This is a genomic window from Pseudomonas sp. SZ57 (assembly GCF_009495975.1).
Lineage (GTDB): Bacteria > Pseudomonadota > Gammaproteobacteria > Pseudomonadales > Pseudomonadaceae > Aquipseudomonas > Aquipseudomonas syringae.
Genome location: NZ_WIBD01000002.1, coordinates 630137 through 745479, shown reverse-complemented (window position 1 = coordinate 745479; position 115343 = coordinate 630137). Strand labels below are relative to the sequence as shown.

The following is a 115343-nucleotide window of genomic DNA, read 5'->3' as shown; positions in this document are numbered from 1 at the left end:
TCATTCCAAAGTTACGAGGCATGTGCACCACCTTGCTGTGCAATCGTCGACAGGCATTGCTGAACCAGCGTCGAGGCGTGCAGGCCGTTGGCTCTCGGAGGTTCGAACCACTTCTCGATCAACAATCGAATCATGGCGATCGTCTGCACCAGGTTTTGCCGGAGCTGATCCGAGAGGTCCGAATCAGGTGTCAGGGTGTCTTCCTGGCAATAGGCGCGAAGTGTGGCAGGCTCACCTGCGCGACGTCCGGAGCGACCCAGTCGCTGGCGCAGGCTGGCCACTGATGGCGGAGGGCCGATCTGCGCAACTGCTTTGATGTTGCCGATATCGATGCCAAGTTCGAGGGTCGTGGTGCAGACGGCCGAGGCGGGCGGGCTACCCGCTTTCAGTGCTCGCTCCGTATCTTCACGCAAGTCTCGGGACAAGCTTCCGTGGTGAGGCAGGAACTCGTTCGGCAAACCGTCGTTTTCGCACAAGTGCCGCAGCCGGTCGGCGTACCATTCAACCTTGTCGCGGCTGTTGGGAAAGATCAGGTTGTTACTGCCACGCAACACCTTGTACATATGCGCGGCTATGGCGTGCCTGGTCCCGGAGACATCCTCTTCCTGCTCTTCGTCCTGATCATCGTTGCCATCGTCTTTTGTCACGACCATCTGCAGGTTTGCTGTCAGTTTCTTCATCGGCAGCATGGTGTAACCGCGTACCTGAACCTGAAGGTCCTGGCCCGAGGCTCGAGAAATGATTTCGTCCATGCGTCGGCCTTGACCCGGACGCAGGAACTCGCGGGCGAGTGCCATCTCGCCCAGAGTCGCAGACAGGCCTACGCGTGGCAGCTTTTTGCCGACAACCGTTTCTACGCGGTGCATCAGGGACTGCAATTGTTTACCGCGCTCGCTGCCGATGAACGCGTGTAATTCGTCGATGACGATATAGCGAAGGGGCTGAAAGAGCCCCGCAAGCGCCGAGCCCCGGTTCACGAACAGGGCTTCCAGCGATTCTGGGGTTATGAGCAGGATCCCTCTGGGCGATTTCAGAAAGCGGTGCTTCCTGCTTGCCGAAACGTCCCCGTGCCAGCCGACCACCGGGATTTCCAGGCGCTCGCAAAGACGTGTCAGCCTGTCCCACTGATCATTGATCAAGGCCTTGAGCGGGCTGATATAGAGCACCGCGCCTGGCGCATCGGTGTTGTTGAGCAAATGGGTCAGAATGGGCAGAAACGCCGCCTCGGTCTTGCCCGCTGCAGTGGAGGCCGCAATGATGACGTCGCGATCAGCGTCGATCAGCGCAGGTATGGCCCATTCCTGAGCATCCCTGAGCGATGTCCAGCCTTGCGACCACACCCATTGTTGTACATCGGGGTGAAGCCGTTCGAATGCGGATGAGTCAGAGCTTGAAGCTTGTGAGTTCATCATCGGCCTCTACAGTGAAATCACTTTTGCCGCCGTCATCCCTGGCAATGTCAATGGCGCCCAAAAGGTCTCTCCAGTCGGCCTCAGGGTTTTGCTCAAGAACCGCCAGCAGGTTGATGAACGCGGTGATGGTGGTGCGTGGCGTTCGAAAGTAAGCCTCGCCCAGACGCTGACCGCAGTGCTCGATGAAGGCCGGGATGGCCTCTTCCGGAAGCAGGTAGTGTTCCGCATCGCCGTAGGCATAAACATTACGCAGGTTCAGCAGCAGGACATAGAAGTCCTCCGGGGTCAGGCTGGTCAGCCGAATGACAGGGCCGGAAAGGTCGACGTAGCCGGCCTTGGCAAAGGTGTTTTCTGCCAGGCGCGACTGTAAAGCCGGGTAGCTGTAGAGGCCGCGGCGAGTGTCCATCAGGAATTCCGGCGTGCCGCCCAGAACGAAGCCCAGTCCGTCAGTCGACCCTTGCAGTGAGTCATTGAGGATGCGCAGGATCTGTTCGTAGTTCGCATTGCGAGCCTGCGTGTTGGCAAGCTTGTAGAGGTTGACCAGTTCGTCCAGGCACACCATAAGCCCGCCGAAGCCTGCCAGACGCACAAATCGGGAAAGCAGTTTGAGCTGATCGTAAACGGACGCGTCGTCAACGATGCTTCTGACCCCCAGGGCCGCTCGTGCATCCGTCCTGGTGGTGAACTCCCCGCGAAGCCAGCGTATTGCATCGGCTTTCAGCTGTTCGTTGCCTTCGTTAAAGCCACGGCAGTAAGCGGCTATGACTTCGGCAAAGTCATAGCCGTTGACCATTTCGGTAAGCTCGGCGAGGTTCTGGCGTATGACGGTCTCGCTGTCTACGCCTTTGCTGCTCGCGTGGGTTCTGGCCTGGGAAATAAACTTTTCGACGATACCCTGAAGCGCGCCGCCGTCCGGCTTGGTGCGTGTAGACATGTTCTTGGCAAGCTCCGCGTACAGGGAGCGCGCCTGACCGCCTGAGGCGTGCAGGCGCCGATCGGGGTTCAGATCAGCGTGCATCGTCACCAGCTTGCGTTCCATCGCAATGCCTCTGACCAGATTGAGGAAGAAGGTCTTGCCCGCGCCATACTCGCCGACCACGATACGAAAGGCAGAACCGCCTTCGGCCAGCCGGTCGACATCCTTGATAAGAGCTGCCAGCTCACCCGCCCGTCCGACCTGGATCAAGTGCTGCCCGACACGAGGAACGACACCTGCGCGCAGTGATTGAATGACCGCATCGCGATCCTTGGCTCGTATCTTGTTCATAGGGCAAGCTCGCTTAAAATATCCGGGTTGATTTCGATAGGGTCATCGCCCTCGGAAACCGGCATGTCGAATAATTCGAATGCCATATCGTTGATTTGCTCCAGTGCACCGTCGAGCATCAACGCCATACCTGCCGTCGCGATTTCCAGCTCTCGTCGACTCCATTGGTTGCGCGAGACCAGCAGGCGCAGAAACGCAGAGTGCCCCGCATCCAGTCCATGGAGATGGGCGCCAGTGTCTGGGGTGTCTTGTGAAGCATCGTCTTCGGCTATCTGCGTGTCGTCCTGCTGTTCGTCTTCCTGATCGTTGCGAAAAACATCAGCCAGCAGCGCCGACACCTCTGCCGTTTCGCGTCGCAACTGGGCAACCCTGCCCATGTCCAGCACGATTCCGGAGCCTGGCTTCTTGTCGGGGCCTGTTGCTGTAGTGGCTGACAGCGCTGTCGAGGCTTGTCCTGTCTGCAAACCGGTCGCAGCACCATGGAGGTTGCTGTAAAGGGCGTGTGGATCGAGTTGAAGTGCCCGGTAGATCCGCTCAAGCAATCTGACTTTCTCAGGCGTAACCGCTCCATCAGCGTGGGCAAGGTGAGTCAGGCAAGCGACGATGGTCTGCTTTTCCTCCTGATTCAGCGAACCCAGCTTCTTTTTCAGGCTTGCCAGGTTGGGCGGCTGCTGCAGTTGCATCAACAGATACGCCTTGAGACGTGTTCGATGCGCGACACGCAGATGCCCCCATGAGTCGATATGCCGTTCGAGCAGTGCAACGGCATGCTGGGTCGTGCCGCCATCAACCGTTGCCACGCTGCTGGCGAGATCCAGGCTGACGACAGCCACGTTGTAGTCCACTGTCACCCGCGACATGTTTGGGTTGGGCTCGGTCGCGAACAGAACGATGCTGTCCTCAGGCTTGGGCGCACGATTGCCCGCCAGCACATCCGGTTCCATTCCTACGTGCATGTCTTCAAGCACTTTTATCAGCGCGATGATCTGGTTGCGTGCCTGGGCGCCGTCAGACTTGAAACGTATGGCCAGTTGATCAAGCGTCATCAGCTTCGTACCCGTCCTGACTTCCGATTGAAGCTGTCGCAGTTCATGCCTGGCGTATTCGGGCCATAGCGACACCGGCAGCAATAGCAGCGCCTCCAATGACTCATGCTTATCGAGATCATCGGCATTGCGGCCCATGTACCGACTGAATGGTGCGAGCACTGAAGCACAGCCCTGCACGAGGACCTGGATTTTCTTGCGGGTGGCGGACGTAATGCTGACGTCTGGCAGATCACCCACCGGTATTTCCGGTACATCGAGGTAGGCGGACGATGGGCGATAGGCGACCCATAGTCGGGTCTTGTTCCTCAGCAGCTTCAGGCCGTCGGGAAACTGCTCTTCATATTCGGCTCTGAACAGGCGCTGAAACAGATCTGCGCATCTGCCAACAGGTTTGCCACGCGAGATATTCGGATCCGTCAGCGCCCAGGATAAGGCCCAGGATGCGTTCAACGGGTATTTGTCGATGGCCATCTGGCCCAGCGCCACTCGCAGCACGATGGGCATTTCATAGCGGTCGGCCGACTCCATTGGTGGCTCGCGCAAATACATCTGCCCTGAAATGACAGGCATGTTCAGGTATTCGAGAAGCCGCGAAGCCTGGTTATAAAACGAAAGATCCCGATGATAAACAGTCCGCAAACGCTCGATTTCCTCTTTTATCGCGGGAATCTCTTTTCGTGCATCGGGATCAGAAAGGCTGTCGATCAGTAAACGCCGTTCAAGGCCGTGGAAAAACATGAACAGGTAACCACTGCTTGCCTCAGGATCACAACGTCCCCCCGCCAGCCACTGCAGATAGCCCCTGCGCGCGGCAGGTTCAAGATCTTTGTAGGTCGACCAATAGTAGGCCGCCCCCGCAACGGGAGGCGTGTCGGAACCGGCCACCGGCAAGGCTGCGTCTATGAAAGAAGGTTCGGATAGTCTGAATTCGGGGTTTTGCGTGCCTGTGTAGATCATGCCGCCGGGCAAGGTGATATCGGCCACGGTGAGCGGCTCCCCTGGACGCAGCCATCTGGCTTTCGCCGGGCGATCAGGTGCCTTGGGGATGCTGAACGAGTTGGCGCCGGGTGAGTCCTGCCGGATGGTAAAGAACTCGGATTCACGCTCTGGATGACGCATCTGTGGGGTGAAGGGCGAGGGTGCCTGTTCCGACGGCGTGTCCGCCCGGGGTTGCGTACCGCCAACCAGGTTGGGAGACGGTCTGCTGAAGCGCGCATAGCGCCCTATGGCCAGGTCGGCGTGGTGCCCATCGGAAACCGTGGTATGGATAGGATCGGTTAACGGCTGAGTGCCGCCCGCGAGATTGTCTGACGCTCTACTGAAGCGGGCATATCGGCCGATCGCGAGGCGTTCGAGCCCTTCATCGATACGGCCTATTCCCAAGGTGGCTGGCGCTGAATCGTGACCATCAGCCTTGATAGCGCGCCGAATCTCATCCGCATGGGGTTGCGTGCCTCCAACAGGATGGACAAACGTTCGGCTGGGGGCCATTGGGGTCTTCCGTGGTTCATCGGCTGGCAAACTGGCAGTATCCACATTTTGTCAGCGTGGGCCAAGTATGGGCTGATGAGCTTGCGGAGGCATTGGCCAAACCCCAGAAACGACAAAGCCCTGAATAATCAGGGCTTTGCGCTGCCAAATATGGCGGAGGCATAGAGATTCGAACTCTAGGACCTGTTACAGTCGGCAGTTTTCAAGACTGCTGCCTTAAACCACTCGGCCATACCTCCACTTCGTTGCGGGCGCCATAATACCGGAATGAAACAAGCTGTCAAACTCTGTGACTAGCCAGTTGCAGCGCCTCTGTTATGATCTTTGCAACTCAACATTTCAACAGCAAGGAGTTTCGCCATGCGCGAACAGGATTACAGCCTTAAAACCGGCATGCAGGCCGACCAGCTCGAGGTTAGTCGTGTCCTGCGCAATACTTACGGTCTTCTCGCCCTGACACTGGCTTTCAGCGGTGTCATGGCCTTCGTCGCTCAGCAGATGCGCGTCGGTTACCCGAACATTTTCGTGGTGCTGATCGGCTTCTACGGTCTGTTCTTCCTGACCAACAAGCTGCGTGATTCGGTCTGGGGTCTGGTGTCGACCTTCGCCCTGACAGGTTTCATGGGTTTCCTGCTGGGCCCGATCCTCAACCGTTACCTGGGCATGGCCGGTGGTGCTGAAGTGGTCAGCTCCGCCTTCGCGATGACGGCTCTGGTATTCGGCGGCCTGTCAGCCTACGTACTGATTACCCGCAAGGACATGAGCTTCCTCGGCGGTTTCATCACCGCAGGTTTCTTCGTACTGCTGGGTGCGGTAGTGGCCGGTATGTTCTTCCAGATCAGCGGTCTGCAACTGGCTATCAGCGCGGGCTTCGTGCTGTTCTCGTCGGTGTGCATTCTGTTCCAGACCAGCGCGATCATTCAGGGTGGCGAGCGTAACTACATCATGGCGACGGTCAGCCTGTATGTGTCGATCTACAACCTGTTCATCAGCCTGCTGCAGATCTTCGGCATCATGAGCCGCGACGACTGATTTACCAGGCCTGAATATTCAGGCTGCTGCGCTTCAACAAAAGCCCCGACTCGTCGGGGCTTTTTGCGTTTGTGTGGCGGGGAAAAGTATCACCTTGACCTGTGGCAAGGCTGGCGAAGTGCTATTTATCGCAGGTGAGTGGGCCGGGTTATTACCCAACGCATTCGTGCTCCGTCGAGCCCATAAAATTCCTGACCTATCAGTCATATTTATCAAGCTTGTTACAGCCTGTTCAAGCGTTTATCGACTATCTCATCATCACAAAAAATAATATCAGGCGATTCTCCAATGCCTGTAGGCGCTTGCCCATTTAGGGCCACTTGACATCATCGAACAGCGCTGGACACAAGATTTCAAGATGTGTCAGTTTTGTTACGCAACACGATTTCACGCTTCACAAGGCGAGTGACTGGACTCTCTCGCTACAGGGGAGAGTCTTGTCGTACCTAACCTGTCAATCAATCAGCAAACAAGGAAGTGTCATGACGAAAGTCAAAGAAAATGCTGCAATCCAACTTTCCGCTGCTACCAGCACCTCTTTCGACCAGATCAATGCGTTCGCGCACCAGTATGACCGTGGCGGCAACCTCACGATCAATGGCAAGCCCTCGTATTCGGTCGATCAGGCCGCTGATTATATTCTTCGCGACGACGCCGCCTGGACGGATCGCGATGGCAACGGCACCATCAACCTCACTTACACCTTCCTGACGGCCAAGCCTGCCGGGTTCGACAATTCGCTGGGGACTTTCAGTGCGTTCAACGCGCAGCAGAAAGCACAGGCGGTATTGTCGATGCAATCCTGGGCAGACGTTGCCAAGGTCAGCTTTACCCAGGCGGCTTCCGGCGGCGACGGGCATATGACCTTCGGCAACTACAGCAACGGCAGCGCAGGCGGGGCAGCTTTTGCCTACCTGCCTAGCGGCAACAGCCGTACTGACGGCCAGTCCTGGTACCTTGTCGATAACAGCTACAAGGTCAACACCACCCCGGACAATGGCAATTACGGTCGTCAGACCCTGACCCATGAAATCGGCCATACCCTGGGCCTGTCTCACCCGGGTGACTACAACGCGGGCGAGGGCAATCCGAGCTACAAGGACGCCACCTACGCAGAAGACACCCGTGGCTATAGCGTCATGAGTTACTGGAGCGAGTCCAACACTGACCAGAACTTCGTCAAGGGCGGCGCTCCGTCGTACTCTTCGGCGCCGTTGCTGGATGACATCACTGCCGTTCAGCAGCTCTATGGCGCGAACATGAGCACCCGTGCCGGTGATACGGTCTATGGGTTCAACTCCACTGCCGGGCGCGATTTCTACAGCGCCACGTCCGCCTCCTCCAAGGTGGTGTTCTCGGTGTGGGATGGCGGGGGCAAGGATACCCTCGACTTCTCCGGCTTCACCCAGAACCAGAAGATCAACCTCAATGCCGCGTCGTTCTCGGATGTCGGTGGCATGGTGGGCAACGTTTCGATCGCCAAGGGTGTGGTGGTTGAAAACGCGGTGGGCGGTTCGGGCAATGACCTGTTGATCGGCAATGCTGCCGCCAACGACCTCAAGGGTGGTGCCGGCAACGACATCATCTACGGGGGGGGCGGCGCCGACAGCCTGACCGGTGGTGCGGGTGCCGACATCTTCGTGTTTGGCGCCAGCTCCGACTCCAACCGTGCGGGCCAGGATACGATTCGTGATTTCGTCAGCGGTCAGGACAAGATCGACGTATCGGCCATTTCCACGCTGAGCGCGCTGCAGTTCGTCAACGCGTTCAGCGGCCATGCTGGCGAGGCGATCCTCAACTATAACCAGAGCAGCAATCTGGGCAGTCTGGCGATCGACTTCACCGGACAGGGCATCGGCGATTTCCTGGTCGGTACCGTAGGTCAGGCAGTCGCTGCTGACATCATCGTTTAACCGGTAAAGATCATGGGCGAGTCGATCGACCCGCCCATGATCTGGAACGTTCGTCCTTATGAAGCTCAACCGTTTCTTTCAATTCGCTCCAGCCGCTCTTGCGCTGCTGGTGAGCCTTTCTGGAGCATGCATGGCCATGAGTCTGAAACTGCCAAGCCCCGCTGAACTCAGCGGCAAGTGGCACCTGTTTATTCATTCACAGGCCGATCGAGCCTGCGAACTGCAGTTGAATACCGAGGCGCCCCAGCTGGGCGGCGATACCGCCTGCGCCACCAAATGGCTGAACGAAGCACCAGTCGGTTGGTTCCCGACGCCTGACGGTCTCGCCTTGACCGACAAACAGGGCAATCGACTGATTCATTTCAACCATATGGGAGAGCAGCGCTATGAGGCGCGCCTGCCGAGCGGTCAGGTGCTGAGGCTGGAGCGCTCAGCCGAATAAAGGGTGCCGGCCGTGCACCGAAAAAATGTCCGAAATGAATGTCCCCAAGGATGTCGCCCGGCCGCCCACGCGGCTTTCAAGGAAGAACCATGAGTATGTCGTCCCAAGGCAACCCTACGCCGTTGTACAAAGCGCTGGCTGACTACAAGAGCGCGTTGATTGGTGTCGGTTGCTTTACCGCGCTGATCAACGTGCTGATGCTCGCCCCATCGATTTACATGCTGCAAGTTTATGACCGCGTACTGACCTCACAGAACCAGACCACTCTGGCCATGCTGACGCTGATGGTGGTCGGGTTTTTTGCGTTTATCGGCTTGCTGGAGATGATCCGCAGCTTTGTGGTAATCCGCATCGGCAGCGAGCTGGAGAAGCGTTTCAATCTGCGCGTCTATCAGGCCGCGTTCGAGAGCAACCTGCACGCCGGACAGCGTCAGGCTGGACAGGCGCTGGGTGACCTGACCTTCATTCGCCAGTTTCTCACCGGGCCGGCGCTGTTCGCGTTCTTTGACGCCCCGTGGTTTCCCATCTACCTGGCGGTAATCTTTCTTTTCGACCCCTGGCTAGGCGTGCTGGCGAGTGTGGGGACGGTATTGCTGGTCGGACTGGCCTGTCTCAACGAATGGCTGACCCGCAAACCGCTGGCCGAAGCCAGCGGCTACTCGCAGCAGTCTGCGCAATTGGCGACCCGGCATCTGCAACAGGCCGAGGCGATCCAGGCGATGGGCATGCTAGAGGTCTTGCGGCGTCGCTGGTTCCATGTGCATGGGCGCTTTCTGGCCCTGCAAAACCGGGCCAGTGATACGGGAGCGGTGATCAGTTCGATCAGCAAGGCCCTGCGTCTGTGCCTGCAGTCGCTTGTGCTGGGCCTGGGCGCACTGCTGGTGATAAATGGAGACATGACCGCAGGCATGATGATCGCCGGCTCGATTCTCATGGGTCGGGTCCTCAGCCCCATCGACCAGTTGATCGCCGTCTGGAAACAATGGAGCTCTGCACGCCTGGCCTACGGGCGCCTTGACCAGTTGCTCAAGACCTACGCCGAGCCCGCGCCGCGCATGCCGCTGCCGGCACCGCGCGGTCAGATCAGCGCCGAACAGGTCAGCGCGGCGCCTCCCGGCAAAACGTCGCCGACGATTCAGCAAGTCAGCTTCCAGTTGCAGGCCGGTGAAGTGCTTGGCGTGCTGGGCGCATCCGGTTCCGGAAAATCGACCCTGGCACGCGTGCTGGTTGGTGTCTGGCCGGCTCTGGGCGGGACGGTACGTCTGGACGGGGCCGACATGCATCGCTGGGACCGAGAGGCGCTGGGTCCCTATATTGGTTATCTGCCGCAGGACATCGAGCTGTTCGGTGGCAGCGTGGCAGAAAACATCGCGCGCTTTCGCGAGGGCGACGCTATCGCCGTGGTCGCTGCCGCACAACTGGCGGGCGTGCACGAATTGATTCTGCGCCTGCCGCAAGGCTACGACACGCGGCTGGGCGATGATGGCGCCGGCTTGTCCGGCGGTCAGAAACAGCGCGTCGCGCTGGCCCGTGCGCTGTATGGCGATCCGCGACTGGTGGTGCTCGATGAGCCCAATTCCAATCTGGATGCCGCGGGTGAAGCGGCGCTGACTCAGGCGATTGCTGAACTCAAGACCCGCGGCTGTACCGTTGTGCTCGTCACCCACCGCACGCAGTCGCTGAACCAGACCGATCGCCTGCTGGTGCTGAGCGAAGGTCGCATGCAGGCATTCGGTGCCACGGCTCAGGTGTTGCGGGCCTTGTCCGGGCAGCCATCGTCCGCGCAAGCAGCGCAAGCGCACGCTCAATCGCAATCTCGCCCTGCACCTGCCGGGCTTTCCATGAGCCGTCAGTACGGCACGCAGAACAGGCAGTCCGACGTATGAACAGCCCTATCGACACTCATTACGCCGTGCCGGGCAAGGAGCGCGGCGTGCAGTTCTTCGTTCGCGCCGGCTGGATTCTCATGCTGGCGGGGGCGGGCAGTTTCTTTCTGTGGGCCAGTCTTGCTCCTCTGGATCAGGGTATTGCCGTGCAGGGGACGGTAGTTGTTTCTGGCAAGCGCAAGGCCGTGCAGTCGCTGGATGGCGGTGTGGTCAGCAAAATTCTGGTCAGTGAAGGCCAATTGGTGAAAGAGGGCGAACCGCTGTTTCGCCTTGATCAGACTCAGGTCGAAGCCGACGTGCAATCGCTGCGAGCCCAGTATCGAATGGCCTGGGCCAGCCTGGCGCGCTGGCAGAGCGAGCGCGACAACCTTGACGAGGTGCGCTTTCCCGCAGAGCTGATTGCCGCCGGGCAGGGGCAAGATCCCGACCCTCGGCTGGCGCTGGTGCTTGAAGGGCAGCGGCAGTTGTTCAGCAGCCGACGCCAGGCGCTGGCGCGCGAGCAGTCCGGCTTGCAGGCGAGCATCGAGGGGGCTGGGCTGCAGCTTGCCGGTATGCGCCGGGCCCGTTCGGACCTGCTGGCTCAGGCTGACTCGCTACGCAAGCAACTGAGTAACCTGGAGCCGCTGGCGCAGAACGGGTTCATTCCCGGCAATCGCCTGCTGGAGTTCCAGCGTCAGCTTTCTCAGGTGCAGCAGAGCCTGGCGCAAAACGCAGGCGAAACCGGACGTATAGAGCAAGGTATCGTCGAGTCGCGCTTGCGCCTTCAGCAGCAGCGCGAGGAGTACCAGAAAGAAGTGCGCAGCCAATGGGCCGATGCCCAGGTCAAGGCGCTTACCCTTGAGCAGCAACTGGCCTCGGCCGGTTTCAGTCTGCAACACAGCGCCATCCTGGCGCCGGCGGATGGCATCGCCGTCAATCTGGGCGTGCACACCGAAGGTGCGGTGGTGCGTGCCGGCGAAACCCTGCTGGAAATCGTCCCACAAGGCACACGGCTTGAAGTTGAAGGGCGGCTGCCAGTGCAACTGATCGACAAGGTCGCCAGCCATCTACCGGTCGACATCCTCTTTACCGCCTTCAATCAAAGCCGCACGCCGCGGGTTTCCGGTGAGGTAAGCCTGATTTCCGCCGACCAGATGCAGGATGAAAAAACCGGCCAGCCGTATTACGTGCTGCGCACCTCGGTGGGCGACGCTGCGCTGGAAAAACTCAACGGGCTGGTGATCAAACCCGGCATGCCCGCTGAAATGTTTGTGCGCACGGGTGAACGCTCGCTGCTCAATTATCTGTTCAAACCTTTGCTGGACCGTGCCGGCTCCGCGTTGACGGAGGAATAGGATGTTTCGCCATCCCCTTAAAGCCGCTTTGCTGACGGCCATTCTGCTGGGCACTGCACCCTTGAGCCAGGCCATGGGTCCGTTTCAAGTCTATGAACTGGCGCTTCGCAATGACCCGGTTTATCTGGGCGCCCTGAAGGAGCGCGACGCGGGCCTGGAAAACCGGGTGATCGGTCGTGCCGGCTTGTTGCCCCGCGTGTCATACAGCTACAACAAGGGGCGCAACGATTCCAAGGCGACCCTCAAAGGCAGCGCTCAAGACACCACTGATCATCGCCACTACAACAGCTTTGGTTCGAGCCTGACGGTTCAGCAGCCATTGATCGATTACGAGGCGTACGCTAATTACCGCAAGGGACTGGCCCAGGCGCTGTTTGCCGACGAGACCTTTCGCAGCAAGAGCCAGGAGTTACTGGTGCGGGTGTTGACCCTGTACACCCAGGCACTCTTCGCCCAGGACCAGATCAATATCGCGCGTGCCAAGCAGCAGGCGTTCGAACGCCAGTTCGCGCAGAACCGGCAGATGTTCGAGCGGGGAGAGGGCACGCGCACCGATATTCTCGAAGCGGAGTCGCGCAACGAACTGGCGATTGCCGAGCAGATCGAAGCCAGCGATGAGCAGGACGCGGCCTTGCGCGAACTGGCGGCGTTGCTGGGCGAGCCGAGTATCGATGTTGCGCAGCTGGAGCCCTTGAGGGACAGCTTTCAGGCGTTGGTCCTCGCACCGTCCAGCTTTACCGAGTGGCATGCGCTGGCCATGGCCAACAGCCCGATCCTGGCCTCGCAGCGTCAGTCCCTGGAAGTGGCGCGATACGAGGTGGAGCGCAATCGCGCGGGGCATCTGCCGACGGTGAATGCCTACGCAAGTATTCGTCAGAACGAATCGGACAGCGGCAACACCTACAATCAGCGTTACGACACCAACACGATAGGCATCGAGCTCAGTCTTCCGCTGTACGCCGGAGGGGGCACCAGCGCCTCGGTGCGCCAGGCCAACAGCAAGCGCGAGCAGGCTGAATACGAGCTGGAGGGCAAGACCCGCGAAACCCTGATCGAGCTGCGCCGCCAGTTCAACGCCTGTGCGTCAGGGGTAAGCAAGCTGCGCGCCTACCAGAAGGCGCTGATCTCGGCGCAGGCGCTGGTCGAATCGACCCGCCAGAGCATTCTGGGTGGCGAGCGCATCAGCCTGGATGCCCTCAACGCCGAGCAGCAGCTTTACAGTACTCGTCGCGATCTTGCGAAAGCCCGTTACGACTATTTGATGGCCTGGATCAAGCTGCATTACTACGCCGGCACCTTGCGTGATACCGATCTGGCGCGCATCGACGAGGCGTTCGTGGTGGCGCGCTGATCAAGCCTGCCTGGCGAAGCGTTGCAGTGAAAAGGCCGAGAGATCCACATCGCTCTCGCCATCAATACAGCGTTGCGCCAGCGCCAGTCCGAGCCCGGCCGAATGCTTGAAACCGTGGCCGGAACAGGCCGAGACTACCGTCACGTTTTTCAGGTGCGGGTGTTCATCGATGATGAAGTGGCAGTCCGGCGTGACCGTGTAAGCGCACACCGAAGACTTGACCACCTTTGGCGTCAGTCCCGCAATCCTGCCCTGCACCTGGGTGCGAAACATTTCCTGTTCTTCCCGCGCGGTAATGGTGCGGTCCAACCGGTCAGCCGCTGACGTCTCGAGGTATTGCTCAGTGGCGACCTTCATGCTGTTTTCACCGGACAGCGGCGGGAAGCCGTAATTGACATCGGCGTCGCCCGGCCCGTGAATCAGGATGAAGCTTGGCGACGGCGCAGCAAAGGCGGCCTCGTGCTGCACCTCGAACCAGAACAGCTTTTGCCGGCACACCCGCAGCAGGTCGCTGAACGGTGCGCCGAGCAAGTCGGCCGACCACATGCCCGCGCTGACCACGACCTTGTCGGCGATGATCGAGCCCTTGTCGGTGGTGATTCGTACCTGATCGCCATGCGCCTGCAGTTGCGTGACCGTTTCGTGGGTCAGCAAACGCGCGCCGTGTTGCCTTGCCAGCTTGAGCTGTACGGCGATGCAGCGCTCGGGCCGAACGAATCCGCCTTCAGGTTCAAAATAGCCGATGGCGCTATCCAGCACAGGAGCGAACTGAGGAAAGCGCTCGCGAATCGCTGCAGCCGCCAATACCTCGTGCTTCACCCCATACGTGCGGGCCAGCGCGATGGTCTGATGGGTGAAGTCGTTGACGTCCTCTGGATCGTAAGCGGCGCTTGAAGTCATCACCAGCACACCGCACTGCTCGAACAGCGACTCGCCGCTCAATGCTTCAAGTTCGCGCCAGATGCGCTGTGAGCTGCGCACCAGTGGCAGGTATTGCGGCCCTTCACCGGCCGACAGCCGCGTGATGCGGGTATCGCCGTGACTGGAGCCTTGTGTGTGCGGAGGGTCGTAGCGGTCGATGCCAATCACATCGACTCCAGCCTTTGCCAGTTGATAGGCAGTGGCTGCACCCATGGCACCCAGGCCGAGTACGGCCACTTTACAACGCTGTTGCATAGGGGAGCCTCGATAAATCGTCTATCTCACTATGGACAGCCTGTCGAATCAACCGCCAGACGTGCATAAGGTTATGTCAGACGGCCTCGTGGGCCATTACGGATGCCATCACACCGGGATTGCAGACACCCGTCAAAAATTTACGCTTGCACTGCTCAGGGTTTTTAAGGTCCGAAATCGATGAAAAGTTGTCCACGGAAATCGTGGGTATGTCTGTGGGTAACTTTTTGAAACCCTTGTTACACGTGGCTTACAGCTGTGTGGTTATTTTATGAACAGCCCCTGTCTTGCACTTCTATGGTGCTGCCGTCAGGGTACAAAAGCGGTCCGCTATAAGCGACTTCGGGCACAAAAAAGAAATATTTTCCAAAAAAAAGCGCGACCCTCATCAGGTCGCGCTGCTGTGTTGCGGATGCTGTGTTACGGATCCAGCCGATGGCGATTACGCGACAGGCTGATCACTCCATTCGCCATTGACCAGGCGACGCAGGCCCAACGGGTTGGCGTTCTGCAACGCAGGTGGCAACTGGCTGTCCGCCAGGTCCTGATAGCACACGGGGCGCAGGAAACGGTCGATGGCCAGGGTGCCCACCGAGGTACCGCGTGCGTCCGAGGTGGCCGGGTACGGGCCGCCGTGAACCATGGCCTCGCAGACCTCGACACCGGTCGGGTAGCCGTTGAACAGAATGCGCCCGACTTTCTCTTCGAGAATCGGTTGCAGCCAGCTGTACTGGCTCAAGTCCGCAGGCTCGCCGATCACCGTCGCAGTCAGCTGACCACGCAAGGCTTGCAGCGCGTCCTTCAACTGCGCATCGTCAGCGACTTCGATCAGCAGCGTGGTCGGGCCGAAGACTTCCTCTTGCAGCAACTGATCACCGTTCAGCAGCAGGCTGACGTCAGCCTTGAACAGTTGCGCCTGAGCCTGCTTGCCTTCCTGTGGCTTGCCGGCCAGATGCGTCACGCCAGGATGCGCCAGCAGGTGTTCCACACCCTTGCTGTAACTGCGCAGGCCGCCCGCGTTAAGCATGGTCTGCGGAGCCTGACTGCCCATCTGTTCGGTCAGTTGCTCGATGAATGTCGAGAACGCCGGGGAGCGCAGGCCGATGACCACGCCGGGGTTGGTGCAGAACTGACCGGCACCCATGACCACCGAGCCGGCAAGCTCCTTGGCCACGGTTTCACCACGTGCCTGCAAGGCACCTGGCAGCAGCACGACCGGGTTGATGCTGGACATCTCGGCAAACACCGGAATGGGCTGTGGACGCTCGGCAGCCATTTTGCACAGCGCGTTGCCACCGTTCAGCGAGCCGGTGAAACCGACCGCCTGGATGGCCGGGTGCTTGACCAGGCCTTCACCGACGCCGTTGCCGAAGATCATGTTGAACACGCCTTTGGGCATCTGCGTACGCTCGGCAGCGCGAATGATGGCGCTGGCCACCAGATCGGCAGTCGCCATGTGACCGCTGTGCGCCTTGAACACCACCGGGCAACCGGCGGCCAGTGCTGCTGCGGTATCACCGCCCGCAGTGGAAAACGCCAGCGGGAAGTTGCTTGCCCCGAACACTGCAACCGGGCCCACACCGATGCGGTACTGGCGCAGGTCGACGCGTGGCAACGGCTTGCGATCCGGCAACGCCAGGTCGATCCGTGCGCCGACGAAATCACCGCGGCGCAGGACCTTGGAAAACAGACGCATCTGGCCGCTGGTACGACCGCGCTCACCTTGAATACGCGCCTGAGGCAGGGCGGTTTCCTGGCAGACGATAGCGACGAAGTCATCGCCCAGCCCGTCGAGTTCATCAGCAATGGCGTCGAGGAAATCGGCGCGACGGGCCGGGCTCAACTGACGAAATTCCGGGAATGCAGCCTTGGCAGCCAGTGCCGCAGCGTCGATTTCGCCGTCGGTGGCCTGATGAAAGCTGTAAGGCAGTTCTGCGCCGGTGGTGGCATCCAGGCTTTTTTGCAGGCTCTGGCCCAAAGCGCTGCGGCCGCCAGCGATGAAGTTCTGGCCGAGAATGTTAGGCATCGGTATCTCCTGTTGTTTTGAGGTTGGAGGTCGGCAGGGAAAGTATCCGGACCGGCGCTCCTTATGGGTTGCCGAGTTGCTTTACAGATTGTCATTGATGGGGCGTCTAAAAGCAGGCCAGCCATCATGTTTTCAGTTAACAGTGGGCAGTCATCGTACAACCTGATTCGCTGCCTGTGCAACTGTCGACCTTATTTGCCAGGCCGAGTGCCGTTGCTCTTTATAGTGCATGGGCGCAATCAAGCCTCTATCGTGGCGCGCCTTCATGACCTTTTGAGGTCTTGCAGCGCATCCAGCACCTGACGCAGCGCCTTGCTGACCGGTTTGTCCTGGCGCAAGGCAATTCCCAACGTGCGACTCAGCGCTGTTGCCAGCGGCAGCATCTGCAAGCCGCGGCGATGGTGCAGCGCAGCAACGGCCATTCGCGGCACGATGCTGTAGCCCAGGCCTGCAGCGACCATTTCCTTGATCGCTTCGATGCTGCCCAGTTCCATGACCGGTTTTACCCGGATCCCGGCGTGCAGGAACCATTCGTCGATCAGCAGGCGCGTGCTGCTGCCTGCTTCGAATACCACCAGTGGCTGTGCGCTGAGGCGCTCCGGGGTCATGTGTGCCGGCATCGGTCGCTGGCTGCTGGCGAAAATCGCCACGAACTCATCTTCGAGCAGCGGTGTGATGTGCAGGCTGCGGCCGGAGGCGGGCAGGGTGACCAGTGCCAGGTCCAGAAGGTTTTCTTCGACCGCCTTGAGGATGCCGTCGGTGTTGCCGGTGCTGACGCGCACATCCAGCTCGGGGAAGCGCCGACGCAGCGCCTGCAACATGGGCGGCAGCAGATGGATGCAGGCTGTTGCGCCGGTGCCGATGGCGACTTTCCCGGCAATGCCGCTGGCATGGCTGGACAGCGCCTGCAGGGCGTCTTCGACCACCCCATCGATGCGCGCGATATGCTCCAGCAGTACATTGCCTGCGGAGGTCGGTTTGAGGCGTTTGCCAACCCTTTCTATCAGTTGCAGCTTCAGTTGATCTTCCAGTTGTCGCACGTGCAGGCTGACCGCTGGCTGGGTCAGGTGCAGACGCTCTGCCGCCGCAGAAAAACTGCCATGGGTGATGACCAGCGAAAACGTGTGCAGGTGATTGAGGTTCAGCCGACGCATGACAAAGTATTTCTTATGCTGTGGATGACAAATCATAGCTTTTTTAATGTCGTGGCGAGCGGCATCATTGCGGCCATTCACAGACATTCGTACAGAGCCTGGACATGACTTCAACCTTTGACCTGCGTGAAGCGCGCGACGATGACATGCCCGCTGTACAGGCGATCTACGCTGATCACGTGCTGCACGGGATTTCCAGCTTCGAGCTGGAGCCGCCTGACCTGGCCGAATTGCTGCAGCGTCGTCGCATGGTCCTCGCCAAAGGCTTGCCGTATATGGTCGCCGAGCGCGATGGAGAAATTGTCGGCTATGCCTATGTCACGCCGTATCGGCCACGTCCAGGCTACCGCTTTACCGTTGAGGACTCCGTGTACGTGCGCGATGGACTCGGCGGTCAGGGGATCGGCCAGGCGTTGTTGAGCGCCCTGGTGCAGCACTGTGAAGCGGGCGGCTGGCGGCAGATGATTGCGGTTATCGGCAATAGCCAGAATATCGCTTCGTTGCGCCTGCATGAGCGTCTTGGCTTTCGCCGGGTCGGCGTGTTCGAATCGGTCGGTTTCAAGCATGGCCGCTGGGTAGACACGGTGCTAATGCAGCGCATGCTGGGCGAAGGCTGGGGCAGTGTTCCGGTGGAGCGCACCTGACCCTGCGATGGCTCTGCGATACAAGATGAAATTGTCGAACAATCTGGCTCAATAGCGTTGCCAGCGCTTGCCTGAATCGTTAGGGTACGCGGCTGTTCAAGAAGGAGCCTGATATGACTCGGCATGACCCCACGGAAACGGGCACGGCAGTCACCCGACAGCGACGCGCGCCAAAGGGCGAAAAGCGCCGCGAAGAACTGCTCGATGCGGCCCTGCAGGTGTTTTCCCTTGAAGGCTATACCGGCGCTTCAGTGGCCAAAGTGGCAGCCATCGTCGGTATTTCCGTCGCCGGATTGCTGCACCATTTTCCGAGCAAGATCTCGCTGCTGATGGGCGTGCTGGAGCGACGCGACGAGGTCAACGGCCGAATCGCTGCCGAAGTCCGCACCGATAACACCCTGACCGGTCTGCTCGGCGGCTTGCGCGCGATCAACCGCTCCAACGCTACGGCGCCCGGCGTGGTACGTGCGTTTTCGATCCTCAATGCGGAAAGTCTGCTGGAAAACCAGCCTGCCTTTGAATGGTTCCAGACGCGCTACGAGCGTATTCATGCGCACTTGCTGGGGCAGTTTTCGGCCTTGGTGGAGCGCGGGGAGGTACGTGCGGATGTGGATCTGGACAAGATCATCCGGCAGATTCTGGCGATGATGGATGGCTTGCAGATTCAGTGGTTACGCTTTCCCGATCAGGTGGATCTGGTCGAGTGTTTCGATACCTACATTGCGCAGGTCGATGCAGCGGTAAGGGCTCGTCCCTGAGCCTTTATTTGTCCGTTTACCCTTCAGTCAGCTAACGCTTACTCAACGGTCTGCTTGAATACACCGCCGGTCTTGACCGGTGGTTTCTCGACCAGAACCGAGTTCAGAGCGGAGCGTGGCAGCGGGTTGCTGGTAGTGGTCGACAGTTCCTGACGGAACGAGTTGACCAGCTTGGCGTTCAGGCGGATGTCCTGCGACGACGAGCCGAGCGAGATGTTGAAGGTGTCGGCATCGACCACCCACTGCTTGCTCTTCTCGTCGAAGTAGGCCAGCGAGCGGTCATTCAGCTCGATGGTCACACGCTTGCTTTCACCCGGCTTGAGGAACACCTTCTTGTAGCCTTTGAGTTCCTTGATCGGACGCTCGACTTTCGGGTTCTGCTGGCCCACGTACAACTGAGCGACTTCCGAACCACCGACCTTGCCAGTGTTGCTCAGGTCGAAGGACACCTTGATCGGCGTGTTGCCGACCGCGACGCCCGGCGTGACCTTGATGTTGCTGTAGCCGAACGTGGTGTACGACATACCGTAACCGAACGGGTAGAGCGGCTTGATGCCTTTCTTCTCGTATCCGCGATAACCCAGCAGCAGGTCATCCTTGTAATCCATGTCGGTCAGAGTGTTCTGATTGTCGAATTTCGGGAAGGAGGCGTAAGCCGGGTTGTCTTCGATGTTGCGTTCGATACTGATCGGCAGCTTGCCCGACGGGTTGACCTTGCCGAACAGGATCTCGGCCAGGGCCTGACCACCGTTCTGACCTGGGTAGAAGGCGTGCAGCGCTGCTGGAACCTGTTCGATCCAGTCGCTCATCTTCAGACCCGTACCGCCATACATGGTCACCACGGTATTGGGGTTGACCTTGGCGATGTTCTGGATCAGCTCGTTCTGGAACTCAGGCAGATCGAAGCTGTGGTCGAAACCTTCACCTTCGTATTCGTTGCTGTTACCCACGGCAACCACAACGGCGTCATAGCCGGACAGGTCCTGAGGAGCGTTCAGCGAGGCGGAGCTCAACTGCACACCTACCAGGCCGCCCATGGTCGACAGGTAGCCGGCACGGCGCGAGTACTCAAGCTTGACGTCGTAAGACTGGCCCGCTTCCAGATTGATCTTGGCGAACTCTGGAATGGTTGGCGGAATGCTGTTGCCCGGAAGCGGCTTGCCGTCACCGTTGTCGATGATTTTCTTGCCGTTGACCCACAGACGTACGGCGCCGTCGGCACGTACCTTGAAGACCTGCTCGCCGCTCTGGGTCGGGGTGACCTTGCCGGTGTAGCGAATCGAAGTCGACGACGTATCGCCATTCAACTGGCCAGCGGTCGAACCTTTGGTGGCGTACGGATCGGACGTCGACGTGTTGCTTTCGAACGGCAGGTTCTTGTCGTTGGCCCAGTCCAGGTCAACGTGTTTCTCGGTACGGGTGACCGCTGCATCACCAGACCAGTTGGTGTTGCTGAAGTACTCGACCTTCATGCCCTGGACTTCATTGCCAGTTGCGTCGGTGGTGGTCCAGGCACTGGTGCTTGGGTCCAGCGACAGGCCTTCGATGAAGTCGACCTTGGCGTTAGGCGCGATTTGCTGCAGGCCGCTCAATTCGCTGACGTAATGGCTGGCCATGACGTTGGCGCTGCCGAAACCGGTCGGTGGCGAGTACTTGGCCAGGGTGCCGACAACGGCGATTTTCTTGACTTTCTGCTTGTCCAGCGGCAGCAGATTGTCCTGGTTTTTCAGCAGTACGATACCTTCACGCGCGGCGTTCAGAGCGACCTTGTTGCTGGTCGAGCTGTTCATGTTGTGCGTGGTCAGCGGCGTCTTGCTGTCGAACTTGTACAGGTAGATCTGCTTGAGAATGCGACGGACCTTGTCGTCGATGGTCGCAGCGCTCAGGTCGCCGGCGTCCAGATGCGGCTTCAGCACGGAGCTGTTCATCTGGTAGCCCATCATGTCCAGATCGGTACCGGCGCGGGCAGCGTTGAAACCGTGAACGACAGCGTTGTAGTCGCTCTGTACGAAGCCTTTGAAGCCCCATTCCTTCTTCAGGATCTGGGCGATCAGGTGCTCGCTTTCGCAGGCGAACTCACCGTTCACTTTCTGGAAAGCGCACATCATCATCGCCACGTTGCCGTTTTTCGACGACGATTCGAACGCAGGCAGCGACATTTCGCGCAGCACGCGCTCTGGCATTGTCTGGTTCAGATTGAAGCGGTTGCTTTCCTGATCGTTAGCCGCGTAGTGCTTGGCGTTGGCCCATACACCACGAGACTGGATACCGTTGATGACACCTGGTGCCAGGCTGGCGCCGAGGAACGGGTCTTCACCGGAGAGGTATTCGAACGCACGGCCGCCGAACGGCATGCGGTACAGGTTGACGCCGGGGCCAGTGATGAACTGGTAGCCGCCGACGGCAGTGTCATAGCCCAGCGCACGGCCGAGGTCGATGGCACGACGCGGGTTGAAGGTGGCGGCCAGGTTAGGGCCGGACGGGTAGACAACACCCTGATCGTTGCCTTCGCTGGTGTAGCGCACGCCCACACCGCCGTCAGCGCCGTGGATCTGCGGGACGCCGTAGTTGGTCAGTGGCTTGACGTCCCAGCCGCCGGTGCCGCCAATGTAGGCCAGCTTTTCTTCCATGGTCATCTTGGCCAGGGTCTTCTGTGCGGCTTTTTCGGCGCGATCTTCACGCCCTTGTTGCACGGTAGGGTCAGCGGCGTGCACCTGGGATACTGCCAATGCCAGCAAGGCCAGCGCCGAGTGCGCGCCTATCATCTTTCGCTTGTTCATATTGCTCTCCAACTGCGTTTCAAATAACTGTCTGCCTGCGCACGTGCGCAGGATAAATGCGTTCTTATTTACTGCTTTCGGCCAACTTTTCTGTGGGCAACAGTTTCCCGTCGTCGCGTTTATTCCCTGTTTAAAGGGCGCGAGGTAGGACTCCTTAGTTGCCATATTAGTTTTGTTTGGCGTTTATTTTTTTACTTGTCTAGAGCCATCACCTTGGCATCATGTGATGGCGTTTTGAATCTACAAAACGATACAATTAAGTATAAAACAAGGCATAAATGTCAAATAAAAGCGTATTTTTCTTTGATTTGGTAATTTTTCTTTACATCTGAGGAACTCTTGTTAAACCTACTGGTCGATGGGTTTAAGATTTTTCAGGATGAAGAAAGACGGCTCGCAAGTTGCGACATATGCGGTGCGCTAGTGCTTGACCGGTTTCTACAACTGCTCCGTTTTTTTGCGGGGCTCTTTTTGTTTTTTGAGGAGTTACTACGATGAAGTTTTCCATGATGAGTGCCGGTGTGGTGTTGGGTCTTGCCTTGAGTGGTGCAGCCTTTGCCGATGACGCGACGGATGCAGATGCAACTTCCGGCGCCAGCGACGAGACGGTGATGACCCAGACTCAGGACGCCAAGGCAGCGCAGAAGGCGCAAAACCAGAAGACCGAAACGACAAAAGGTGGTCGCCCGCAGAACGCAACCCCTCAAAAGCAGTCAAACTGATCGTTTGAAGCCTTTGAGCGCAGCACTCTCCGGTCGGAGAGTGCTGTAATATGTCCCTCCGAAGTAGCAAAATGCCCTCATTCATGCCGTCAGCTCCCGTCGAAGTTTCCCGTCTGCTCATTCCGGATGCCCAGCAGGTTTGTGCTTGGCTGATCGAAAATGCCGGTCTGAAAACGGCCGATCTGGAGCGCGCGCAGCGCTTGCAGCAGGAGTCGGAAGGCACTGAGTTGCTCGGGCTGCTGACGCGTCTGGGCCTGGTTTCCGAATTCGAACTGGCCCGCGCATGGGCGGCATTGCTGCAGGCACCGTTGTTGCTCGCCGACGCCGTACCACCACTGCTGGATCCTTTGCCGCCGCTGACCGAACGCTTCATGCGCCACTATCAAGTCGTGCCGGTAGGCTGGAGCGATCAAGGCCTTCAAGTGCTCAGCGCCAACCCCGGCACGCTGTACCCGTTTCAGGCCATCGCCTACGCCTGCGAGGTGCCGGTGCGACTGTCCATTGGCCCGCGCAACGAGGTCGAAACCCTTATCGAGCGCTACTACGGGCAGGGCCGCTCGGCGATGGGCACCCTGATCGAGAACCTGGATGAGGAGGGCGGCTCGCTGGAAGACATCGAGCACCTCAAGGACCTGGCCTCCGAAGCGCCGGTCATTCGTCTGGTCAACCTGATCCTGCAGCGCGCGGTCGAACAGCGTGCGTCCGACATCCATATCGAGCCCTTCGAGAGCCAGTTGAAGGTGCGCTATCGCATCGACGGTGTCTTGCACGAAGCCGAAGCACCGCCGTCCAGCTCTTCGGCGGCGGTGATTTCCAGGGTGAAAATCATGGCGCGGCTGGACATCGCCGAGCGTCGTCTGCCGCAGGATGGCCGGATCATGCTGCGCATCCAGGGCAAGGAGCTGGACCTGCGGGTATCGACAGTGCCCACCAGCTTTGGCGAATCGGTGGTCATGCGTCTGCTGGATCGACAGACCATCAACTTCGATTTCCCGAGCCTGGGTTTCGATGGCGAACGGCTGGACGAATTTCTCGACGTGCTGGAGCGTCCGCACGGCATTCTGCTGGTCACCGGGCCGACCGGTTCCGGCAAGACCACCACGCTGTATACCGCGCTGTCACGGCTCAATACGGCCGAGCGCAAGATCATCACCGTTGAAGACCCGGTCGAGTATCAGCTCGAAGGCATCAACCAGATTCAGGTCAAGCCTTCCATCGGCCTGGATTTCGCCGGAGCGCTGCGCTCCATCGTGCGTCAGGACCCGGATGTCATCATGATCGGTGAGATGCGCGACCTGGAAACCTGCCGTATTGCCATCCAGTCCTCGTTGACCGGTCACCTGGTGCTCTCGACCCTGCACACCAACAGCGCGGCGGCGAGTATTACCCGCTTGCTGGACATGGGCGTCGAAAGCTACCTGATCGCGTCGACGGTCAACGGGATTCTGGCTCAGCGTCTGGTGCGCCGCCTCGATCCGGCAACCCGTGAAGCCTTCGATGCGCCACCGGAGCTGATCGCCGAACACGGGCTGGAGCGTTTCACTGACGAGCGGCCCATCCGTCTGTATCGCCCGCGTGCCGATGCACCCGGCGGCGGCTATCGCGGGCGCAGTGCGATCACCGAACTGCTGGTGATGAACGAAGAGCTGCGCAGTCTTTTGATGCGCCACGCCGACGCCTCGACGCTGGAAGAGGCTGCCCGACGTGGCGGCTTGCGCACGCTGCATGAAGAAGGCCTGCGTCAGGCCGTGGCCGGGGTGACTTCGCTGGAAGAAGTGCTGCGCGTCACCCGTGGTGAAGGCACATGAGTCTGTTCAAGTACCGCGCACTGGATGCTCAGGGTGCGCCGCAGAATGGCACGCTGGAGGCCCGAGATCAGGACGCCGCGATTGCCGCGTTGCAGAAGCGTGGCCTGATGGTCCTGCAGGTCGATGCTGCCGGTCTGGGCGCTTTGCGCCGTGCGCTGGGCAGCGGCTTGCTCAATGGCGCGGCGCTGGTCAGCTTTACCCAGCAGCTTGCGACGTTGCTCGGTGCAGGGCAACCGTTGGAACGATCGCTTGGAATTCTGCTCAAACAGCCTGGGCAACCGCAGACCAAGGCGTTGATCGAGCGTATCCGCGAACAGGTCAAGGCTGGCAAGCCGCTGTCCGTGGCGCTTGAAGAAGAGGGCAGCCAGTTTTCGCCCCTCTATGTAAGCATGGTCCGCGCCGGCGAAGCCGGTGGTGCACTGGAAAGTACGCTGCGCCAGCTGAGCGATTACCTGGAGCGCAGCCAGTTGCTGCGTGGCGAGGTGATCAACGCGCTGATCTATCCGGCCTTCCTGGTGGTAGGCGTGTTGGGTTCCCTGGCGCTGTTGCTGGCCTACGTCGTGCCGCAGTTCGTACCGATCTTCAAGGATCTCGGCGTGCCGATTCCGCTGATCACCGAGGTCATTCTCAACCTCGGAGAGTTTTTGAGCGACTACGGGCTGGCGGTGCTGGCGGGCCTGATCGCATTGATCTGGGGCATGGCCATTCGCATGCGCGACCCGCAGCGTCGCGAGCGCCGTGATCGCCGTTTGCTGGGCATTCGGGTGATCGGTCCTTTATTGCAACGCATCGAGGCAGCACGTCTGACTCGAACCCTCGGGACGCTTTTGACCAATGGAGTGGCGTTGTTGCAGGCGCTGGTGATCGCTCGCCAGGTCTGTACCAATCGTGCCCTGCAAGCGCAGGTCGAGCAGGCGGCCGAGTCGGTCAAGGGTGGCGGTACGCTGGCCAGCGCGTTCGGCGCGCAGCCGTTGTTGCCGGATCTGGCGCTGCAAATGATCGAGGTCGGCGAACAGGCTGGCGAACTGGACACCATGCTGATGAAGGTCGCCGATGTGTTCGACGTCGAGGCCAAGCGCGGTATCGACCGTATGCTGGCCGCGCTCGTACCGGCGCTGACGGTGGTGATGGCGGGCATGGTCGCGGTGATCATGCTGGCCATCATGCTGCCGCTGATGAGCCTGACCAGCAATATCTGAATTCATGAAACAGGAAACCATTCCGATGACTTTTAGCCGTACACGTTTCAAACCCGCCCGTCGACAGGGCGGTTTCACATTGCTGGAAATGCTCGCCGTTATCGTATTGCTGGGCATTGTTGCGACCATCGTCGTGCGTCAGGTGGGCGGCAACGTCGACAAGGGCAAGTACGGCGCAGGCAAGGCTCAACTGGCCAGCCTGGGCATGAAGATTGAAAGCTACGCGCTGGACGTTGGTTCGCCACCCAAGACCTTGCAGCAATTGACCGAGAAGCCGGGCAATGCGTCGAACTGGAACGGCCCTTACGCCAAGCCTTCGGACCTAAAGGATCCGTTCGGCCACGCATTCGGCTACCGCTTCCCTGGTCAGCACGGCAGCTTCGACCTGATCTTCTATGGCCAGGACGGTCAGCCGGGCGGCGAAGGCTACAGCGCCGACCTGGGCAACTGGGAGTAAAGCTCGGCATGAGAACGCCTGTCGCAAGCCGGGGTTTTACCCTCATGGAAATGCTGGTGGTGCTGGTGTTGATGAGCATCGCCGTCGGTCTGGTGGGTTTCGGTCTGCAACAGGGTTTGAGCACCGCCAGTGAACGGCGCGCGGTCGGCGACATGGTCGAAGCGCTAAGGGCCACCAGAGTGCGCGCGATTGTCACCGGTCAGCCGGCGCGCACCGAGTTCAACCTGCGCAAGGCGACCTTCAAGGCGCCCGGCAAGCGCGAGATGCACTGGCCGGAAAGTCTGCGCGTGACCATGCAGACCGCGTCCGATCTTGGTTCCGCTGTGGAGTTCTACCCGGACGGCGGTTCCAGTGGTGGCAACGTGGTGGTCGCTGACGGCGACCGACGCTGGCGTATTGATATTGGCTGGCTGACCGGCAGCGTCCAGGTCCGGACGCTTTAATGAAAACATCGCAGTCGGGGTTCACCCTGCTGGAAATGCTTGCTGCATTGACCGTCATGGCGGTGTGCAGCGGTGTTCTGCTGGTGGCGTTCGGGCAAAGTGCGCGCTCCTTGCAGCAGGTGTCGCGCAGTGACCGGCTGAGCCATGCGGCACGCACGATAATGGATCAGGAAAGCGCCGGTCCGCTGGAAAACGGTACGCGAAAGGGAGAGCTCGCAGGCATCGACTGGACACTGGATATCCGTCAGCTGCCGGGTGCCAATGGTCAGGCGAGGATGTTTCGCCTCGATCTGATGCTCAGTGAGCATCAGCGCAAGGCGCAGTTCAGCACGTTTAAATTGCGTGGTGCTGTCAGCGGGGCGGGGTCATGAGGGGCACTCAGCGTGGCTTCACGCTGCTGGAAGTGCTGCTGGTGATCAGCCTGCTCGGCGTGTTGCTGGTACTGGTTGCCGGGGCGTTGCTGGGCGCCAATCGTGCGGTGCTCAAGGCTGAGCGCTACACCGTGAATCTGGACGAGATCCGCGCCGCGCAAGCGTTTCTGCGCAGCTCGATCGCTCAGGCGCTGCCGCTGGACACGTCTGGTGAAGATGACGTCAACAGTGGTTTTTTTGAAGGCTCGGCGCAGCAGTTGCGGTTTGTCGCAACGCTGCCCGGCGAGTTGGGCGGCGGTATCCAGGTTCACAGCCTGGAGCTCAAGGGGCCGCAAGAGCATCGGTCTTTGCAGGTGTCGTTCGCTCAGGTTCAGTCCAGTGCGAATGGCATTGCTCTCAAACCTTGGGGTGAGCCTCAGGTATTGCTGCAAAACGTCGAGTCGTTGACGTTCAGTTATCGCGGGCTGACCCCCAAGGGCAAGCCGACCGGCTGGATGGCCGAATGGCCCTGGCCGAATCGCTTGCCGGGTGCAGTGCGCATCGATATGCAGACCCATGGCGCGGTGAAATGGGTTTCTGAAGTGGTGGCCTTGCGTCTGGACCTGTCCGGCGGGGCGGGCGGCGAATGAACGTGACAGGCCGATCGCAGCGCGGTGTTGCGCTGCTGGTGGTGCTCTGGGTGCTGGCACTGTTGAGCCTGTTGCTCGGCGGGCTGGCCGGGTGGGTGCAACTGGAGAGCCGGCAGTCTCTCTGGTTAAGGCAAAATACCCAGGCGCTGATGGCGGCCGAAGCTGGCATGAATATGGCTGTACAGGGCTTGCTCGATCCTGCACAGCGCAAACGCTGGATTGCTGACGGGCGTGTGGTCTCGTTGCGTATGGATGACACGCAACTGCTGGTGAGCATCAGAAGCGAGCGCGGCAAGCTGGACCTCAACAGCGCGCCGGTTGCTGATATATCGCGCCTGCTGCAGGCCTGTGGCGCGGCTAAAAATCAGGCCAGCGGTATCGCCCAGGTGCTGGAGTCGCAGCGCAATGGCGGTCAGTCACCGCTGCGGGTGGTAGAGGAAGTTCGTCAGCTGGCGGGCATGAGCCAGGCGCTGTATGCCCGGTTGTTGCCGGAAATAACATTGTGGAGCGGTCTGGATCGGCCCGACCCGGCGTTCGCTTCGGCGTTGCTGCGTCGGGCCTTGAACCTGCCGAACCAGAGCGCGGTCGGGGCCGACCCCGGCGAGGTCCTGGCCATCGACACGCACGCAGAACGACCGGGCGGCGTGACCGCCCTGTTACAGACCACGGTTTTATTGAGCCCATCGGAGGGAGGCGCACAACCCTACAGGGTGTTGCGTTGGCAAGAATGAATTCATCAGTTTCTGCACGTCTGGCGCCTGTTTACGCGTTACGTGAACAGGTCGCCCGGCAGTGGCGTGGCAGTCCGGCGCAACACGCCTGGCAATGGTGGGTAGCGGAGCTTCGCGCCTGCCTGCCGCCGCGTGTGCGTCGATGGCTGGGCCGCGAGACCGTGGAGCAGGCGCTTGTCTGGCCATTGGTCGAGCCGCTGCCCGATGCATCGCCTCAGGTACGGCGGGTTCTGCTGCTGCCGCCCTCGGCTGTGCTGTTGCAGACCTTGCAGCTTCCTGCGGCTGCGGCACGCAATCTGTCGACCGTGGTCGGCTACGAGCTGGATCGTTTCACGCCATTTGACGCGGGCCAGTTGTACTTCGTGGCCCGTCAGGACAGTCGCAGCGCCAGCTTTGTGCAGGTCACGCTGGTGGCAATCCTGCGCGAGCGGCTGGACGCGATACTCAGTGAGTGCGCCGAGCGTGGCTTGCGTCCCGATGCCGTCGACGTCGGCACGGATGTGGGCGTTGACAACCTGGCTGCAGCACAGCGCATGGGTATCGATCTGCTGCCGCTGCCACTGCGCCCGCAGCAGTCGCGCTCCGGCCATCGCTTGCAGCGCGGGCTGATCTGGCTGTGTGCCGGACTGCTGCTGAGCGCCATGTTGCTGTGGCTGAACGATCGGCAGAGCCTGCTCGAGGACATGCAGGCCAGCGTCAAGGCGCAGAAGGCTCAGGTTGGCGAGGTCCAACAACTGCGTCAGCAATTGACCAACACCCTGGGCGCTGCCAACTACCTGTTGCGCCGCAAGGCTGCGCAGCCGCCGCTATCGGCGCTGCTCAGCGAGCTGACCGCCTGCCTGCCTTCGGACACCTGGATCGAGCATATGGAAATCAGCGACAGTGCCGAGGTGGCCTTTTCCGGGCAGAGCGCCAAGGCCAGTGCGCTGATCGGCCGCGTCAAGGACTGCCGAAGTCTGGATAATGCGCAGTTTCAGGGGGTGATCCAGCCCGACACCAAAACCGGCAAGGATCAGTATTCCCTGCGCGCGCATTTGCACCAGAACCAGCAGCAGGAGAACGCCGATGCGCCGTCCACTGACAAGCCGTGAGCGGCGGGGCGCTGCCCTGATGATTCTGGCCCTGGTGTTGTGCCTGGCTTACTGGTTGTTGATCGACAGCTGGTTCGCCGGCCCCTTGCGCGACATCAACGAGCAGACCGACCAGTTGCGCGAACAGCAGCAGCGTTATGCGGGCCTTCTGCAGCAGGGTGATTCGTTGCGCGAGCAACTGGAGCAGGCCCGCCGTGATCCGGCCAGCAGCACCAGCCTGCTGCCGGGCGAAGATCCCAGTGCCGTGGCTGCTGATCTGATGCAGCGCATTGCCGACCTGATCAGCAGTCAGGCCAGCACCGGCGGCGGCTGCGAGTTGACCCAGCGCATGCCGATCACCCCGGAGCAGGACAGTGCCGAGCCGTATCGGCAGGTCAAGGTCAGCCTGACCCTGAACTGCGCCATCGAACCACTGACCGCCATCCTGCATGCGCTGGAGTATCAGCGCCCGTTTCTGTTCATTGACGAGATGAGTATGCGTCGCGACGCCAACGCTCCGGCCAGCGGTGCTGCCGGCAAACTGGTGGTGCACCTGCTGGTGCGCGGCTACCTGCAACCGGCCAGTGCCGGGGAGGGCGAGCAATGATCGGTTCACTGCGTCCGCTGGAGTGGGCACTGCTGGCTTTCGCCGCAGTCTTGGCAGCCTTGATCGCACTGGTCTTCAGCGGCGCTGCGCATTCACCGGACTGGCTGCCCGAGCAGGCGCCGCGCAACCCGGTCGATCAGAGGGCGCAGGTCCACAGCGCGCCGTCGGCGACACTCGACAGCCTCGCCAATACCTGGAAAACCCCGCTGTTCAGTCCTGATCGCAGCCCTGACGTGGCCGTTCGCAAAGCCGATGCGCAAGCCACCAATCTGGCTGGCCTGACCCTGACCGGGGTGATCATGGACGGCTCGCTGCGTGTGGCATTGCTCAAGCAGGCCAGCGGTCCGGCATTGAAAGTCCGTCAGGGCGATCGCTTGCCCAACGGCTGGACGCTGGACCGGCTGGAGCCCACCCAGGCTACGTTCAAACTCGATGACCGCACGCAAGTCCTGCGCCTGCCCGCGCTGCGTCTGCCGCCGCCTTCGAACACACCGCCGATTACCTTAACCAACGATTCCACCCTGTGATGGGTACCTTTTCTGGAGTTCCTGCCATCGCTACCTTGCGCACACCCTTGCTTTGCCTGGCCACCGCCGTCGCCCTTGGCGGCTGCGCGTCACAGTCAGACACACTCGATCCCGACAATGGCATGCTGCAGGAAGCGCTCCAGGGAACCGGTTCACAACGCCCGCCGGTAGACCCGCGCAGCGAAAGACCGCCCGTCGAGCCACCTTCCCAACAGACGACCAGCTCGCCGCAGCGGCAGATCATCAAAGGCAACCAGCGTTTCATCCGTCAGCCCGCCGCTGCTCCCGCAGCGCGTCAGGCCGAGACCGGTGACATCGTCTTCAACTTCACCAATCAGCCGATTCAGGCGGTGATCAACAGCATCATGGGCGATCTGCTGCACGAGAATTACAGCATTGCCCAGGGTGTGAAGGGCGATGTGAGCTTCTCGACGTCCAAGCCGGTCAACAAGCAACAGGCACTGTCGATTCTCGAGACGCTGCTGTCCTGGACCGACAACGCGATGATCAAGCAGGGCAACCGCTACGTGATCCTGCCGTCGAACCAGGCGGTGGCGGGCAAGCTGGTCCCGGAAATGCGCGTTGCGCAACCTTCGGCGGGCATGTCGGCGCGGCTGTTCCCGCTGCGCTACATCTCGGCGACCGAGATGCAGAAGCTGCTCAAGCCGTTCGCTCGCGAAAACGCTTTCCTGCTGGTCGACCCGGCGCGCAACGTGCTCAGCCTGGCGGGTACGCCCGAAGAGCTGGCCAACTATCAGGACACCATCGACACCTTCGATGTGGACTGGCTCAAAGGCATGTCGGTTGGTGTATTCGGCCTGCAGCGCGCTTCGGTCGGCGAACTGATGCCCGAGCTGCAGAAAATGTTCGGCCCGGAAAGCGGCATGCCGCTGGCGGGCATGGTGCGTTTCCTGCCGATCGAGCGGACCAACTCGGTGGTGGCGATTTCCTCGCAGCCTGAATACCTGCACGAAGTCGGCGAGTGGATTCACACCATCGATGAAGGCGGTGGCAACGAGCCGCAGATGTACGTGTATGACGTGCGCAACATGAAGGCCACCGATCTGGCCAAATACCTGCGGCAGATTTACGGCACCGGCGCCATCAAGGAAGACGCTGCGGCCAAGGTTGCACCGGGCCTGCGCACCACCACCTTGTCGTCGCTCAACTCCAGTGGCGGTAGCGGTGTGGGCGGCATGAGCAGCTCCAACGGGCTGGGCGGTACCGGCAGCGGCCTGAGCAATGGCGGAGGTTTTGGCAGCAGTCAGGGCATGAACAACAGCCAGACCAATGGCGACAGCGAATCGGAAGGCGACGATCAGAGCAGCGGCGATTCGGATTCGGCCAGCCAGGACGGCAGCGGGTCTGGCGGCAACAACAAGTCTCTGGACGCCAGCACGCGCATCACTGCGCAGAAGAGCAGCAACCAGTTACTGGTGCGCACCCGCCCGGCGCAGTGGAAGGAGATCGAGTCGGCCATCAAGCGCCTCGATAATCCGCCGCTGCAAGTGCAGATCGAGACGCGCATTCTGGAAGTCCAGCTCACGGGCGAGCTGGATATGGGCGTGCAGTGGTACCTCGGGCGTCTGGCGGGCAACTCGGGTACGACCGGCAACGTCACCAACACCTCAGGCAGCCAGGGTGCAATTGGGACCGGAGGGGCGGCGCTGGCCTCTACTGACGCGTTCTTCTACTCCTTCGTCAGCAACAACCTGCAAGTCGCTTTGCGGGCGCTGGAAACCAATGGGCGTACCCAGGTCCTGTCGGCACCGTCGCTGGTGGTGATGAACAACCAGCAGGCGCAGATTCAGGTCGGCGACAATATCCCGATCAGCCAGACCTCGATCAACACCAACTCTTCCACCGACACTACATTAAGCAGCGTCGAATATGTGCAGACCGGCGTGATTCTCGACGTCGTGCCGCGCATCAACCCGGGCGGGCTGGTGTATATGGACATTCAGCAGCAGGTCAGCAGTGCCGACACCGATACCACTGGCAACGACGCCAACGGCAATCCGCGTATCTCCACCCGCTCGGTCGCCACGCAGGTGGCTGCGCAGAGTGGTCAGACCGTACTGCTGGGCGGTTTGATCAAGCAGGATAACGCCGAGTCGGTCAGTGCCGTACCTTATCTGGGACGCATCCCTGGCTTGAGGTGGCTGTTCGGCAATACCAGCAAGTCCAAGAACCGTACCGAACTGATCGTGCTGATCACGCCGCGGGTCATTACCAGCAGCAGCCAGGCGCGTCAGGTGACGGATGATTACCGTCAGCAGATGCAGCTGATCAAGCCGGAGGTTTCGCGGACCAGCATGCAGAACTGACGCTGTGCTGGTTTCTGCCACCACGCCCACTCACGACGCTGCCCGTTGGCAGCGTCAAACAGAGGTGATGAACATGCTGAAATTCTTCGCTGCCTTGCTGTTTGCCTTCACCGCAATGGCACAGGCCCAGGACACCTTGCACACCGATCTGCCACTTGATTACCTGGCGCAGACCAATGTCGACAAGCCTGACCAGCCGCTGGTGATTTTCATCCACGGTTACGGCAGCAATGCGGCCGACCTGTTCGGGCTCAAGGAAGAGCTTCCGGCCGACTACAACTACGTGTCGGTACAGGCGCCGATGGAGTTGCGCGCTGACAGCTACAAATGGTTCACCCAGAAGCCCGGCGTCGCGGATTACGACGGTGTGACTGATGACCTGAAAAGCAGCGGTACCCGGTTGGCTGCGTTCATCGGCAAAGCCACTGAGAAGTTTCATAGCCAGCCAGGCAAGGTCTTCCTGATCGGTTTCAGCCAGGGCGCCATGATGAGTTACGAAGTCGCCCTGCGACAGCCCAAACTGGTCGGCGGCTTCGCGGCGTTGAGCGGAAGGCTGCTGCCGGTCGTGAAGTCAGAGGTAAAGGCTTCCGAAGACCTCAAGGCACTGAGTGTATTCATCGGTCACGGCACGCAGGATCGCCAGGTGGCCTATGCCAGCGCCCCGCAAGCCGAAGCGACGCTGAAATCGCTCGGTCTGACGCCGCAGTTGCATGCCTATGAAGGCATGGGGCACAGCATCAACGAGGCTGAAGTGATGGATCTGGCGGCCTGGTTGAAACAGTCAAACCGCCAGTGAGTACATGCGTCGTCCGAGGGGCGACGCACAATCTTCGGTCAACTAGTTGACCTTGACCTCGTTGAACTTGAGCACGTTGTCCTTGTTCTCGCGATCGCGGAAGGTCAGCTTCAAGGCAGGTGACTGCTTCACACGGCCCTTGGTCGCTTCAAAGATCAGTGTCACGCGGGTAGGCACGTTGCGGATCAACTGGAAGCTGTCCCAGCGATCGAACTTTGCATCGCCGACACGCAGTTGCGAAAGCCCCAGCGCGCCGCCGGTTTCTTCGAATAGGCTGATCGGGTTGAGAAACCTGAAGTCGCGATCGGCACTTTTATTGATCAGCTCCAGCATGCAGGTAGGCGACTGGCCGTTCTGGTCACAACCCAGCAACTCCATACTTACGTTGTCGACGGTCTCGGAGCGCTTGCCGAACAGGTTGGCGCTTTCGTTCTCGGTGAACAGTGTCTGAGCGCGGGCGAAATCGACCGAAGGTTTAGCGTATTCGCCGCCCAGTTTGAAGAACACCGCGCAGAGAAACAATGACAGTGCCAGCCAGACGCCGAGCTTGAGCGGTGATGGAAGCTTTCTGGCCATGATTGCGATGTACAGCCCGCTTATCACCATGCCGGTGCCGACGATAATGACCAGTGTCTTCCAGTTTATGAAGTCAATACTGAGGCCAAGAACGGCCGGGTCCGGGAAAAGGTAGGTGAAGATGCTCCAGATAGCCCCGATCATACCGCTGATGCCGAGCGATATCTTGGCGAAAATCGCGGAAATCTTGCTTGTTCGTGGTGCTGCGTCCATTGCTGTTATGCCTTGTTCGGATTGCGCAAGTGCGTGCCGATGCGCTTGAAAAGCAGTATCGACGGATTCGGGGCCTTGGGATGAGGCGTCTGTACAATCCGTGTTCAATCGCGCAGATCCAGAGGTGCCGGATACGCGAGCCTTTAGGTGCGAGAGAGAGCCAGAAGGGCGATGGGCTATGCCATCGCCGCGGCATTATCCTGCAATTCAGTTACAAAGTGCAGGGTTTACGCATTCTGCCTGGATCGGTCCCTGAGCAGCGCCAGCAATGCAATCAGTGGCAGTGCCGTGCCAGCGATCAGCACCCAGGTCCAGCCACCGTGATCAAACAGCGGGCTGGCGACTGCCGAGCCAATGGCGCCACCGATGAAAATACTGGTCATGTACAGCGCGTTGAGCCGGCTGCGGCTGGCGGCATCCAGCGCGTAGACCGTGCGCTGGCCCAAGACCATGCTGGTCTGCACACAGAAATCCAGCACCACGCCCGTTATGGCCAGGCCAATCACGCTGTACGCTGGATGAACCAGGCCTGGAAGAAAGCTGAGTGCGCCGAACAGCAGTGCGCCCAGTGACGCGATGCGGGTGTAGCCAGCGTCTGCCAGCCGGCCGCTGATGGGCGCGGCAATGGCTCCGATCGCGCCGATCAGGGCGAAGATCGCGATCTGGGTTTGCGACAGCCCGTGGTTGCGTGACAGCTCCAGCGGCACGGCGGTCCAGAACAGGCTGAAGGTCGCGAACATGCAGGCCTGATAAAAGGCACGCTGGCGCAGCACCGGCTGGGTACGAAGGAGAGTCCATAGCGAGAACAGCAACTGGCCGTAGGACGCACGATGATCCGGAAGGCGTTTCGGCATGGTAGTCGCCAGTACCACGCTGATGCCGATCATGACCACAGCCGCCGAGCCGAACACCGCCCGCCAGCCGAAATGGTCGGCCACCAGACTGGCAATCGGCCGCGCCAGCAGAATCCCCAGCAGCAGTCCGCCCATGATCCCGCCAACGACCCGCCCACGCGACTCCTCCGGAGCCAGATGCGCCGCCAACGGAATGAGCATCTGCACCGATACTGAACTGAAGCCCACCAGCAACGAGACCAGCAAAAACACATTCGGCTGCTCGGCGAAGGCGGCACCCAGCAGGCTGAGAATCGCGACGACAGTCGTCACCAGCATCAGCCTGCGGTTCTCCAGCAAATCGCCCAGCGGCACCAGAAAGAACAGCCCCAGCGCATAACCGATCTGCGTCAATGAAACGATCAGACTGGCCGCCGTGCTCGACAGCCCGATGTCCGGCGCAATCAGCTCGATGATCGGCTGGGCGTAGTAGATGTTGGCGACGATCGCGCCACAGCAGAAGGCAAACAGCATGACCATGGCCGGGGTCATGGTCACAGCGTTATGCGCGGATTGGGACGAGTGGGGCATGAAAGTCTCGCTTGAGCATGGACTGTCAGACGCTGGACGCGTGTCTGTCAGGCGGTTTTTGATCGATGCAGCGCAGGCTAACGGTTTTATCGGCCATTAAGTAGGTGCGGCGAGTTGATACAGGATATTTCCGGGAATGATGATCAGCGAAGCGCAGCGATGTGTCGGTATAGTCACGCACGCTCGCGAACTATTGACCTTCGCTTGCCACGGATGAATACTCTTTTCAGAAATTCATATAGATGACTGGATGAATAAAACAATGAACAAGCTTTCCAGCGACGAACGCCTACCGCTTTATCAACGCCTGCGCGACAGCCTGGCTGAGCAGATTGCCAATAATCGCTGGCGTCCGGGCGAGGCGATTCCTACCGAAGCGGCGTTGTCTGCCGAGTATGGCCTGTCCACCGGTACGGTGCGCAAGGCCATTGATTTGCTGGTCAGCGACAACATTCTGGAGCGCCAGCAGGGGCGTGGCACGTTCATTCGTCGTGCGCAGTTTCAGTCTTCGCTGTTTCGTTTTTTCCGTTTTCAAACCGAAGCGGGTGAACGCCGGGTGCCGGAAAGCCGGATTTTGTCCGTCGAGCCTGTGGACGCGCCTTCGTCGGTCGCTCAGGCGCTGGGGATGGGCGCAGGTGCGCCGGTGATTCGTATGGTCCGCTTGCGGTTGCTGGATGGCCAGCCGGTGCTGGCCGAAGAAATCTGGCTGCCACGTGCGCGGTTTCAGGCATTGCTGGAGCTTGACCTCGATACGCAGGGGCCACTGCTTTATCCGATCTACGAAGACGTCTGCGGTCAGGTGGTCGCCTGTGCGCAAGAAAGCCTGACGGCCGAGACGGTCAACGACGTGTACGGCCGGTTGCTGCAGATTCCAGTCGGCAGTGCGGTGGTGGTCATCGAGCGTGTGGCGCGTAATTACGCCGGTGAGCCTCTGGAGTGGCGCCGCTCGCGAGGGCATGCCAGCCATTTCCGCTACAGCGTGGACATTCGCTGACAGCGCTGCAGTCTGCCCGAGCCGTGCAACGCCCATCAGGATAAACGCCATGTTCAACTGGTATCGCGATGTCACTCCCAAAGAGCGCAAGACCTTCTGGGCCTGTTTTGGCGGCTGGTCGCTGGACGCTCTGGAAGTGCAGATGTTCGGTCTGGCCATTCCGGCCCTGATTGCTGCGTTTGCCCTGACCAAGGGCGATGCCGGGCTGATCAGCGCGGTGACGCTGGTAACGTCGGCGTTGGGTGGCTGGGTGGGCGGAACGCTGTCCGACCGCTATGGCCGGGTGCGCACGCTGCAGTGGATGATTCTGTGGTTTTCCTTCTTTACCTTTTTGTCTGCGTTCGTGACCGGTTTCAACCAGTTGCTGATCGTCAAGGCGCTGCAGGGCTTTGGCATCGGTGGTGAGTGGGCAGCAGGCGCGGTGCTGATGGCCGAGACGATTCAGTCCCGCTACCGCGGCAAGGTCATGGCCACCGTGCAAGGTGCGTGGGCCGTCGGCTGGGGCCTGGCAGTGGTGCTGTTTACTCTGATTTATTCGTTTGTGCCGGAGGATATTGCCTGGCGGGTGATGTTCTTTGTCGGCCTGCTGCCTGCCCTGATGATCATCTGGGTGCGACGCAATGTCGAAGAACCGGAGAGCTTCCTGCGCAGGCAGAAAAGCGCCGCGCCGAAGGTCAACTTCTTCAAGTCGATGGCCGGGATTTTTCGCCCCGAGCTGCTGCGCGTTACCTTGCTCGGTGGCTTGCTGGGGCTCGGTGCGCACGGCGGTTATCACGCAGTCATGACCTGGTTGCCGACCTTTCTCAAAACCGAGCGCAACCTGTCCGTGCTCAGTTCCGGCGGCTATCTGGCGGTCATTATCGTTGCGTTCTGGTGCGGTTGCGTGTGCAGCGGTCTGTTGATCGACCGCATTGGTCGACGCAAGAACATCATGCTGTTCGCCTTGTGCTGCGTGGTCACCGTGCAGTGTTACCTGATGCTGCCGTTGAGCAACACACAGATGCTGTTTCTCGGCTTTCCGCTGGGCTTCTTCGCTGCCGGCATTCCGGCCAGCCTCGGCTCGTTTTTCAACGAGCTTTATCCGGCAGAGGTGCGGGGTGCCGGGGTGGGCTTCTGCTACAACTTTGGGCGCGTGCTGTCGGCGGTGTTCCCGTTTCTGGTGGGGCATATGAGCCAGTCAATGTCGCTCGGCAGCGCCATCGGAATCGACGCCGGCATCGCCTACGGCGTGGCAATGATCGCCGCTTTCTGTCTGCCGGAAACCCGTGGACGCAACCTCGAGGCTACGCTGCCGGTTGCCAAACCACTGGACAAGGGCGCAGCGCAGCGGGCTTGAAAACCTTTCATTCGCGGTGTTGCGGCGCCGCGCTGACTTCTTATAGACGAACCAATGACTGATTCCTGTACCACGCCAATACTGGGCATCGATGCCCACGCACATGTCTTCAGCAAGGATTTGAGCCTAGCGTCAGGACGGCGTTACAGCCCGGACTACGACGCAACGGTGCAGGCCTATCTGGCCAACCTGAGCGAACATGGCCTGAGCCACGGCGTTTTGATCCAGCCCAGTTTTCTGGGCACTGATAACCGGTTTCTGCTCGACGCCCTGGCGCAGGCTCCGGACCGCCTGCGCGGTGTGGCGGTGGTTGACACGGACATCAGTCGCGGTGTGTTGCAGCGCATGGCCGGGCTGGGCATCGTCGGCATCCGCCTGAACCTGATCGGCAAGCCGCTGCCGGACTTCGCCGCGCCGGAATGGAAGACACTGTTCAAACACGTCTGGACGCTCGGCTGGCATGTCGAACTGCACCGCGAGATCGCTGACCTGCCGGGGCTGATCCGGCAGTTGCTGCCGTTCGGTTGCAAGCTGGTGATTGACCATTTCGGGCGGCCCGATGCGCGCCTTGGTGTTGATGATCCGGCGTTCCAGGCCCTGCTGGAGTTGGGCCTGAGCGGGCAGATGTGGATGAAGATTTCAGCAATCTATCGTCTGGGCGGCAGTGTCGAGCAGAACGCGACGTTTGCTCGCGCCGCATGGCCGTTGCTGCTGCAAAGCTTTGGTCCGCGCCGACTGGTATGGGGCAGCGACTGGCCGCACACCCAGCATGAGCACGTGGTCAGCTATACCCATGTGATCGAGCAGTTCGTCGCGCTCGAATGCCCGGACCCGCTCAAGCGCATTATGTTGGTCGAGGCCCCGCAGGCGCTGTTCGATTTCCTGCCGGTGGAAATCTGACCTGCTAAACAGCAGGTGGCCTGATCCGATAGCTGACCATATACAGCGCCGGGAGGAAAAACAGGGTCAGCAGGGTGGCGATGGCGATGCCGCCGATCATCGCAATGGCCATCGGCCCCCAGAACACCTCGCGGGCAATCGGGATCATGCCCAGGCTCGCGGCCGCTGCGGTGAGCATAATCGGTCGGCAGCGATGTTCGGTGGCCTTGACCACCGATGTCCAGGCGCTTTCCCCGGCGGCAATGAATTCATCGATCTGCGTGACCAGAATCACCGAGTTGCGGATGATGATGCCGATCAGCGCCAGCACGCCCAGAATCGCCACGAACCCCAGCGGATAGCCGGAAATCAACAAGGCTGCGACCACGCCGATCAGGCCCAGCGGCACCACGCTGACCACCAGCAGCAGTTTTTTCACGCTGTGCAACTGGATCATCAAAAAGCTGACCACCAACAGCAGCATCAACGGCACAACCTTCAGGATCGGACCCTGTGAGCGCGCGCTGGCCTCGACTGCGCCGCCGGTGGCGACCGAGTAGCGTAACGGCAGGCGGGCGCTGAAGGCATCGACGTCGGGCTTCAATTGCCTGACCAGCGCTGCCGGCTGTAAGGTGCCGAGCACGTTGGCTTTCAGGGTGATGGTCGGCAGCCTGTCGCGGCGCCAGACCAGTGGCTGTTCCTGCTCGTAACTGAGCGTGGCGAACGCCAGCAGCGGCACGCTCGCACCGCCGGGTGTCGGGATCTGCAGGTTGGCGAGGGTCTGCACCGAGCTGCGTTCGTCGCTGTCGGCGCGTCCGACCAGGTCGATCAGATAGGTGCTGTCACGCACCTGAGTGATGGTGGTGCCGCTGACCAGGCTGTTGAGGATTTGCGCCACGTCCTCGGAGGACAGACCGAACTGGCGCACCTTGTCCTGCGCGATGTCGATCTTCAGCACCTTGCCCGGTTCGTTCCAGTCATAGATGACCTGACCGATATTGGGGTTGGCATCGAGAATCGCCGCCAGCGCCATGGCCTGGCTGCGCACCTGTTCGATGTCCGGCCCGCTGACCCGGTATTGCACCGGCCAGCCCACCGGCGGCCCCATGTTCAGCGGCTGAACGTAGCCACCCACGCCGACGTAATCGTCGCGAAAGCGCTGACGCAAGCGTTCGATCAGCCGGTCACGCGCTTCCCCACCCTGGCTGACGATCACCAGTTGTCCGTAGAACGGGTTGCTCAACTGCTGATCCAGCGGCAGGTAAAAACGCACCGCGCCCTTGCCCACGTAAGAGCTCCAGCGCAGCACATCGGCGTCCCCTTTGAGCGCTGCTTCAAAGCGGTCCATGGTTTGGCGGGTACCTTCGATGGAGCCGTTTTGCGGCATGTAGATATCCACCAGAATTTCCGGCCGGTCGGAGTCCGGGAAGAACTGGTTCTGCAGCAATCTGCCTGCAAACAGCGACCCGATGAACATCAGCAACGTGATGCCTATGACCCACCCGCGGTGCTCGAGTGCCTTGATCAGCAGACGGCTGAAACCACGCATCCAGCGCCCCGGCGCGGCGTGTTGCGCCGACGCCTTGAGGATGTGCACGCCAATCAGTGGCGCGAACAGCACCGCCACCAGCCAGGACAGCAGCAACGCCACGGCAATGACGGCGAACATGGTGAACACGTATTCGCCTGCGGAACTGGAGTTCAGGCCGATGGGCACGAAACCGGCGACCGTGACCAATGTGCCGGTCAGCATCGGGAACGCGGTCGAGGTGTAAGCGAAGGTAGCGGCCTGCGGTAACGAATCGCCGCTTTCAAGGCGAGTGACCATCATCTCGACGGTGATCATCGCGTCATCCACCAACAGCCCCAGAGCGATGATCAGCGCGCCCAGCGAGATACGTTGCATGGTGATGCCGCTGTACTCCATGAACACGAAGACCAGCGCCAGCACCAGCGGGATCGAACAGGCCACCACCAGACCGGCACGAATGCCGAGGCTGATGAAGCTGACGACCAGCACAATCAGGATCGCTTCAAAGAGTGCATGGGTGAAGCCGCCGATGGCTTTTTCGACCACATCGGCCTGACTGGAAACCAGGTGCACGTCGATGCCCAACGGCAATTCAGTGGTCAGATCGTCGATGCGTTGCTGCAACTGGTTGCCGAATGCCTGGATGTTGCCACCTTGCTTCATGGCCACCGCAAGGCCAATGGCTGGCTGGCCATTGAAGCGGAACAGTGAGGAGGGCGGATCGGCATAACGGCGCTCGATGGTCGCCAGATCGCTGAGGCGAAAGAACCGGTCGCCGAAGCGCAGATTGACCGCCTCGAGGTCTTGTTCATTGCTGAACTGCCCGCTGGCCCGCACCGCAATGCGTTCGGGACCGGCCTCCATCACCCCGGCAGGCGTGACCGAGTTTTGCGCTTGCAGGCTTTGCAGCACCTGGCGCTGATCGATGCCCAGCGCTGCGAGCTTGCGGATCGAGAAATTCAGATAAATGACTTCGCGCTGGGCGCCGAGCAACTCGATCTTGCCCAGGTTGGGCACGCTGCGGATGTCGGCGCGCACTTGCTCGACGTAATCACGCAGTTGGCGGAAAGACAGGCCATCGGCTGTGAACGCGTAGATGCTGCCGAACACATCGCCAAACTCGTCGTTGAACGCAGGTCCCTGGATGCCACTTGGCAACTCACTGCGCACATCGCTGATCTTCTTGCGCACCTGATACCAGGCCGCAGGGATGTCGGCGCTTCGGGTTTCACTCTTGAGGAAGACGAAAAGCGTCGATTCGCCAGCCAGCGTGTAGCTTTTCACGTAATCCAGCGCGTCGATTTCTTCGAGCTTCTTTTCCAGCCGATCAGTCACCTGCTGCAGGGTGTCGGGCAGCGTTGCACCAGGCCAGCGCGCCTGAATGACCATGGTCTTGATGGCGAATGAAGGGTCTTCCTCACGCCCCAGATTCAGGAATGACCAGCTGCCCATCAGCAGTGAAACGAACATCATGTACCAGACCAGTGTGCGATGCCTGAGCCCCCAGGCCGACAGATTGAAGCGCTCCTTCACAAACTGACCTCTCGCTGCACACGGACCTTCTGACCGGACTGCATGCCGTTGACGCCGGCAGTCACTACTTTTTCGCCCTTGTGCAGCGCGCCGCTGACCCTTACCGTCGAGCCCGATCGCGCCAGTACCTGCACCGCGCGCGGGACCAGTGTCGATGTCGTCGGGTCGATCACCCACACCTGAGACGTGCCGTCACGCTGCAGCACTGCGCTGCCGGGCAGGTCATGAAACGCCGGTGCGTCGCCACTGATCTCTACGGTGACGGTCGAGCCCAGGCGAAAGCTGTCCGGAGGATTCTGCAAGGCCAGGCGGACGCGCTGAGTGCGGGTCTCGGCATTGATTTGCGGTGCAAGCTGGCGGACATTCGCGGCCACTGAAAGCTGTTCGTTCAGTTGCGAAATCACTCTGATGCGGTGCCTCTCATTCAGCGAACCGAGTGGCAAGTCGACGAGCGCTTCACGGCTGTCCGGGCGCGCAAGGTTGACCACTGCCTGACCGGTCGCCATGACCTGGCCGACCTCGGCTTGCCATCCAGTAATCAGGCCATCGAACTCGGCTGACAAGCGTGTGTAGGACACATGATCAGTGGCCTGCTGCACGGCGACGCGTGCCTGATTGCGCAGCGCGTCCTGAGTGCGCAGGTCGCTGTCCAGTTGATCCATTCGCGCCCGCGAGCCGATACCGCGCTCATAGAGCTGCTGGTAGCGCGTCAACTCGTCGCGTGCCTGTTGCCAGGCGGATTGGGCTTTGCCGAGTTCGGCCTGGCGGGAGTGCAAACGGTGTTGCTGGTCGCCGGGTTCCAGGGTGGCGAGCAGATCGCCCTTGCGCACTTGATCGCCGATCTCCGCGTGCCGGGTTGCCAGTCGCCCGGCGACACGAAACCCCAATGCCACTTCATACTGCGGCTGGATGACGCCGGCGAAGCGGCCATAAGAGGCGCTGCGCTGATCGACTATTTCGGTGAACAGCACCGGGCGTTCGACAACCTCGCGAAGCGGTTTGTCGCGGCAGCCCGGCAGTGCCACGATCAGAATGCAGATCAGCCAGCAGCGGGATCTCGTTCGTGGTTCTACGCACGAGGTGCTCATTGCGCAGCTCCCGATGACGCCAGCGAGACGCTTTGTTCGGCTTGCGCTTGCCCTGCGACCTCTACCCGTTGTCCCGGGTAGAGAAACTGCAGCCCCCGGGAAACTACTCGATCACCTTCGGACAAGCCCTCTGAAACGATGACCTGGCCCTGTTCGTAACGCAGCACTTTCACAGGCGTCAGCCTGACCTTGGCCTGAGCATCCACCCGCCAGACTGCCGGTTGTCCTTGTGTACGGCTCAAGGCGGACCAGGGCAGGGCGAACGCCGATTGCGACTGCGTCTGCAAGCGAGCGCTGACCACGGAGCCCAGTGCGAGCGACGCAGCGGCACCCTGCAGAGCAACGCGCACTCGCAACGTGCCATTTGCGGCGGAGACGATGGGGGTGATTTCCCTGATGATGCCGGTCAGCTGAATCTCTGGCTGGCCCAGGGGGCTGACAGTCACTGCAGCACCGGTCTGATCGGCGCGCAGCAGCGATTCGTACGCGGAAAATACCGCTTCGCGTTCGCCATCGTGAGCGACGCTGAAAATCGCAGTGGCGGCCTGAACCACCTGACCTTCTTCGGCATAGCGCGCCGTCACGACGCCATCGGCTGCCGCGAACAGCTCGGTGTAACCGACCTGATCACGCGCGTTGGCCTGCTGCGCCTGCAGCGCGGCCAGATCCCCCCGCGCACTGTCGAGTCCGGAGCGGGCCTTCTGGTATTCGCTGAGGTTGGTATAGCCCTTGGGCAGCAGCACTTGCTGACGCTGGTAGTTCTGTTCGGCGAGGTGCAGCCGCGACTGTCGTACGGCGACTTCGGCACGGGCTGACGCCAGCTCGGTGTTTTGCTCGCGTGCGTCGAGTCTGGCCAGAACCTGTCCGACCCGCACTCGATCCCCGACATCCACATAGCGCTTGATCAGCTTGCCGGAGACGCGAAACGATTGCTCAGTTACCTTGCGGGCCTGGATATCGCCCGTCAGCGTCACACTGCTGGCAACGTTCAGTAGGGCAACCGGTTGCGCGACGACTCGCACCAGCGCCTTTTCTGCGGGTTTTCCTGCAGAGCAAGCGCTGAGCGAGAGTAGCGAGATGAACCCCAGCACCACGCCGGGCTGAGTGTACAGGGAGTGCAACGGCCGGATATTTCCGGAAACACGGCAGCACGAACGCCGGAGCGTTGCAAAGGGAAAAGTCATCAACGAATAGCACTGCCCGATCAGAGAAGCCAACATCATCCATGAGTCACAGCGTCAGGCCGGAAAAGCGCAAGGGCTTCCCGGGCCAGGCGAGCGAGCTTCAGGCCATCGCGGTGACGCTGGGCCATACCTCTTGGGTCGCTTCAGTGCCCAGAAATGTCAGTGCGGTTCTTTGCGAATGGTGCCATGCCGCCTTGCTTTCCAGGTCCAGAAAGTGCCCGGTGTCCGGAACTACGTTGAAACTGCTTTTGGCGATGTAGTTGGAAAACATGCGGGCATCTTCAACAGTGGTGTATTCATCTTTTTCACCGTTGATGAACAGCACCGGAATGTTGATCGAGGAAAAACGCTCGACGTAATTGCTGGCGCTTAGTTGGCGAATCTGGCTGATGTGAAAGTCGATCTGGCGATATTCATGCTCGGCAAGACTGATCAGGTGCTTGTAGTTATAGAGTTTGAACAGGCGCGGCAGGTACTTGCCCACGGTGTCGTTGAGCAGTGAGCCGATCTTGCGTTTTTCGCGTGCGGCGAGGTAGATCTGGGCGTTATCGATATAGTCGAGCATGGCCTCGTTGAGGACCGGCGAGAACGAGCTGATGATGGCCTTTTCCACGGATGGAGGGCATTCGGAGAGGGCCAGCAGGGCCGAGACACCGCCCCAGGAGACTGACAGCAGGTGGTTTACCTGATAGAGATCAATCAGTTGCAGGAGAATGTTTACTTCATCTTCCTTGCTGACAATCATGTCGTCCGGGTTATGCGCTCGGGATTGTCCTGAAAACGGCAGATCGAACAGCACCAGGTTGTAGTGCGGTTGCAAGTACTTGACCGTCTGCCCGAAAGAGCCAGTGGTCGACAGTGCACCGTTGACCAGCAGAATGGTCTTGGCGTCGCTGCCTTTCCAGTAAGTCTCGGCGTAAACCTTGTACTTACCGATGGTTAGAATCTTCGATTGTGCGCCCATAACAGCCTCCCAGCTAAAATTTTATCCAGCAATTAATGCAGCATTCTCTGCTTCGGCAGCCATGCCAAAGCCTCGCCCGATAAGTGGCGAAATCCGGTGAGTTATTATTCTGGGTGCAGCGGAAACGTTACCGCAGAAACTGTGTTTGCCCGGACATAGATAACGCAGTGCCAGCATTGCGACAAGTCACTGACGTCATAAAAATGTCTAGTCGCTCACATTTCACCTTGGCGTTTGGCCATCATCTTTTGCACAAGAGAAGGATTTAATCGGGGAAAAACGCCGTATCGAGCCTGAAAAGCGTATTTATTGGGAAGAACTTGTCAGTGCTGAAACGGTCAAGCTGCGTGCAAATTTGCAACATCTAGTTACAAACTTACGCTTGGCAGAACGCGCCAGATTAATATCGAAATCGCTGAAACCCTTGAGCCAGACGCATTAATCTCGTCAAAAAGCAGGCACGATCGTGCAATCAAGGGCTTGGAAGGTGCCTGAATCTCAGGCCAGCGTATTCACTGTGCGGCATTCCAGCAGCAAGCTTGCGCCGCCGTATTCGCTGGTGCCTATTTGCAGTGTAAAACCGTGCAGATTGACGATTGCGGCCACTACCGAGAGACCGAGGCCGAAGCCGCTTTGCTCGGTGCCAGCCTCACTGCGATAGAAGCGCTGGAAGACAGCGGCGCGCTCGGCGACGGGGATGCCAGGCCCGGAATCCTGTACCTCGATGCACGGCGTGGTGCCGCCTGCGGCAGGGTAGGCGCTGACTTTGACGATTCCGCCGCCGGGGGTGAACTTGATTGCGTTGCCCAGCAGGTTGGTCAGTGCCTCGAACAGCAGGGCGCGGTCGCCTACCAGGGTGGGTAACGTTTCATGCAGGTCGAGTATCAGGGTGATCTGGTCTTCTTCGGCCAGTGGCAGATAGAAGTCATGCAGCTCCTGCAGCAGTGGACGCAGTTCCACTTCAACGAATGCCGAGCGCCGTTGGCGGTCTTCCAGCTCGGAAATGCGCAGCAGTCCACGGAAGCGTGCCATCAGCGTGTCAGCTTCGCTGATGACCTGGGCAATCTGCGTGGCATGGGTCGAATCGTGGGCTGACTGCTGCTGAATACGGTAAAGCTGCGCACGCAATCGGGTCAGCGGTGTGCGCAGGTCATGGGCGATGTTGTCGCAGACGCCCTTGACCTCGTTCATGAGCTTTTCGATGCGGTCCAGCATGGCGTTGACGATCACCGCCAGCATGTCCAGTTCATCGCGCCTGTTGGAGACCGGCAGACGGCCGGCCATGTCGCCGGCGATGATCGATTCGGCGCTGGCCTGGATCGCACGGATGCGCCGCAACGGCCGACGGCGCAGCAAGTGCCAGCCGGCAACCCCGGGAATAATGGTCAGCGAGATGCCCCACAGCAAGGCATGCAGGATCAGCGTGCTCACCGCAAACAGCGAGCCGTTCTCGCGAACCAGCACCAGCCAGCGGCCGTCCGACGTGCGATTGACGATCGCATCGCAACTGCCTTGCGGCATGCCTGGATCATCCGATTCGATGCAATCGTTCAGCACATGAATCTGGCCGTCGATAGGCAGGTTTTTCGGGACGCTGGTGATAGGCCCGGCAACCGGGCCGAAGTTCTCGTCGAACAGACCGTAGGCATCCACCGAGCGGGTATCGAAGGTCATGCTGGTGGCCAGAGCGTCCACCAGGCCCTGGCCCTCGAAGCGAGAAAACAGTTGCTGGCGATGGGTTAGCGACTGGCGGGCGAGGGTGTCCAGATAGGACGTCACCTCCCAATACAGCACGCCAAGCAGAATCACGCTCCAGGCTACGAACAGCGAGCTGTACAGCGCCAGTAATCGACTTGTGGATGATCGCCAGCCGTCAGACGGGTTCGGCAATGACATAGCCGGATCCTCGCACGGTCTGAATGAGCTGTGCGGTGCCGGGTTGATCGATCTTCTTGCGCAAACGGCCGATGTGAACGTCGATCAGGTTGGTGCCCGGATCGAAGTGGTAGCCCCAGACTTCCTGAAAAATCATCATTCGGGTGATGATCTGTCCGCTGTTGCGCATCAGAAACTCAAGCAGCTTGAATTCGGTGGGCAGCAGGATCAGCGGCTCGCCGCCGCGACACGCTTCCCGGGTAATCAGGTTCAGTTCCAGGTCGGCAACCTGCAATACCGTCTTGGCGGCACTGACCGGGTTGCTGCGTCGCAACAGCACCTCGACGCGTGCGGCCATCTCATCCGACGCGAAGGGTTTTGGCAGATAGTCATCCCCTCCGGCACGCAGGCCGCGAACGCGCTCGTCCACGTCGGAGAGGGCGCTGATCATCAGGATCGGCGTGGAAATGCCCTGGGCGCGCAAGTGGGTGACGATGGTCAGACCATCCATCTCCGGCAACATGCGGTCCAGAGTAATAAGGTCATAATCGCCACTCACTGCACGCGCCAGGCCGTCACGGCCGTTGTCGACCCAGTCCACTTCCAGCCCGTGGCTGCTGAGTTCGGTCACGATTTCCTTTGCAGTGATGGCATCGTCTTCGATTGCCAGAATTCGGGTCATGGTCCCTGCCTGAATAGATGCGTTCAAAGAGTCATTCTGCCTTTAAAATCCGCCGCGTTTCCTGAAAGAAAGTTTAATGATAGGGATCATATTTCTCGCTTTGCCGCGGAATCCTCTTCCTTGAGCTTCTGCGCTTTCTCCAGGCGACGTTTTTCTTCCTTGTTTTTGCGATCGCGCTCCATTTTCTCTGTGGTGTCTTTTTCACTGCGGATCTGCGCATGGCTGATCAAAGCGAAAATAAAACTGCCACCGATAATGTTGCCCGCCAGCGTGGGGCCTGCGAACGCAAACCAGAAATCCTTCCAGCCCAGCTCACCCGCGAATACAAGATAGGACACTTCGGCCGAACCCACCACGATGTGCGTGAAGTCGCCGAGCGCCATCAGGTAAGTGATAAGCACAATGATCGCTATCTTGGCGTTTTCCATCGACGCGATCATCCAGACCATGGTCGCAATCATCCAGCCCGAGACGATGCCCTTGGAAAACATCTGGGCCAGGTCGTTTTCCATGACCTTGTGGCCAATTTCCAGAAACGCCTTGTCTGTGCTGGTATCGAAAATCGGCAGATTGAGCATGACATAGGCCACCGTCAGCGTACCGACCAGGTTGCCGGTCAGAACCACACCCCACAAACGCAGCAGCCGCCCGATATTGGCCAGGTTCAGCTTGCTCATGACGGGTAGCACAGCCGTGATGGTGTTTTCAGTGAACAGTTGCTGGCGCGCCAGGATCACCGCCAGAAACCCTGCAGAATAGCCGAGGCTGCTGATCACATGACTGCCGGGGATGCCTTCGAGGCGCGAGTTCAACAGCCCCATCGCCATCAGCGACAGGCCCATGGTCAGCCCTGCAGCCAGTGCCGACCACCACAGCGCGGCTACGCTGCGCTCCAGTTCATGGTCGCCCTGCATGCGAATGGTTTCGTGCAACACCGCCGCGCGGGGCGGCTGATTCTCATCAATCTCGCGCTCTTCCTCGGCTGACAGGCCGGGGGTCTTGCCATCTACTTCGTGATCCATACAACGTCCTCAGCGCCAGTGATGAAATGGACCGACGGGGGCAATGTCGGGCCGATGGTTCAGACAGGCGCCGCGCGCTGTCGTTCGCCAGCGGCGGAGCGTATCGAGAAATGTTTGAGCCAGTTAGCAGAATGTGTCGGTCTAGCCCAGCAGATCGGCGCTCTGCACGCGTTCGATACCCATGCCCAGCATGGTCTTCCAGGCCTGCTCCAGCGAGCCGTTCATATCGATGGCGCGACAGGCGTCTTCGACCACAAAGGTGTTGAAACCGGCACTGCGTGCATCCTGCGCGGACCAGGCGACACAGAAGTCCAGCGCCAGCCCGACCACGAACAGCGTGTCGATGCCGCGCTCTGTCAGGTACCCGGCCAGCCCGGTGCGGGTCGTGCGGTCTGCCTCCAGAAATGCCGAGTAACTGTCGATGTGCGCATTGCAGCCCTTGCGCAGGACCAGTTGCGCGTGAGGCAGGTCGAGGTCGGCATGTAGCTGCGCACCGTGACTGCCTTGTACGCAATGATCCGGCCACAGCGTCTGCGGACCGTAGGGCAGGGTAATGCTCTCGAACGGCAGGCGCTGCGCATGGCTGGACGCAAAGGAAATGTGCCCGGCAGGGTGCCAGTCCTGCGTGATGACCACTTGGGGAAAGCGCGCACCCAGGCGATTGATCAACGGCAGCAGCGCATCGCCGTCAGCCACCGCTAGTTGCCCTCCGGGCATGAAGTCGTATTGCATGTCGATTACCAGCAAGGCGCAACGAGGATCGGCAGGCTTGTGGGAAAGGGGCATCGTGGGTTCTCTGGTAAGGAGCAATAAGCGCAGTTTGCCTGTTTATCGCCACATTGGCTAAGCGTCATGTCTGGCCTGTGCGAGAGTATTTTTTGGGAATTTGTATCAGGCGTTAATACGAATCTGTACTATTCGCAAAAAATCCTGCCGGGTCCCAAGAGGCCTGGTTTCTTGCCAAGGGCTGCATGTCGATGCGTCGTACTATCGTTTCACTTTGCGTTATCCAGGCTATCTCTCAAGCGGCCTGGGCTGATCAGGTGGCTGGCGTCCAGCCTGCCATGGAGTTGCAGAACATCGATATCCAGGGCGCCGCCAATGCCGAAACGGCACAAGGGCCGGTCGATGGTTATCGGGCCACACGGTCTGCCAGTGCCACGCGTACCGATACCTCGCTGCACGAAACCCCTCAATCGGTCAGCGTCGTGACCCGCGAAGCGGTCGAGGACATCGGTTCCACACGTTTGCAGGATGCTCTCGACTACGCGGGTGGCGTCGGTCGAGCCAACAACTTCGGCGGCCAGGGGCTGACCACCTTTACGGTGCGCGGCTTCACCACCGGCGAGTTCTACCGCAACGGCTTCCCGATCAATCGTGGTTATCCGAACATGCCGGACGCCAACACCATCGAGCGCCTTGAGGTGCTGCGTGGTCCGGCCACCACGCTCTATGGTCGCGGCGATCCGGGCGGCACCTTCAATGTGGTTTCCAAACAGCCGTTGGCCGAGCCTTCCGTAACGCTGGGCAGTCAGCTCAATGATCAGGGCATGAAACGCGGAACGCTGGATGCTTCGGGACCCCTGGATGACGAAGGCCGTTTTGCCTATCGCCTGAATGTGGTGGGTGAGGGCGGCGATACGTTCCGTGATCACGTCGAAACCGAGCGCTATGGCGTGGCGCCGGTATTGAGCTGGCAGGTCAACGACGCCACGCGCATCACCTTCGAAGGCGACTTCATGCGCAACAACGCGCCGCTGGATCGTGGCCTGACGCGGTATGCCAATCAGACGGGTACCGCTGCCCGCGACACGTTCTTCGGCGAGAAGAGTGTGGGCAAGCTGCATAACGACAACAACATGGCACAACTGCGCTTCGAGCATGACCTCAACCCGGACTGGACGCTGGGCGGTGGCGTGCAGATCCTTGATGGTTCCCTGCAAGGCGATGCCATCGAGGCCAACGGGCTGGCGGCGGACGGCCGCACCCTCGGGCGCAACTTCAACTATCGCAAGCTGGAATGGACCGATCGCGATGTGCAATTGAACCTGACCGGGCATTTTTCTGCGGGCGGTTTCGAGCACACGCTGCTGACCGGTGTCGAGTATGAAGATTATGACTACAAGTCGATCATTCAACGCTCCAGCGGTGCAGTCAGTGCCTACCCGATCGACATCTTCAATCCGGTCTACGGCCAGGCTCGTCCGGCACTGACCCGAACGACAACCCACGACAAGGAGAACCTCAAGACCTGGGCTGCCTTCGTGCAGGATCAGGTGGCCCTGACCGAGCGCCTGAAGCTGCTGGGCGGTGTGCGTCTGGAGCGTTTCGAACACGATTACGATTCTTTCCTGCCCGGCACCAGCAGCTGGACTGCCAGCGATAACGCGGTCACTCCGCGCCTTGGCCTGAGCTACGACCTGACCGACGACCTTGCCGTCTACGCCACCACCGCTCGCTCGTTCAAGCCCAACAGCGGTGCCAGCCGACTGGGCGGCGGGTTCAAGCCGGAGGAGGGAAAATCCTATGAAATCGGAACCAAGTGGGAGGCGCTGGACGGGCAACTGAGTGTCGACACGGCCATCTACCAGATCGAAAAGCGTAACGTGCTGACCACCGACCCGGTCGATTCAACCTTCAGTGTGGCGGCGGGCGAGGTGCGCAGTCGCGGCCTGGACCTGAACGTGGTCGGCAACCTGACGCCCGAGTGGCGGGTAATGGGCAGCTACGCCTACGTGGACGCCGAGGTTACCAAGGACAACACACTGCGGTCCGGTACACGGCTGATGAACATCCCCGAGCAAACGTTCAGCCTGCTCAACGTCTACGAGTTTCAGGACGGCGCCCTGCGTGGCCTGGGCCTGGGCGGCGGCGGTCGCTATGTCGACCAGCGCGCCGGGCGTACGGCCAACACTTCTTTCTCGATGGACAGCTATACGGTGTTTGACCTGCTGGCCTATTACAAGGTCAACCCGCACGTGAAGCTCAATCTGGACCTGAAGAATGTGTTCGACACGGACTATGAGGAAGGCTCGTTCGGCAATGTCTATGCCTATCCGGGGGCACCACGGACGGTGCAGGTGGGGATTGCCTATACGTTGTGATGCCGTGTGCCGGTATCGGGTTCTGATGGAGAAAGCCTGACCCTTTCAAGGGCAGGTTCAGCAGCGTGCGTAATGGGCGCCGGCCCTTGTGCACACGCAGCCGTGCATCATCAGTACTGATCGGCCGTTGAAAAACCGGCACGATGGCGAAGTTTGCCCCCTTGGAACTGTTCCTTGCCGGGTAAAATGTCCGCTCCGGCTGCTTTGAGAGCGCTCATATTATCCCGCAAGGCATTAGTGGCGGCGTCCTTTTGCTGGAAGGTATTGGCTGCTGTCAGGTTGGCATTACCCACTTCGCCAATCTGGAATTTATAGCCAGCCTCTTTCAATGCCTTGATCTGGCTGGCGAGTCGCGAAGAGGCTTCGCTTTCTCTGGCATACACATGAAAACTTCCAATCAAGGCTGGGTTGTCGTCGCCATTGGCAGCCTTTAATTGAACGGCAAACTTGACCAGGCCGCTTTGCGGACCTGCGGTCAGGCCACCCCCCCAATTGCTGTCCTCGACAACAATACTTCCTTTATAACCGGCATCGCGCGCGGATTTAATTAACGTGGTCTGCATGTCGGCCCATTCCTGACTTGCGCTTTTACCGCCCTGATGGAAGGTATCCAGTACAAAGCCTGTACGACTGCCAAACCTTTTGACAATGGTACTGATGTCGGCCGAGGCCTGCTTCAATTTGTCTCCCGTCAGCACGTTTCCGCTACCCTGGTTCGCATCGTCGCGGAACGTGAACTGAACTTTTACACCCTGTTTGCCCCCTTCACTGAGCAATGCCCTGAGCTTATCCAACTGCCTGCTGTCCTTGATCTGATCGTGCGTCATCTGAAAGCGCAAGGTTCCGCCTCCAATCGCTTTCAGGTCCTGAATCATCTTCGTGGCAGCGGCAGGTGTGGCGATATCATCAGGATTGACGTTGGCTCCCCCGCGCAAGACGGGCTCGGCGGTTTTGACCGGCTCGGAAGCGGAAACCTTGTCTTTGTCTTTGACTTTTGTATCTGGCTCGGCAGAGGTCGTGTTGTCTTTGACAGTGGCCACGTCATTGAGCACGGCCTTGGTATCGTCCTGACTGACGCGCGTTTTTTGACTGGCAAGTAACGCCGCGTCCGATGAGGATGCTCCATTCTCCAGCGATTGAGCATTTCGCTTGAACATTGCTCTGGTATAGACCGGAGAGGTTTGCGCCGCTTCAGCGGAGCGCCTGTCGGAAGGGGTGTAGGTATCGAGTTTCGTCTGCGTATCCGAAGTTGCACCCGTCGTGCCAGCGCTCGCCGGTTCCGGGGGCCTGTCTGCCATGACAGGTTTCTCGTTAGCTGCCATGAGGCTGTCATGTGGCCTGGCTGAGCGGATATTCATCGGATGTCTCAGTGGTCTGTGCGAAAAGTGACTGCGCCTGATAAAGCAGGAGAATGAATATCGAGGCAGGCGATAATGTATGGAATGACAATGTTCATATGAGCACGTCGGAAACTTAATATAACGATTGTGCAGCTGTTTCCATGTTTCTGTTGTTTATCGATACTCGGGCTCATCAGGGTGCAATTATATTCCGAGTATTGTCCATCGGGCGAGCAGGTTCGCATAGAACTTATTTTCCGTGCAGCAAAGTCTTCACGGTTAATGCGGTTCTTTTTTTTGCCCGAAATACTGGTCGTTTACTGGCCTGGAAATGGGGGCCGACCGCGAGACTGGTGGTGAGGCTTTACAGGGGCGACACGCAACGCCCGGACGCAGCGTGGCACCCATAGGTTACAGCGTGATGCTGCATGACTCTTCAGCCAAATACCCGGATCGGCGACCCTGCATGCCACGCCTGGATATCTTCGATCATCTGCCCGTAGAAAGTCCGGTAGTTGTTCTCGGTGACGTAACCGATGTGCGGGGTCGCCAGCACGTTGTCCAGCGTGCGGAACGGGTGATCGGCCGGCAGTGGTTCGATGTCGAAGACGTCCAGCGCTGCGCCGGCGATTCTGCGCTGTTGCAGTGTTTCGATCAGCGCGGCCTGATCGATGATCGGGCCGCGTGACGAGTTGATCAGATAAGCGCCGGGCTTCATCCAGTTCAGTGCTTCTGCGTCCACCAGGCCGCGGCTGCGATCGCTGAGCACCAGGTGCACCGACAGCACATCGGCCTGCTCGAACAGTTGCTGTTTGCTGACATAGGTGACGCCGGACTCGGCAGCAGCCTCTGGCGTCAGGTTCTGGCTCCAGGCAATGACTTTCATGCCGAATGCCTGCCCGTAGCGGGCGATCCACTTACCGATACTGCCCAGACCGAGAATGCCCAGGGTTTTGCCATGCAGATCGCTGCCTATTCCGACCTGCCAGTTGCCGGCACGCAGCGAGTTGGCCTCGGCCACCAGGTTGCGGGTGATGCCCATGATCAGCGCCCAGGTCAGCTCCGGTGCCGCATGCTTATAGCTTTCAGTTCCACACACGACAATGCCCTGACGCTTGGCCGCAGCGGTATCAATCGCCGCATTGCGCATGCCGCCGGTGACCAGCAGTTTCAGCGTCGGCAGCTGGCTGAGCAGCGCCGCATCGAACAGGGTTCGCTCGCGCATCACGCAAATGATGTCGAAGTCTCGCAGGCGCTGCGCCATGGTCGATGTATCGGCAGGGTAGTCATGCAGAAAACTGACCTTGCCCACTGAATGGAGCACGGACCAGTCCACTACAGTGCTGGCGACGTTTTGCCAGTCATCGAGTACCGCTATTTTCAATGGGGTCATCGTCTGAAGGCCTCTTGATGGGGTTGTTTTTCAAGGCCAACGCTAATTGAACAGGCTGGCGGCGATGTTGATCGAAAAACCCAGAATCGCGGTGTTGAACACAAAACAGATCAATGACTGGCCGAGCACGACCTTGCGCATTTCGCGCGTCGCTACGCCCACATCGGAGGTTTGCACTGCGACGCTGAGGGTGAACGAAAAGTACAGAAAGTCCCAGTAATCGGGGTTCTTTTCACCGCCCACAAATGCCAGCGCGGGCTCTTTGCCTTTCCAGGTGTAGAACATGCGTGCGTAATGCAGGCTGAAGATCACGCCGATCATCAGCCAGGAGCCGATGACCGTCAGGCCGGTGAAGGCGTGGTGAAGCATCTTGGCGTCGCTGGAAAGGCCTTTACTGTTGGCGATTTCAAAAATGATTGCGGCCAGGCTGGCCAGCGCCGCAACGCAGACCGTGACCAGAATGACCCCCGCGTTTTCGTCTTCCCTCATCGCGACTCGCCGCACATCGTCGGCGTCGCTGCGCAGCGTGCGGATGAAAATCATGATCAGATAAAGCCAGACCCCCGTGTCCCAGCCAGTCAGCAGGCTCTGGGTCAGTGTCGAGTGGGGGATGAGCCAAGACCAGGCGATGCCTGCGGTCAGGCCGACCAGAGCGGCAAGGGTGAGGCGAGGGCGGGTGCGGGCGAGATGGCGCATGCGGTCTAATCGTTACTGGACATTACCAGACAGTAGCATGCCGCTTCGGCAAGCCAAATTCGATTAAAAAAACGGCGCGCAAGGGGGTTGCGCGCCGTGTGCCAGCCAGAGAGTGAACAGGCGGCGAGTCAACTGCGAATGCCAGACCGATTCAACGCACCAGGCAAGGCTGCTTGTTGTTGAATTTCCAGTCAGGGATCAGAAACTGCATGGCCACGGCGTCGTTACGCGCGCCCAGGCCCATGCCTTTATAGAGTTCGTGAGCCTTGGCCAACTGGTCCATGTCCAGCTCGACACCGAGCCCCGGTTTCTTCGGAACCTCGACCTTGCCACCGACGATTTGCAGCGGCGCCTTGGTCAGACGCTGGCCGTCCTGCCAGATCCAGTGCGTATCGATCGCGGTGATAGTGCCCGGCGCTGCAGCGGCCACGTGGGTGAACATCGCCAGGGAAATATCAAAATGGTTGTTGGAGTGCGAGCCCCAGGTCAGGCCCCACTCGTTGCACATCTGCGCCACCCGTACCGAGCCCTGCATGGTCCAGAAGTGCGGGTCGGCCAGTGGAATGTCCACTGACTGCAGCTGAATGGCGTGACCCATTTCCCGCCAGTCGGTGGCGATCATGTTGGTGGCTGTCTTGAGTCCGGTAGCGCGGCGGAATTCGGCCATCACTTCGCGACCGGAATAACCGTTTTCTGCGCCGCACGGATCTTCGGCGTAGGCCAGCACATGATGCTGATCGCGGCACAGGCGGATCGCTTCCTTGAGCGACCAGGCACCGTTCGGGTCCAGCGTAATGCGCGCCTCGGGGAAGCGTTCGGCGAGTGCGGTCACCGCTTCGATTTCCTGGTCGCCGCTCAACACGCCGCCCTTGAGCTTGAAGTCCTGAAAGCCGTAACGCTGATGCGCGGCTTCGGCCAGGCGCACCACGGCCTCTGGAGTCAGTGCTTCTTCATGGCGGATACGGAACCAGTCATTATCGGCCTCGGGTTCGCTGCGGTAAGCCAGATCGGTCTTGCGCTGGTCGCCGACATAAAACAGGTAACCGAGCATTTCGACCTGATCGCGCTGCTGACCTTCGCCCAGCAATGCCGCAACCGGTACTTCCAAATGCTGGCCGAGCAGGTCGAGAAGCGCCGCTTCCAGCGCGGTGACCGCATGAATGGCAATGCGCAGGTCGAACGTCTGCAGGCCACGGCCACCGGAGTCCCGATCGGCAAACGCCTTGCGTGCCTCGTTGAGAATCTTCTGGTAAGTGCCAATGCTGCTGCCGACGACCAGCGATCGCGCGTCTTCCAGCGTCTGGCGAATCAGCTCGCCGCCAGGCACTTCGCCCACACCGACATGCCCGGCATTGTCCTTGAGAATGACCACGTTGCGGGTGAAGTAGGGGCCATGTGCGCCGCTCAGGTTGAGCAGCATGTCGTCATGGCCAGCCACGGGCACTACCTGCATTTCGGTAATGACGGGGGCCTTGCTGGTGATATTGGATTGCTGAATGTTCATGACGGGTCCTTTAAACGTAAGGCCTTGAAAATATGACCGATGAAAAAGCGGCTGCGCACGTGTATCAGTGGGTCGCCGGCGTCTGAATGGCGGCGACCGGCGTCGCGCCAGGCTTGGGGTTATTGCGCGCGGCGAAAACGATGATTGCGGCGATGATCGAAGTGGCTGTCAGGCCATACAGTCCGCCCTGGATCGAACCGGTGTGTTCTTCCAGCAGGCCGAAGGTTGTGGGTGCCACGAAGCCGCCGAGGTTGCCCACCGAATTGATCAGCGCGATGACCGCAGCGGCGATCCGCGCGTCCAGATAGGCCTGCGGGATCGGCCAGAACAACGAAGAAGCCGACTTGAAACCCAGTGCTGCAAAGCAGATGGCGACGAAGGCGAAGATCGGACTGCCGGTGGTCGACATGAACATCCCGGCAGCCGCAATCAGCAGCGCAATGGCTACCCAGGCCTGCTGGCGTTTCCACTTGGCGGACAGCGTGGCGAACACGTACATGCCGATAATCGAAAGCAGCCACGGAATCGAGTTGAACATGCCGACTTCGAAGTCAGTCAGGCTGCCCATTTTGCGGATGATGCTCGGCAGCCAGAACGTTGCTGCGTAAATCGTCAGCTGGATGAAGAAGTAGATCAGGCAGAACAGAATGATCTGACCGTCCTTGAGCAGCTTGCCGATGGAGGCCTTGACCGGCGTCGCGGCCTCACGGGCAGCCTGTTCGGCATCGATGGCGTTGACCAGCGCATCCTGTTCTTCGCGGGTCAGCCACTTGGCATCGTGCGGTTTGGAGTCCAGCCAGAACCAGACGAAGAAGCACAGACCGACCGAGAACATGCCTTCGATGAAGTACATCCACTGCCAGCCTTTCAGGCCGAAACCGGTGATTTGCAGCAGCAGGCCGGACAACGGGCCCGAGATCAGCGAGGCGATGGCCGAGCCGCTGAGAAAGATGGCAATCGCCTTGCCACGCTCGACGCCAGGCAGCCAGCGGGTGAAGTAGTAGATCACGCCTGGAAAGAAACCGGCCTCGGCCACGCCGAGCAGAAAGCGCAGGATGTAGAAGTGGGTTTCGGTCTGGATGAAGGCCATGCAGGCGGCGACGATGCCCCAGGTGAGCATGATTCGCGTCAGCCAGATACGCGCGCCGACTTTCTGCAGCAGGATGTTGGAAGGGACTTCGAAAAGGGCGTAGCCGATGAAGAACAGTCCGGCACCCAGGCCATAGGCTGCAGCGCCGATACCCAGATCATGCTCCATGTGCGAACGCACGAAGCCGATGTTGACCCGGTCGATGTAGTTGACGATGAACATGATGACGAAAAGCGGCAGGACGTGACGTTTGACCTTCGATACGGCTGAATTCAGAACCGAACCTGTGCCGTCGGCCATCCTGGAATTGGATGTGCTCACAGTTGAATCTCCCACTCGTTGTTTTTATGCGGGTATGTGCGAAGTGTGTCCTTCGCATTGTCGGTCATCATACAAGTAAAAAGCCGTTGTGCAATCCCTTCGCAGTGATGATCTGCGAGATTATTAAGCTGGAGGCATTCGCCGTTGTGCAGGTATGCCGGGCGTATATGACCGTGTTTAATTAAGGTTTTGGCCAATGAATACAGGGATTTTGTTTGTGTGCATCAGCTGAGGGTGGCGGGTGCCATTGAGCGCAACGGCTGACGGAAGGCAGGGTGGGCGGAAACAGGCGCTTTGACAGGCGGGAATGCTTGTAATACAAGTAAGACAACTGCGCAGGGCTGTTAAACCCGGCTTCTGGCCGCTCCCGGCCCCGTATTCGCGCTGCCACGGCCGTGATACGGCAGCATAAACAGACAAGTCAGGATTATTCATCATGCAAGAGCCTGTCAGCACAGCGCCCAAACGCCGTCAGCACAGCCTGGCCACCGATCTGGTCACCGAACTGAGCCAGCGCATCCTGCTTGGCAAGATTGCTCCCGGCCAGAAGTTGCCTTCCGAGAACCAGATCGTCCGCGAGCACGGCGTCAGCCGCACCGTGGTGCGTGAAGCGATCTCCAAGTTGCAGGCGTCCGGGCTGGTGGTGACCCATCACGGCATCGGCACATTCGTGCTCGAGCGCAGTGACCAGACGGGGCTGCGCCTCAAGGTCGAGACCGTTTCCAGAGTGCGCGATATCATCGAACTGCGTATCGGCCTGGAAACCCAGGCCGTGGCGCTGGCAGCAGTGCGCCGTACCGATGAGCAACTGGCGGCCATGCGCCAGGCGCTGGATGATTATCAGGACCTGCTGGCCAACGACGACAGCTGCGTCGAGGCTGACAAACGCTTTCACATGTTGATCGCCGAAGCCACCGGCAACCCGTATTTTCTGGAGATCATGCAACACTTGGGCAGCGCGGTCATTCCGCGCAGCCGCATTGCATCGAGCGAGCGGGCAGGCAACAACCTTGCGCATCAGGGCTACTTGGCCAACCTTGAACACGAAGCACTGCTCAGCGCCATTCGCCGCAAGGACCCGGATGCCGCGCGTGCAGCGATGTGGACGCACCTGAGCAACAGCCGTGAGCGGCTGGTTCCGCTGGAGTAGCCGCGAACGTGTTTGCTCGCACAAGGGGCCCCATGCTTGAGCGTAGGGTAAAATGCATGAGCGAACGTGTTCGCGAAAGGGCCCTTACAGCCGCAGAAGATTTGGTGTTCAAAACACCGCCTTCGCGAACAAGTTCGTTCCTACAAAAGCCCATGCTTGAGCGTACGGCAAAATGTAGGAGCGAACTTGTTCGCGAAAGGGGCCGTACAGCCGCAGAAGATTTGGTGTTCAAAACACCGCCTTCGCGAACAAGTTCGCTAACACAGAAGCCCTCCATGCTTGAGCGTACGGCAAAAATGTAGGAGCGAACGTGTTCGCGAAAGGGCCCGCACAGCCGCAGAAGATTTGGCGTTCAAAGCAACGCCTTCGCGAACAGGTTTGCTCCTACAAAAGCCCATGCTTGAGCGTAGGGCAAAAATGTAGGAGCGAACTTGTTCGCGAAAGGGGCCGTACAGCCGCAGAAGATTTGGTGTTCAAAACACCGCCTTCGCGAACAAGTTCGCTACCACAGAAGCCCTCCATGCTTGAGCGTACGGCAAAAATGTAGGAGCGAACGTGTTCGCGAAAGGGCCCGCACAGCCGCAGAAGATTTGGCGTTCAAAGCAACGCCTTCGCGAACAAGTTCGCTCCTACAAAAGCCCATGTTTGAGCGTACGGCAAAAATGTAGGAGCGAACGTGTTCGCGAAAGGGCCCTTACAGCCGCAGAAGATTTGGTGTTCAAAACACCGCCTTCGCGAACAAGTTTGCTCCTACAAAAGCCCATGTTTGAGCGTACGGCAAAATGTAGGAGCGAACGTGTTCGCGAAAGGGCCCGCACAGCCGCAGAAGATTTGGTGTTCAAAACACCGCCTTCGCGAACAAGTTCGCTCCTACAAAAGCCCATGCTTGAGCGTACGGCAAAATGTAGGAGCGAACTTGTTCGCGAAAGGGGCCGTACAGCCGCAGAAGATTTGGTGTTCAAAACACCGCCTTCGCGAACAAGTTCGTTCCTACAAAAGCCCATGCTTGAGCGTACGGCAAAATGTAGGAGCTAACGTGTTCGCGAAAGGGCCCGCACAGCCGCAGAAGATTTGGCGTTCAAAGCAACGCCTTCGCGAACAAGTTCGCTCCTACAAAAGTCCCCATGCTTGAGCGTAGGGCAAAAATGTAGGAGCTAACGTGTTCGCGAAAGGGCCCGCACAGCCGCAGAAGATTTGGCGTTCAAAACAATGCCTTTGCGAAGAGGTTCGCTTCTGCAAAAACCTGGCCCCACGGTATCAACGATACAAGGGAGGCGGTTGCGTACTACGGCGTTGCGTTCAGCACGCCGAGCATCACCTCGGTCTGCCACTCGAAATACGGGTTGAAGGTCAGCCGCGCATGGATCTTGCCCGGCTCGTTATAGCCCCAGTCCGAATACCACACCGGCTCGCCCGCCATGCACTTGGCGGTGTCCGGCGTGCTCTGGCCGTTCCAGCAGATACGCTGGCTGCCGGATACGCCGTAAAGCGGATTGTCCGTTGAAAAAAGCAGGCCCATGTGTGAAAAGCGGCTGATGCGGTATTCCGGCAGATAGTCCTTGCGCGCCTCGACGCGCGGCGTATTGGCCGCCCGGGCGGGCAGGTCGCCGTACCAGATCAGCCGACTGGCGGGATTGCTGAAGCGCTGGTTGAAATTATCCAGCACGTAATCAGCGTCGAGTACCGAGTCGTGCTCGGCGATGGCGATGAACACCGGCTTGTCATAGCGCCGCTGATGCAAACGGTCCTGGGCCAGCGCGCTGCTGCGATAGAACTGCGCAAAACCATTGGTGGGCATGTTCATGTAGCGAACCGGCGTCTGCATTGGGCGCAGGCCTTCGTTCGGCGCGGCAAGCCAGGGTCGCGCCCAGCCGATCCACGGGGTCAGCCAGGCATAGCCGCTGTTGGAGCGAAATGCCGGCGAGAACAAGAGCAGACCGGCGATTTCGTCATGACCATAGGCGTAATCGAGGACCAGATTGGCGCCGGTCGAAAAACCGCCCAGATAGACCTTCGGCACTTCGCGACCGAGCAACTGCGCCTGTTCGCGCACCACTTGCTGCCAGTGTTCGAGGCGCACGTCGAGCATGTCTTCGGGCTTGGTGCCATGCCCCGGCAACAGCACGGTTCGGACCAGATAGCCCTGAGCGGCGAGCGTCTGTGCCACGTCATGAAATGACCACGCCGAATCCCCCAGGCCGTGCACCAGCAGCACGCCGCCCTTGGGTGTCCCGCTCGGGGTCCACTGGCGCGGCGCGTTCCAGTCCAGCTCGGCCTGGTGGTCGGCGGTCTGGAAGTTGCGCTGGTTGCGGATCAGCTCGAGGGTCTGCTGACGGTAGTCTTCAAAGCGTTGTTTCGGCTCATCGCTTTCCGCCATCGACGTGCAGGCTTGCAGGGTCAATAGCGACAGCAGGCTGGCGAGTCGGAATTTGATCAAAAGGGGGCCTGTGCACACATATTCGAGGGTTCAAAAGGTCGACGCGGGCACTCTGCCATGTACGTCGCGCCCGTGCCTACTTTCAGGCACACTCGGGCGTTCTATAACTTCAACAAAATGTATCCATATGCCCAAGCATTGCAAGCCTCGCCACGCGTCTGGAGTCGTCCATGTTCGCCCTTGATCGAGCGCTGGCCCAGGACATCGTCGATCGGGCCATGGCTATCCTGCCGTACAACGTCAATGTCATGGACTACCTGGGCATCATCATCGGCAGCGGTGATGCCGAGCGATTGTGTACCCGTCATGAAGGCGCGCAGCGAGTGCTGGCCGACCGGCAGGTGGTGGAAATCGATTCCCTGGCGGCGTCGCAGCTCGGGGGTGTCAAGCCCGGCGTCAACCTGCCGCTGATGCTCGACCATCAACTGGTGGGCGTGCTCGGTATTACTGGCGAGCCGGACGAGGTGCGGGTGTATGGCGAATTGGTGAAGATGACTGCCGAGATGCTCATGGAGCAGCGTCGTCAGCAGGCTGATCTTCAATGGCGGGCGCAGCGCAGCGAAGACCTGCTGGCTCGCCTGCTGTTGCCGGAGTGCCCCGACAGCCTGGTGGATGAAGCGCGCCAGCTGGGTTTGCAGCCGCACATGGCGCGTCAGGTGGTGCTGCTGCAGTTTGGCGAGGAGGGGCTGGCTGCCAGCCAGGCTGCCAAATGGCTTGGCACGCGCTACGCCGACAGCTGGTGCGTGCTGCGTGAGCCCACGTTGCTGTACTGGTGCCGCGCCACGGGCAAGGAGCGTGACGATGCGCTGCTGCTCAAGCAGTTCGATGAACACCACTGGCCAGTGCTGCGTATGGCCACCGTGGCGCAATCGGCGGACCTGCCCACCCTGCGCCAGGCCTGCGCCGCAGCGCGGGATCTGCTCGACTACGCCAGCCAGGCAAGGCCGGCGCAGCGCCTGTTGCGTCTTGAAGCGTATCGGTTGCCGGTGCTGTTCTGGCGCTACCGGCATGACTGGCTGGCGGAACACGTCGCCGAGCCATTGGAGCGTCTGCACACGCACACGCAACTGCTCGACACCTTGTGCAAATGGTTCGAGTACAGCGGCGAAAGTCAGGCCTGTGCCGAAGCGCTGGGCATCCATCGCAACAGCCTGCGCTACCGGCTGGAGAAGATCGGCGAGTTGACGGGCTGCGACCCCTACAAGACCGACGACCTGCTGCGTCTGTACCTGGGGGCGCAGATGATCACTCGTCAGACCTGAAGCCGGGTTTTGTTCAAACGCCCGATAATGGCGACGGATCATTGTGCGAGCGGCAGGCGGAAAGCACGGTTTGGAATGAGAGCATTCGAGCACCGGATCTGGAGAACAACAATGAAAATAGTCATCGCCCCCGACTCGTTCAAAGACAGCCTCAGCGCCCAGGCAGTTGCCGACGCGATTGCCAGTGGTCTGGCCGAGGTCTGGCCGCACGCAGAACTGATCAAATGCCCGATGGCAGACGGCGGGGAGGGCACCATCGAGGCGCTGCTGGCTGCCTGCAATGGCGAGCTGATGAGCGCCAGCGTCAGCGGTCCGCTGGGCGCCCCGGTCAATGCCCAGTGGGGCTGGCTGGCGGAGAGCAGGACCGCAATCATCGAAATGGCCATGGCCAGTGGCTTGCAACTGCTGACCCTGGCACAACGCGACGCCTGTGTGACCAGCACGGAAGGCACCGGCCAATTGATCTCGGCGGCACTGGATGCGGGGGCTCGTCGGGTGATCCTGGCCATCGGCGGCAGCGCAACCAATGACGGCGGCAGCGGCATGCTTTCAGCCTTGGGCGCGCGCTTTCTGAATGCTGACGATCAGACTCTCGCGCCGGGTGGGCTCGCGCTTGCCGACCTGGCGCGTATCGATCTGAGCGGTTTCGATCCACGCTTGTCTGACGTGTGCGTCGAAATCGCCGCCGACGTCGATAATCCACTCTGCGGACCGAATGGCGCCTCCTCTGTCTTCGGCCCGCAAAAAGGCGCATCGCCCGAGCAGGTCATGGCGCTGGACGCCGCACTCGGCCGTTTTGCCGACCATACGGCTCAGGCCCTCGGTCAGGACTTGCGCGATAGCCCCGGCAGCGGTGCGGCAGGGGGCATGGGCTTTGCCGCCAAGGCCTACTTGAAGGCCTCGTTTCGTGCCGGGGTGGAAGTGGTGGCCGATCTGACCGGGCTGGAGCAGGCGTTGATCGGTGCCGATCTGGTCATCACCGGCGAAGGCCGTTTCGATGCGCAAACCCTGCGTGGCAAGACCCCGCTTGGTGTTGCGCGAGTCGCCCAGCGTCGGCAAGTGCCGGTGATCGTGCTGGCGGGAACCCTGGGCGAAGGCTACGAGCAGCTGTACGCGCATGGCATCGGCGCAGCCTTTGCTCTGGTCAGCGGACCAATGAGCCTCGAGCAGGCCTGCCGCGATACCCGCCGCCTGTTGCACGAGCGTGCGCGCGACGTGGCGCGGCTCTGGCAGATGGCTTCGGGCGGCTGATGACTGGGCTGTGATCAGCGAACACCGGCCCGGCAATTGGCCGTTATTTTAAGCAACCCTGCAAATGATCGCAGGCCGTCCTAAAGAATTGCCTGCTCAGGGCGATACGCTGTCGGTTGTCTGACAACTTCGCGTCGGATACTGCCCTCCAAAAAATATAAAGAGCCCTGGTCATGAATTTACGCAAACTCACTATCGCTCGTCGTGCCGGTCTGGGTTTTACCCTCATTTCCCTGTTGGTGGCTTTGCTGGGGTGGTTTGCGCTGGCGCAGATGTCGACCATTCGCCAGAGTGAAGTGGCGGTGGAGACCAACTGGCTGCCCAGCATGCGAGTGGTGAACGATATCCGCGAAATCATGCTGCGCATTCGGACCATTTCCTTGCGCATGGCGCTGGACACCGATCCTGCGAGCATTCCGACCTACCGTGGCCAGCTGGACGTACGCCTGGGCGATCTGGACAAGAAGCTGTCTGTCCTCAAGACCTTTGTCGACACCCCGGAAGAGAAGTCGCTGACCGACCAGTTCATGCTGACCATGGGCCAATACCGCAGTGCGCTGGATCGCTCCTTTGTGCTGGCTGGCCAGGGCGATAGCGTAGGGCTGAACAAGCTGCTGCTGGTCGACATGAAGCAGATCGTCGACGGCTCCGGCAAGCAACTCGGTGACCTGGCGGACTTTTATGTCACCAAGGTCGATGCGGAAGGCAAGTCGGCCGAGGCCCAGTACGACAAGTCGCGCGACATCGTCATTATCTTCGTGGTGATTGCCGCGCTGTGCACCATCGGCCTGGCACTCTGGCTGACCCGCAGCATCGTCGGCCCGCTGCAGCGTGCGGTAACCGCTGCCGAGCAGGTTGCCAACGGCGACCTGACCCATAGCATCGAAGTCGATGGCGAAGACGAAGTCACCCGACTGTTGCGTGCGCTGGCGATGATGCAGGTCAATCTGCGTGAAGCCATGCGCCACATCGGCAGTTCGGCCACCCAATTGGCGTCGGCCGCCACCGAACTCAACTCGGTCACTGAAGACAGCTATCGCGGCTTGAACCAGCAGAATGCGGAGATCGATCAGGCCGCCACGGCGATCAACGAAATGACTTCGGCAGTAGAAGAAGTTGCGCGTAACGCCGTGTCCACGTCGGACGCCTCCAACCAGTCCAGCACTTCGGCGCTGGCAGGCCAGACGCGGGTGATCGAGACGGTGCAGTCGATCCAGACGCTGACCGACAACGTACAGGCCACTTCGACGCTGGTGCAAAACCTTGCCAATCAGTCGCAGGACATCGGCAAAGTGCTGGACGTGATCCGCTCGATTGCCGAGCAGACCAACCTGTTGGCACTCAACGCCGCCATCGAGGCGGCACGTGCAGGCGAGTCGGGCCGTGGTTTCGCGGTGGTGGCGGATGAAGTCCGGGCATTGGCGCATCGCACCCAGCAGTCGACCCTGGAAATCGATTCGATGGTCAGTGCCATGCGCAGCGGTTCGGCGCAGGCACTCGACTCGATGAACACCAGCCGCGATCGGGCCGACTCGACGTTGGCGCTGGCCAAGGGCGCGGGCGAGTCCTTGAGCGAAATCACCTCGTCGATCAATCAGATCTCCGAGCGCAATCTGGTGATTGCCAGCGCGGCGGAAGAGCAGGCGCAAGTCTCGCGTGAGGTCGATCGCAATATCGTCAACATTCGCGATCTGTCCATGCAGTCGACTCAGGGTGCCAACCAGATCAGTGCGTCGAGCCACGAATTGTCGCGTCTGGCGGCCGATCTGAGCCAGGTGGTCTCACGCTTCAAGGTGTAAAACCCTACATTGATACAGGTTGTGTCCGCTTGCCGACGATCGACCGGACGCGCATTATGCCCTCGGTCGAAATGACCTCCGGTACAGTCTGGGCACAACCTTATCGAAGGGGGCGGCATCGCTTCATGAATAACAATAATCAAACCTTCAGCAGTTGGCTGCGCTCGCCAGCCCATCACCAGTGGCTGGCACTGGAAGGCAATCGTCTGTTGACCTTCGCCAAGGCTTCCAGGCTCGACAACGGCTTTGGCAGTCTTGATGACTACGGTCGGCTGATGGTCGGTGCCACCGCAGGAACCATGAACACGGCGCGCATGACCCACTGTTTTGCCATGGCGCATGCGCAGGGCATTCCCGGCTGTGCTGCGTTGGTCGATCACGGTATCGCCGCACTGCGCGGACCGTTGCACGATGCCGAGCACGGCGGCTGGTTCAGTGCCGCGCTCGAAGACGGCGGCAAGACCGACAAACAGGCTTATCTGCATGCATTCGTCGCACTGGCGGCCAGTTCTGCCGTGGTGGCGGGGCGGCCTGGCGCGCAGGCATTGCTGTCCGACGCCATTCAGGTCATCCAGACGCATTTCTGGAGCGAGCAGGAAGGTGCCATGCGTGAGTCGTTCGCGCGGGACTGGAGCCATGAAGAGTCGTATCGCGGCGCCAACAGCAACATGCACAGCACCGAAGCGTTCCTTGCGTTGGCCGATGTGACGGGTGACGCGCAGTGGCTCGACCGGGCGCTGAGCATTGTCGAGCGGGTTATCCACGAGCATGCCGGTGCCAACAATTTTCAGGTCATCGAGCATTTCACCCAGGACTGGCAGCCGTTGCCGGATTACAACCGCGATAACCCGGCCGACGGTTTTCGGCCCTTCGGTACCACGCCGGGGCATGCCTTCGAGTGGGCGCGTCTGGTGTTGCACCTGGAGGCTGCGCGCCGTCAGGCCGGACGCGCCAACCCCGAATGGTTGCTGGACGACGCCCGCCAACTGTTTGCCAATGCCTGCCAGTACGGTTGGGATGTCGATGGAGCACCGGGTATCGTCTACACCCTCGACTGGCAGAACCAGCCGGTGGTCCGTCATCGTCTGCACTGGACTCACTGCGAAGCGGCCGCTGCTGCTGCCGCATTGCTGCAACGTACCGGCGAGCAGCAGTATGAAGACTGGTATCGCTGTTTCTGGGAGTTCAACGAGACCCTGTTCATCGATCAGGAACATGGCAGCTGGCGCCATGAGCTGAACGAGCGCAACGAGCCCAGCGCAGACATATGGCCCGGCAAGCCGGACCTTTATCACGCCTATCAGGCCACGTTATTGCCGGTGTTGCCGCTGGCGCCAAGCCTGGCCAGCGCTCTGGCGGGACTGGAATAAACCACTGGGTCAAGCCTGGGCTTTCGCCTCAAGCCTGAAATCTGCAACTCAAAGCGCAGGGATGCGTTTGTCGGTCAGACGGATGATCTGCCGGGCCAGGAAGCTGCCGGTCAGGATCACGCCGAACAGGCGCAGGGTCTGCATCGCCAGTACGAAACCGACGTCGGCATGTGTATCGATGGCGATAATGGCCATGGTGTCGAGGCCGCCCGGGCTGGTCGCCAGGTACACCGAGAGATAATCCTTGCCCAGCATCACGGCGATCAGCCAGGCCGACACGGCGCAGAGCACGATCAACAGCAATGAGGCCAGAATCATCATCGGTAGCCGTCTCCAGACGTACTGCACCGTCGGCCGGTCGAAACGCAGGCCGACGTAGCAGCCTATGGCACCGTAAGCGATGGGTAGCAACCAGGCCGGAACGGTGATCTGCATCACGCCACTCAGTTGCAGCGCGCCGCCCAGCATCAGTGGCACCAGCAGGGCACCTGCGGGGAGGCGCGAGCCGAGGGTCACGCCTGCGGCAATCACTGCCAGGCTCAGCGCAAGGTCGACAAGGTTCAGGCTGGGCAATGCCGCTGCGCTGGTGTGCAGGGCCGCAGCGGAATCCGGTGCGCCGATGAAATGGCTGACCAGTGCGCCAATGGTGACCACGCAGACGACGCGCACATATTGCATGGTGGCGACGATGCGCGAGTCGGCACCGTAATCCTCGGACATCGCGACCATTGCCGAGGCCGCGCCCGGTGACGTGCCCCAGGCTGCGGTGTTGCTCGGGATACCGGCAAAGCGCACCAGCACCAGCCCAACCGCCGCGCTCAGCACCACCGTGAGGATGGTCGCCAGAAGCATGACGTGCCATGAATGAAGGGCGGTGAGCAGCACGCTGACCGACATGGCATGCGCGATCAGCACGCCAACCGTGCCCTGACCGAGTTGAAAGGCCCGCTTGGGCATGCGGATGCTGGCCCCTGATACGCCAAAGCCGATGGCGACCAGCATGGGCCCGAGGAACATCGCAGCAGGCATATCGAACAGTTTGAGCAGTTGCCCGGCAATGCCGGCCATCAGGATCAGACCCGCCCATTGAGCCAGCGGGGAAAGGGAGGTAAGCGAAAAGCGTGAAGCGTTTGACAAGGACGTTCTCCTTGATTGGGGTAAATCACATGCACACAGTATCGACTTCGCAACCCATCAAGTCTATTTTCTAATAATCATGAATTGATAACTTTGGTTGATAGATATGGACCTGCGCGATCTCACCTATTTCGAAACCATTGCCGAGCTGGGGCACCTCGGACGCGCTGCGGAGAAGCTCAATCGCAGTCAGCCAGCGCTGACCAAAAGCATTCAGCGCCTCGAGGAATCATTCGGCACGCGACTGTTTCAACGTGACGGCCGACGCATCAAACTGACGCCGGTGGGCGAGCTGCTGCAGGCGCGCGGCAAGGAGTTGCAGCAAAGCATCGCCCAGACCCAGCGCGAGATCCGGGATTTCGCCAGTGGCATGGTGGGTAACATCCGTGTCGGCTGCGCCGCGACCATGGCGGAATATTTGATGCCGAAACTGACTTCGGCCTTGTTGCAGCGTACCCCGGACGTCACCTTGAAACTGGTGATAGGCCAGGATGACCTGCTGCGCGAATCACTGCGCTCGGGGCAGCTGGACATGATCATCTGCGCGCTGGCGCCCGACAGTGAAGACGTCACCAGCTTTGCCATACTTAGGGACGAAGCCGTGGTGGTGGCCAGCAAGAATCATCCGATTTTCAAGCCGGCATTGAAAATGAGTGACCTGTGCGCGTATCGCTGGGTACTGCCGCCGGTGAGTGTTTCATCGCGCAAATGGCTGGACGCGACCTTCGCCGCTCACGGCCTGCCGCTGCCGACGGTGCAGATCGAAGCGAACTCGATCTCGCTGTTGCCGGGGCTGATTGCGCGCAGCAATCTGTTGAGCTTCATTGCCCGTGAGTCGCTGGAGTTCGGCAAGACCATGCAGCACCTGCGTGAAGTGCCACTGGAGCAAACCACTCTCAAACGCACCATTGGTGTGACGTTGCGCAAGGGCGGTTATCTGTCACCCGCGGCAGAAGGTATGTTGCAGATGCTGCGCGATAATGGCGGAGACTTTCTGGGTTGGGGCTGACAGCCTGCGCTCAGCCGCTTGCCGGCAGGGCCTGAAAGCCGCTCAGGTACTTTGCCAGCGCCTCTGCGCCCAGCTCCACGGTCGAGCTGGTGCCCGCCCAACTGCAGGCGAGCATCAGGTTGCGCGGCAAGTCGAAGTCCTCAACCATAAAACCATTGGCGTCGAAACCGTTTTCATCGTGGGGAACCAGCTCGCGCAGCGACGCTACCGGTTCAAAGTAAGCCCACACCGGCTTGTTCAGTGCGACCGCCATACCGACTTCGAAGGCCGTGCCCGAATCCGGCTCCAGGCCGCGGAACACGTTGAGGTTGACCAGCATCGCCGAGCAGCGGTGGATCATCGTGACATTCATCGAGTAAATCTGCTGCGCGGTTTCATGCGCTGCTCGTCCGTGCGTGACCTCATTGTCAAACGGGTACAGACCCTCAAGCCCGTGTGCGGCGCACAGAGCCTTGAGATAGCGTCCATGTTCCACGGCGTCGGTCCTGAACACGTCGAAGCCTGCGAGATAAACCAGTGGCGCGTGCATATTCGTCTCTCGGCTGCAGATATTATCGCGCCGATTCTAAGGCGGACCGTCTGCCCGCGATACATGCCATTGATCGGCCGAAACACGATCAGCAGGCGTTTACGCTGGAATCTGTACGGATAACCAGTATCCTTGTTCAGTCTGCTCATTTTTCATGTGAACGCTGGCCTTGAATACTTCGCCCCTCGACAATCCGTTTTATTACCTGGAAAACTTCCGGCAGGTCCTTGGCTGGATTGCCCGGCGCTACGATGACCTGCTCGATGCGACCGAGCGCCGCTTCATCAGCGAGTTTGCCGAGCTGCCGGTGCCCGCTCAGGGGTTGCTGGTACGCATGGTGATGCGCAAGGGCGTGTTGTTTCGGGCCAGCAAACTCGGTTATGTCGAGATTGGCGACCCTCATGACGCGGTATTGCCGCTGCTGGCGCGGGAGTGGGTCGACAGCGCTCCGCCGCTGGGCCTGAGCGAGCTGTTCCAGCTGCTGCGTCGGGATGAGTTGAGCCACTGCTTCAAAGACCACGCGGTCAAGGGCTCTGAGCGCAAGCAGGAATGGTTCGAGCGCCTGCAGCCGATGTACCCGTCGCCGCAGTCCCTCGAACAATGGCACCCGACCTTGTCCGACGCCGTATTCGGCCTGAAGATCATGCCGCTGTGCGATCGCCTGCGCTTGCTGTACTTCGGCAATCTCTACCAGGAATGGTCTGAGTTCGTGCTGGCTGACCTGGGCATCTACCGCTACGAAAAAGTCGAGTTTTCGCTGGAGTCGCGCGGCATTAACCAGCGTGCCGACATTGACGTGTGCCTGCAACTGCATGCCTGCCGGGAAGCCCTGGAAACCTGCCTGGAACTGCATGCGCTGGCCGAGCGTGTCATTGCCATCGAGTGCGGCAACCCGTGGTTGCTCATGCGGCGCGGCAAACTGCTGTTCCGTATCGGGCAACAGGCCGAGCGCATGCAGGACTGGTCTTTGGCGATGGCGGTCTATCGTCAGTCCAGTTACCCCGGCGCGCGCTCGAGGCAAATCCGCGTGCTGGAGCGCAACGCCGAGTACGCAGCGGCGCTGGCGCTGGCGGAGCAGGCCCGTCTGGCACCGGAAAGTGATGCGGAGGTCCAGCACCTGTCACGCGTCTTGCCACGCCTGCAACGCAAGCTCGGCCTGACGGCCGCGCGCAAGCGCACGGTGCGCGCCATTGCGCGGCTGGACGTGCAGGTCACGCCGGTGTCGGGGATGAGTGTCGAGCGTCTGATACGCTTGCACCTCGAAGAAGAGCAGGGCGGGGAGGTGCATTACGTCGAAAATGCGCTGATCAATTCACTGTTCGGGCTGCTGTGCTGGCGGGCCATTTTCGCGCCTTTGCCGGGTGCATTCTTTCATCCGTTTCACAGTGCGCCGAGTGACCTGTACAGCCCTGACTTCTATCAGCGCAGGGCGACGCTGTTCGATGCCTGTCTGATGCAACTGGAGTCGGATGAATACCTGGCGACCATTCGTGAGCATTTTCAGAGCAAATACGGCCTGCAATCACCCTTTGTATTCTGGGGAGCGCTGACGCCAGAGCTTCTGGAGCAGGCACTCTACTGCCTGCCGGCAGAGCACCTGCTTCGCTGGTTTCGTCGGCTGCTGCAGGACATAAAAGCCAACCGGACAGGAATGCCCGACCTGATCCAGTTTTTTCCGGAACAGCGTCGATATCGAATGATCGAGGTAAAGGGGCCGGGTGACCGCCTCCAGGACAACCAACTGCGCTGGCTGGACTTCTGTGCCGAGCATGGCATGCCGGTGGAGGTGTGTTACGTGCAATGGGCGGCTGACGACAATGTCTGTGTCAGTAGCGACCTGTCAGACCTTCAAGGGGCCTTGTGCCCGTCCTGACTGTCCTGGTGATCCGCATCATGAGGTTGTTTCGAATCATGAGGCTTGTCATCCGCACTGCCGTTCTTTCCAGGCAAGGGGTCCATGCCTTTGGTGCCGGGGCTAGTGCCTGGCGCGCCGGGGCTGGTTCCATCGACGTTCTTTTCCGTTCCGGTGCCAGGCACCTTCGGACCGTCGCTGACCGGGTTGGTCGGGCCGGTCGAACCCGCAAATGCATTGGTGCCCGACAAGGCCAAAAATGCCGCGAGGCTTATTGCCCCCAATCTATTCCTGATCATGATGCAACCTCCGTAAGTACTGTGACTGAAACGGTGCCGCGAGAAGGGTAGACCCGCGGGCAGGGCATGGTCCTGCCCGCGTAAGACGCCTGATTACTGAGTCTTGGTCTTTTCAGTAGTGGTGCTCTTGTCGTGCGTACCGTGGGCCGCCTTGTTGTCGTGCTTCATCGAACGCTCGGCTGCCGCTTCCTTGCTTTCAGTCTGCACGCCTGGAGTCTCGGACGAAGTGCGGTCCATCGGCTGGGTATTGGTGCCCGGCAGCTTGGTCGCATTCTTGTTGATCGGGGTTTCAGGGGTGGTGGTCGACTCGGCGAAGACGGCACCCGAAGCTACAGCCATCAGGCCAGCAAGAGTCAGGGCAGTCAGTTTGGTCTTGATCATGGTGCTTACTCCGTTGTTTTAAAGTACTCACGTTGGTCATTGGCCAGTGGCCATAGGTGCCGTCGAACCCGACGAACGGTAGATATCTTCGATGCATCAAGGCTTACGCCGTTGCTATCCACCTTGAGAGTGATCGCGCGCTTTTTTCGGTCATTCATGCACCTCTTAGCACTGTCGACAGCAAAGTTTTAAGTTGATTTAGCTATAACGTGACCGCTCGGTCATTTACAACGATTCTTAAAATCACACTTTCTTACATTTTTATAACGAAGCTGGCACTCCGCTATCTGATGGGTGGTGGCAGAACGCTATTTTGCCTGGCGCGACGCGAATCCCCCGTAAACATTGGCTTTAAAAGGGGTTTTCATCGCCAGCGACGTAGGAAATCACTTACAAAAAAGTTCCCTTACCGACACGATTCGTTGGATTGTCATTAAACAGCAACATTTGAGGTTTTAAATCCGCCTCGGGCCTCCTTAAGTGGACCACCACACAATCTCCTGGACTGAGGTATTACCGTGATTCTGCTGACTAAAAAACGCTTGTCGCTTCTGATCGCATCGCTGTGCCTTAGCGGTGTGGCTCACGCGACTGATGTAACAGGCGCTGGTTCGAGTTTCGTCTACCCGGTTATTTCGGCGTGGTCCCAGGACTACAGCAAGAGCAAGGATAACCGTATCAACTATCAGTCCATCGGTTCGGGTGGTGGTATTGCCCAGATTAAGGCGGCGACCGTTGACTTCGGTGCATCCGACGCCCCGATGTCTGCAGAAGACCTGCAGGCCGGCGGCCTGGGCCAGTTCCCAAGCGTGATCGGCGGTATCGTACCGATCGTCAACGTCGAAGGCATCGAAAGCGGCGCACTGAAGCTGGACGGTCCAACCCTCGCCAAGATCTTCATGGGCAAGATCACGAAGTGGAACGACCCTGCAATCGTCGCGCTGAACCCTAGCTTGAAAGATCACCTGAAAGATGTCGCCATCACCGTCGTTCACCGTTCGGACGGTTCGGGCACCACGTACAACTTCACCAACTACCTGAGCAAAGTCAGCCCGGAGTGGAACACTGAGCTGAAGTTCGGTTCGACCGTACAATGGCCAGCAGGCGTGGGCGGCAAGGGTAACGAAGGTGTTTCGGCCTACGTGAAGCAGATCAAGGGTTCGATCGGCTACGTCGAGTACTCCTACGCGACCACCAACAAGCTGTCCTACACCCAGCTGAAAAACGCCGCCGGTGAATTCATCAAGCCTGATGCCAAGGCATTTGCTGCTGCCGCTGACACTGCCGACTGGGCAAGCGCCAAAGACTTCAACCTGATCATGACCAACGCGCCGGGTAAGGATGCATGGCCGATCACCGCGACCACCTGGATCATCATGTACAAGAAAGCCAAGAACGAAGAGAAAAGCACGGCTGCTTTCGACTTCTTCAAATGGTCCCTGGAAAACGGCCAGAAGCAGGCCGAGAAACTGGAATATGTAGCATTGCCGAAATCGCTGGTTGATCGCGTGGAAAGCTACTGGAAAACGGAATTCACCAAGTAAGTGATTCAACCCGTACCACCCCTGCCATCAGCCGCGATATCGGCTCGGTGACAGGGGCTTTTCCTTGCGAGTGGCCTCAACATGACTGAAAACACCCAATACCTGTCCGCTAACGTCTCCGCTGGTGAGTCCGAGGGCGAGAAGCGCGCCAAACGGGATCATCGTCATGACCTGTGGTTCAAGCGTTCATTGCAGGCTGCAGCGATGCTGGTGCTTGCTTTGCTGGGTTGTATTGCCTTGTCGACCCTGTGGGGCGGCAGTCTGGCATTCCAGACTTTCGGGTTTGGCTTTCTGACCAGCACCGAGTGGGACGTGAACGCCGGCAAGTTCGGTGCTCTGGTTCCGATCTACGGCACCCTGGTTACCTCTTTTCTGGCTTTGCTGATCGCCGTACCGGTGAGTTTCGGCATTGCAATCTTTCTTACCGAAGTAGCGCCGCCTTGGTTGCGCATGCCGATCGCCTCGGCCATCGAGCTGTTGGCCGGTATCCCTTCGATCATCTACGGCATGTGGGGGCTGTTTGTCTTCGGCCCGTTCATGGCTGAACACCTGTCGCCGTGGATCACCGAAAACCTTGGCGCACTGCCGCTGATCGGTCCGATGTTCCAAGGGCCGCCGCTGGGTATCGGCATGCTGACTGCCGGTATCGTGCTGGCGATCATGATCACGCCGTTCATTACCTCGGTGATGCAGGAAGTCTTCCGCACCGTGCCCGTGGCCCTCAAAGAGTCGGCCTATGCACTGGGCGGTACAACCTGGGAAGTGGTCTGGGACATCGTGCTGCCTTACACCCGTTCGGCCGTGGTCGGCGGTGTGTTCCTCGGGCTGGGACGCGCGCTCGGCGAAACCATGGCGGTAACCTTCGTACTGGGCAACGCGCATCAGTTCTCGGCTTCGCTGATGATGCCGAGCAGTTCGATCGCTTCGGTGATCGCCAACGAGTTCAACGAGGCCTATACCGACTTGCACCGTTCGGCACTGATTGCCCTTGGCTTCCTGTTGTTCGTCGTCACCTTCATCGTGCTGGCCCTTGCACGCCTGATGCTGTCGCGCCTTTCGCGTAAGGAGGGGTTATGAGTAAGGATGTGACCGGCAGCGAGCACCTGTATCGGGTTCGCAGTTTCAAGAACAAGATTGCGATGGTGCTCAGCTGTGGTGCCACTGCCTTCGGCCTGCTGTGGCTGGTGTGGATTCTGCTGACCACCATCATCAAGGGCATCGACGCGCTCAATCTGCAACTGTTCACCGGCATGACTCCGCCGCCCGGTACCGAGGGTGGCCTGGCCAACGCGTTCTACGGCAGCGTGCTGATGTCCGGCATCGGCCTGCTGATCGGTACGCCGATCGGCCTGATGGCCGGCATCTGGCTGGCCGAGTTCGCCCGTTACACCAAACTGGGCAACACGGTTCGCTTCATCAACGACATCCTGCTGTCGGCACCGTCCATCGTGCTCGGCCTGTTCGTCTACACCGTCGTGGTACTGCCACTCAACGCGGTGACAGGCCATCAGGTGGGCTTTTCGGCGATTGCCGGTGCGCTGGCCCTGGCATTGCTGGTGATCCCGGTGGTGGTGCGTACCACTGACGAAATGATGCAACTGCAACCCTCGACCATGCGTGAAGCTGCGCTGGCGCTGGGTGTACCGCAATGGAAGCTGACCCTGCAAATCGTCCTTCGCGCGGCCAAGGCTGGTGTGGTAACCGGCGTATTGCTCGCATTGGCACGCATCACCGGCGAAACCGCGCCGCTGCTGTTCACCGCTTTCGGCAACCAGTTCTGGAGCAGCGATCTGCTCAAACCAATCGCCAGTGTTCCGGTGGTGGTTTTCCAGTACGCCATGAGCCCGTTCGATGACTGGCACTCCCTGGCATGGGCCGGTGCGCTGGTCATGACGTTGTTCGTACTGATACTGAGTCTGCTGTCTCGCTTAATTCTTCTGCGCAATAGGGCGTCCTGATGAACAACCTTTCCCTGGCCAACGAAAAAACCAAGATCCAAGTACGCGGTCTGGAGTTTTTCTATAACAACCAGAAGTCGTTGAAGTCCATCGACATGACCATCCCCGAGAAGCGCATCACTGCGATCATCGGCCCGTCGGGTTGCGGTAAATCGACCCTGCTGCGCGTCTTCAACCGCATTTACGCGATGTACCCGAAGCAGGAAGCGCGCGGTGAAGTGCTGCTCAATGGCGAGAACATCCTGGCGCCAGGCTATTCGATGAACCGCTTGCGCAGTCATGTGGGCATGGTGTTCCAGAAGCCGGTGCCGTTCCCGATGTCGATCTACGACAACATTTCCTACGCCATCAAGCACCACGAAAAACTGTCGCGTCGGGAAATGGAAGATCGCGTCGAGCAGGCCCTGCGTGGCGCGGCCTTGTGGGACGAGGTCAAGGACAAGCTCAAGCAGAGCGCGACCGGCCTGTCCGGTGGTCAGCAGCAGCGTCTGTGCATCGCCCGCACCATCGCGCTGCGTCCTCAGGTATTGCTGCTCGACGAGCCGACCTCGGCACTTGACCCGATTTCCACAGGACGTATCGAACAGCTGATCACCGAGCTTAAAGAGCAGTTCACCGTGATCATCGTGACCCACAACATGCAGCAGGCGGCGCGTTGCTCCGACTACACCGCCTTCATGTTCATGGGTGAACTGATCGAGCACGGCGACACCGATACCATCTTCACCAAGCCCTCCAAGACCCAGACCGAAGATTACATCACCGGTCGTTTCGGCTGATCATCCGGCCAGGGCGGGCGCTTCCTGGCGCTCGCCCATGAACTCCTCGATCCTGTTGCGCAGCCAACGCTCGGCAGGGTCGCTGTCCATCACACTCAGCCACGTCATCGACAGGTCCAGCCCCGGCGTGGGGAAGGGCAGTGGCTCGTCATACAGCAAACCCAGTGCGCTCATGGCCTTTGCCGCGTAGTCGGAGAGCCCCGAAATCATGTCGGTGCCGGCCATCAAGGCGGGCAGGGTGGCGAACTGCGGCACCGACAACACCACCTGACGCTTGCGCCCCAGCGCGGTCAGCCACTCATCGGAGAAACTACTGACACTCGCGACGTGCGACACCACGACGTGCGGGCGCGAGCAGTATTCGTCCAGGCTCATGGGGCTGGCAGGCTTGTCGGCGCGCACCAGCCTCGGCTGCACGTTACGCAGGGTCTTGCGCTTGGCGTTGGCCGGCAGTTCACGGGTCAGGCAGACGCCGATGGTGATGTCGCCGGACATCAGCACCTCGGAAATATTCAGGTAGTCGACATGCTTGACCACGATCACCACGCCGGGCGCTTCTTCGCGGATGGCCTTGAGCATCGCCGGTAACAGGCCGAATTCGACGTCATCGGTCAGGCCGATGCGAAAGGTCATCTTGCTGACTGATGGATCGAAGTCGGTGGTAAGGCTGAGCGCCGTGGACATGGCGTCCAGCGCGGGCGTCAGGTGCTTGAGAATCTCGTGAGCGCGTGCGGTGGGTTCCATACGATGGCCGACGCGGATGAACAGCGGGTCGTTGAGCAGACTGCGCAGACGATTCAAGGCAGCGCTTATCGTGGGTTGGCCGAGAAACAGTTTTTCGGCTGCGCGGGTGACGTTACGCTCCTGCATCAATGTTTCGAATACCACCATCAGGTTGATGTCGGCCTTGCGCAGTTCATTTCGATTCATTGCTGTTCCTTGGCATCAGACCTGGACGGCCAAGTCTAGGCAGTCAGCACAGAAGGCGTCCAGCATTTTGCCTCTGCATGATGAAACGTCTGCTTACGGTTCTTCAAGCAGGAAAAGGGCGAATCTGTAGGGGGAAACAGGGTCTACTGGCGGGCCTGCGGTTTAACGTAAAAACCGCCGCAGATTCCCGAACCCTAGCTACAGGAGGTGCCCCTTATGCGGGCTGCAAAGATTGCCGGCATGTTGATGTCGTTGACGCTGTCAGGCGCAGCACTGGCTGAGACGCCCGGTTATGGCCAGCAACTGGAAGGTTTCACGTACCCCCATGCGCTGCACAAATTCAGTTTCCAGTCCCAGGGCCAGACGCTGGAAATGGGTTACATGGACGTCGCGCCCAGCGGCAAGGCGAATGGCCGCACCGCAGTGCTGCTGCATGGCAAGAATTTTTGCGCTGCGACCTGGGAAGACACCATCAAGGGACTGAGTGCCGCGGGCTATCGCGTTGTCGCACCTGATCAGATCGGTTTCTGCACCTCGACCAAGCCGGAGCACTATCAGTACAGCTTCCAGCAGTTGTCGATGAATACCCATGCGCTGCTGGAAAAGCTGGGTATCGACAAGGCCTCTGTGATCGGTCACTCCACGGGCGGCATGCTCGCTACGCGTTACGCGTTGATGTACCCGAAACAGACCGAGAAGCTGGTGATGGTCAACCCTATCGGCCTCGAGGACTGGAAAGCACTCGGCGTGCCTTACCGCAGCGTCGACCAGTGGTATGAACGGGAACTGAAGACCACCGCCGAAGGCATTCGCGCCTACGAGCAGAAGACTTACTATGATGGCCGCTGGAAGCCTGAGTATGACAAGTGGGTCGACATGCTGGCCGGTCTGAACAAAGGGCCGGGGCACAAGATCGTGGCCTGGAACTCGGCGTTGATCTACGACATGATTTTCACCCAGCCGGTGTTCTACGAGTTTCCCAGGTTGCAGGTGCCGACGGTGCTGATGATTGGCGACGCCGATACCACTGCCATCGGCAGCGACATCGCGCCGCCTGAGGTCAAGGCGAAGATCGGCAATTACAAGGTATTGGGCAAGCAGGTGGCGCAGATGATTCCAGGCGCCAGGCTGGTGGAGTTCAAGGGCAAGGGCCATGCCCCGCAGATGGAAGACCCGCAGAGCTTCAACAAGGCGCTGGTCTCCGAGCTTCAATAAGCTGCAAGAAATGCCCCGCAGCAACCTGGTCCGACAGCGACCAGGTTGTCTGCGACTGGCATTGTCGATTAAACGGCAATCTCTACCTGATCACCCTTGAGCCTTACCGGCCAGACGTCGAGCCGCTGTTCCGGGTATTCGATGCAACTGCCGTCGTGCAGGCGAAAGTGCTGCTTGTACAGCGGTGAGGCGATGACCAGCTCGCCCGCGATCTGCCCGATCAGACCACGCCCGATCACGTTGGCCCCCGATTTGGGATCGCGGTTGTCGATAGCAAAAAGCTGCTCGCCCTGCGCGGTTTCGGGCAGGTAGAACAGCGCGACCTGCGCGCCGTCCAGCCACGCCACGACGCCTGAATTGGCGACCAGATCCGCGCGTCCGCACAGGGTTTGCCAGTGAGGCTGCGCTGCCGTGGGCGCGTTTTCGCCAGCGAGTATCGTCTGAGACACGTTCATCACACCACCTCCTTGAACAACGGGATAAGGGCCAGCTCTTCGGGTTTTGCCGGACGACGCTGGGCGCGTTCCTTGACGAACTGCACGTCGGGGTCAGCACGCCCGTCGTTGACGAAGGTGCGGAAGCGCTTGAGTTTTTCCGGGTCCTTGAGGGCGTTGGCCCATTCGCATTCGTAGCGGTCGACCACCAGTTGCATCTGCGACTCCAGCTCTGCGGCCAGGCCCAGGCTGTCGTCGATGATGACCGCCTTGAGATACTCGAGGCCGCCTTCCAGCGTTTCACGCCAGACCGAAGTACGCTGCAGCTTGTCGGCGGTGCGGATGTAGAGCATCAGAAAGCGGTCGATGTAACGAATCAGGGTTTCGTCATCCAGATCGGTGGCGAACAACTCGGCGTGACGCGGACGCATGCCGCCGTTGCCGCACAGGTAAAGGTTCCAGCCGTTCTCGGTGGCAATCACGCCGACGTCCTTGCTCTGCGCTTCGGCGCATTCGCGGGTGCAGCCGGACACGGCGAACTTGAGCTTGTGCGGTGAGCGCAGGCCCTTGTAACGGTCCTCGATGCGTAGCGCCATGGCGACGCTGTCCTGCACGCCGTAGCGGCACCAGGTGCTGCCGACGCAGGATTTAACCGTACGGGTCGACTTGCCGTAGGCATGGCCGGTCTCGAAGCCTGCCTCGATCAGCTCGCTCCAGATATCCGGCAACTCGTGCAGCTGCGCGCCGAACAGGTCGATGCGCTGGCCGCCGGTGATCTTGGTGTACAAGTCGTATTTTTTCGCCACCGCGCCAATCGCAATCAGGCCGTCCGGGGTAATTTCACCACCCGGAATACGTGGCACCACCGAGTAGGTGCCGTTTTTCTGCATGTTGGCCATGAAGGTGTCGTTGGTGTCCTGCAGTGGCACCAGCGAAGGCTCCGTGATGGGGCGGTTCCAGCACGACGCCAGGATCGAGCCGACTGCGGGCTTGCAGATGTCGCAGCCATGCGCGCCTTTGCCATGGCGAGTCAGCAGCTCATCAAAGGTCTCGATGCCTTCGACGCGGACCATCGAGTACAACTCCTGGCGGGTATAAGCAAAGTGTTCGCAGAGGCTTTTGTCGACCGCCACGCCGCGAGCCATCAGTTCATGCTCGAAAACCTGTTTGAGCAGTGCGGTGCAACCGCCGCAGCCGGTGGCCGCCTTGGTGCAGGACTTGATTGCGGCCAGATCGGTGCACCCATTGTCGATAGCCGAGCACACGGCGCCTTTGCTGACGTTATGGCAGGAGCAGATGGTCGCTGTGGCGGGCAGGGCATCGGCGCCCAGCGTCGGCGCGCCTTCGCCACGCGGCAGAATCAGGCTCGATGGGTCGGCGGGCAGCGGGATGCCGTTCTGCGCATATTGCAGCAGCGTGTCGTAGTAGCTGTTATCGCCGACCAGCACCGCGCCGAGCACCTGTTTGCCATCGGCCGACACCACCAGGCGACGGTAGCTGGCGGTGGCTTCGTCAATGAAGCGATAACTGACCGCCCCGGCCAGCGCGCCGTGTGCATCACCGATGGAGCCGACGTCCACGCCCAGCAGTTTGAGCTTGGTGGACATGTCGGCGCCGAAGAATGCGTCAGTATCCTGTTCGCACAACTGCGCTGCCACGCCACGGGCCATTTGATAACCGGGCGCAACCAGACCGAACACACTGCCGTTCCAGGCTGCGCATTCGCCGATGGCATAGATATCGGCGTCGCTGGTGCGGCAGTGCTCGTCGATTGCGATGCCACCGCGTGGGCCGAGCGCCAGTTCACACTGACGGGCCAGGGCGTCTTGCGGACGAATACCTGCGGAGAACACGATCAGGTCGGTTTCGAGAAACTCGTCATTGGCAAAGTTCATGCGATAGCGGTACTGCTTGCCGTCGCTGATCGACTGCGTGGCGCGGGACAAATGCACGCCGACGCCCAGCGCTTCGATACGCGCTTTCAACGCAGCGCCACCGAGCTCATCCAGTTGCACCGGCATGAGACGCGGCGCGAACTCGACGACATGGGCTTCCAGCCCCAGCGATTTAAGCGCATTGGCCGCTTCCAGCCCCAGCAGACCGCCGCCGACCACGACGCCCCGGCGGGCTTTCGTCGCGGCATAGCGAATGCTGTCCAGGTCCTCCAGTGTGCGATAGACCAGCCGGGAATTGCCTCGGGCGCCTTCGATAGGCGGTACGAACGGGTAGGAGCCGGTGGCCAGAATCAGCTTGTCGTACCCGAAGCAGCCTTCGGCGGTGATGATTTCGTGACGATCACGGTCAATTTCCAGCACCGGTACGCCGAGGTGCAGCGTCAGGCCGGGTTGTTCGTAAACGGACATCTCGCTCATGGCCAGTGATTCGGCGTCGCGGCCGGTGAAGTATTCGGACAGGTGCACGCGGTCGTAGGCGCGCTGTGTTTCTTCGCCAAAGACGTGGATGCGATAACGCTCGAGTGCGCCGCCTGCGATCAACTGCTCGACGCAATGATGTCCGACCATGCCATTACCGACGACGATCAGGGTTTTTACATCGTTGAGGGGGAAGACTGTGGTGTTCATAGCGAGTCCCGGCCGAGGCCAATCAGGTTTTTCAAAGCAAAAAAAAAGCGCCCGGAACCGTTCGGTTCCAGGCGCCTTTGCCTGTTGTCTTATTGGGTATTCGGGGGTGTCATCGAGCCACGTTGCCGGAAGCACCCGAGTAGCCCTCTGGTCTTTGCGAGACTGGCGATCCACGTCGATCAACCGGGGCGGCCCGACCACATTCATGGTGGGGTTGTTGAGGATTATGCAGAGGTTGTGCCAGCTTGCGCCGGCAGCGCTTCAAGCCCGAATTGGCAATGCCCGCAAGGCTGAGTAGCGTTTACGAAGGCGTCTGGCGCAGGATTTTTCCTGCCTTGCATTGGTGCGCATCAAGGGGGCTGCGCTGTAAAGCTGTGCGCTGTACGCTGAGCGCTCCGGGTGGGAATGCCTGTCGTGACGCTCCGCGTCACAATTCTGCGCCGCGCCGCCTGCTCTATAGTTAAGCCGTGCGTCCAGAAGCCCAAGTCTGGCGTAACATTTGTATCACCCTGCAATTCGCCCAATAAGTCCGTGCTCATGAACATCACTATCACCGAAGTACACCCCTCCGAAATTCCGCACACCGTCGATTTCGTCATGCGTGCGCGCGCCGGGATCTTCCCCTTGCTCGACACCGTCACCGTTCCGCCCGATCTGGCCGGTTTCGAGCAGGTGTATCTGAACGGTGAGGACGGCAAGTTTCTGATCGCCCGCAGTGAAGGGCAGATCATCGCGGCTGTGGGCTACCTGCCATACGATCATCGTTTCCCGCAGTTCGATTACCGCGGGCGCAAAACCGTCGAGATCGTACGTCTGTTCGTCACGCCGGAGTTTCGTGGCGACGGGCTGGCCAGCCGCTTGTGTCAGGCGCTCTGGGCCCATGCCGAGGCAGGTGGCATAGAGGTTTTGTACCTGCATACCCATCCGTTTCTGCCCGGCGCGATCCGTTTCTGGGAGAAGCAGGGCTTTGCTGTAACCGATGTGGAGAGCGATCCGGTGTGGAACACCACTCATATGGAGCGCGTTATTTAAGAGGCCTTTATCAGAAGACAGAAAGGGGCTGGCAGGGCGCCAACCCCTTGTACCGATCAGTGCGGAGAACGCTGGCGCGCAGTCTTGAGCAGGTCTTCCGGCGTGATGTGGCCGACCACCGATTTGGCCGCCGCGCTGCCGGGGAGCGGCAAGTCGAGAATGTGACCTTTCATCTTGCCGATCACGTGCATTTCGCAAGGCTTGCAATCGAACTTGAGGGTCAGCACTTCATCACCGTGCACCAGTTGCATCGGCGCGACCTTGGTGCGCACGCCCGTCACACCTTTGGCCTGTTTCGGGCACAGGTTAAAAGAGAAACGCAGGCAATGCTTGGTGATCATCACCGGCACTTCGCCGGTCTCTTCGTGGGCCTCGTAGGCCGCGTCGATCAGCTGTACGCCGTGGCGATGATAGAAGTCGCGAGCCTTCTGGTTGTAGACGTTGGCCAGAAAAGACAAGTGCGACTCCGGGTACACCGGTGGCGGGGTGGTCTCGGCCTTACGTCCGCCGCGCGGATGAGCCTTGATGCGGGCTTCGGTCAGCGCCTCGATGGCGTCGCGGCGCAGGGTCTTGAGCTGCGAGTTGGGTACGAAGAACGCCTGTGGCGCGTCAAGCCTGACGTCCTGAGCATGATAGATCGTGGTGCCCAGTTGGGTGAGCAGGTCACGCAGCTGATCCAGCGCCTGCTCGGGCTTGTTGGCCGTGCCGAATGGCCCATCGAGGCCGACGGTGACGCTCACGCCTTCTTCGCTGGTGGCTTTCAGGCTCAAATGATCTTCGCGCAGCGTGACCTGCCACTTAACGCCGATACGACGCTCGGCCGAGGTCTTGAGCAGCGCTTGTTGCCAGTTGTGGTCCAGGTTGCGGTTCAGCGGATGATTGGGGCGTAGGCCGGAAAGGGCCGCGGGCATCTCGTTGGGCTCCACGCGATAGCGCCAGCGCTTCTGGCCGTCCTCTTCGAACTCGCCCTTGAGCTCGGCGATGTTGGCGCGGAAGCCCACCACTTCACGCTTGATCTGCACATTGAGGCCATCGCCGTTGGACAGCGGCTCATGGGTCACGGCGATCAGGTCGCGTTTGCCAAGCTTTTCAACGGTGCCCACCGCCAGACCGGTAAAGGTCGGTGTGTCGAACGCGCCGATGTCGATCTTGCGGTCGCTGACGAAATAATCGGTGCTGCCGCGATGAAAGGTCTTTTCCGGGTCCGGCACGAAAAAGTGCGCGGTACGGCCGCTGGAAGCACGTGCCAGGTCCGTGCGGTCTTCGAGAATCTCGTCCAGACGCTGGCGATAATAAGCGGTGATGTTTTTTACGTAGCCCGCATCCTTGTAGCGCCCTTCGATCTTGAACGAGCGCACGCCGGCGTCCACCAGAGCACGCAGGTTGGCGCTCTGGTTGTTGTCTTTCATCGACAACAGATGCTTTTCGAAGGCCACAACGCGGCCCTGATCGTCCTTGAGGGTGTACGGCAGGCGGCAGGCTTGCGAGCAGTCACCACGGTTGGCGCTGCGGCCGTTTTGCGCGTGGGAAATATTGCACTGCCCGGAGAACGCCACGCACAGTGCGCCGTGGATGAAGAATTCGATGGCCGCGTCGGTCTCGTCAGCGATTGCGCGGATTTCCTGCAGGTTCAGTTCGCGGGCCAGCACCAGTTGCGAGAAACCGGCCTGATCGAGAAACTTCGCCCGGCTCAGGGTGCGAATATCGGTTTGCGTACTGGCGTGCAGTTCGATGGGCGGAATGTCCATCTCCATCACCCCGAGGTCCTGCACGATCAACGCGTCAACGCCGGCGTCGTAGAGCTGGTGAATCAGCTTGCGCGCGGGCTCCAGTTCGTCGTCATGGAGGATGGTGTTGATGGTGGTGAAGATCCGCGCGTGGTAGCGGTGCGCGAATTTGACCAGCTCGGCAATGTCACTGACCTCGTTGCAGGCGTTGTGCCGCGCACCAAAGCTCGGCCCGCCGATATACACCGCATCGGCACCATGCAGGATGGCTTCACGGGCGATGGTCACATCCCGTGCAGGGCTGAGCAATTCCAGGTGGTGCTTGGGTAACGACATGGCAACGGGATCCGGCTGCGGGCAAAGCGCGCATTGTAGTGCCACAAACCGCGCGGTGCACCTGTTGCAGATTGCAGTAGGTGCCGGACTGACCATCGGCGCGGTTTCAGCGCGAGCGCAGGCGCAGAATCTTCGCCCCGTCACTGGGGTCGGTCAGCCAGTGCGCCACGACGCCGAAGGTGCTCAGCAGACGTTCCGGGGTCAGCACCTCGAGCGGCGCACCCAGCGCGACCAGCCGACCCTTTTCCATGACCGCCACACGGTCGCAGTCCAGCGCCTGATTCAGATCGTGCAGGGCAATCACGGTGGTCACCGGCAAGGCTCTGACCAGGCCGAGGATGGTCAGTTGATGCTGGATGTCCAGATGATTGGTCGGTTCGTCCAGCAGAAGGATCTGCGGCCGTTGCGCCAGCGCCCGGGCGATGTGAACGCGCTGCCGCTCGCCACCGGACAAAGTGTGCCAGGCGCGTTTTTGCAGGTGCAGCATGTCCACATCCTGCAGCGCCTGGCGAACGATCGCATCGTCCTCTGCACTCCACGGCTCGAGTGCCGACAGCCAGGGCGTGCGGCCCAGTTCGACAGCATCCAGCACGGTCACGGCGTCGCTGGTTTCAGCCTGCTGCTCGACCACCGCCAGCAGGCGCGCCACGTCCCTGCGGCTCAAGGACTCAAGTGCTTGCCCGCCCAGGCTGACCGAGCCGCTGACCGGCTTCTGAATACCGGCCAACAGCTTGAGCAGGGTGGATTTGCCCGAGCCGTTGGGACCCACCACGGCCAGGGTTTCACCCGCGGCAATGCTCAGGTCGACATCGCGCAGCAGCGCCGCGCCACGAACCGAATAACCCAGACCGGAACAACCGAGCACCGGTGCACTGAGCGGATGAGGTAAGGCATTCATCGCGTGCTGTTGCCCCGGATAAGAATCAAAGCGAAGACCGGTGCGCCGATCAGTGCGGTAATCACCCCGATCGGCAGCGCCTGCCCCTTGATCAGTGTGCGCGAAAGGATATCGGCAGCGATCAGGAACAGTGCGCCGCTCAAGGCGCTCAGCGGCACCAGCCGTGCGTGCCGGACACCGACCAGCATGCGCACCGCGTGCGGGATCACCAGCCCGACAAAACCGATGGAGCCGACAATCGAGACCATCACTGCGGTGACCAGCGCGGCGGTAGCGATCAAGATGATCTGCACGCGCCGTACCGCGATCCCCAGTGATGCCGCCGAGTCGCTGCCGAAGGTGAACGCGTCCAGCGCTCGCCGGTGCCAGAGGCACACCAGCAGACCGACCAGCACCGTCGGCACAGCCAGCCAGACCGAGTGCCAGCGCACGCCGCTGAGGTTACCCAGCAGCCAGAACATGATGCCGCGTGCCTGCTCGGAGCTTGCCGATTTGGTGATCAGAAACGAGGTCAGGGCATTGAACAGTTGCGAACCGGCGATCCCGGCCAGAATGATCTGCCCGGCTGCCGTGGTGCCACGTGAAGAGTGCGCCAGCAGGGCGACCAGCGAAAATGCCGCCACGGCCCCGACAAAGGCGCCCGCCGACATCGAGATCGCACCTGCACCGAAGCCCAGAATGGCGACCAGTACTGCGCCGGTCGAGGCCCCTGCGGAAATCCCCAGCAGATACGGGTCTGCCAGCGGGTTGCGCAATAGCGACTGCAACACCACGCCACAGATCGCCAGCCCGGCCCCGCAGGCCGCTGCGACAATGGCGCGGGTCAGCCGGTAGTTCCAGACGATACCTTCGTCGATAGGGTCGAGCACATAGCCGGCGGCCCAGAGTTTGTTGGCCAGCACCTGAAAAACGACCTGCAGGCTGATCGAGGTTTCGCCGATCGCGGCCCCGATCATGATCGCCAGCACCAGCACCGCCGAAACCCAGAGCACATGAACCAACGCTATCGGCAATCTCATTTGGCAGCGTTGAAACGGTTGGCGGCGTCAGCCAGTTCCTCGAACCCGGTGAACAGACGCAGGCCAGCCTGCATGCCCTCGGCGTCGATGATCACGATCCGGTCATGCTTGACCGCGTCCATGTTGCGGGTCACCGGGTCGGTCTTGAGGAATTCGATTTTTTTCAGGTAATCGTCGGCCGGGAAACGGCGGCGATCCATGCGCGCAATGACCAGAATGCTCGGGTTGGCCTTGGCGATGGTTTCCCAGCCCACGGTTGGCCACTCTTCGTCGGACTGGACGATATTGCGCATGCCCAGGCTGTTGAGCATGAAGTCCGGAATGCCTTTGCGGCCTGCCACGAAAGGGTCGCTGGCAAGGTCTGAGCTGGAGAACCAGAACAGCGCCGAGACGTCGTTGGCCTTGTTCTGCCTGACGTTGGCAATCGCTGCGCTCAGGCGCGCCTTGAGGTCGGTGACCAGCGCGTCGCCGCGATCCTGCACATCGAAAATCTGCGCCAGTTGCCCGATGCTCTTGTAGATGGTCTCGATGCGGAATGGCTCCAGGCGTGTGCCATCGGCGCCGACCAGATTGTCCTTGCCTTCGCAGTCGGACGGCAGGATGTAGGTGGGTATCTTCAGGTCATGGAACTGCTCGCGGGTGCCGACCACGCCCTGTTTGCCGACCATCCACTCCAGCTGCACGGCCACCAGTTCCGGTCGCTTGCCGATCACTGCCTCGAAACTGGGCTCGTTGTCGGCCAGGCGTTCGACCTTGTCGTTCTGCGCCTTGAAGCGTGGCAATACGTTGTTGAACCACAGCGAAGTGCCGACCAGTCTGTCACCCAGACCCAGTTCGTAAAGCATTTCGGTGCCGGCCTGGCCAATAGTCACAGCCTTGGTTGGCGCATGCGTGAAGGTCAGGGTCGCGCCACAGTTTTCAAGGGTCAGCGGGTACTGAGTAGGGGCGGCGAGGGCCAGGGTGGACAGCGTCAGGCTGGCAGCGAGTGCGGCGAGGCGGGGCAGCGACATGAAATGCGGTCTCCTTTGGAGCAGGTGCCAGGGCGCAATGCACATCAGGAAACACATCCCCGGAAGATAACCGGGCACGGCAGGAAACGCCGACGCGTGCGGATGTCCTTCCCGGACACCCCGCCGGTTAGTTGGTTGAATCGGGTCGGCAGGTCTCCTGACTGACACGTCATCGCCAGGCTCCGGCCTTCCCGGATCACGATCCAGTGGCAGTCATGGAGCAGGCTCGGTGCCTACAGTTGCGGGGGCAGTTTCGTTTTTCGCCTGGTGGAAAAAGGCGCGCGAATTCCCTGTTAGTTCCTCTCGGAAACCGACGCGCGGCATGGTAAACGATAAGCGTTTTAGTGGCTAATCCTTTGCAGCGCCGCTGCAGCAGACGGTCGGCCAGTTCAAAATCTCCTGATGAGCACGGAACTTTCGGCAAAAACGCTTAAATTATCTTCATGTTCACGCCCGTAAAACCGCAAACCCCCATTCCAGAGCGCTCGCGTGAAAAACATGGCGCTGGGCCACAACACGTTTTTCACATCTTCTTCACTGCATCGGGACGATGCTGAACCTATCTTGCCTGCATGGGAGCGGCGAAGACCTCGGGCACTCCCTGGGTCAACGCCACACATAGGTTCATGGCAGGAGTGGTTCCTTGACCAACACGATAATCAACAAGAATGTACTTCCCCGTTCGGGCATCAGTCAGCGCTACAAATTGCATCGGCACATCGTATCGATGTCCGTTGCCGTCGTGCTGATGGCTATCTGCGCGTGGTTCTACTCGGCGTTCTCCGGCGTGCATGTAGTAGACCTGGGGGTCGGTAGAAACCTGAGCGTTTCCGGCCTTCGCGAGCACTGGCGACAAGGCAATGTGGTGGTGATGATTCGCCACGCCGAACGCTGTGACCGCTCAAGCAACCCGTGCATGAGCGACGCCGACGGCATTACCTCCAGCGGCCGCGATACCGCGCTGGCGGTGGGTGCCGGGTTGCAGAAGATGGGCATGGACCACGCGCGCATGATCGCCAGCCCCAAGACCCGCACGCAACAGACTGCGCAACTGCTGGCAGGACACGCGGTGGTCGCTGAGGACTGGATCAACGACTGTGACAGCGGCTTCATGAAGGCTGTGCAGGCCCACAAGGTCAGCGGCGAGAACATGGTACTGGTCACTCACAGTGGCTGCATCGACCAGTTCGAACGCAAGGCCGGCGTACCTGGCGGCGAGCGCTCCAGTGAGTACGCCCAGGCGTTTTTCGTACAAATAGACGGCAGCCACCCACCAAAAATTCTCGGCTCCCTGAATGCCGGGCAATGGGCAAACCTCAACAGCGAGCAATTCAATTGACGACATCCTCCAGCGCCAGGCTGCGGTTTTACGGCATAAACCTGGGTGTACCGGTGTTTTTCGCTCTACTGGTCTTCGTTACTTTCGACCTGACCACGATCGACCGGCAACTGACTGACCTGTTTTTTGACTCAACGGCCGGGGTCTTTCCCATCGGCCAGAGCCATCTGTTCGAGAACATCACGCACAGATGGGCGCGGATACTTCCGAACTGGACCGGGGAACTGGCGATCATCGGTGCGATGCTGTCCTTTGTCTGGCCGTTGCTGGAAAAATATGATGATTCGCGCCTCGCGAGGCGGCTGACGGGCTCTCGGTTGGGCACCTTTCTGCGCTTTGCGCGCAGGCACCGGCTGGACTTCTTTTTCGTCATCGTCGCCTTTGCGCTGAGCACCGGCATGATCCATTACCTGAAAAGCCATACCAGCGTTTACTGCCCCGTCGAGACCACCTTGTACGGTGGCAGCCAGGCGCACATCGAGTGGTTCAGGAACTTCAACCTGCTCCACGAGGCCGGCGCCGGGCGATGCTGGCCGGGCGGTCATGCGTCAAGCGCGTTCAGTCTGCTGGCCCTGTATTTCGTGGCTCGTCGCTATTGCTGGCGGCACTCGAATATCCTGCTGGCGGCCATTCTTCTGCTCGGGATGATCTACGGCACCACGCGGGTGCTGCAAGGCTGGCACTTTATGTCGCACACCTTCTGGGCGGGTATCGTGGTGTGGCTGAGCACGCTGCTGGTTGCCCTGTGCTTCTATGGCCGATCGAGGTTGCAACAGCCGATTAGCCGGGCAGTGGCCGTCAACAAACCTGATGCATTCGGCACTCGGCCTGCAGACGCATTGGCAGCAGATGCCCGGTCGGCCGGGTAGAAAAATAACAAGGCGCGGCAATGAACATTCTGGTTATTGAAGACCATCGTGATATCCACGACAACCTGCTGGAGTTCTTCGAGCTCAGGGGGCATGCGGTAGAAGGGGCGCTGGACGGCCTGAGCGGGTTGCATCTGGCCGCCTCGAAACGCTTCGATGCGATCATCCTCGACATCATGCTGCCCGGCATCGACGGCAACCAGATCTGCCACAGCCTGCGGCAGTATTCGAAGTCGGAAGTCGCGATTGTGATGCTCAGCGCGCGCGATGAACTGGATGACCGGCTCACCGGTTTCAAGGTGGGGGCCGACGACTACATCACCAAGCCGTTTGCAATGTCCGAAGTGCTCGCCAGGGTAGAAGCGATCGTCAGCCGACGGCAGCGCCAGGACAACCGGACGATGGTGGTTGCGGACCTGCAGTTCGATCTGGACACCCTGGAGGTCACCCGCAAAGGGGTGCCTTTGAAGCTCAACCCGACCAACATGAAGCTATTGGAACTGCTGATGCGCAAAAGCCCGCATATCGTCAAGCGGGCCGAGCTGGAAGAGGCGCTTTGGGGCCGTGATGCCCCGAACAGCAGCAGCTTGCGCAGCAATATCCATGTGCTCAGGCGGTTACTCGATGGCGGCCACGACACGCCGTTGCTGCACACCGCCCATGGCCTGGGTTACAAACTGTGCGTGCAGCGCTGAGGCGTGTTCAGTCGAAGTTGAACAAGCGCTGGATCAGGGTAGGCGTGCTGCCAGTCCAGCGTTTGAACGAGCGGCGGAAATTGGCCGGATCGTTGAAGTTCAGGTAGTCCGCCACAGCTTCGTTGCTCATCCCCTTGATCTGATACAGGTACAACGCGACGTGCTTGCGGGCCAGATCGTGCTGCGCCTGAAAGTGCGTGCCGTGCTTGTGCAACTTGCGCTTCAGCGTGGCCGGGCTCATGGCGAAAGCGTGAGCGACCTGTTCCAGGCTGGTGGCCTGTCGCACATGTTCACGCAGGTGCTGGTGCAAGCGGTCCAGCAGACTGAACGACATGCCCAGCGCTGCTAGTTGCCCGTCGGCTTCCTGTTGCGCGACCTGCACGGCGATGGGGGAGGCGCCAGGCCAGGCATGGGTGAGGTAATGCCTGGGCAGGCGCATCATGTCCAGCGGGCGGCCAAATGCCGTGTTTTCGCCCAGATGAACCCAGTACTGCTCGATGTAGCGTGGCTCTTCGTGACAGAAACTGCATTCCCATGGCAAACGCTCGCCGCTCAGCGATTGACTCATCGCCACCAGTGCGGTCATGCCGGCTTCGAGCAGGAAGCGCTGCTGTTCACCTGCACCACAACTGTCCAGCCAGTAGAGATAGGCGAACTGTTCGTCCAGCTCCAGACGCGGTATCAGCAGCGGGCTGAGCAGCGCCTGTTGGCGGATCAGTATCTCCAGCGCCTGATGCAGGTTTTGCGCATGCCGCAGCGCGTGACTGGCCGCGCCGTAGTGGCCGGGAAACAGCCGCTGGCCGAACAGGAAACTGGTGTCGTCGGCTTCCATCTGACGTTGCGCGTTACCGATCAGGACGAAAAACTGTTGCGGGCTCAGGCGCGTCTTGCCCGCAACGATGTCCTCGTAGAACAGCCCGGTGCCTTTGAGCAGGCGATGGCTGTCAATGCCGCGCGACAAGGCCAGATCAATCAGCGTCGCCGGCTGGTAGTGGCCGGGGATGAAGCGGCTGTCGATTTCATACCAGTCACTTTTAAGCGTCATGGCAGGCGCTCAGGCAGTGCAGGTCAGAGGGCGTCGGGCGCGGGCCAGCGACAGATTGAGGCGGCGCAGCAGGTTGTCCGGCGTTTCATTGAGAGCCATGACGACCGCCACGCTGGCCGACAGGTGAATGCGTTCGCCCTGTTGCCGGGTCTTGTGCGCCAGACTGGCGACCGCCTGCTGCAACTCCAGCGCCAGCAGCTTTGCCTGGCTTTCTCCGGTGTTGGGCAATAACACCACAAAGCGGTCGCCAGCCAGACGGCAGAGCAGGTCCTGGCGGCGCAGATTGAGTACCAGCAAGTGGCTGAGCGCCGACAGCACCTCGTCGCCTTCGGCATGCCCGAAGGCATTGTTGATCGCGCTGAAACCATCCACGTCCAGCGCCAGCAGCGACAGCGGCTGCTGTTGGCAGACACTCTGTTCCAGGCTGACCACCAGTTGGCGCTTCAGGTAGTCGGCGCTGCCCAGCGGGGTGAGTTTGTCGTACAGCCGGTGTTCCCGGAAGCCGCGCTCGCGTTTTTCCATTTGTGCGCTGATCGCCAGTTGTTCGCGATGCCAGTGGTAGATGCCCAGGGTCAGCAGGATCAGGCCGACCGGCATCGGGCCGGATTCCAGCCAGTGATCCCATTCGATCGCGGCGGGCAGGCGGATGAACTCATCGAGCGCGTCGATCCACCACGAGAAGAACACGCAGCTCAGGCCGATCGACAGGTAATTGGTCACCCGGCCGGCCGGTCTGCTCTTGAACACCAGAAACAGCCAGACCAGCGATAGCAGGGCAGAGCCACCTTCACCGACGATGTCCAGCCATTGCCATTCGCTGACATGTTTGAGCGTGCCGAATGCCAGAAACGCCAGCAGGCCGAGATTGGAGGCGACCATCAGCACGGCGAGTTTCCAGCGATGAGGTTGGATGATCCTGAACATGAACAGACGGCTCCCGAGGTGCTGATTATCGGCCAGCAGAACAGATGCACATGACACTTAGGTGACGGGTAACGCGGACCGCGAAAGGTCGAATCAGCTCACGTGTGTTGCAGGTTTTTGCTTCGCATCTGACGTGTACGCCACCCCGGATCAGCGCGAGGACTCAGCCGTCACTAACGTCGCACTCTGCGTCGTCAGTGCCATCGCGATCGAAAAGCGCTGCGTCGTCAGTGCCATCGCGATCGAAAAGCGCTGCGTCGTCAGTGCCATCGCGTTCGAGAAATACTGCGTTGGCAGCGGTTGCGGTTAACGCATGAGGTTGTGTCGCATCAGAGTTACCTGCATGTCGGCGTTTGATTCTGGCCAGCGGCCGTGGGAGCGAGCTTGCTCGCGATCTGTCGGGAACCGACAGTAGAATCGGCGCATACGATGTGCCAGACACACCGAGCCTTAGTAAGACCTACAGCTCCAGCCCCGCCGGAAAGTCAAATCAGCTCATTTACTTGCCCCATTCCCCTCAAACCCGCTGTTTTCAGCCCCTGAGCCCGTTACCTGTCACAGAACCGTCACTGCACGACTCTAGCTTGCGCCTCCAGTTGCCGGGCCATTTGCCTGGTCTGTCGGGTTTATGGGGGAGGACTTACATGCACAGGCGTCGCAGCAGGGCCCAACTGGTCGGTTTCACACTCAGCGCGCTGGCGTTTGCAATCGGCAGCGAACGTTTGCAGGCCGCCGAAGCCGATACCACCGAGCACGTGCAAGTGGTCGGGCAGGCGGCGAGCATCGACAACGCGCTCAAGGAACAACGCAGCTCCGACAGCATCAAGAGCGTGGTGCATGCCGACGGTGTTGCGCAGTTACCGGACCAGAACGTTGCCGAAGCAGTACAGCGCCTGCCGGGCGTCAGCGTCGAGCGCGATCAGGGTGAGGGGCGGTTTGTCACCGTTCGTGGCCTGGCCCCCGACCTGAACAGCGTGACCATCAACGGCACCATGGTGCCCGCCCCGGAAAGTGATCGACGTGCCGTGGCACTGGATGTTCTGCCCGCCGAACTGGTGCAGTCCCTGTCAGTGATCAAGACCCTGACCCCGGACATGGACGCCAATTCGCTGGGTGGCACCATCGATGTCGAGAGCCTCTCGGCCTTCGACCACAAGGGCCTGTTCTACACCGGCAGCAGCGAGGCCAGCTACGACAAGAACACCCGTCAGACCAGCCCCAAGTTTTCCGGCGCGGCAAGCAATCGTTTCAGCCTCGGCGACGGCATCGACAACTTCGGCGTGGCGGCAGCGCTGAGCTGGCAGAAGCGTGACTTCGGCTCCGACAACGTCGAAACCGGCGGTGACTGGGATGGCGCGCGGCTGCAATCCTTCGAACAGCGCGACTACGACATCAGTCGCGAGCGCGCCGGTGGCGGGCTGAACTTCGATTACCGGCCCGATGACGTCAGCAAGTATTACCTGCGCACCCTGTACAGCCGCTTCAAGGACGACGAGGTCCGCACCACCAACGGTTTCGAGTTTGCCGATGCGCAGAGCGCAGGGCAGACAGGCGATGCCGAGGGCACGCGCAAGCTCAAGGCGCGTACGGAAACCCAGGAAATCCAGTCCTACGTGTTCGGTGGCGAGCGCATGGTCGGCCTGTGGACCCTCAGCGGCCAGGCCGGTTACAGCGAATCCAGCGAGGACAGCCCTGGCCATATCGCAGGCGCCACGTTCGTCGGCAACGATGATTTTGCCGACAGCGGTTTCTATGACCGCGACAAGCCGCGGCCTATTGTCGGCTCCGCGTTCTACGACAACTCGAACTTCACCCTGGACAAGGTCGACTGGGAAAAGCAGTACACCAAGGACACCGAGAAGAACCTGCGTCTGGACCTGGCCCGCGATTACGATTTCAAGGGCTACGCCTCGCAATTCAAGTTTGGCGGCAAGGTCAGCCGCCGAGACAAGAGCAATGACCTGGAAGTCTGGAAATACGAGGATTTCGATGATCTGGGTTTCAGCGACCAGCAACTCAACCTGACGCAGTTCCAGAAAGGCAACATCGACTACCGACTGGGTAACTTTGGCAGCGGCATCAGCCCCGGTGCAATCAAGGGGCTGATCGGTGGCCTGAACGCTGCCGATGCCTACGACGAGGCGGAAAGCCGGGCCAATGACTTCAAGATCAACGAAGACATCAACGCCGGTTACTTCATGAATACCCTGGATGTCGACAAGTGGCGCTTCATCGCCGGCCTGCGCTATGAAGGCACTGAAATGGACGCCAAGGGCACCGGTGTGCGTGATGGCGCGTTCGAGTCCAGTACCACCAACCGTCGCTATCACCACTGGCTGCCGGGCCTGCATGCCCGTTATCAGATCGACAAGAGTACCCAGCTGCGCGCCGCGTGGACCAAAACCGTGGTACGTCCCACCTTCGGGCAACTCGCACCGGGTTTTGTGATCGACGATGACGAAGCGTCTTTCGGTAACCCGAATCTCAAGCCGCTTGAGTCGAGCAACCTCGACCTGGGCATCGAACACTTCATGGGCCGCGCCGGCACGGTGTCGGCGTTCGTGTTCTACAAGGACATCCAGAATTTCGTCTACAACACCGACCTGGCAGGCACCGGGCAGTGGGCGAACTTCTCCGAAGCCAATAGTTTTGCCAATGGCGACAAGGCCAAGCTGTATGGCCTGGAGCTGGCCTACTCGCAGAAACTCGACTGGCTGCCTGCGCCATGGAACGGTCTGCTGCTGGGCGCCAACGCCACGCTGAGCCGCTCCGACGCGAGCATCAACGGTTTCGACCAGAGTACCGGCACCAATCGCACGCGCGATATCGACCTGCCCAGCCAGTCGAAAACCGTCGGTAACGTCATGCTCGGCTGGGAGAACGACAAGCTCAGTCTGCGTCTGTCCGCCAACTACAAGTCGGCCTACCTCTACGAGCTGGCGGCGATCGGCGACAAGGACCATGACCAGTACGTGGACGCGCAGACCTTCGTTGATTTCAGCGCGCGCTACTCACTGACGAAGAACCTCAAGGTCAGCTTCGAAGCGCAGAACCTCACCGATCAGCCGTATTTCGTCTACAGCGGCCATCGTGCCTACAACGGCCAGTACGAAGAGTACGGCCCGACTTACAAGGTCGGCCTGACCTTCACCCATTTCTGATCGATCTGAAGCGCTCATTCAAAGGATTCAACCGTTCATGATGATTTCGCTACCACCCAAGCCAGTGTGCCTGGCGCTCTTGCTTTGCCTGGCAGCCGGGGCTGCGCAGGCCGCGTCGCTGATGGACCTGAACCTGACGCGCTGGGCTGAAAACGCCTCGTTCAAGGCTCAGTCTGTCGCCTTCTTGCCGGACAGTGACGGCAGTCGGCGTCTGGCCGCGAGCGTCAAGGCCGGCCTGTTGCTGCTGGATGAACAGGGCCGCGAACTGGCAAAAATGCCGGGTTCATTTCAAGGGCTCGACAGTCGCTCAACGGGCGACAACGTCCTGGTCGCGACGCTGGACAACACACGTCAACAGGCACTGCTGACCCAGCTCGATCCGACGAAGATGCACTGGTCGAAGCCGGTCTACCTGCCGACACGCGACTATTCAGTGGCCGGCCTGTGTCTGTACCGCGATGATGCCAGCAACCTGTTTGTGTTCCTGGTGGGCGAAGAGGGCAAGGGCGAGCAATGGCTGATTGGTGCGAACAACCGGCTCAACGGCGAGCCGCGCCTGGTGCGCAATCTGCCGCTGCCTCCCGACGCCGAGTTTTGTCAGGTCGACGATGCCGCGCACAGGTTGTTCGTCAATGAAGCGAACATCGGCTGGTGGGCCTACCCGGCGCATCCCGAGGCTGATGTCGCCCGGCAGCCGGTGGCATTGCGCGAGCCGTTTGGCGAGCTGAAACAGGCCGCCGGGGCAATGGCCGTGGTGCCTGGCGGTCTGCTGGCGCTGGATCCGAAGGGCAAGTCGTTGCATCTCTATCAGCAGCAGGATGATGAACAGCAGGCAGCCTGGACGCCGGTGGCCGATCTGTCATTGATGAGCCTGAAGAAGCCCGAAGGTCTCTCGGTGCATCAGGACCAGGGCGGTTTGCAGGTGCTGGTCAACGACAAGGACGGCGAGCGTCTGTATCAGGGGGCGCTGAACTGGGCGCCTAAACCGGTCGCGGTTGCTGCGCCGCTGCCGAGTGTCATGCCGGCCAGCCAGAGCCAGTCGGTCGGGCGTCAGGGGGACGCCGCCGACGACCCGGCGATCTGGGTCAACCCGAAAAATCCGGCGCTCAGCCGGGTGCTGGGCACCAACAAGAAGCAGGGTCTGCTGGCCTACGACCTGAGCGGCAAGCAGTTACAGGAACTGCCGGTCGGGCGTTTGAACAATGTCGATGTGCGCCCCGGTTTCATGCTGGGTAGCAAGAACGTCGATCTGGCGGTGGCGAGTAATCGCGATCGCAACAGCCTGAGTCTGTTCAGCATCGACCGGGCCAGCGGCATGCTCCATGAGGCTGGGGAAATTGCCACGCCATTGGCGGAAATTTACGGCGTCTGCCTGTTCAAACCCGCCAGTGGCGAACTGTATGCCTTCGCCAATGGCAAGGATGGCAGCTTTCTCCAGTACCGGCTCAGTGCACCGGACGGCAAAGCCAAAGGCGAGCTGGTGCGCCGCTTCAAGGTCGACACCCAACCGGAAGGCTGCGTGGCCGATGACCAGCGTCAGCGCCTGTTTCTCGGTGAAGAAGACGTTGGCGTCTGGGAAGTCGATGCGCGAGCGGATCAGCCTGCGACGCTGTCCAGCGTGATCAAGGTGGGTGAAGTGGTGCACGCCGACGTCGAGGGGCTGGCGCTGTACCAGAGTGATGGCCATGACTATCTGCTGATTTCCAGCCAGGGCAACGACAGCTATGTGGTGGTGGATGCCGAGCCGCCTTATGCACTGCGCGGCGCCTTTCGGGTCGGCCTGAACGCGAAGGCGGGGATCGACGGCACCTCGGAAACCGACGGCATCGAAGTGACCGCCATGAACCTCGGCGGCCCCTGGAGCAAAGGCATGCTGGTGGTTCAGGACGGACGCAAGCGCATGCCCGAGCAGGCGCAGAACTTCAAGTTTGTGCCGTGGGCCGAGGTCATGAAGACCTTGAAGCTGCCGTAAGTCGTTTGTCATCAAGCGGTGCTAATCATTCGTTCCATTACAGAGGACTACCCCGATGCACGCCACTCTCGAACACATGACCATCTGGGGCCTGATCAGCGATGCCAGCCTGCTGGTCAAGGCCGTGATGCTGATTTTGCTGCTCGCCTCGCTGGTCAGCTGGTTCCTGATCATCCAGCGCAGCCTTGCGCTGCGTCATTACGAGCGCTCACTGGATGCCTTCCAGCAACGCTTTCGCAGTGCCGCCGACCTAGCGCCGCTGCAGGCCCAGGCATCCGCTGCGCAGGGCGATGCGGGCGGGATCGAGGACGTGTTTCAGGCGGGGTACGCCGAATACATGCAGCTCAAGCAGCGGCCGGGCATCGAGCCTGATGTGGTGCTCTCCGGCGTCGAGCGCTCGCTGCAGGTCGCCATCAGCGAGCAAGAGCTGCAATTGGAAAAAGGCCTGCAGTTTCTCGCCACGGTAGGCTCGGTCAGCCCGTATATCGGCCTGTTCGGCACCGTCTGGGGGATCATGAATTCCTTCATCGGCCTGTCGCAGGTGCAGCAGGCCACACTGTCGACGGTCGCGCCGGGTATTGCCGAAGCGCTGATCGCCACCGCCATCGGCCTGTTCGCGGCCATTCCCGCGGTGATCGCCTACAACCGCTTTGCCGCCCGTGGCCAGACCCTCACGGCGCGTTACTACAGCTTCGGCAACGAACTGCAGGTGCGCCTGAACCGCACCCTGCAAGGCCTGACACGCAATATGGCCGCTGCGGCCTGAGGACTTGTCATGCTGGTCAAACCGCAACGCAAACATGGCCCGAAGGCCGAAATGAATGTCGTGCCTTACATCGACGTGATGCTGGTGCTGCTGGTGATTTTCATGGTGACGGCGCCGATGCTCACCCAAGGCGTGAAAATCGAGTTGCCGAAAATCGCCAGCGAAGCGCTCGTCACCGACACCCGGCAGCGTATCGTGACGTTGTCCGTCAAGGCGCAGGGCGGCTACTACTGGAACCTGGGCGACACCGTCGACACTCAGGCGCAGACCGATCAGGCCGCGAGCCTGGAGGACATGCAGGCGCGCGTTGCCCAACTGGTGGCCGAGCGCAACGACACGCAAGTGTTCATCCGTGCGGATGATAAAGCCGATTACGGTCGTGTGGTCGCTGCCATGGCGGCTCTGCAACGCAGTGGCGTGACGCAACTGGGGCTGGTGACCGAGGCGCCGCAATGAACACCCTGACCCTCGACTATCAGCCGCCGCGCCGCGAATGGGTGACCGGGCCCTGGCTGCGCCGCAATGGCCTCGCGGCGGCGGTCGCGCTGGCGTTGCATGGCGCACTGCTTAGCGGTCTGATGCTCGGCTGGAGCGCCCGGGAAAAACCGCCCGAACAGGTCAGAACCCTGACCACCCAATTACTGATTCTGCCGCCAGCGCCCGCGCCTGAGCCAGTCGCGGTGGCGGCGGCACCGGTAACCGAGCCGGTGCAGGCGCCGCCACCCCCTGCACCGGCATCATTGCCGGTCAGCAAACCGCTCGAAGCTGCGAAACCGCAGGCAGAGCCGCAGCGTCAACCTGACCAGGCTGCAGTGGCCCGCAAGCGCGTCGAAGAGCAAAAGCACGAGCGCGAGCAACTGCAGAATGCCCAACGCCTGCGCGAGGCCGAGCAGCGCAAGCAACAGGAACAGCAATTGGCCGCACAGCAACGTCAGCAGATCGAGCAGCAGCGTCAGGCTGAGCAGGCACGCCAGTCCGCCGAGCGTGCCCGTCAGGCGCAGCAGTCAGCACAGCAACAGACTGCCGCTGCCGACAGCAGCCAGTACCAGCCGCTGAGCAAGGAGGCCCCGGACTATCCCGAACGGGCACTGGACAAAGGCATCGAGGGTGATTGCACGGTGGTCTACGACGTGTCACCGCAAGGCACAGTGGTCAACCCGCAAGTGCAGGGTGCCTGCCACCCTTTGTTCATGCGCCCGTCACTGACCGCAGCGCAGACCTTTCGTTATCAGCCAAGGATCGTCGAGGGCAGGGCGGTGACAGTGTCCGGGGTGAAGAATACCTTTCACTACCGGATCAAGTAGGACTACCGTGTCTGGCAGGCAGTCTATCGAACTGTGCCCTGTCTGGCCGGAAATGGCATCCGGATGAACGAGCAGGATTTTTTTCTGCTCTGCTTGACTTCCTTTTCCGAATCAGTAACATAGCGCTCATTCCGCGATAGCTCAGTTGGTAGAGCAAGTGACTGTTAATCACTGGGTCCCTGGTTCGAGTCCAGGTCGTGGAGCCAGACGATATTTCAAAGGCGATGTGTAGGCCTTTGAACAAGAAAAAACCCGCCTGAACAGACTGTGTGAAAACACACTGATGAAGGCCCAAGCAAACGCCCCGACTTGTTCGGGGCGTTTTGTTTTGTATTGGCAGCAGACGAAAAAATGACCGCTCAGCCCATCAAAGCCATCAGATGGCGCACACCGAGCACTTTAATCGCTCGTTTCAGGTTATAGGCATTCACCGCCAAGGCCATTTCAGCTTTTGTACCCTCCAGTTGTCGCAGCAAGAAACGGCCATTACCAAATAGCCATTGCTTGAGGTTGCCGAAGGGGTGCTCAACGATGGATCTTCGGTTGGCCATCATCTCAGGATGCGCCTGCATTCTTTGCTCCATCCGCTCGAAAGCCTCTTCATGGGCATGTCGTGAGACATAACGGCGCTGGGCTCGAGTGCATTGCGTTTTCAGCGCGCAGTTGGCGCAGTCATCGACCTCAGCCTGATAGATCCGATCACCTTTGTTGTGCTGTTTTAGCGTTAACCATTTGCCTGCCGGACACTGGAAACGATCGTGTCCGGCCTCATAGATAAAGTCTTTTCGCTCAAAGAGCTGCTCTTCCTGACTGCCAGGGTTTTTCGAACGATTGGGCGGTACATAGGCCGTAATCGAAGCATCCTCGCAGGCCTGAAACTGCTTGCCATTGGAGTAGCCGGCATCGGCAGTGACCGTCAGCTCATCTTGCTGTAACTCTGCTTTGGCGGCCTTGGCCATCGGCTCCAGTTGCTTTCGGTCATCGCCATCCTGGGTGACCTCATGATGCAAAATCAGGCAATGCTCGGCGTCCACGACGGTTTGCACGTTGTAGGCCACACGGGGCCCTTTGGCCGTGCGCATCATTCGGGCATCGCTTTCATGAGTGTTGAACTGTTCGATGCCCATCGAACGCATCAGTGCCTGGCAACTCTGATTATCCTGTTGTCGAGCCTCAAGCTGCGCCAGGGCTGTTTTGATTGCGCTGCGATCAATTGAATCTGTGGTTTCAGCCTTGTCGGCCTCATCCAGCTCGGCCAGATACTGAGCGATGCGCTTATCCAGTTTTTCTTCCTGGCGCTTGAGCTGCTTCAAATTCACATGACGCCGTGAGGATGCGACCGCCTGAAACTTGCTGCCGTCGATGGCCACCAACTCACCGGCGATCAAGCCTGCCGTGCGACAAAATCGAACGAAAGCACGGCAGGTCGCGATGAAGGCGGGTTTATTGTTCTTGCGAAAATCGGCGATGGTCTTGAAGTCGGGCTTGAGCCGGTTGATCAGCCACATCACTTCGATGTTGCGCTGACACTCGGCTTCAAGACGTCGCGATGAGCGAATCCGCTGAAAATAGCCGTAAAGGTAGAGTTTTAGCTGATCGGCGGGATCATAAGCAGGGCGCCCCGTGCTTTTTGGAATCGCTTTATCGAAGCCCAGTTGCACCAGATCGAGCTTGGTAACGTACAGGTCAATGACACGAACGAGGTGATCCTCAGGGATCAACTCTTCCAGCGAGACCGGGAATAGGCTGGTCTGGCTGCGGGACTCACCTTGGATGTAGGCCATAACGAAAAATGCTCTGTATCTTTCGATACGGAGCATTTTCTTTGAGCGCTGCGCAGATTGCTAGGTTTTCACACAGTCTGTGATGGCGGGTTTTTTCGTTTTGGCGCTAATGCAACGCGGCTTCAGCATTCCTGGCTTGCGGCGCCTCAATACGGCGAAATAGTCCCCAACAAACCCACCGCGATTGCCAACAATAAAAAACCTATCAAAGAAAGTCCGAGCTTGCCCATGAGCGTCTCCTGCTGATCGATCCGTCTGTAACGAGCCGCAGGCGCCGCTTCTGGCGGTTGGCCTGCGCGTTTGAAAGCGCTGCCATTATCGTGCTCATACAGATTCTGGTACAGATTCAGAAACGGCTTAAAAATACGGATCAGTTGCCTTTATGCAAGGCATGAAAGCGCTCAGAACGACGCGAGGATACGCCCCAGCATCGCCATGGCCTGCTCGCTGCGTTCGTCCCAGGGCGTGCCGTAGTTGAGGCGCGCGCAGTTCTTGAAGCGCCGTGATGCGGAAAAGATCGGGCCGGGTGCGAGGCTGATGCCCTGTGCTAGCGCGAGTTGAAAGAGCTGCAGCGAATCAACCTGCTCGGGGAATTCGAACCACAGAAAGTAGCCGCCGACGGGGCGGGTGACGCGTGTCGCCGCCGGGAAATAGCGGGCGGCAGCGGCGAGCATCGCGCCTTGTTGCAGTTCGAGAGTGTCACGCAGTTTACGCAGATGGCGGTCATAGCCGCCATGCTTGAGGTAGTCGGCGAGCGCGGCCTGGGCGGGGACCGAAGGAGAGAGGGTGGTCATGAGCTTGAGGCGGTCAATCTGCTCGGTGTAACGCCCGCCTGCCACCCAGCCGACCCGATAGCCGGGTGCGAGGGTCTTGGAAAACGAGCTGCAGTGCATCACCAGTCCGCTGCGATCCAGGCTTTTCACCGGGTGAGGCGCCTTGGCGCCGTAATACAGTTCGGCGTACACATCGTCCTCGATCAACGGGATTTGATGCTGTTCCAGCAGGTCGTAGAGCCTGATCCTGTTTTCCTGAGTCATGCTCGCGCCCAATGGGTTCTGAAAGCTGCTCATGAACCAGCAAGCCTTGATCGGCAGGCGTGTCAGGCTGTCCTGCAGCGAGTCGAGGTCCACGCCGTCACGCGGATGCACGGGGATTTCGACGGCTTTCAGCTTCAGACGCTCCAGCACCTGAAGGCAGGCATAGAACGCCGGGGCTTCGATGGCGACCAGGTCGCCGGGCTCGGTGACGCACTGCAGGCACAGGTTCAGGGCTTCCATCGCACCATTGGTGATGACCAGTTCGTCCGCCGGCAAGCGCACGCCACTGATCATGTAGCGCAGGGCGATCTGTCGGCGCAGTTCGGGATTCCCGGTGGTCATGTCGCTGACGATGCCCGCAGGCGTCAGCGCACGCACAGCTGATGCCATGGACTTTGCCAGGCTCGCCAGCGGATACAGGTGCGGGCTGGGAAACGCCGAGCCGAACGGCACGGTGTCCGGGTCCTTGAGCGAGCCGAGCACTGAAAAGATCAGGTCGCTGACGCCCAGTTCGGTGCCTTCGCTGGTGTGTCTGATCAGTTCAGGCTCGGTCAGTGCATTGGCGGCATGCTCGCGCACGTAATACCCGGAGCGTGCGCGGGCCTGAATCAGTCCCTTGTCTTCCAGCAGGTAATAGGCCTTGAAGACCGTCGCGGGGCTGACGGACCATGTGCGACTCGCGACGCGTACGGACGGGACTTTTTCCCCGGCGGGCAGGACGCCGCTGCGAATCATTTCCGAGATGTCGGCGGCGAATTTTTCGTAGCGTTTCATAAGCGGCTTCAAATGAGCAAGGCTGCATCATGAGCGAAACAGGTCATAACGAACAGAGACACAACAGCTGTAAAAAACAGTATCAGATGGCTTTTTTGCGTGTTTCAGGGTGTTGCGCCATCCGTCACTCAGGTCGTTCGGGGAGATGACTTGCCCTTGAATCACTCAAACGGATAGGTCTATGATGCCAGCGCCTTACGACCCATCGAAGGAAATAGACGTGTCCCGTTCCAACTGGCTGCCTACGCCGCCTTAGCGCTACGCCCCCCTCGCAACACCTGACTGCCTTCTTGCTGCAGTCGCCCGTTGCTGCGCCCGTTTTTTGGTCGCCGCCACTCCCACTCTGACTACTCAATCGAAAACCGATGCTCCTGCTCGTCCGGCAACTGCTGCCGTGCGTCTTGCTGCGTCTGTCACAGGTATTTCCATGCTCGAAAAAATCAAAGCTACGTGGTTTTCCAACGTTCGTGCCGATGTATTGGCCGGGCTGGTTGTTGCATTGGCCCTGATTCCAGAGGCCATCGCGTTCTCCATTATCACCGGAGTAGACCCGAAAGTCGGGCTTTACGCGTCGTTCTGTATCTGCGTGGTCATCGCTTTCGTGGGCGGACGCCCGGCGATGATTTCTGCAGCTACAGGTGCGATGGCCTTGCTGATGGTGAATCTGGTCAAAGAGCACGGGCTTCAGTATTTGCTGGCCGCCACCTTGCTCTGCGGCGTACTGCAGATCATCGCCGGCTATCTGCGCCTGGGTGAGTTGATGCGCTTCGTTTCACGCTCGGTGGTTACCGGGTTCGTGAATGCACTGGCGATTCTGATCTTCATGGCCCAGTTGCCGGAATTGACCCATGTGACCTGGCCGGTGTACGCGATGACCGCAGCGGGCCTGGCAATCATCTACCTGTTCCCGCGCGTGCCGGTGCTGGGCAAGCTGCTGCCTTCGCCGCTGGTGTGCATTCTGGTGCTCACCGCAATTTCCATTTACATGGGGCTTGATGTACGAACCGTGGGAGACATGGGCGCAATGCCCGACAGCCTGCCGACCTTCATGTGGCCGGACGTCGCGCTCAATCTCGACACGCTGCTGATCATTCTGCCGTATTCCGCCGCGCTGGCTGTGGTGGGCCTGCTGGAGTCGATGATGACCGCGACCATCGTCGATGACCTGACCGATACCACCAGTGACCGAAACCGTGAGTGCAAAGGGCAGGGCATTGCCAATATCGCCACGGGTCTGATCGGCGGCATGGCTGGCTGCGCCATGATCGGCCAGTCGATGATCAACGTGAAGTCTGGAGGCAGAACACGCCTTTCAACCCTCAGTGCGGGTTTGCTGCTGTTGATCATGATGCTGTTTCTGGGCGAATGGCTGGCGCGTATTCCGATGGCGGCGCTGGTGGCGGTGATGATCATGGTGTCGATCAGTACCTTCAGTTGGGGATCGATCCGCAACCTCAAGGAATACCCGCTCTCGACCAACATCGTGATGGTGGTCACTGTGGTGGTGGTCGTGGCGACCCACAACCTTGCCTACGGTGTGCTGGTCGGTTCTCTGCTTGCCTCGATGTTCTTTGCCAGCAAGATCGCTCACTTCCTTGACGTCACGTCGCACCGTGATCCCTTCCACAGCCATCGCACCTACTACGTCACCGGCCAGGTATTCTTCGCTTCCGCTGACCGTTTCATGGCCTCATTCGACTTGCGTGAAAGCCTCGAGACACTGGTCATCGATCTGCGCGAGGCGCATTTCTGGGACATCACCGCTGTGGCCGCACTGGACAAGGTGGTTTTGAAACTGAGAAAGGCAGGCATCAGCGTCGACGTTATCGGCATGAACCGGGCCACCGCCACGCTGGTGGACCGGTTTGGTGTGCACGACAAGCCGGACGGTATCGACTCGTTGATGGGGCACTGATCTGCGGGGCCGGGCAGGCAGGCTCAGCCCGGAATCTCCAGGCGGATGACGGATCCTCCGCCTGGCCTGTTGCGGACCTCGATAGTGCCGTCATGCTCAAGGCAAATGGCTCTGGCGATGGACAGGCCAAGGCCGCTGCCTCCCGAATAGCGCGCCCGCGAACGTTCGGCACGCCAGAAACGGTCGAAGACCTGTTCGAGGTTCTCCGAATCAAAGCCGGGGCCGCGGTCCGAGACGGTCAGTTCCATGCGCCCAGCGCTGGTTTTGCCGACAATCAGCAGCTCTCTGCCCATCGCCGAATAGCGCAGCGCGTTATCGACGAGAATATTCACCACCTGACCGATCCGGTCACGGTCGGCGTTGACGGTCAATTTCCGCGGGATATCGATCGTCACGGCGACACCTGCCTCATCGAGCGGCGTGGCAAACCAGCTCAGACGTTCGACCACCAGTTTCTCAAGGGAAAACTCCGTCTTGTCCAGGGTCAGCTGACCCGCGCTGGCGAGCGAGAGCAGGTGCAGATCACTCACCAGTTTGTTCAACTGGTCGAGCTGGCGGTGGACCATTTCCAGTTGTGCCAGGTCACGCGGGAACACTTCGTCGATCATGCCTTGTATGCGTCCCATGGCGGCATTCAGTGGCGTGCGCAGCTCATGGGCAATCATGGCACTGGACTCGCTGACTTCCAGTTCGTAACGGCCGAGCTGGGTGGTCATGGTATTGAAGTCGCTGACCAGCGCCTGCAATTCGTCCGGACCGTTGGTGCTCATCGGCAGGCGCGTCTTGAAGTCACCCTGGGCGACCTGACGTGCGCCCCTGGCAATCGAGGAGAACTGGCTGGAAAGCGGACGGGAAAACAGAAAGCCGAAGAATATGATGATCGGGATCGCGATCGACACCAGCGCTGCCAGCACCCACCATTCCTTGTTGGCAATGCCCGGCAGCAGGTTTTCGATCGGGTAATACTCGAAGAACAGTTCGCGCAGCTTGACCATGTCCAGGGTGGGCTCGGCCTGCAGCCGCAGGAACTCCATGCGCACGTCGGCCGGCATGGCCTGCAGGGTGAGCCAGTCAGAGACCGTGACGTGCAGCCACATGCAAAATGCGATGACGATGACCGCACCGACGGCGAGCATGCTCATGCGCATGCCGACCCAGTGCCACAACGGTTTTTGTCTGTGCCTGAAAAAATGTCGCATGAGGATCACCTGAACCGATAGCCAACCGAACGGACGGTGACCAGCACGTTGTCCACGCCATGGATTTCCAGTTTGCGCCGCAGGTTATGCACATGCGCATCGACAACCCTGGCCAGCGCCTCGCTGTCGGGAAGGCAGATTTCCAGCAGTTCTTCGCGAGTGAAGGCCTTGGACGGCGTTTTCAGCAACGTGGAAAGGATCTTGAACTCGGTAGGTGTCAGGTCGAGTACGGTCTCTGCGCCATCCTGACCTTCAATGATCGCGGTGACCGCATCCAGCTCCACCAGCAGGTTCTGGTAGCGCAAATGACGCTCGTTGTTGCCGTTCTGCTGGGAGCGCCGCAGAACCGCATGCACGCGGGCCACCACTTCCCGAGGGTTGTAGGGCTTGACCACGTAATCGTCGGCCCCATAGCGCAAGGCACCGAGTTTTTCCGGTTCGTCGCCCATGGCGGTGACCATGATCACCGGCGTGTCGCTGCAGCGCCGGACGGCCGACAGCACGTCGGTGCCACTGACAAGCGGCAGCATGACGTCCAGCAGAATCAGGTCGGGTTTCCACTGACGGTGCATATCGATACCGCGCTGACCGTTTTCGGCCAGCCCGACGTTGAAGCCGTCACGACGCAGGTAAGCCTCGAGAATGCTGGCACTGTCGGCGTCGTCTTCAACGATAAGAATGCGTTTTCCTGACACGAGCGCGCCTCTTGATCAAATCTTGATAATTCACGAACGGTTTGTTGAAAGTCGACGTTCAGGATGCTGTCCAGAGCCCACTGTCGCGGACAGATCCTATGCCGATGAGTACACCGCTGTCCAAGCGTATCCGCAACCGCCGCCGGTATTGCCTGGCCATGCTGGCGAGCCTGGTTCTTTCGGGCTGCTCGTTGATACCGGCCTATCAGCGTCCAGCGTTGCCGGTCCCTGTCGATCAGGTGTCCGCTGTGGTCGCGGCTGCGAATACCTCCACAGCCGTCGTGCTCAGCGCCGACGAAGAAGCGCTGGCTGGCGAGTTATCGCCAAAGGGAGAGCTGCGCGGTCTGCTGCAATCGGCTCTGGCGTTCAATCGCGATTTTCGTGTGGCGGTGCTGCGTGTGGAGGAGGCCAGAGCAATGCGCGGCATTACCCGCGCCGATCGCTTTCCGACCCTTGCCGCAGGTGTCGAGCGCGATCGTCAGCACTTCGATAATGCGGCCGCCGACGAGCGTTATGGCCAGGACATTTCCATCGCGTCGGTGGGCGTCTCTGACTTCGAACTGGATTTCTTCGGGCGCGTGCGCAGCCTGTCGGAGGCGGCGCGGCACGATTATCTGGCCAGCACCTACGGCCAGCAGGCGGCACGCAGTGCACTGATTGCGGAAGTCGCCCGCGCCTGGCTGGCCGAGCGTCTGGCCGCTGCCGTGCAGCAGGATTCGCAGGCGGTTCACGAGGCCCGGCTGATGCTGGTCAAGGCGGGCGAAGAGCAGCAGCGTCAAGGTGCGCTATCGCTGGATGATCTGATGGCACAGCGCCTCGACACCCTGAGCGCGCAACAGCAGGTACAGGATGCGGAAAGCGATCACGCCAACGCGTCGCAGGCCTTGTTGTTGCTCACCGGCTATTCGACAGCGTTGCCCGTCAGCACGCCAGGCACGCCTGCGCTGACCGCCGCGCTGGTCGAGACGCCGGCCTGGCTGTCGAATCTGCCGTCTCAGCGCCTGCTGGAACGCTTTGACATCCGTCAGCGCGAAGAAGCCCTCAAGGCCAGCAATGCCAACATTGGTGCTGCCCGTGCGGCGTTCTTTCCGTCCATAAAACTCAGTACCGGCGTGGGCTTGCAGAGCGACAGCCTGCGCACCTTGTTCAGCAACGGCAGCGGTGCCTGGCTGTTCACCCCGCAATTGAATCTGCCGCTGTTCGACGGCGGGCGTAATCAGGCCAACCTGGATCTTGCCAAGGTGCGTCAGCAGATCGCAGTGGCCGAGTATGAAAAGGCCGTGCAGAACGCCTTCCGTGAAATGTCCGCCGTGCTGACCCGCCGTCAGCAGGCCCTGAACCATGTCCGCAACGAGGTCGAGCGGGTTGCGCTGGTCCAGGAAAAAGTGCGGCGCCTGACCTTTGAACTCAATGCGGGCGCTGTCGAGCGTACTGCATTGCTGGTTTCCACTCTCCGTATTGCCGAAGCCGACGCAGCCGCTCGCAAGTCTCTCGACGCGCTGCAGCAAAACCGCGTCGATCTGTTTCGAGTGCTGCACGGAGCAGAACCGACAACCCCACCCCAATCCTGAATGAAACCGGAGTATCCCCATGAGCCCTGCAATCTCTCGTACTCACCTGCGGTCTGCGCTGCTTAAACCTGTGCTGACCGTATTGATCACCTCTGCGGCCATGACCCTGGCCGGTCATGCCTGTGCCCAGGACAGCACCGCTGAAAGCCAGTCGATGCTGGGTGACCGGTTCAACGTCAATTTCGGGCTCGGCATGGCTGTGCTGCCGCGCTACATGGGGGCCGATGAATACCGCAGTCAGGTGGTGCCCATGCTGACGGTCCAGCGCGGTATCTTCTTCGCCGACACCACGCGCGGTCTGGGGCTGCAATGGCAGTCAGATTCCGGGTTCGGTGCCAGTGCTGCACTCAATTACGATTTCGGTCGTACCGAGAAAAACAGCACGAATCGGCCTGGTTCCAACGAGCTGAGAGGGATGGGCACCGTCAAGGGCGCGACCGTTGGCGACTTCATGGTTTCTCAGCAACTCATGCCGTGGCTGTCCGTCAGTGCCGAGGCCGAACTGCGGGTGGCTGGCGAAAAACGTGGCAATCGCTATCGGTTGGGCTTCGAGGGCATCGCTTATCACAGCCAGACCGATACGGTGACCCTCGACATCGATGCGCACGCCGGTGACGGTCGTTACAACCAGACCTATTTCGGCGTGAGTCCGATCCAGAGTCAGCGCACCGGCTTCTCCCGTTTCAACGCAGACAGCGGCATTTATGCGTACTCGGCGGCGCTCGCCTGGCAGCATACCTTCGACGCCCACTGGTCAACCGTCGCCAGCGTCGGGGTGACGCACTACACCGATCAGACCCGTGGCAGCCCACTGGTCGAGACCGATGCCGAAGGCAGTGGCCTGATTGCCTTGAATTACGCTTTCTGAAGGGTTGAAGCCTGCCATGCGATTGAATCCTGATGCGTTTCTGGCTCTACGGCGGTGTGTGTCACGCGCTTGCGGCGTCGTGCTGATCACTCTGATGATCAGTGGCTGCGGTGATAAACAGACGGCCAGTGCTCCGCCTGTCCGGGCAGTCAAGGTTGAGACGGTGCGGGCGGGAGAGGGCGCTGCGCTGCGCTTCATCGGCACCGTTCGACAGCAGGAGCGCGCCAGTCTGGCGTTTGAATCGGCAGGCACCCTGACAGAGCTGCGGGTCGACATTGGCGATAGCGTCAAGCCGGGCCAGGTGCTCGCCCGCCTTGATCCGCAGCCTGCGCAGTTGCGCCTGCAGGAGGCGCAGGCCGCCTTGCGGCTGGCTCGGGCTCAGGCGCTGGAGCGCCAGCGTAACTACCAGCGTCAGCAAAACCTGCTCGCAGCTGGCAGTGTCGCCCAGAGCGTGGTCGAGTCGGCCCAGTCGTCCAGTGAACAAGCCAGCGCCGAGCTGATGCGCACGCAAGCCGAGCTGGACCTGGCCCGTCGCGAACTGGATCGCACCCGGTTGATCGCACCCTTTGCCGGGCGCGTGGTGGCCCGTCATGCACAACCGCAGAGCTTGTTGCCCGCCGGGCAGGTGCTGCTGGATATCGAATCCGCCGCAGAGCAACAAGTGGTGGCGGCTGTTCCGTTGGCACTTGCCGAGTCGCTTGAGCCGGGCGACCTCGCCAGCGCCTCCAGCAGCGCAGACGGTACGGTAGGGTTTGATCTCGCCCTGGAAGGCATTTCGCCCCGAGCCGATGACGGGCTGGTCAGAACGGCCGTGTTCCGAGTGCTGCGACCTGCCGGCAGGCTGCCCAGTGGCGTCACGCTACTTGTGCAAATGCATCCCGCTGCCGACGCACAAGCACTGTCGGTCCCGGTGCAAGCGTTATGGATGGGGACCAGCAGCCACCTTGCCGAAGTCTTCGTCTACCAGCCGGGAGGAACAGTCGCCGTCCGCTCTGTCACGCTGAGTACGGTCAGAGAAGGACGGGCAGTGGTCGTCAGCGGGCTAACCGCTGGTGAGCAAGTGGTCACTGCCGGCGCTGCTTTTCTGCAGGACGGTCAGCCAGTAACGCTGTTTCATTCAGACACTCGCCTGAGCGGTGCCGCGCAATGAACCTTACTTCCCGCGCCATGGGCGCAAGCCGCCTGACCCTGTTTGCCGCCTTGCTGATTTTGCTGGCCGGTGTCGCGACTTTTTTGAGCTTTCCTTCTCAGGAAGAGCCGTCGGTGACCGTTCGCGACGCACTGGTCAGTGTGTCTCTGGAAGGGCTGTCCGCAGAGCGCAGCGAGGAACTGCTCGCCAGGCCACTCGAAGAGCGTATCCGTGAACTGGCCGAGATCAAGAACGTGCTCACCACGGTCCAGCCTGGCCGAGTGATCGTGCAGGTCACGGCGTATGACAACGTCAAGGATCTTGGGCTGCTGTGGCAACGGCTCCGGGCGAAGGTGAGCGAAACGAGCGGTGGTTTTCCGCCCGGCACCCAAGGGCCGTTTGTCGATGATGATTTCGGTCGCGTGGCCGTGGCTTCGGTCGCGCTGACCGCACCGGGTTTCACCATGAGCGAGATACGCGGCCCGATCAAACGTTTGCGCAATCAGCTTTATGCGCTCAAGGGCGTCGATCAGGTCCAGCTATATGGTCTGCAGGATGAACGCATCTACCTCGATGTCGAGCACCAGACGCTGGCCGCCGCCGGACTTTCCCCGCAACAGCTGCTTCAGCAACTGCAAGCCCGCAACCTGATCGCGACAGGAGGCAACCCGGTCATCGGCCAGCAGAGCACCACGCTTTCGATCAGTGGCGAGGTGCTTTCGCTGGAGCAGCTTCGACAGTTCCCGGTGCAGTTGCCCAATGGTCAGAAGGTCGCGTTGCAGAACCTGAGCCGGGTATCGGTGAGCCCTGTCGATCCGCCGGAAACCGAAGCGATCTACCAGGGACAGGATGCTGTGGTACTGGCGGTTTCGATGCAGCCAGGCCTCAATGTGCAAACCTTCGGTGAAGCCTTGCGCAAGCGACTCGGTGAGCTGGAGCAGCAACTTCCGACGGGCTTTACCTTGCACGTGGTGACCTTCCAGTCCAGCGTGGTCGAGCACGAGATGAGCAAGATGTATCACGTCATGGCCGAGACGGTGGTGATCGTGATGTGCGTGGTCATGCTATTTCTGGGCTGGCGCACCGGCCTGGTGGTCGGGGTGATTGTGCCCTTGACCATCCTCAGTACGCTGCTGGTCATGCGCGCACTGGGGATCGAGCTGCAGACGGTGTCGATTGCCGCAATCATCCTGGCGCTGGGCTTGCTGGTGGACAACGGCATCGTCATCGCCGAAGACATCGAGCGGCGCCTGCATGCGGGGGAGGATCGACGAAGTGCCTGTGAGGAAGCAGGGCGCACCTTGATGATCCCTCTGCTGACTTCTTCACTGGTCATCGTTCTGGCGTTTTCGCCCTTCTTTCTGGGGCAGACCAGCACCAACGAATACCTGCGTTCGCTGGCGGTCGTGCTCGCCACGACGCTAATCAGCTCCTGGCTGCTCAGCGTCACGGTGACGCCTCTGTTGTGCTTTCACTTCGCCAGAGTGCCGGCCGTCAAAGCGTCAGGGGATGATGCCGATGAGTATGCCTCGGTGTTCTACCGCGGCTATCGCAAGGTCATCGAGGGGTTGCTGAATCACTCGCTGCTCTTCATTGCCTGCATGATGGGGTTGCTGGCGTTGGCGGTCGTGGTGCTGACCCGGGTGCCGTACGATTTTCTGCCGAAGTCAGACCGCATGCAGTTCCAGATTCCGCTGGTGCTGGAGCCCGGCAGCAGCTCGCGAGACACGTCGCGAGCGGTGCGTGATATCAGCCAGTGGCTGAGCAGCGATCAGGATGTGGAACACAGTATTGGCTATGTCGCCAGTGGCGGGCCGCGGATCGTGCTTGGACTCAATCCCCCGTTGCCGGCGCCGAATATCGCCTATTTCACTGTCAGCGTGCGCGAGGGTGCCGACCTTGATGCGGTGATCGAGCGCACACGGCAGTTTATCCTCGCGCAGCACCCCGAAATCGAAGCGCAGCCCAAACGATTCTCGATGGGCACCACCGAGGCGGGGATTGCGGTCTACCGGGTCATCGGTCCTGACGAGGAAGTGTTGCGCGGTACTGCCCGACAGATCGAGCAGGCGTTGTCGGCGTTGCCTGGAACCCTTGATGTCCACGATGACTGGCGGACCCGATTGCTGCGTTACGACGTTGTCGTCGATCCGTACAAGGCTCTGCAGGCCGGTGTTGCCACTCAGGACATCGCCCAGGCCCTGCAACTGAGAAACAGCGGGCTGTCCGTGTCGTCGCTGCAGGATGGCGATACTGCTGTCGCCATTGTGGCGCGCGAGCAGAGCACGCTGAGCAAACCGGGCAATGATCTGGACAGCACATTGATTTACCCGGCTTCCGGGGGTGCGCCGTTGATGTTGTCGGCCATTGCCACTGTCGAGCCCAGGGCCGAGGCATCGACCCTCCAGCGGCGTAATCTGCAACGCGCGATCACGGTGGTCGGACACAATCCGTCAATGACAGCGACCTCGATCGTCGAGCAGTTGGCACCGCAGATAGCTGCAATCAGCCTGCCGGCGGGTTACCACATCGAACCGGGTGGCGAAATAGAAGACTCGGCCGAGGCCAATCAGGCGCTGCTGCAGTACATGCCACACGCACTGGTCGCGATGCTGTTGTTGTTCGTCTGGCAGTTCAATTCGTTCCGCAAGCTGCTGATCGTCATCTCCAGCGTGCCCTTCGTGCTGATCGGCGTGGCGCTGGCGTTGGTGCTCACCGGCTATCCGTTCGGCTTCATGGCCACTTTCGGGCTGCTGTCGCTGGCTGGCATCATCGTCAACAATGCCGTGCTGCTGCTCGAACGTATCGAGGCTGAGCGCGAGCAAGGCCTGTCGGTGCGTGACGCAGTGGTCAATGCCGCGATCAAGCGCTTGCGGCCGATCGTGATGACCAAACTGACCTGCATCATCGGGCTGGTGCCGCTGATGCTGTTTGCCGGTCCGCTCTGGGAGGGCATGGCGATCACCATCATGGGTGGCCTTGCGTTGGGTACGCTGGTGACACTGGGCCTGATTCCGATCCTCTATGCGCTGCTGTTCGACCGCTTCGAGCGCTGGCGCAAGGCGAGCTGAGCCATGACGGCCGGTACGTGTGTAGGGTATGGTCCTGAAAAAACCTCGATGATCGAACACAAGGATGAAACACATGCGCTCATTTACCCGCTCGCCACTGGCTGCCCATCTCGCCCTGGCGCTTGCGTTGACAGCCTTGGCACCGGCGGCCATGGCCGAACCGCACAAGGCCATCCAGGCCGATGCCGAGCAATACAAGGACGAAGCCTTGAAGCTGCTGGAGCGTCTGGTGAACATCGACTCGGGTTCCGGGTATGTACCGGGCCTGACCAAGGTCAGCGACATCGCGATCGAAGAACTGAAAAAGCTCGGTGCCACCATCGAGCTCGTTCCAAATACGCCAGAAGCCAGCAACCACGTCATCGCCACCCTGAAAGGCACCGGCAAGGCGAAGATTCTGCTGATGGCGCACATGGACACCGTGTTCAAGGAAGGTTCTGCGGCCGAGCGACCGTTTCATATCAAAGACGGGCGTGCCTACGGCCCAGGGGTGATGGATGACAAAGGCGGCATCGTTGCGGCTATCTATGCGCTGAAGGTGCTGCACAACCTGAAGTTCACCGACTACGCACAGATCACGGTGTTGCTCGACGCCAGCGAGGAGACCGGCTCAGGCGTCGCTACCGAGCTGATCAAGAAAACCGCGAAGGAGCATGACGTCACCCTCAACCTGGAGCCGGGTCGTCCGGCCGACGGTCTGGTGGTGTGGCGCAAAGGCTCGGCCACCGCGCTGGTCGAAGTCAAAGGCAAGGCCTCGCATGCAGGCGTTGCGCCTGAGCTGGGACGTAACGCCGCGACCGAAGTTGCCCATCAGATCCTGCAACTCGGCAAGCTGGGTGACGAGGAGAAGAAAACCACCATCAACTTTACCGTGCTCAAGGCAGGGGATCGCACCAACGTGATTCCCGATCAGGCCAGCGCCAAGGCCGATGTGCGTGCTGCCGTACCGGAGGAGTTCGACCGCGTCGAGCAGGATCTGGCCAGGGTGTCGGCCAACAAGCTGGTGCCTGATACCGAGGTCAAGACCAGCCTGGTCCGTGGCCTGCCACCAATGCCACAAACCGCGCAGTCCGATGCATTGGTCGCGATGGCGCAAGGCATCTACGGCGAACTGGGTCGCACCCTGACCATCGA

Annotated in this window: 91 protein-coding genes, 2 tRNA genes, 2 pseudogenes and 1 riboswitch (2 of these 96 running past the window's edge); of the genes and pseudogenes, 54 read left to right on the top strand and 41 right to left on the bottom strand. The window is 60.2% G+C overall.

Annotated features, from left to right (window positions below):
• The 4 genes and pseudogenes from GE543_RS03385 to GE543_RS03370 all read right to left on the bottom strand — a co-directional run.
• Nucleotides 1-1340: pseudogene (locus GE543_RS03385) on the bottom strand (DEAD/DEAH box helicase) (it extends 844 nt beyond the left edge of the window).
• Between the two features lie 43 nt (nucleotides 1341-1383).
• Nucleotides 1384-2679, bottom strand: a complete 1296-nt coding sequence (locus GE543_RS03380) for an ATP-binding protein (RefSeq protein ID WP_003411610.1) — start codon at nucleotides 2677-2679, stop codon at nucleotides 1384-1386.
• Nucleotides 2676-5219 (bottom strand): TerB N-terminal domain-containing protein, encoded by a 2544-nt coding sequence (locus GE543_RS03375; RefSeq protein WP_153220678.1) that lies wholly within the window; start codon nucleotides 5217-5219, stop codon nucleotides 2676-2678. The genes GE543_RS03380 and GE543_RS03375 overlap by 4 nt, the downstream gene beginning before the upstream one ends.
• Before the next feature lie 151 nt (nucleotides 5220-5370).
• Nucleotides 5371-5458 (bottom strand) — tRNA-Ser (locus GE543_RS03370).
• 121 nt (nucleotides 5459-5579) lie between these two features.
• Here GE543_RS03370 and GE543_RS03365 point away from each other — a divergent pair.
• The 6 genes from GE543_RS03365 to GE543_RS03340 all read left to right on the top strand — a co-directional run bounded on the left by GE543_RS03365 (nucleotide 5580) and on the right by GE543_RS03340 (nucleotide 13177).
• A complete protein-coding gene (locus GE543_RS03365; protein WP_003317937.1) occupies nucleotides 5580-6251 on the top strand; it encodes a Bax inhibitor-1/YccA family protein in 672 nt (223 codons plus the stop codon).
• 482 nt (nucleotides 6252-6733) lie between these two features.
• A complete protein-coding gene (locus GE543_RS03360) occupies nucleotides 6734-8164 on the top strand; it encodes a serralysin family metalloprotease (RefSeq protein ID WP_003411605.1) in 1431 nt (476 codons plus the stop codon).
• A gap of 58 nt (nucleotides 8165-8222) precedes the next feature.
• Nucleotides 8223-8606, top strand: a complete 384-nt coding sequence (locus GE543_RS03355) for a protease inhibitor Inh/omp19 family protein (RefSeq protein WP_003411602.1) — start codon at nucleotides 8223-8225, stop codon at nucleotides 8604-8606.
• A gap of 89 nt (nucleotides 8607-8695) precedes the next feature.
• Nucleotides 8696-10492: a type I secretion system permease/ATPase gene (locus tag GE543_RS03350; protein WP_153220676.1), complete on the top strand. Its 1797-nt coding sequence runs from the start codon at nucleotides 8696-8698 to the stop codon at nucleotides 10490-10492.
• Complete coding sequence (locus tag GE543_RS03345) at nucleotides 10489-11826, top strand: HlyD family type I secretion periplasmic adaptor subunit (protein WP_003371807.1); 1338 nt, start codon at nucleotides 10489-10491, stop codon at nucleotides 11824-11826. Before GE543_RS03350 ends, GE543_RS03345 begins: the two co-directional genes overlap by 4 nt.
• A 1-nt stretch (nucleotide 11827) precedes the next feature.
• The gene (locus GE543_RS03340) at nucleotides 11828-13177 is read left to right on the top strand and encodes a TolC family outer membrane protein (protein WP_003417572.1); all 1350 of its coding nucleotides are present in this window, start codon (nucleotides 11828-11830) and stop codon (nucleotides 13175-13177) included.
• On the opposite strand, the gene solA is transcribed toward GE543_RS03340, so the two are convergent.
• The 3 genes from solA to GE543_RS03325 all read right to left on the bottom strand — a co-directional run bounded on the left by solA (nucleotide 13178) and on the right by GE543_RS03325 (nucleotide 17533).
• Nucleotides 13178-14353 (bottom strand): N-methyl-L-tryptophan oxidase, encoded by a 1176-nt coding sequence (gene solA / locus GE543_RS03335; protein ID WP_153220674.1) that lies wholly within the window; start codon nucleotides 14351-14353, stop codon nucleotides 13178-13180.
• Nucleotides 14354-14795: 442 nt separating this feature from the next.
• Nucleotides 14796-16379 (bottom strand): aldehyde dehydrogenase (NADP(+)), encoded by a 1584-nt coding sequence (locus GE543_RS03330; RefSeq protein ID WP_153220672.1) that lies wholly within the window; start codon nucleotides 16377-16379, stop codon nucleotides 14796-14798.
• Nucleotides 16380-16642: 263 nt separating this feature from the next.
• Entirely contained in the window at nucleotides 16643-17533 is an 891-nt protein-coding gene (locus tag GE543_RS03325) for a LysR family transcriptional regulator (protein ID WP_046269729.1), read from the bottom strand.
• Between the two features lie 104 nt (nucleotides 17534-17637).
• On the opposite strand from GE543_RS03325, the gene GE543_RS03320 reads away from it, so the two are divergent.
• Nucleotides 17638-18177: a GNAT family N-acetyltransferase gene (locus tag GE543_RS03320; RefSeq protein WP_003411586.1), complete on the top strand. Its 540-nt coding sequence runs from the start codon at nucleotides 17638-17640 to the stop codon at nucleotides 18175-18177.
• A 113-nt stretch (nucleotides 18178-18290) separates the two neighbouring features.
• Nucleotides 18291-18935, top strand: a complete 645-nt coding sequence (locus GE543_RS03315; protein WP_003405030.1) for a TetR/AcrR family transcriptional regulator — start codon at nucleotides 18291-18293, stop codon at nucleotides 18933-18935.
• Nucleotides 18936-18973: 38 nt separating this feature from the next.
• On the opposite strand, the gene GE543_RS03310 is transcribed toward GE543_RS03315, so the two are convergent.
• Nucleotides 18974-21715, bottom strand: coding sequence for a glycoside hydrolase family 3 protein (locus GE543_RS03310; protein ID WP_153220670.1), 2742 nt, complete (start codon nucleotides 21713-21715; stop codon nucleotides 18974-18976).
• Nucleotides 21716-22209: 494 nt separating this feature from the next.
• Here GE543_RS03310 and GE543_RS03305 point away from each other — a divergent pair, with 494 nt between their 5' ends.
• The 13 genes from GE543_RS03305 to GE543_RS03245 all read left to right on the top strand — a co-directional run bounded on the left by GE543_RS03305 (nucleotide 22210) and on the right by GE543_RS03245 (nucleotide 33402).
• Nucleotides 22210-22437, top strand: coding sequence for a hypothetical protein (locus tag GE543_RS03305; protein ID WP_017278752.1), 228 nt, complete (start codon nucleotides 22210-22212; stop codon nucleotides 22435-22437).
• A gap of 83 nt (nucleotides 22438-22520) precedes the next feature.
• Entirely contained in the window at nucleotides 22521-24245 is a 1725-nt protein-coding gene (gspE, locus tag GE543_RS03300) for a type II secretion system ATPase GspE (protein ID WP_003411582.1), read from the top strand.
• On the top strand, nucleotides 24242-25444 hold the full coding sequence (gene gspF / locus GE543_RS03295; protein WP_153220668.1) for a type II secretion system inner membrane protein GspF: 1203 nt from the start codon (nucleotides 24242-24244) through the stop codon (nucleotides 25442-25444). The genes gspE and gspF overlap by 4 nt, the downstream gene beginning before the upstream one ends.
• 25 nt (nucleotides 25445-25469) lie before the next feature.
• The gene (gspG, locus tag GE543_RS03290; protein ID WP_003317918.1) at nucleotides 25470-25901 is read left to right on the top strand and encodes a type II secretion system major pseudopilin GspG; all 432 of its coding nucleotides are present in this window, start codon (nucleotides 25470-25472) and stop codon (nucleotides 25899-25901) included.
• Nucleotides 25902-25909: 8 nt separating this feature from the next.
• Nucleotides 25910-26344 carry a prepilin-type N-terminal cleavage/methylation domain-containing protein gene (locus tag GE543_RS03285; RefSeq protein ID WP_003411575.1) on the top strand — a complete coding sequence of 145 codons (435 nt, stop codon included), beginning with the start codon at nucleotides 25910-25912 and terminating at the stop codon, nucleotides 26342-26344.
• Nucleotides 26344-26715 carry a type II secretion system protein gene (locus tag GE543_RS03280; RefSeq protein WP_003343408.1) on the top strand — a complete coding sequence of 124 codons (372 nt, stop codon included), beginning with the start codon at nucleotides 26344-26346 and terminating at the stop codon, nucleotides 26713-26715. The genes GE543_RS03285 and GE543_RS03280 overlap by 1 nt, the downstream gene beginning before the upstream one ends.
• Complete coding sequence (locus GE543_RS03275; protein ID WP_003411570.1) at nucleotides 26712-27344, top strand: prepilin-type N-terminal cleavage/methylation domain-containing protein; 633 nt, start codon at nucleotides 26712-26714, stop codon at nucleotides 27342-27344. The genes GE543_RS03280 and GE543_RS03275 overlap by 4 nt, the downstream gene beginning before the upstream one ends.
• Entirely contained in the window at nucleotides 27341-28075 is a 735-nt protein-coding gene (locus GE543_RS03270) for a general secretion pathway protein GspK (RefSeq protein ID WP_153220666.1), read from the top strand. The genes GE543_RS03275 and GE543_RS03270 overlap by 4 nt, the downstream gene beginning before the upstream one ends.
• Nucleotides 28072-29166: a type II secretion system protein GspL gene (locus tag GE543_RS03265; protein WP_153220664.1), complete on the top strand. Its 1095-nt coding sequence runs from the start codon at nucleotides 28072-28074 to the stop codon at nucleotides 29164-29166. Before GE543_RS03270 ends, GE543_RS03265 begins: the two co-directional genes overlap by 4 nt.
• A complete protein-coding gene (gene gspM / locus GE543_RS03260) occupies nucleotides 29141-29752 on the top strand; it encodes a type II secretion system protein GspM (RefSeq protein ID WP_003343405.1) in 612 nt (203 codons plus the stop codon). The genes GE543_RS03265 and gspM overlap by 26 nt, the downstream gene beginning before the upstream one ends.
• On the top strand, nucleotides 29749-30279 hold the full coding sequence (locus tag GE543_RS03255) for a general secretion pathway protein GspN (protein ID WP_003417561.1): 531 nt from the start codon (nucleotides 29749-29751) through the stop codon (nucleotides 30277-30279). Before gspM ends, GE543_RS03255 begins: the two co-directional genes overlap by 4 nt.
• Nucleotides 30279-32606: a type II secretion system secretin GspD gene (gene gspD / locus GE543_RS03250; RefSeq protein WP_046269734.1), complete on the top strand. Its 2328-nt coding sequence runs from the start codon at nucleotides 30279-30281 to the stop codon at nucleotides 32604-32606. The genes GE543_RS03255 and gspD overlap by 1 nt, the downstream gene beginning before the upstream one ends.
• 73 nt (nucleotides 32607-32679) lie before the next feature.
• Nucleotides 32680-33402, top strand: a complete 723-nt coding sequence (locus GE543_RS03245; RefSeq protein ID WP_153220662.1) for an alpha/beta hydrolase — start codon at nucleotides 32680-32682, stop codon at nucleotides 33400-33402.
• A gap of 42 nt (nucleotides 33403-33444) precedes the next feature.
• On the opposite strand, the gene GE543_RS03240 is transcribed toward GE543_RS03245, so the two are convergent.
• Nucleotides 33445-34191: a hypothetical protein gene (locus GE543_RS03240; protein WP_003405003.1), complete on the bottom strand. Its 747-nt coding sequence runs from the start codon at nucleotides 34189-34191 to the stop codon at nucleotides 33445-33447.
• A gap of 227 nt (nucleotides 34192-34418) precedes the next feature.
• The gene (locus tag GE543_RS03235; protein ID WP_046269735.1) at nucleotides 34419-35615 is read right to left on the bottom strand and encodes an MFS transporter; all 1197 of its coding nucleotides are present in this window, start codon (nucleotides 35613-35615) and stop codon (nucleotides 34419-34421) included.
• 262 nt (nucleotides 35616-35877) lie between these two features.
• On the opposite strand from GE543_RS03235, the gene GE543_RS03230 reads away from it, so the two are divergent.
• The 3 genes from GE543_RS03230 to GE543_RS03220 are packed head-to-tail and all read left to right on the top strand — an operon-like array spanning nucleotide 35878 to nucleotide 38845.
• Nucleotides 35878-36609, top strand: coding sequence for a GntR family transcriptional regulator (locus GE543_RS03230; protein WP_003343391.1), 732 nt, complete (start codon nucleotides 35878-35880; stop codon nucleotides 36607-36609).
• A 49-nt stretch (nucleotides 36610-36658) separates the two neighbouring features.
• Nucleotides 36659-37945 carry an MFS transporter gene (locus tag GE543_RS03225; protein WP_003417556.1) on the top strand — a complete coding sequence of 429 codons (1287 nt, stop codon included), beginning with the start codon at nucleotides 36659-36661 and terminating at the stop codon, nucleotides 37943-37945.
• Nucleotides 37946-37999: 54 nt separating this feature from the next.
• Nucleotides 38000-38845, top strand: a complete 846-nt coding sequence (locus tag GE543_RS03220; RefSeq protein ID WP_153220660.1) for an amidohydrolase — start codon at nucleotides 38000-38002, stop codon at nucleotides 38843-38845.
• A gap of 4 nt (nucleotides 38846-38849) precedes the next feature.
• On the opposite strand, the gene GE543_RS03215 is transcribed toward GE543_RS03220, so the two are convergent.
• The 8 genes from GE543_RS03215 to pncA all read right to left on the bottom strand — a co-directional run bounded on the left by GE543_RS03215 (nucleotide 38850) and on the right by pncA (nucleotide 49489).
• Nucleotides 38850-41888, bottom strand: coding sequence for an efflux RND transporter permease subunit (locus GE543_RS03215; RefSeq protein ID WP_371927079.1), 3039 nt, complete (start codon nucleotides 41886-41888; stop codon nucleotides 38850-38852).
• Entirely contained in the window at nucleotides 41885-42976 is a 1092-nt protein-coding gene (locus GE543_RS03210; RefSeq protein ID WP_032702965.1) for an efflux RND transporter periplasmic adaptor subunit, read from the bottom strand. Before GE543_RS03210 ends, GE543_RS03215 begins: the two co-directional genes overlap by 4 nt.
• A complete protein-coding gene (locus GE543_RS03205) occupies nucleotides 42973-44196 on the bottom strand; it encodes an efflux RND transporter periplasmic adaptor subunit (protein WP_178118537.1) in 1224 nt (407 codons plus the stop codon). Before GE543_RS03205 ends, GE543_RS03210 begins: the two co-directional genes overlap by 4 nt.
• A gap of 64 nt (nucleotides 44197-44260) precedes the next feature.
• On the bottom strand, nucleotides 44261-45124 hold the full coding sequence (locus tag GE543_RS03200; RefSeq protein WP_003417546.1) for an alpha/beta fold hydrolase: 864 nt from the start codon (nucleotides 45122-45124) through the stop codon (nucleotides 44261-44263).
• Nucleotides 45125-45622: 498 nt separating this feature from the next.
• Nucleotides 45623-47020: a HAMP domain-containing sensor histidine kinase gene (locus GE543_RS03195; RefSeq protein ID WP_003411536.1), complete on the bottom strand. Its 1398-nt coding sequence runs from the start codon at nucleotides 47018-47020 to the stop codon at nucleotides 45623-45625.
• Nucleotides 46998-47681, bottom strand: coding sequence for a response regulator transcription factor (locus tag GE543_RS03190; RefSeq protein WP_003343378.1), 684 nt, complete (start codon nucleotides 47679-47681; stop codon nucleotides 46998-47000). The genes GE543_RS03195 and GE543_RS03190 overlap by 23 nt, the downstream gene beginning before the upstream one ends.
• An 86-nt stretch (nucleotides 47682-47767) precedes the next feature.
• Nucleotides 47768-48703, bottom strand: coding sequence for a formate/nitrite transporter family protein (locus GE543_RS03185; RefSeq protein WP_003411532.1), 936 nt, complete (start codon nucleotides 48701-48703; stop codon nucleotides 47768-47770).
• A 141-nt stretch (nucleotides 48704-48844) separates the two neighbouring features.
• Nucleotides 48845-49489, bottom strand: a complete 645-nt coding sequence (pncA, locus tag GE543_RS03180; protein WP_046269742.1) for a bifunctional nicotinamidase/pyrazinamidase — start codon at nucleotides 49487-49489, stop codon at nucleotides 48845-48847.
• A 191-nt stretch (nucleotides 49490-49680) separates the two neighbouring features.
• On the opposite strand from pncA, the gene GE543_RS03175 reads away from it, so the two are divergent.
• Entirely contained in the window at nucleotides 49681-51807 is a 2127-nt protein-coding gene (locus GE543_RS03175; RefSeq protein ID WP_178118528.1) for a TonB-dependent siderophore receptor, read from the top strand.
• A gap of 110 nt (nucleotides 51808-51917) precedes the next feature.
• Here GE543_RS03175 and GE543_RS03170 read toward each other — a convergent pair whose 3' ends face one another.
• The 5 genes from GE543_RS03170 to GE543_RS03150 form a co-directional block, all read right to left on the bottom strand.
• A complete protein-coding gene (locus GE543_RS03170; protein ID WP_153220656.1) occupies nucleotides 51918-53165 on the bottom strand; it encodes a cellulase family glycosylhydrolase in 1248 nt (415 codons plus the stop codon).
• A gap of 418 nt (nucleotides 53166-53583) precedes the next feature.
• Nucleotides 53584-54540, bottom strand: a complete 957-nt coding sequence (locus GE543_RS03165; protein WP_046235363.1) for a D-2-hydroxyacid dehydrogenase family protein — start codon at nucleotides 54538-54540, stop codon at nucleotides 53584-53586.
• A gap of 42 nt (nucleotides 54541-54582) precedes the next feature.
• On the bottom strand, nucleotides 54583-55236 hold the full coding sequence (locus GE543_RS03160; RefSeq protein WP_024663408.1) for a DUF1345 domain-containing protein: 654 nt from the start codon (nucleotides 55234-55236) through the stop codon (nucleotides 54583-54585).
• A 151-nt stretch (nucleotides 55237-55387) separates the two neighbouring features.
• Nucleotides 55388-56740: a glucarate dehydratase gene (gene gudD / locus GE543_RS03155; protein ID WP_046235362.1), complete on the bottom strand. Its 1353-nt coding sequence runs from the start codon at nucleotides 56738-56740 to the stop codon at nucleotides 55388-55390.
• 64 nt (nucleotides 56741-56804) lie between these two features.
• Nucleotides 56805-58130, bottom strand: a complete 1326-nt coding sequence (locus GE543_RS03150) for an MFS transporter (protein ID WP_003396445.1) — start codon at nucleotides 58128-58130, stop codon at nucleotides 56805-56807.
• Between the two features lie 457 nt (nucleotides 58131-58587).
• On the opposite strand from GE543_RS03150, the gene GE543_RS03145 reads away from it, so the two are divergent.
• The gene (locus GE543_RS03145) at nucleotides 58588-59301 is read left to right on the top strand and encodes a FadR/GntR family transcriptional regulator (RefSeq protein ID WP_003417533.1); all 714 of its coding nucleotides are present in this window, start codon (nucleotides 58588-58590) and stop codon (nucleotides 59299-59301) included.
• 1285 nt (nucleotides 59302-60586) lie between these two features.
• On the opposite strand, the gene GE543_RS03140 is transcribed toward GE543_RS03145, so the two are convergent.
• Nucleotides 60587-61678: a carboxylesterase gene (locus GE543_RS03140; protein ID WP_178118536.1), complete on the bottom strand. Its 1092-nt coding sequence runs from the start codon at nucleotides 61676-61678 to the stop codon at nucleotides 60587-60589.
• A 230-nt stretch (nucleotides 61679-61908) separates the two neighbouring features.
• Here GE543_RS03140 and GE543_RS03135 point away from each other — a divergent pair, with 230 nt between their 5' ends.
• The 5 genes and pseudogenes from GE543_RS03135 to GE543_RS03120 all read left to right on the top strand — a co-directional run bounded on the left by GE543_RS03135 (nucleotide 61909) and on the right by GE543_RS03120 (nucleotide 67420).
• The gene (locus GE543_RS03135; RefSeq protein ID WP_153220651.1) at nucleotides 61909-63000 is read left to right on the top strand and encodes a sugar diacid recognition domain-containing protein; all 1092 of its coding nucleotides are present in this window, start codon (nucleotides 61909-61911) and stop codon (nucleotides 62998-63000) included.
• Nucleotides 63001-63111: 111 nt separating this feature from the next.
• Nucleotides 63112-64251 carry a glycerate kinase gene (locus GE543_RS03130; RefSeq protein WP_153220649.1) on the top strand — a complete coding sequence of 380 codons (1140 nt, stop codon included), beginning with the start codon at nucleotides 63112-63114 and terminating at the stop codon, nucleotides 64249-64251.
• A gap of 173 nt (nucleotides 64252-64424) precedes the next feature.
• A pseudogene (locus GE543_RS27740) lies at nucleotides 64425-65195 on the top strand (MCP four helix bundle domain-containing protein); the annotation flags it as partial.
• Nucleotides 65184-66050, top strand: a complete 867-nt coding sequence (locus GE543_RS27735; protein ID WP_370683550.1) for a methyl-accepting chemotaxis protein — start codon at nucleotides 65184-65186, stop codon at nucleotides 66048-66050. The pseudogene GE543_RS27740 and the gene GE543_RS27735, both read left to right, overlap by 12 nt.
• A gap of 125 nt (nucleotides 66051-66175) precedes the next feature.
• On the top strand, nucleotides 66176-67420 hold the full coding sequence (locus tag GE543_RS03120) for an AGE family epimerase/isomerase (RefSeq protein ID WP_153220645.1): 1245 nt from the start codon (nucleotides 66176-66178) through the stop codon (nucleotides 67418-67420).
• Between the two features lie 48 nt (nucleotides 67421-67468).
• Here GE543_RS03120 and GE543_RS03115 read toward each other — a convergent pair whose 3' ends face one another.
• Nucleotides 67469-68557 carry an AbrB family transcriptional regulator gene (locus GE543_RS03115; RefSeq protein ID WP_153220643.1) on the bottom strand — a complete coding sequence of 363 codons (1089 nt, stop codon included), beginning with the start codon at nucleotides 68555-68557 and terminating at the stop codon, nucleotides 67469-67471.
• Between the two features lie 106 nt (nucleotides 68558-68663).
• Here GE543_RS03115 and GE543_RS03110 point away from each other — a divergent pair, with 106 nt between their 5' ends.
• Nucleotides 68664-69566, top strand: a complete 903-nt coding sequence (locus GE543_RS03110) for a LysR family transcriptional regulator (protein ID WP_153220642.1) — start codon at nucleotides 68664-68666, stop codon at nucleotides 69564-69566.
• 10 nt (nucleotides 69567-69576) lie between these two features.
• On the opposite strand, the gene GE543_RS03105 is transcribed toward GE543_RS03110, so the two are convergent.
• Nucleotides 69577-70095: a nucleoside 2-deoxyribosyltransferase gene (locus GE543_RS03105; RefSeq protein ID WP_153220640.1), complete on the bottom strand. Its 519-nt coding sequence runs from the start codon at nucleotides 70093-70095 to the stop codon at nucleotides 69577-69579.
• Between the two features lie 169 nt (nucleotides 70096-70264).
• Here GE543_RS03105 and GE543_RS03100 point away from each other — a divergent pair, with 169 nt between their 5' ends.
• On the top strand, nucleotides 70265-71968 hold the full coding sequence (locus tag GE543_RS03100) for a VRR-NUC domain-containing protein (protein ID WP_153220638.1): 1704 nt from the start codon (nucleotides 70265-70267) through the stop codon (nucleotides 71966-71968).
• Here the strand turns inward: GE543_RS03100 and GE543_RS03095 are convergent.
• Nucleotides 71944-72246, bottom strand: coding sequence for a hypothetical protein (locus tag GE543_RS03095; RefSeq protein ID WP_046235354.1), 303 nt, complete (start codon nucleotides 72244-72246; stop codon nucleotides 71944-71946). The genes GE543_RS03100 and GE543_RS03095 overlap by 25 nt on opposite strands.
• Nucleotides 72247-72339: 93 nt before the next feature.
• A complete protein-coding gene (locus GE543_RS03090) occupies nucleotides 72340-72627 on the bottom strand; it encodes a hypothetical protein (RefSeq protein ID WP_032698735.1) in 288 nt (95 codons plus the stop codon).
• A 518-nt stretch (nucleotides 72628-73145) separates the two neighbouring features.
• Here GE543_RS03090 and pstS point away from each other — a divergent pair.
• The 4 genes from pstS to pstB all read left to right on the top strand — a co-directional run bounded on the left by pstS (nucleotide 73146) and on the right by pstB (nucleotide 76908).
• The gene (pstS, locus tag GE543_RS03085; protein WP_371927078.1) at nucleotides 73146-74171 is read left to right on the top strand and encodes a phosphate ABC transporter substrate-binding protein PstS; all 1026 of its coding nucleotides are present in this window, start codon (nucleotides 73146-73148) and stop codon (nucleotides 74169-74171) included.
• Between the two features lie 81 nt (nucleotides 74172-74252).
• Nucleotides 74253-75248 (top strand): phosphate ABC transporter permease subunit PstC, encoded by a 996-nt coding sequence (gene pstC, locus GE543_RS03080; protein ID WP_003371940.1) that lies wholly within the window; start codon nucleotides 74253-74255, stop codon nucleotides 75246-75248.
• Complete coding sequence (gene pstA / locus GE543_RS03075) at nucleotides 75245-76129, top strand: phosphate ABC transporter permease PstA (protein ID WP_003396464.1); 885 nt, start codon at nucleotides 75245-75247, stop codon at nucleotides 76127-76129. The genes pstC and pstA overlap by 4 nt, the downstream gene beginning before the upstream one ends.
• The gene (gene pstB / locus GE543_RS03070; protein WP_002553918.1) at nucleotides 76129-76908 is read left to right on the top strand and encodes a phosphate ABC transporter ATP-binding protein PstB; all 780 of its coding nucleotides are present in this window, start codon (nucleotides 76129-76131) and stop codon (nucleotides 76906-76908) included. Before pstA ends, pstB begins: the two co-directional genes overlap by 1 nt.
• Here pstB and GE543_RS03065 read toward each other — a convergent pair whose 3' ends face one another.
• Nucleotides 76909-77838 carry a LysR family transcriptional regulator gene (locus GE543_RS03065; RefSeq protein ID WP_153220636.1) on the bottom strand — a complete coding sequence of 310 codons (930 nt, stop codon included), beginning with the start codon at nucleotides 77836-77838 and terminating at the stop codon, nucleotides 76909-76911.
• Nucleotides 77839-78054: 216 nt separating this feature from the next.
• Here GE543_RS03065 and GE543_RS03060 point away from each other — a divergent pair, with 216 nt between their 5' ends.
• Nucleotides 78055-79053: an alpha/beta fold hydrolase gene (locus GE543_RS03060; RefSeq protein WP_153220634.1), complete on the top strand. Its 999-nt coding sequence runs from the start codon at nucleotides 78055-78057 to the stop codon at nucleotides 79051-79053.
• A gap of 68 nt (nucleotides 79054-79121) precedes the next feature.
• On the opposite strand, the gene nirD is transcribed toward GE543_RS03060, so the two are convergent.
• Both nirD and nirB read right to left on the bottom strand, forming a co-directional pair.
• Nucleotides 79122-79508, bottom strand: coding sequence for a nitrite reductase small subunit NirD (gene nirD / locus GE543_RS03055; RefSeq protein WP_003411481.1), 387 nt, complete (start codon nucleotides 79506-79508; stop codon nucleotides 79122-79124).
• On the bottom strand, nucleotides 79508-82069 hold the full coding sequence (gene nirB / locus GE543_RS03050) for a nitrite reductase large subunit NirB (RefSeq protein ID WP_153220631.1): 2562 nt from the start codon (nucleotides 82067-82069) through the stop codon (nucleotides 79508-79510). The genes nirD and nirB overlap by 1 nt, the downstream gene beginning before the upstream one ends.
• A gap of 537 nt (nucleotides 82070-82606) precedes the next feature.
• Between nirB and GE543_RS03045 the strand changes: the two genes are divergently transcribed.
• Nucleotides 82607-83101, top strand: coding sequence for a GNAT family N-acetyltransferase (locus GE543_RS03045; protein WP_153220629.1), 495 nt, complete (start codon nucleotides 82607-82609; stop codon nucleotides 83099-83101).
• Between the two features lie 56 nt (nucleotides 83102-83157).
• Here the strand turns inward: GE543_RS03045 and GE543_RS03040 are convergent, their stop codons facing one another.
• The 4 genes from GE543_RS03040 to GE543_RS03025 form a co-directional block, all read right to left on the bottom strand.
• Nucleotides 83158-85164 (bottom strand): U32 family peptidase, encoded by a 2007-nt coding sequence (locus tag GE543_RS03040; RefSeq protein WP_153220627.1) that lies wholly within the window; start codon nucleotides 85162-85164, stop codon nucleotides 83158-83160.
• A 106-nt stretch (nucleotides 85165-85270) separates the two neighbouring features.
• Nucleotides 85271-86062: an ABC transporter ATP-binding protein gene (locus GE543_RS03035; RefSeq protein ID WP_003417510.1), complete on the bottom strand. Its 792-nt coding sequence runs from the start codon at nucleotides 86060-86062 to the stop codon at nucleotides 85271-85273.
• Nucleotides 86059-87081: an iron ABC transporter permease gene (locus GE543_RS03030; protein ID WP_004417354.1), complete on the bottom strand. Its 1023-nt coding sequence runs from the start codon at nucleotides 87079-87081 to the stop codon at nucleotides 86059-86061. Before GE543_RS03030 ends, GE543_RS03035 begins: the two co-directional genes overlap by 4 nt.
• Nucleotides 87078-88091, bottom strand: a complete 1014-nt coding sequence (locus GE543_RS03025) for an ABC transporter substrate-binding protein (RefSeq protein ID WP_003417508.1) — start codon at nucleotides 88089-88091, stop codon at nucleotides 87078-87080. Before GE543_RS03025 ends, GE543_RS03030 begins: the two co-directional genes overlap by 4 nt.
• A 129-nt stretch (nucleotides 88092-88220) precedes the next feature.
• A riboswitch (cobalamin riboswitch) is annotated at nucleotides 88221-88421 on the bottom strand.
• Between the two features lie 313 nt (nucleotides 88422-88734).
• Between GE543_RS03025 and GE543_RS03020 the strand changes: the two genes are divergently transcribed.
• Genes GE543_RS03020 through GE543_RS03010 form a run of 3 tightly spaced genes read left to right on the top strand, consistent with a single transcriptional unit; the run spans nucleotide 88735 to nucleotide 90994 of the window.
• Nucleotides 88735-89430, top strand: a complete 696-nt coding sequence (locus tag GE543_RS03020; RefSeq protein WP_003411470.1) for a histidine phosphatase family protein — start codon at nucleotides 88735-88737, stop codon at nucleotides 89428-89430.
• Complete coding sequence (locus tag GE543_RS03015) at nucleotides 89397-90299, top strand: phosphatase PAP2 family protein (RefSeq protein ID WP_046235344.1); 903 nt, start codon at nucleotides 89397-89399, stop codon at nucleotides 90297-90299. Before GE543_RS03020 ends, GE543_RS03015 begins: the two co-directional genes overlap by 34 nt.
• Before the next feature lie 20 nt (nucleotides 90300-90319).
• Nucleotides 90320-90994 carry a response regulator transcription factor gene (locus GE543_RS03010; RefSeq protein WP_003417503.1) on the top strand — a complete coding sequence of 225 codons (675 nt, stop codon included), beginning with the start codon at nucleotides 90320-90322 and terminating at the stop codon, nucleotides 90992-90994.
• A 7-nt stretch (nucleotides 90995-91001) separates the two neighbouring features.
• On the opposite strand, the gene GE543_RS03005 is transcribed toward GE543_RS03010, so the two are convergent.
• Together GE543_RS03005 and GE543_RS03000 are read right to left on the bottom strand one after the other, a co-directional pair.
• Nucleotides 91002-92039 (bottom strand): AraC family transcriptional regulator, encoded by a 1038-nt coding sequence (locus GE543_RS03005; protein WP_046235342.1) that lies wholly within the window; start codon nucleotides 92037-92039, stop codon nucleotides 91002-91004.
• Between the two features lie 9 nt (nucleotides 92040-92048).
• Nucleotides 92049-92963 (bottom strand): GGDEF domain-containing protein, encoded by a 915-nt coding sequence (locus GE543_RS03000; protein ID WP_003411459.1) that lies wholly within the window; start codon nucleotides 92961-92963, stop codon nucleotides 92049-92051.
• 644 nt (nucleotides 92964-93607) lie between these two features.
• On the opposite strand from GE543_RS03000, the gene GE543_RS02990 reads away from it, so the two are divergent.
• The 6 genes from GE543_RS02990 to GE543_RS02965 all read left to right on the top strand — a co-directional run bounded on the left by GE543_RS02990 (nucleotide 93608) and on the right by GE543_RS02965 (nucleotide 100372).
• Nucleotides 93608-96124 carry a TonB-dependent receptor gene (locus GE543_RS02990; RefSeq protein ID WP_153220621.1) on the top strand — a complete coding sequence of 839 codons (2517 nt, stop codon included), beginning with the start codon at nucleotides 93608-93610 and terminating at the stop codon, nucleotides 96122-96124.
• Between the two features lie 37 nt (nucleotides 96125-96161).
• Nucleotides 96162-98096 (top strand): phytase, encoded by a 1935-nt coding sequence (locus tag GE543_RS02985; RefSeq protein ID WP_153220618.1) that lies wholly within the window; start codon nucleotides 96162-96164, stop codon nucleotides 98094-98096.
• A gap of 55 nt (nucleotides 98097-98151) precedes the next feature.
• Nucleotides 98152-98862: a protein TolQ gene (gene tolQ, locus GE543_RS02980; RefSeq protein ID WP_003417495.1), complete on the top strand. Its 711-nt coding sequence runs from the start codon at nucleotides 98152-98154 to the stop codon at nucleotides 98860-98862.
• Between the two features lie 9 nt (nucleotides 98863-98871).
• A complete protein-coding gene (gene tolR / locus GE543_RS02975; RefSeq protein ID WP_153220616.1) occupies nucleotides 98872-99318 on the top strand; it encodes a protein TolR in 447 nt (148 codons plus the stop codon).
• Nucleotides 99315-100166 (top strand): energy transducer TonB, encoded by an 852-nt coding sequence (locus tag GE543_RS02970; RefSeq protein WP_153220614.1) that lies wholly within the window; start codon nucleotides 99315-99317, stop codon nucleotides 100164-100166. The genes tolR and GE543_RS02970 overlap by 4 nt, the downstream gene beginning before the upstream one ends.
• Nucleotides 100167-100296: 130 nt before the next feature.
• Nucleotides 100297-100372 (top strand) — tRNA-Asn (locus GE543_RS02965).
• Nucleotides 100373-100525: 153 nt separating this feature from the next.
• Here the strand turns inward: GE543_RS02965 and GE543_RS02960 are convergent.
• Together GE543_RS02960 and mapR are read right to left on the bottom strand one after the other, a co-directional pair.
• Nucleotides 100526-101950, bottom strand: coding sequence for an IS1182-like element ISPsy6 family transposase (locus GE543_RS02960; RefSeq protein ID WP_178118527.1), 1425 nt, complete (start codon nucleotides 101948-101950; stop codon nucleotides 100526-100528).
• Nucleotides 101951-102351: 401 nt separating this feature from the next.
• Entirely contained in the window at nucleotides 102352-103761 is a 1410-nt protein-coding gene (gene mapR, locus GE543_RS02950; protein ID WP_024663831.1) for a GntR family transcriptional regulator MpaR, read from the bottom strand.
• A 427-nt stretch (nucleotides 103762-104188) separates the two neighbouring features.
• Here mapR and GE543_RS02945 point away from each other — a divergent pair, with 427 nt between their 5' ends.
• A complete protein-coding gene (locus GE543_RS02945; RefSeq protein WP_003411446.1) occupies nucleotides 104189-105676 on the top strand; it encodes a SulP family inorganic anion transporter in 1488 nt (495 codons plus the stop codon).
• 23 nt (nucleotides 105677-105699) lie between these two features.
• Here the strand turns inward: GE543_RS02945 and GE543_RS02940 are convergent, their stop codons facing one another.
• Nucleotides 105700-106875, bottom strand: a complete 1176-nt coding sequence (locus GE543_RS02940; RefSeq protein WP_153220610.1) for a cell wall metabolism sensor histidine kinase WalK — start codon at nucleotides 106873-106875, stop codon at nucleotides 105700-105702.
• A gap of 5 nt (nucleotides 106876-106880) precedes the next feature.
• The gene (locus GE543_RS02935) at nucleotides 106881-107570 is read right to left on the bottom strand and encodes a response regulator (RefSeq protein WP_003411441.1); all 690 of its coding nucleotides are present in this window, start codon (nucleotides 107568-107570) and stop codon (nucleotides 106881-106883) included.
• Nucleotides 107571-107668: 98 nt separating this feature from the next.
• Here GE543_RS02935 and GE543_RS02930 point away from each other — a divergent pair, with 98 nt between their 5' ends.
• The 5 genes from GE543_RS02930 to GE543_RS02910 all read left to right on the top strand — a co-directional run.
• Complete coding sequence (locus GE543_RS02930) at nucleotides 107669-109141, top strand: efflux transporter outer membrane subunit (RefSeq protein ID WP_153220608.1); 1473 nt, start codon at nucleotides 107669-107671, stop codon at nucleotides 109139-109141.
• 19 nt (nucleotides 109142-109160) lie between these two features.
• On the top strand, nucleotides 109161-110009 hold the full coding sequence (locus GE543_RS02925; RefSeq protein ID WP_153220606.1) for a MipA/OmpV family protein: 849 nt from the start codon (nucleotides 109161-109163) through the stop codon (nucleotides 110007-110009).
• A gap of 16 nt (nucleotides 110010-110025) precedes the next feature.
• Entirely contained in the window at nucleotides 110026-111159 is a 1134-nt protein-coding gene (locus GE543_RS02920) for an efflux RND transporter periplasmic adaptor subunit (protein ID WP_153220604.1), read from the top strand.
• Entirely contained in the window at nucleotides 111156-114209 is a 3054-nt protein-coding gene (locus GE543_RS02915; RefSeq protein ID WP_153220602.1) for an efflux RND transporter permease subunit, read from the top strand. The genes GE543_RS02920 and GE543_RS02915 overlap by 4 nt, the downstream gene beginning before the upstream one ends.
• A 73-nt stretch (nucleotides 114210-114282) precedes the next feature.
• A protein-coding gene (locus GE543_RS02910) for a M20/M25/M40 family metallo-hydrolase (RefSeq protein WP_016568387.1) crosses the window boundary here: on the top strand, nucleotides 114283-115343 show its 5' portion. It continues 181 nt past the right edge of the window; only the first 1061 of its 1242 coding nucleotides appear in the window; the start codon lies at nucleotides 114283-114285; the stop codon falls past the right edge of the window.

What these genes read in the sequence shown, in the direction of transcription:
- GE543_RS03380 (WP_003411610.1), bottom strand. Translation starts at nt 2,679, where the DNA reads ATGAACAAGATACGAGCCAAGGATCGCGATGCGGTCATTCAATCACTG.
- GE543_RS03375 (WP_153220678.1), bottom strand. Translation starts at nt 5,219, where the DNA reads ATGGCCCCCAGCCGAACGTTTGTCCATCCTGTTGGAGGCACGCAACCC.
- GE543_RS03365 (WP_003317937.1), top strand. Translation starts at nt 5,580, where the DNA reads ATGCGCGAACAGGATTACAGCCTTAAAACCGGCATGCAGGCCGACCAG.
- GE543_RS03360 (WP_003411605.1), top strand. Translation starts at nt 6,734, where the DNA reads ATGACGAAAGTCAAAGAAAATGCTGCAATCCAACTTTCCGCTGCTACC.
- GE543_RS03355 (WP_003411602.1), top strand. Translation starts at nt 8,223, where the DNA reads ATGAAGCTCAACCGTTTCTTTCAATTCGCTCCAGCCGCTCTTGCGCTG.
- GE543_RS03350 (WP_153220676.1), top strand. Translation starts at nt 8,696, where the DNA reads ATGAGTATGTCGTCCCAAGGCAACCCTACGCCGTTGTACAAAGCGCTG.
- GE543_RS03345 (WP_003371807.1), top strand. Translation starts at nt 10,489, where the DNA reads ATGAACAGCCCTATCGACACTCATTACGCCGTGCCGGGCAAGGAGCGC.
- GE543_RS03340 (WP_003417572.1), top strand. Translation starts at nt 11,828, where the DNA reads ATGTTTCGCCATCCCCTTAAAGCCGCTTTGCTGACGGCCATTCTGCTG.
- solA (WP_153220674.1), bottom strand. Translation starts at nt 14,353, where the DNA reads ATGCAACAGCGTTGTAAAGTGGCCGTACTCGGCCTGGGTGCCATGGGT.
- GE543_RS03330 (WP_153220672.1), bottom strand. Translation starts at nt 16,379, where the DNA reads ATGCCTAACATTCTCGGCCAGAACTTCATCGCTGGCGGCCGCAGCGCT.
- GE543_RS03325 (WP_046269729.1), bottom strand. Translation starts at nt 17,533, where the DNA reads ATGCGTCGGCTGAACCTCAATCACCTGCACACGTTTTCGCTGGTCATC.
- GE543_RS03320 (WP_003411586.1), top strand. Translation starts at nt 17,638, where the DNA reads ATGACTTCAACCTTTGACCTGCGTGAAGCGCGCGACGATGACATGCCC.
- GE543_RS03315 (WP_003405030.1), top strand. Translation starts at nt 18,291, where the DNA reads ATGACTCGGCATGACCCCACGGAAACGGGCACGGCAGTCACCCGACAG.
- GE543_RS03310 (WP_153220670.1), bottom strand. Translation starts at nt 21,715, where the DNA reads ATGAACAAGCGAAAGATGATAGGCGCGCACTCGGCGCTGGCCTTGCTG.
- GE543_RS03305 (WP_017278752.1), top strand. Translation starts at nt 22,210, where the DNA reads ATGAAGTTTTCCATGATGAGTGCCGGTGTGGTGTTGGGTCTTGCCTTG.
- gspE (WP_003411582.1), top strand. Translation starts at nt 22,521, where the DNA reads ATGCCGTCAGCTCCCGTCGAAGTTTCCCGTCTGCTCATTCCGGATGCC.
- gspF (WP_153220668.1), top strand. Translation starts at nt 24,242, where the DNA reads ATGAGTCTGTTCAAGTACCGCGCACTGGATGCTCAGGGTGCGCCGCAG.
- gspG (WP_003317918.1), top strand. Translation starts at nt 25,470, where the DNA reads ATGACTTTTAGCCGTACACGTTTCAAACCCGCCCGTCGACAGGGCGGT.
- GE543_RS03285 (WP_003411575.1), top strand. Translation starts at nt 25,910, where the DNA reads ATGAGAACGCCTGTCGCAAGCCGGGGTTTTACCCTCATGGAAATGCTG.
- GE543_RS03280 (WP_003343408.1), top strand. Translation starts at nt 26,344, where the DNA reads ATGAAAACATCGCAGTCGGGGTTCACCCTGCTGGAAATGCTTGCTGCA.
- GE543_RS03275 (WP_003411570.1), top strand. Translation starts at nt 26,712, where the DNA reads ATGAGGGGCACTCAGCGTGGCTTCACGCTGCTGGAAGTGCTGCTGGTG.
- GE543_RS03270 (WP_153220666.1), top strand. Translation starts at nt 27,341, where the DNA reads ATGAACGTGACAGGCCGATCGCAGCGCGGTGTTGCGCTGCTGGTGGTG.
- GE543_RS03265 (WP_153220664.1), top strand. Translation starts at nt 28,072, where the DNA reads ATGAATTCATCAGTTTCTGCACGTCTGGCGCCTGTTTACGCGTTACGT.
- gspM (WP_003343405.1), top strand. Translation starts at nt 29,141, where the DNA reads ATGCGCCGTCCACTGACAAGCCGTGAGCGGCGGGGCGCTGCCCTGATG.
- GE543_RS03255 (WP_003417561.1), top strand. Translation starts at nt 29,749, where the DNA reads ATGATCGGTTCACTGCGTCCGCTGGAGTGGGCACTGCTGGCTTTCGCC.
- gspD (WP_046269734.1), top strand. Translation starts at nt 30,279, where the DNA reads ATGGGTACCTTTTCTGGAGTTCCTGCCATCGCTACCTTGCGCACACCC.
- GE543_RS03245 (WP_153220662.1), top strand. Translation starts at nt 32,680, where the DNA reads ATGCTGAAATTCTTCGCTGCCTTGCTGTTTGCCTTCACCGCAATGGCA.
- GE543_RS03240 (WP_003405003.1), bottom strand. Translation starts at nt 34,191, where the DNA reads ATGGACGCAGCACCACGAACAAGCAAGATTTCCGCGATTTTCGCCAAG.
- GE543_RS03235 (WP_046269735.1), bottom strand. Translation starts at nt 35,615, where the DNA reads ATGCCCCACTCGTCCCAATCCGCGCATAACGCTGTGACCATGACCCCG.
- GE543_RS03230 (WP_003343391.1), top strand. Translation starts at nt 35,878, where the DNA reads ATGAACAAGCTTTCCAGCGACGAACGCCTACCGCTTTATCAACGCCTG.
- GE543_RS03225 (WP_003417556.1), top strand. Translation starts at nt 36,659, where the DNA reads ATGTTCAACTGGTATCGCGATGTCACTCCCAAAGAGCGCAAGACCTTC.
- GE543_RS03220 (WP_153220660.1), top strand. Translation starts at nt 38,000, where the DNA reads ATGACTGATTCCTGTACCACGCCAATACTGGGCATCGATGCCCACGCA.
- GE543_RS03210 (WP_032702965.1), bottom strand. Translation starts at nt 42,976, where the DNA reads ATGAGCACCTCGTGCGTAGAACCACGAACGAGATCCCGCTGCTGGCTG.
- GE543_RS03205 (WP_178118537.1), bottom strand. Translation starts at nt 44,196, where the DNA reads ATGTTGGCTTCTCTGATCGGGCAGTGCTATTCGTTGATGACTTTTCCC.
- GE543_RS03200 (WP_003417546.1), bottom strand. Translation starts at nt 45,124, where the DNA reads ATGGGCGCACAATCGAAGATTCTAACCATCGGTAAGTACAAGGTTTAC.
- GE543_RS03195 (WP_003411536.1), bottom strand. Translation starts at nt 47,020, where the DNA reads ATGTCATTGCCGAACCCGTCTGACGGCTGGCGATCATCCACAAGTCGA.
- GE543_RS03190 (WP_003343378.1), bottom strand. Translation starts at nt 47,681, where the DNA reads ATGACCCGAATTCTGGCAATCGAAGACGATGCCATCACTGCAAAGGAA.
- GE543_RS03185 (WP_003411532.1), bottom strand. Translation starts at nt 48,703, where the DNA reads ATGGATCACGAAGTAGATGGCAAGACCCCCGGCCTGTCAGCCGAGGAA.
- pncA (WP_046269742.1), bottom strand. Translation starts at nt 49,489, where the DNA reads ATGCCCCTTTCCCACAAGCCTGCCGATCCTCGTTGCGCCTTGCTGGTA.
- GE543_RS03175 (WP_178118528.1), top strand. Translation starts at nt 49,681, where the DNA reads ATGCGTCGTACTATCGTTTCACTTTGCGTTATCCAGGCTATCTCTCAA.
- GE543_RS03170 (WP_153220656.1), bottom strand. Translation starts at nt 53,165, where the DNA reads ATGAATATCCGCTCAGCCAGGCCACATGACAGCCTCATGGCAGCTAAC.
- GE543_RS03165 (WP_046235363.1), bottom strand. Translation starts at nt 54,540, where the DNA reads ATGACCCCATTGAAAATAGCGGTACTCGATGACTGGCAAAACGTCGCC.
- GE543_RS03160 (WP_024663408.1), bottom strand. Translation starts at nt 55,236, where the DNA reads ATGCGCCATCTCGCCCGCACCCGCCCTCGCCTCACCCTTGCCGCTCTG.
- gudD (WP_046235362.1), bottom strand. Translation starts at nt 56,740, where the DNA reads ATGAACATTCAGCAATCCAATATCACCAGCAAGGCCCCCGTCATTACC.
- GE543_RS03150 (WP_003396445.1), bottom strand. Translation starts at nt 58,130, where the DNA reads ATGGCCGACGGCACAGGTTCGGTTCTGAATTCAGCCGTATCGAAGGTC.
- GE543_RS03145 (WP_003417533.1), top strand. Translation starts at nt 58,588, where the DNA reads ATGCAAGAGCCTGTCAGCACAGCGCCCAAACGCCGTCAGCACAGCCTG.
- GE543_RS03140 (WP_178118536.1), bottom strand. Translation starts at nt 61,678, where the DNA reads ATGGCGGAAAGCGATGAGCCGAAACAACGCTTTGAAGACTACCGTCAG.
- GE543_RS03135 (WP_153220651.1), top strand. Translation starts at nt 61,909, where the DNA reads ATGTTCGCCCTTGATCGAGCGCTGGCCCAGGACATCGTCGATCGGGCC.
- GE543_RS03130 (WP_153220649.1), top strand. Translation starts at nt 63,112, where the DNA reads ATGAAAATAGTCATCGCCCCCGACTCGTTCAAAGACAGCCTCAGCGCC.
- GE543_RS27735 (WP_370683550.1), top strand. Translation starts at nt 65,184, where the DNA reads ATGATGCAGGTCAATCTGCGTGAAGCCATGCGCCACATCGGCAGTTCG.
- GE543_RS03120 (WP_153220645.1), top strand. Translation starts at nt 66,176, where the DNA reads ATGAATAACAATAATCAAACCTTCAGCAGTTGGCTGCGCTCGCCAGCC.
- GE543_RS03110 (WP_153220642.1), top strand. Translation starts at nt 68,664, where the DNA reads ATGGACCTGCGCGATCTCACCTATTTCGAAACCATTGCCGAGCTGGGG.
- GE543_RS03105 (WP_153220640.1), bottom strand. Translation starts at nt 70,095, where the DNA reads ATGCACGCGCCACTGGTTTATCTCGCAGGCTTCGACGTGTTCAGGACC.
- GE543_RS03095 (WP_046235354.1), bottom strand. Translation starts at nt 72,246, where the DNA reads ATGATCAGGAATAGATTGGGGGCAATAAGCCTCGCGGCATTTTTGGCC.
- GE543_RS03090 (WP_032698735.1), bottom strand. Translation starts at nt 72,627, where the DNA reads ATGATCAAGACCAAACTGACTGCCCTGACTCTTGCTGGCCTGATGGCT.
- pstC (WP_003371940.1), top strand. Translation starts at nt 74,253, where the DNA reads ATGACTGAAAACACCCAATACCTGTCCGCTAACGTCTCCGCTGGTGAG.
- pstA (WP_003396464.1), top strand. Translation starts at nt 75,245, where the DNA reads ATGAGTAAGGATGTGACCGGCAGCGAGCACCTGTATCGGGTTCGCAGT.
- pstB (WP_002553918.1), top strand. Translation starts at nt 76,129, where the DNA reads ATGAACAACCTTTCCCTGGCCAACGAAAAAACCAAGATCCAAGTACGC.
- GE543_RS03065 (WP_153220636.1), bottom strand. Translation starts at nt 77,838, where the DNA reads ATGAATCGAAATGAACTGCGCAAGGCCGACATCAACCTGATGGTGGTA.
- GE543_RS03060 (WP_153220634.1), top strand. Translation starts at nt 78,055, where the DNA reads ATGCGGGCTGCAAAGATTGCCGGCATGTTGATGTCGTTGACGCTGTCA.
- nirD (WP_003411481.1), bottom strand. Translation starts at nt 79,508, where the DNA reads ATGAACGTGTCTCAGACGATACTCGCTGGCGAAAACGCGCCCACGGCA.
- nirB (WP_153220631.1), bottom strand. Translation starts at nt 82,069, where the DNA reads ATGAACACCACAGTCTTCCCCCTCAACGATGTAAAAACCCTGATCGTC.
- GE543_RS03045 (WP_153220629.1), top strand. Translation starts at nt 82,607, where the DNA reads ATGAACATCACTATCACCGAAGTACACCCCTCCGAAATTCCGCACACC.
- GE543_RS03040 (WP_153220627.1), bottom strand. Translation starts at nt 85,164, where the DNA reads ATGTCGTTACCCAAGCACCACCTGGAATTGCTCAGCCCTGCACGGGAT.
- GE543_RS03035 (WP_003417510.1), bottom strand. Translation starts at nt 86,062, where the DNA reads ATGAATGCCTTACCTCATCCGCTCAGTGCACCGGTGCTCGGTTGTTCC.
- GE543_RS03030 (WP_004417354.1), bottom strand. Translation starts at nt 87,081, where the DNA reads ATGAGATTGCCGATAGCGTTGGTTCATGTGCTCTGGGTTTCGGCGGTG.
- GE543_RS03025 (WP_003417508.1), bottom strand. Translation starts at nt 88,091, where the DNA reads ATGTCGCTGCCCCGCCTCGCCGCACTCGCTGCCAGCCTGACGCTGTCC.
- GE543_RS03015 (WP_046235344.1), top strand. Translation starts at nt 89,397, where the DNA reads ATGGGCAAACCTCAACAGCGAGCAATTCAATTGACGACATCCTCCAGC.
- GE543_RS03010 (WP_003417503.1), top strand. Translation starts at nt 90,320, where the DNA reads ATGAACATTCTGGTTATTGAAGACCATCGTGATATCCACGACAACCTG.
- GE543_RS03005 (WP_046235342.1), bottom strand. Translation starts at nt 92,039, where the DNA reads ATGACGCTTAAAAGTGACTGGTATGAAATCGACAGCCGCTTCATCCCC.
- GE543_RS03000 (WP_003411459.1), bottom strand. Translation starts at nt 92,963, where the DNA reads ATGTTCAGGATCATCCAACCTCATCGCTGGAAACTCGCCGTGCTGATG.
- GE543_RS02990 (WP_153220621.1), top strand. Translation starts at nt 93,608, where the DNA reads ATGCACAGGCGTCGCAGCAGGGCCCAACTGGTCGGTTTCACACTCAGC.
- GE543_RS02985 (WP_153220618.1), top strand. Translation starts at nt 96,162, where the DNA reads ATGATGATTTCGCTACCACCCAAGCCAGTGTGCCTGGCGCTCTTGCTT.
- tolQ (WP_003417495.1), top strand. Translation starts at nt 98,152, where the DNA reads ATGCACGCCACTCTCGAACACATGACCATCTGGGGCCTGATCAGCGAT.
- tolR (WP_153220616.1), top strand. Translation starts at nt 98,872, where the DNA reads ATGCTGGTCAAACCGCAACGCAAACATGGCCCGAAGGCCGAAATGAAT.
- GE543_RS02970 (WP_153220614.1), top strand. Translation starts at nt 99,315, where the DNA reads ATGAACACCCTGACCCTCGACTATCAGCCGCCGCGCCGCGAATGGGTG.
- GE543_RS02960 (WP_178118527.1), bottom strand. Translation starts at nt 101,950, where the DNA reads ATGGCCTACATCCAAGGTGAGTCCCGCAGCCAGACCAGCCTATTCCCG.
- mapR (WP_024663831.1), bottom strand. Translation starts at nt 103,761, where the DNA reads ATGAAACGCTACGAAAAATTCGCCGCCGACATCTCGGAAATGATTCGC.
- GE543_RS02945 (WP_003411446.1), top strand. Translation starts at nt 104,189, where the DNA reads ATGCTCGAAAAAATCAAAGCTACGTGGTTTTCCAACGTTCGTGCCGAT.
- GE543_RS02940 (WP_153220610.1), bottom strand. Translation starts at nt 106,875, where the DNA reads ATGCGACATTTTTTCAGGCACAGACAAAAACCGTTGTGGCACTGGGTC.
- GE543_RS02930 (WP_153220608.1), top strand. Translation starts at nt 107,669, where the DNA reads ATGCCGATGAGTACACCGCTGTCCAAGCGTATCCGCAACCGCCGCCGG.
- GE543_RS02925 (WP_153220606.1), top strand. Translation starts at nt 109,161, where the DNA reads ATGAGCCCTGCAATCTCTCGTACTCACCTGCGGTCTGCGCTGCTTAAA.
- GE543_RS02920 (WP_153220604.1), top strand. Translation starts at nt 110,026, where the DNA reads ATGCGATTGAATCCTGATGCGTTTCTGGCTCTACGGCGGTGTGTGTCA.
- GE543_RS02915 (WP_153220602.1), top strand. Translation starts at nt 111,156, where the DNA reads ATGAACCTTACTTCCCGCGCCATGGGCGCAAGCCGCCTGACCCTGTTT.